At 47.8% G+C, this 115,343-nt stretch carries 110 protein-coding genes, 8 tRNA genes, 3 rRNA genes, 2 other RNA genes and 1 riboswitch (2 of these 124 running past the window's edge); of the genes, 23 read left to right on the plus strand and 100 right to left on the minus strand.

Annotated features, from left to right (window positions below):
- The 13 genes from IPM09_03490 to IPM09_03550 all read right to left on the minus strand — a co-directional run.
- On the minus strand, nucleotides 1–1,286 hold the 5' portion of the coding sequence (locus IPM09_03490) for a hypothetical protein (GenBank protein QQS21564.1). 1,066 nt of this gene lie to the left of the window's left edge; 1,286 of the gene's 2,352 nt are visible here — the first part of the coding sequence; its start codon is at nucleotides 1,284–1,286; its stop codon lies off the left edge, out of view.
- Nucleotides 1,287–1,471: 185 nt separating this feature from the next.
- Entirely contained in the window at nucleotides 1,472–1,927 is a 456-nt protein-coding gene (gene greA / locus IPM09_03495) for a transcription elongation factor GreA (GenBank protein QQS21565.1), read from the minus strand.
- An 86-nt stretch (nucleotides 1,928–2,013) separates the two neighbouring features.
- Nucleotides 2,014–3,258 carry a prolyl-tRNA synthetase gene (locus IPM09_03500; GenBank protein QQS21566.1) on the minus strand — a complete coding sequence of 415 codons (1,245 nt, stop codon included), beginning with the start codon at nucleotides 3,256–3,258 and terminating at the stop codon, nucleotides 2,014–2,016.
- Between the two features lie 48 nt (nucleotides 3,259–3,306).
- Entirely contained in the window at nucleotides 3,307–4,023 is a 717-nt protein-coding gene (locus tag IPM09_03505) for a CPBP family intramembrane metalloprotease (protein ID QQS21567.1), read from the minus strand.
- A gap of 9 nt (nucleotides 4,024–4,032) precedes the next feature.
- On the minus strand, nucleotides 4,033–5,193 hold the full coding sequence (locus tag IPM09_03510; GenBank protein QQS21568.1) for a site-2 protease family protein: 1,161 nt from the start codon (nucleotides 5,191–5,193) through the stop codon (nucleotides 4,033–4,035).
- Nucleotides 5,194–5,880: a di-trans,poly-cis-decaprenylcistransferase gene (gene uppS, locus IPM09_03515; GenBank protein ID QQS21569.1), complete on the minus strand. Its 687-nt coding sequence runs from the start codon at nucleotides 5,878–5,880 to the stop codon at nucleotides 5,194–5,196.
- Complete coding sequence (frr, locus tag IPM09_03520) at nucleotides 5,880–6,434, minus strand: ribosome recycling factor (protein QQS21570.1); 555 nt, start codon at nucleotides 6,432–6,434, stop codon at nucleotides 5,880–5,882. The genes uppS and frr overlap by 1 nt, the downstream gene beginning before the upstream one ends.
- Nucleotides 6,435–6,476: 42 nt before the next feature.
- Entirely contained in the window at nucleotides 6,477–7,181 is a 705-nt protein-coding gene (locus IPM09_03525; protein QQS21571.1) for a hypothetical protein, read from the minus strand.
- Between the two features lie 29 nt (nucleotides 7,182–7,210).
- Entirely contained in the window at nucleotides 7,211–8,236 is a 1,026-nt protein-coding gene (locus IPM09_03530; GenBank protein ID QQS21572.1) for an amidohydrolase family protein, read from the minus strand.
- 125 nt (nucleotides 8,237–8,361) lie between these two features.
- The gene (locus tag IPM09_03535; GenBank protein QQS21573.1) at nucleotides 8,362–8,958 is read right to left on the minus strand and encodes an elongation factor Ts; all 597 of its coding nucleotides are present in this window, start codon (nucleotides 8,956–8,958) and stop codon (nucleotides 8,362–8,364) included.
- A 2-nt stretch (nucleotides 8,959–8,960) separates the two neighbouring features.
- Entirely contained in the window at nucleotides 8,961–9,659 is a 699-nt protein-coding gene (gene rpsB / locus IPM09_03540) for a 30S ribosomal protein S2 (GenBank protein ID QQS21574.1), read from the minus strand.
- A 109-nt stretch (nucleotides 9,660–9,768) separates the two neighbouring features.
- Entirely contained in the window at nucleotides 9,769–11,748 is a 1,980-nt protein-coding gene (locus IPM09_03545; GenBank protein QQS21575.1) for a hypothetical protein, read from the minus strand.
- A 2-nt stretch (nucleotides 11,749–11,750) separates the two neighbouring features.
- The gene (locus IPM09_03550) at nucleotides 11,751–12,353 is read right to left on the minus strand and encodes a hypothetical protein (GenBank protein ID QQS21576.1); all 603 of its coding nucleotides are present in this window, start codon (nucleotides 12,351–12,353) and stop codon (nucleotides 11,751–11,753) included.
- Nucleotides 12,354–12,399: 46 nt separating this feature from the next.
- Here IPM09_03550 and IPM09_03555 point away from each other — a divergent pair, with 46 nt between their 5' ends.
- Nucleotides 12,400–12,720, plus strand: a complete 321-nt coding sequence (locus IPM09_03555; GenBank protein ID QQS21577.1) for a type B 50S ribosomal protein L31 — start codon at nucleotides 12,400–12,402, stop codon at nucleotides 12,718–12,720.
- Nucleotides 12,721–12,778: 58 nt separating this feature from the next.
- On the opposite strand, the gene IPM09_03560 is transcribed toward IPM09_03555, so the two are convergent.
- The 3 genes from IPM09_03560 to IPM09_03570 form a co-directional block, all read right to left on the minus strand.
- Nucleotides 12,779–13,744 carry a hypothetical protein gene (locus IPM09_03560; protein ID QQS21578.1) on the minus strand — a complete coding sequence of 322 codons (966 nt, stop codon included), beginning with the start codon at nucleotides 13,742–13,744 and terminating at the stop codon, nucleotides 12,779–12,781.
- A gap of 18 nt (nucleotides 13,745–13,762) precedes the next feature.
- Nucleotides 13,763–14,680: a hypothetical protein gene (locus IPM09_03565; protein ID QQS21579.1), complete on the minus strand. Its 918-nt coding sequence runs from the start codon at nucleotides 14,678–14,680 to the stop codon at nucleotides 13,763–13,765.
- A 325-nt stretch (nucleotides 14,681–15,005) separates the two neighbouring features.
- Entirely contained in the window at nucleotides 15,006–15,887 is an 882-nt protein-coding gene (locus IPM09_03570) for a hypothetical protein (protein QQS21580.1), read from the minus strand.
- Between the two features lie 140 nt (nucleotides 15,888–16,027).
- Here IPM09_03570 and prfA point away from each other — a divergent pair, with 140 nt between their 5' ends.
- Nucleotides 16,028–17,098 carry a peptide chain release factor 1 gene (prfA, locus tag IPM09_03575; protein ID QQS21581.1) on the plus strand — a complete coding sequence of 357 codons (1,071 nt, stop codon included), beginning with the start codon at nucleotides 16,028–16,030 and terminating at the stop codon, nucleotides 17,096–17,098.
- 22 nt (nucleotides 17,099–17,120) lie between these two features.
- Here the strand turns inward: prfA and IPM09_03580 are convergent, their stop codons facing one another.
- Nucleotides 17,121–17,642, minus strand: coding sequence for a gamma-glutamylcyclotransferase (locus IPM09_03580; protein ID QQS21582.1), 522 nt, complete (start codon nucleotides 17,640–17,642; stop codon nucleotides 17,121–17,123).
- Nucleotides 17,643–17,705: 63 nt separating this feature from the next.
- Here IPM09_03580 and IPM09_03585 point away from each other — a divergent pair, with 63 nt between their 5' ends.
- A complete protein-coding gene (locus tag IPM09_03585) occupies nucleotides 17,706–18,242 on the plus strand; it encodes a hypothetical protein (GenBank protein ID QQS21583.1) in 537 nt (178 codons plus the stop codon).
- Here IPM09_03585 and IPM09_03590 read toward each other — a convergent pair.
- On the minus strand, nucleotides 18,214–19,155 hold the full coding sequence (locus IPM09_03590; GenBank protein QQS21584.1) for a hypothetical protein: 942 nt from the start codon (nucleotides 19,153–19,155) through the stop codon (nucleotides 18,214–18,216). The two genes, IPM09_03585 and IPM09_03590, sit on opposite strands and share 29 nt — an antisense overlap.
- 4 nt (nucleotides 19,156–19,159) lie before the next feature.
- Nucleotides 19,160–19,369: a hypothetical protein gene (locus tag IPM09_03595; GenBank protein QQS21585.1), complete on the minus strand. Its 210-nt coding sequence runs from the start codon at nucleotides 19,367–19,369 to the stop codon at nucleotides 19,160–19,162.
- A gap of 43 nt (nucleotides 19,370–19,412) precedes the next feature.
- On the opposite strand from IPM09_03595, the gene prmC reads away from it, so the two are divergent.
- Entirely contained in the window at nucleotides 19,413–20,240 is an 828-nt protein-coding gene (gene prmC / locus IPM09_03600) for a peptide chain release factor N(5)-glutamine methyltransferase (GenBank protein ID QQS21586.1), read from the plus strand.
- Here prmC and IPM09_03605 read toward each other — a convergent pair.
- Genes IPM09_03605 through IPM09_03615 form a run of 3 tightly spaced genes read right to left on the minus strand, consistent with a single transcriptional unit; the run spans nucleotide 20,237 to nucleotide 23,888 of the window.
- Nucleotides 20,237–21,391 (minus strand): trypsin-like peptidase domain-containing protein, encoded by a 1,155-nt coding sequence (locus IPM09_03605; GenBank protein QQS21587.1) that lies wholly within the window; start codon nucleotides 21,389–21,391, stop codon nucleotides 20,237–20,239. The genes prmC and IPM09_03605 overlap by 4 nt on opposite strands.
- Before the next feature lie 19 nt (nucleotides 21,392–21,410).
- On the minus strand, nucleotides 21,411–22,190 hold the full coding sequence (locus tag IPM09_03610) for a hypothetical protein (protein ID QQS21588.1): 780 nt from the start codon (nucleotides 22,188–22,190) through the stop codon (nucleotides 21,411–21,413).
- A 24-nt stretch (nucleotides 22,191–22,214) separates the two neighbouring features.
- Complete coding sequence (locus IPM09_03615; GenBank protein ID QQS21589.1) at nucleotides 22,215–23,888, minus strand: LCP family protein; 1,674 nt, start codon at nucleotides 23,886–23,888, stop codon at nucleotides 22,215–22,217.
- 94 nt (nucleotides 23,889–23,982) lie between these two features.
- Here IPM09_03615 and lepB point away from each other — a divergent pair, with 94 nt between their 5' ends.
- Complete coding sequence (gene lepB, locus IPM09_03620; GenBank protein ID QQS21590.1) at nucleotides 23,983–24,594, plus strand: signal peptidase I; 612 nt, start codon at nucleotides 23,983–23,985, stop codon at nucleotides 24,592–24,594.
- On the opposite strand, the gene IPM09_03625 is transcribed toward lepB, so the two are convergent.
- Nucleotides 24,591–25,472: a ParB/RepB/Spo0J family partition protein gene (locus tag IPM09_03625; protein ID QQS21591.1), complete on the minus strand. Its 882-nt coding sequence runs from the start codon at nucleotides 25,470–25,472 to the stop codon at nucleotides 24,591–24,593. The genes lepB and IPM09_03625 overlap by 4 nt on opposite strands.
- Nucleotides 25,462–26,226 (minus strand): ParA family protein, encoded by a 765-nt coding sequence (locus tag IPM09_03630; protein ID QQS21592.1) that lies wholly within the window; start codon nucleotides 26,224–26,226, stop codon nucleotides 25,462–25,464. Before IPM09_03630 ends, IPM09_03625 begins: the two co-directional genes overlap by 11 nt.
- Before the next feature lie 149 nt (nucleotides 26,227–26,375).
- On the opposite strand from IPM09_03630, the gene IPM09_03635 reads away from it, so the two are divergent.
- Complete coding sequence (locus IPM09_03635) at nucleotides 26,376–27,413, plus strand: hypothetical protein (protein QQS21593.1); 1,038 nt, start codon at nucleotides 26,376–26,378, stop codon at nucleotides 27,411–27,413.
- Nucleotides 27,414–27,462: 49 nt separating this feature from the next.
- On the opposite strand, the gene rplU is transcribed toward IPM09_03635, so the two are convergent.
- From rplU to IPM09_03735, 20 genes are all read right to left on the minus strand, one after another.
- Nucleotides 27,463–27,768, minus strand: a complete 306-nt coding sequence (gene rplU, locus IPM09_03640; GenBank protein QQS21594.1) for a 50S ribosomal protein L21 — start codon at nucleotides 27,766–27,768, stop codon at nucleotides 27,463–27,465.
- A gap of 82 nt (nucleotides 27,769–27,850) precedes the next feature.
- On the minus strand, nucleotides 27,851–28,093 hold the full coding sequence (locus IPM09_03645) for a hypothetical protein (protein QQS21595.1): 243 nt from the start codon (nucleotides 28,091–28,093) through the stop codon (nucleotides 27,851–27,853).
- A 1,043-nt stretch (nucleotides 28,094–29,136) separates the two neighbouring features.
- Nucleotides 29,137–31,407, minus strand: a complete 2,271-nt coding sequence (locus tag IPM09_03650) for a 6-bladed beta-propeller (protein QQS21596.1) — start codon at nucleotides 31,405–31,407, stop codon at nucleotides 29,137–29,139.
- Between the two features lie 265 nt (nucleotides 31,408–31,672).
- Nucleotides 31,673–32,644, minus strand: coding sequence for a methionine adenosyltransferase domain-containing protein (locus tag IPM09_03655; protein QQS21597.1), 972 nt, complete (start codon nucleotides 32,642–32,644; stop codon nucleotides 31,673–31,675).
- Nucleotides 32,645–32,725: 81 nt separating this feature from the next.
- Nucleotides 32,726–32,834: riboswitch (SAM riboswitch) on the minus strand.
- 34 nt (nucleotides 32,835–32,868) lie between these two features.
- On the minus strand, nucleotides 32,869–33,132 hold the full coding sequence (locus tag IPM09_03660) for a rhodanese-like domain-containing protein (GenBank protein QQS21598.1): 264 nt from the start codon (nucleotides 33,130–33,132) through the stop codon (nucleotides 32,869–32,871).
- On the minus strand, nucleotides 33,129–33,956 hold the full coding sequence (locus IPM09_03665) for an NTP transferase domain-containing protein (GenBank protein QQS21599.1): 828 nt from the start codon (nucleotides 33,954–33,956) through the stop codon (nucleotides 33,129–33,131). The genes IPM09_03660 and IPM09_03665 overlap by 4 nt, the downstream gene beginning before the upstream one ends.
- Before the next feature lie 23 nt (nucleotides 33,957–33,979).
- The gene (locus IPM09_03670; protein QQS21600.1) at nucleotides 33,980–37,369 is read right to left on the minus strand and encodes a class I tRNA ligase family protein; all 3,390 of its coding nucleotides are present in this window, start codon (nucleotides 37,367–37,369) and stop codon (nucleotides 33,980–33,982) included.
- Nucleotides 37,359–37,748: a hypothetical protein gene (locus IPM09_03675; GenBank protein ID QQS21601.1), complete on the minus strand. Its 390-nt coding sequence runs from the start codon at nucleotides 37,746–37,748 to the stop codon at nucleotides 37,359–37,361. The genes IPM09_03670 and IPM09_03675 overlap by 11 nt, the downstream gene beginning before the upstream one ends.
- A 216-nt stretch (nucleotides 37,749–37,964) precedes the next feature.
- The gene (locus IPM09_03680; GenBank protein QQS21602.1) at nucleotides 37,965–38,498 is read right to left on the minus strand and encodes a WxcM-like domain-containing protein; all 534 of its coding nucleotides are present in this window, start codon (nucleotides 38,496–38,498) and stop codon (nucleotides 37,965–37,967) included.
- 88 nt (nucleotides 38,499–38,586) lie between these two features.
- Nucleotides 38,587–39,099, minus strand: coding sequence for a hypothetical protein (locus IPM09_03685; protein QQS21603.1), 513 nt, complete (start codon nucleotides 39,097–39,099; stop codon nucleotides 38,587–38,589).
- A 73-nt stretch (nucleotides 39,100–39,172) separates the two neighbouring features.
- Nucleotides 39,173–39,802, minus strand: a complete 630-nt coding sequence (locus IPM09_03690; GenBank protein QQS21604.1) for a vitamin K epoxide reductase family protein — start codon at nucleotides 39,800–39,802, stop codon at nucleotides 39,173–39,175.
- Complete coding sequence (locus tag IPM09_03695) at nucleotides 39,786–40,052, minus strand: hypothetical protein (protein QQS21605.1); 267 nt, start codon at nucleotides 40,050–40,052, stop codon at nucleotides 39,786–39,788. The genes IPM09_03690 and IPM09_03695 overlap by 17 nt, the downstream gene beginning before the upstream one ends.
- Nucleotide 40,053: 1 nt before the next feature.
- Nucleotides 40,054–40,515 carry a transcriptional repressor NrdR gene (nrdR, locus tag IPM09_03700; GenBank protein QQS21606.1) on the minus strand — a complete coding sequence of 154 codons (462 nt, stop codon included), beginning with the start codon at nucleotides 40,513–40,515 and terminating at the stop codon, nucleotides 40,054–40,056.
- Between the two features lie 17 nt (nucleotides 40,516–40,532).
- Nucleotides 40,533–41,723, minus strand: a complete 1,191-nt coding sequence (gene ftsZ, locus IPM09_03705; GenBank protein ID QQS21607.1) for a cell division protein FtsZ — start codon at nucleotides 41,721–41,723, stop codon at nucleotides 40,533–40,535.
- Nucleotides 41,724–41,800: 77 nt separating this feature from the next.
- Nucleotides 41,801–43,042: a cell division protein FtsA gene (gene ftsA, locus IPM09_03710; GenBank protein ID QQS21608.1), complete on the minus strand. Its 1,242-nt coding sequence runs from the start codon at nucleotides 43,040–43,042 to the stop codon at nucleotides 41,801–41,803.
- Between the two features lie 33 nt (nucleotides 43,043–43,075).
- Nucleotides 43,076–43,435 carry a hypothetical protein gene (locus IPM09_03715; protein ID QQS21609.1) on the minus strand — a complete coding sequence of 120 codons (360 nt, stop codon included), beginning with the start codon at nucleotides 43,433–43,435 and terminating at the stop codon, nucleotides 43,076–43,078.
- 5 nt (nucleotides 43,436–43,440) lie between these two features.
- On the minus strand, nucleotides 43,441–44,202 hold the full coding sequence (map, locus tag IPM09_03720; GenBank protein ID QQS21610.1) for a type I methionyl aminopeptidase: 762 nt from the start codon (nucleotides 44,200–44,202) through the stop codon (nucleotides 43,441–43,443).
- Nucleotides 44,190–44,741, minus strand: coding sequence for a nucleoside monophosphate kinase (locus tag IPM09_03725; protein ID QQS21611.1), 552 nt, complete (start codon nucleotides 44,739–44,741; stop codon nucleotides 44,190–44,192). The genes map and IPM09_03725 overlap by 13 nt, the downstream gene beginning before the upstream one ends.
- A gap of 23 nt (nucleotides 44,742–44,764) precedes the next feature.
- Nucleotides 44,765–45,220, minus strand: a complete 456-nt coding sequence (locus IPM09_03730; protein QQS21612.1) for a GatB/YqeY domain-containing protein — start codon at nucleotides 45,218–45,220, stop codon at nucleotides 44,765–44,767.
- Between the two features lie 3 nt (nucleotides 45,221–45,223).
- Nucleotides 45,224–45,439: a 30S ribosomal protein S21 gene (locus tag IPM09_03735; GenBank protein QQS21613.1), complete on the minus strand. Its 216-nt coding sequence runs from the start codon at nucleotides 45,437–45,439 to the stop codon at nucleotides 45,224–45,226.
- Between the two features lie 105 nt (nucleotides 45,440–45,544).
- Between IPM09_03735 and IPM09_03740 the strand changes: the two genes are divergently transcribed.
- Complete coding sequence (locus tag IPM09_03740; GenBank protein ID QQS21614.1) at nucleotides 45,545–46,216, plus strand: hypothetical protein; 672 nt, start codon at nucleotides 45,545–45,547, stop codon at nucleotides 46,214–46,216.
- Nucleotides 46,217–46,285: 69 nt separating this feature from the next.
- On the opposite strand, the gene IPM09_03745 is transcribed toward IPM09_03740, so the two are convergent.
- The 4 genes from IPM09_03745 to IPM09_03760 all read right to left on the minus strand — a co-directional run bounded on the left by IPM09_03745 (nucleotide 46,286) and on the right by IPM09_03760 (nucleotide 49,446).
- Nucleotides 46,286–46,648, minus strand: a complete 363-nt coding sequence (locus IPM09_03745; GenBank protein QQS21615.1) for a hypothetical protein — start codon at nucleotides 46,646–46,648, stop codon at nucleotides 46,286–46,288.
- A 70-nt stretch (nucleotides 46,649–46,718) separates the two neighbouring features.
- Entirely contained in the window at nucleotides 46,719–48,404 is a 1,686-nt protein-coding gene (locus tag IPM09_03750; protein ID QQS21616.1) for a DHH family phosphoesterase, read from the minus strand.
- A complete protein-coding gene (locus IPM09_03755) occupies nucleotides 48,401–48,712 on the minus strand; it encodes a winged helix-turn-helix transcriptional regulator (GenBank protein QQS21617.1) in 312 nt (103 codons plus the stop codon). Before IPM09_03755 ends, IPM09_03750 begins: the two co-directional genes overlap by 4 nt.
- Nucleotides 48,713–48,789: 77 nt before the next feature.
- Nucleotides 48,790–49,446, minus strand: a complete 657-nt coding sequence (locus IPM09_03760) for a hypothetical protein (GenBank protein ID QQS21618.1) — start codon at nucleotides 49,444–49,446, stop codon at nucleotides 48,790–48,792.
- 52 nt (nucleotides 49,447–49,498) lie between these two features.
- On the opposite strand from IPM09_03760, the gene priA reads away from it, so the two are divergent.
- The 4 genes from priA to fmt are packed head-to-tail and all read left to right on the plus strand — an operon-like array spanning nucleotide 49,499 to nucleotide 53,509.
- Complete coding sequence (priA, locus tag IPM09_03765) at nucleotides 49,499–51,433, plus strand: primosomal protein N' (protein ID QQS21619.1); 1,935 nt, start codon at nucleotides 49,499–49,501, stop codon at nucleotides 51,431–51,433.
- Between the two features lie 30 nt (nucleotides 51,434–51,463).
- On the plus strand, nucleotides 51,464–52,033 hold the full coding sequence (locus IPM09_03770) for a type II secretion system protein (GenBank protein ID QQS21620.1): 570 nt from the start codon (nucleotides 51,464–51,466) through the stop codon (nucleotides 52,031–52,033).
- Between the two features lie 56 nt (nucleotides 52,034–52,089).
- Nucleotides 52,090–52,662: a peptide deformylase gene (gene def, locus IPM09_03775; protein ID QQS21621.1), complete on the plus strand. Its 573-nt coding sequence runs from the start codon at nucleotides 52,090–52,092 to the stop codon at nucleotides 52,660–52,662.
- A complete protein-coding gene (fmt, locus tag IPM09_03780; protein QQS21622.1) occupies nucleotides 52,625–53,509 on the plus strand; it encodes a methionyl-tRNA formyltransferase in 885 nt (294 codons plus the stop codon). The genes def and fmt overlap by 38 nt, the downstream gene beginning before the upstream one ends.
- Here the strand turns inward: fmt and IPM09_03785 are convergent.
- The 6 genes from IPM09_03785 to IPM09_03810 all read right to left on the minus strand — a co-directional run bounded on the left by IPM09_03785 (nucleotide 53,506) and on the right by IPM09_03810 (nucleotide 60,642).
- Nucleotides 53,506–53,952: a hypothetical protein gene (locus tag IPM09_03785; GenBank protein ID QQS21623.1), complete on the minus strand. Its 447-nt coding sequence runs from the start codon at nucleotides 53,950–53,952 to the stop codon at nucleotides 53,506–53,508. The genes fmt and IPM09_03785 overlap by 4 nt on opposite strands.
- A 38-nt stretch (nucleotides 53,953–53,990) precedes the next feature.
- A complete protein-coding gene (locus tag IPM09_03790; GenBank protein QQS21624.1) occupies nucleotides 53,991–54,287 on the minus strand; it encodes a hypothetical protein in 297 nt (98 codons plus the stop codon).
- Between the two features lie 13 nt (nucleotides 54,288–54,300).
- A complete protein-coding gene (locus IPM09_03795) occupies nucleotides 54,301–57,036 on the minus strand; it encodes a hypothetical protein (protein QQS21625.1) in 2,736 nt (911 codons plus the stop codon).
- A gap of 148 nt (nucleotides 57,037–57,184) precedes the next feature.
- The gene (locus IPM09_03800; protein ID QQS21626.1) at nucleotides 57,185–58,960 is read right to left on the minus strand and encodes a translation initiation factor IF-2; all 1,776 of its coding nucleotides are present in this window, start codon (nucleotides 58,958–58,960) and stop codon (nucleotides 57,185–57,187) included.
- A 55-nt stretch (nucleotides 58,961–59,015) separates the two neighbouring features.
- Entirely contained in the window at nucleotides 59,016–60,086 is a 1,071-nt protein-coding gene (locus IPM09_03805) for a S1 RNA-binding domain-containing protein (GenBank protein ID QQS21627.1), read from the minus strand.
- Nucleotides 60,087–60,231: 145 nt separating this feature from the next.
- Nucleotides 60,232–60,642 carry a hypothetical protein gene (locus tag IPM09_03810; protein QQS21628.1) on the minus strand — a complete coding sequence of 137 codons (411 nt, stop codon included), beginning with the start codon at nucleotides 60,640–60,642 and terminating at the stop codon, nucleotides 60,232–60,234.
- Nucleotides 60,643–60,725: 83 nt separating this feature from the next.
- On the opposite strand from IPM09_03810, the gene IPM09_03815 reads away from it, so the two are divergent.
- Nucleotides 60,726–61,553, plus strand: coding sequence for an ROK family protein (locus IPM09_03815; GenBank protein QQS21629.1), 828 nt, complete (start codon nucleotides 60,726–60,728; stop codon nucleotides 61,551–61,553).
- Nucleotides 61,513–61,998, plus strand: coding sequence for a hypothetical protein (locus IPM09_03820; protein QQS21630.1), 486 nt, complete (start codon nucleotides 61,513–61,515; stop codon nucleotides 61,996–61,998). Before IPM09_03815 ends, IPM09_03820 begins: the two co-directional genes overlap by 41 nt.
- Before the next feature lie 42 nt (nucleotides 61,999–62,040).
- Here the strand turns inward: IPM09_03820 and IPM09_03825 are convergent, their stop codons facing one another.
- The 11 genes from IPM09_03825 to gyrB form a co-directional block, all read right to left on the minus strand.
- Nucleotides 62,041–62,241, minus strand: coding sequence for a hypothetical protein (locus IPM09_03825; GenBank protein ID QQS21631.1), 201 nt, complete (start codon nucleotides 62,239–62,241; stop codon nucleotides 62,041–62,043).
- 686 nt (nucleotides 62,242–62,927) lie between these two features.
- Nucleotides 62,928–63,037: ribosomal RNA gene (gene rrf, locus IPM09_03830) — 5S ribosomal RNA — on the minus strand.
- Between the two features lie 334 nt (nucleotides 63,038–63,371).
- Nucleotides 63,372–66,729 (minus strand): 23S ribosomal RNA (locus IPM09_03835).
- 341 nt (nucleotides 66,730–67,070) lie between these two features.
- The gene (locus IPM09_03840) at nucleotides 67,071–67,700 is read right to left on the minus strand and encodes a Type 1 glutamine amidotransferase-like domain-containing protein (GenBank protein ID QQS21632.1); all 630 of its coding nucleotides are present in this window, start codon (nucleotides 67,698–67,700) and stop codon (nucleotides 67,071–67,073) included.
- Nucleotides 67,701–67,911: 211 nt separating this feature from the next.
- Nucleotides 67,912–67,988, minus strand: a tRNA-Ile gene (locus tag IPM09_03845).
- A gap of 119 nt (nucleotides 67,989–68,107) precedes the next feature.
- Nucleotides 68,108–68,184: transfer RNA gene (locus tag IPM09_03850), tRNA-Val, on the minus strand.
- Between the two features lie 122 nt (nucleotides 68,185–68,306).
- A tRNA-Ala gene (locus IPM09_03855) sits at nucleotides 68,307–68,383 on the minus strand.
- A gap of 510 nt (nucleotides 68,384–68,893) precedes the next feature.
- Nucleotides 68,894–70,493: ribosomal RNA gene (locus IPM09_03860) — 16S ribosomal RNA — on the minus strand.
- A 254-nt stretch (nucleotides 70,494–70,747) separates the two neighbouring features.
- Entirely contained in the window at nucleotides 70,748–71,182 is a 435-nt protein-coding gene (locus IPM09_03865) for a divergent PAP2 family protein (GenBank protein QQS21633.1), read from the minus strand.
- Entirely contained in the window at nucleotides 71,183–73,714 is a 2,532-nt protein-coding gene (gene gyrA / locus IPM09_03870) for a DNA gyrase subunit A (GenBank protein ID QQS21634.1), read from the minus strand. It lies immediately after the preceding gene.
- Nucleotides 73,715–73,723: 9 nt separating this feature from the next.
- Nucleotides 73,724–75,700 carry a DNA topoisomerase (ATP-hydrolyzing) subunit B gene (gene gyrB, locus IPM09_03875; protein QQS21635.1) on the minus strand — a complete coding sequence of 659 codons (1,977 nt, stop codon included), beginning with the start codon at nucleotides 75,698–75,700 and terminating at the stop codon, nucleotides 73,724–73,726.
- 168 nt (nucleotides 75,701–75,868) lie between these two features.
- Here gyrB and IPM09_03880 point away from each other — a divergent pair, with 168 nt between their 5' ends.
- Together IPM09_03880 and IPM09_03885 are read left to right on the plus strand one after the other, a co-directional pair.
- Nucleotides 75,869–77,539, plus strand: coding sequence for a hypothetical protein (locus IPM09_03880; protein QQS21636.1), 1,671 nt, complete (start codon nucleotides 75,869–75,871; stop codon nucleotides 77,537–77,539).
- Nucleotides 77,540–77,558: 19 nt separating this feature from the next.
- Nucleotides 77,559–78,134 carry a hypothetical protein gene (locus IPM09_03885; protein QQS21637.1) on the plus strand — a complete coding sequence of 192 codons (576 nt, stop codon included), beginning with the start codon at nucleotides 77,559–77,561 and terminating at the stop codon, nucleotides 78,132–78,134.
- 25 nt (nucleotides 78,135–78,159) lie between these two features.
- Here the strand turns inward: IPM09_03885 and IPM09_03890 are convergent, their stop codons facing one another.
- From IPM09_03890 to ssrA, 3 genes are all read right to left on the minus strand, one after another.
- A complete protein-coding gene (locus tag IPM09_03890; GenBank protein QQS21638.1) occupies nucleotides 78,160–81,057 on the minus strand; it encodes a TraM recognition domain-containing protein in 2,898 nt (965 codons plus the stop codon).
- Nucleotides 81,054–81,476 carry a hypothetical protein gene (locus tag IPM09_03895; GenBank protein QQS21639.1) on the minus strand — a complete coding sequence of 141 codons (423 nt, stop codon included), beginning with the start codon at nucleotides 81,474–81,476 and terminating at the stop codon, nucleotides 81,054–81,056. The genes IPM09_03890 and IPM09_03895 overlap by 4 nt, the downstream gene beginning before the upstream one ends.
- 1,907 nt (nucleotides 81,477–83,383) lie before the next feature.
- Nucleotides 83,384–83,761, minus strand: a transfer-messenger RNA (tmRNA) gene (ssrA, locus tag IPM09_03900).
- Between the two features lie 67 nt (nucleotides 83,762–83,828).
- On the opposite strand from ssrA, the gene IPM09_03905 reads away from it, so the two are divergent.
- From IPM09_03905 to rplT, 4 genes are read left to right on the plus strand one after another with little or no spacing between them, the layout of a single operon-like run.
- Nucleotides 83,829–85,346, plus strand: coding sequence for a YifB family Mg chelatase-like AAA ATPase (locus tag IPM09_03905; GenBank protein QQS21640.1), 1,518 nt, complete (start codon nucleotides 83,829–83,831; stop codon nucleotides 85,344–85,346).
- 39 nt (nucleotides 85,347–85,385) lie between these two features.
- Nucleotides 85,386–85,925, plus strand: a complete 540-nt coding sequence (locus IPM09_03910; protein ID QQS21641.1) for a translation initiation factor IF-3 — start codon at nucleotides 85,386–85,388, stop codon at nucleotides 85,923–85,925.
- Nucleotides 85,925–86,119 (plus strand): 50S ribosomal protein L35, encoded by a 195-nt coding sequence (rpmI, locus tag IPM09_03915; protein ID QQS21642.1) that lies wholly within the window; start codon nucleotides 85,925–85,927, stop codon nucleotides 86,117–86,119. Before IPM09_03910 ends, rpmI begins: the two co-directional genes overlap by 1 nt.
- A gap of 3 nt (nucleotides 86,120–86,122) precedes the next feature.
- On the plus strand, nucleotides 86,123–86,467 hold the full coding sequence (gene rplT / locus IPM09_03920; protein ID QQS21643.1) for a 50S ribosomal protein L20: 345 nt from the start codon (nucleotides 86,123–86,125) through the stop codon (nucleotides 86,465–86,467).
- A gap of 61 nt (nucleotides 86,468–86,528) precedes the next feature.
- Here the strand turns inward: rplT and rnpB are convergent.
- From rnpB to IPM09_03935, 3 genes are all read right to left on the minus strand, one after another.
- An RNA gene (rnpB, locus tag IPM09_03925) (RNase P RNA component class A) lies at nucleotides 86,529–86,923 on the minus strand.
- Nucleotides 86,924–87,014: 91 nt separating this feature from the next.
- Nucleotides 87,015–87,091, minus strand: a tRNA-Pro gene (locus IPM09_03930).
- A gap of 318 nt (nucleotides 87,092–87,409) precedes the next feature.
- A complete protein-coding gene (locus tag IPM09_03935; protein ID QQS21644.1) occupies nucleotides 87,410–88,057 on the minus strand; it encodes a site-2 protease family protein in 648 nt (215 codons plus the stop codon).
- An 87-nt stretch (nucleotides 88,058–88,144) separates the two neighbouring features.
- Between IPM09_03935 and rpmB the strand changes: the two genes are divergently transcribed.
- A complete protein-coding gene (gene rpmB / locus IPM09_03940; protein ID QQS21645.1) occupies nucleotides 88,145–88,342 on the plus strand; it encodes a 50S ribosomal protein L28 in 198 nt (65 codons plus the stop codon).
- Between the two features lie 81 nt (nucleotides 88,343–88,423).
- Here the strand turns inward: rpmB and IPM09_03945 are convergent, their stop codons facing one another.
- The 6 genes from IPM09_03945 to thrS are packed head-to-tail and all read right to left on the minus strand — an operon-like array spanning nucleotide 88,424 to nucleotide 93,321.
- Nucleotides 88,424–89,059 (minus strand): MBL fold metallo-hydrolase, encoded by a 636-nt coding sequence (locus IPM09_03945; GenBank protein ID QQS21646.1) that lies wholly within the window; start codon nucleotides 89,057–89,059, stop codon nucleotides 88,424–88,426.
- 10 nt (nucleotides 89,060–89,069) lie between these two features.
- Nucleotides 89,070–89,669: a transcriptional regulator gene (locus IPM09_03950; protein ID QQS22469.1), complete on the minus strand. Its 600-nt coding sequence runs from the start codon at nucleotides 89,667–89,669 to the stop codon at nucleotides 89,070–89,072.
- A gap of 32 nt (nucleotides 89,670–89,701) precedes the next feature.
- Nucleotides 89,702–90,598: a tRNA dimethylallyltransferase gene (locus IPM09_03955; GenBank protein QQS21647.1), complete on the minus strand. Its 897-nt coding sequence runs from the start codon at nucleotides 90,596–90,598 to the stop codon at nucleotides 89,702–89,704.
- The gene (locus IPM09_03960; protein ID QQS21648.1) at nucleotides 90,556–90,924 is read right to left on the minus strand and encodes an MGMT family protein; all 369 of its coding nucleotides are present in this window, start codon (nucleotides 90,922–90,924) and stop codon (nucleotides 90,556–90,558) included. The genes IPM09_03955 and IPM09_03960 overlap by 43 nt, the downstream gene beginning before the upstream one ends.
- Nucleotides 90,884–91,513, minus strand: coding sequence for a hypothetical protein (locus tag IPM09_03965; GenBank protein QQS21649.1), 630 nt, complete (start codon nucleotides 91,511–91,513; stop codon nucleotides 90,884–90,886). The genes IPM09_03960 and IPM09_03965 overlap by 41 nt, the downstream gene beginning before the upstream one ends.
- Nucleotides 91,510–93,321, minus strand: coding sequence for a threonine--tRNA ligase (thrS, locus tag IPM09_03970; GenBank protein QQS21650.1), 1,812 nt, complete (start codon nucleotides 93,319–93,321; stop codon nucleotides 91,510–91,512). Before thrS ends, IPM09_03965 begins: the two co-directional genes overlap by 4 nt.
- A 588-nt stretch (nucleotides 93,322–93,909) precedes the next feature.
- On the opposite strand from thrS, the gene IPM09_03975 reads away from it, so the two are divergent.
- Nucleotides 93,910–93,986: transfer RNA gene (locus IPM09_03975), tRNA-Val, on the plus strand.
- A 108-nt stretch (nucleotides 93,987–94,094) separates the two neighbouring features.
- Here IPM09_03975 and IPM09_03980 read toward each other — a convergent pair.
- The 4 genes from IPM09_03980 to IPM09_03995 all read right to left on the minus strand — a co-directional run bounded on the left by IPM09_03980 (nucleotide 94,095) and on the right by IPM09_03995 (nucleotide 97,593).
- The gene (locus tag IPM09_03980) at nucleotides 94,095–94,631 is read right to left on the minus strand and encodes a hypothetical protein (protein QQS21651.1); all 537 of its coding nucleotides are present in this window, start codon (nucleotides 94,629–94,631) and stop codon (nucleotides 94,095–94,097) included.
- A gap of 828 nt (nucleotides 94,632–95,459) precedes the next feature.
- On the minus strand, nucleotides 95,460–97,127 hold the full coding sequence (locus tag IPM09_03985) for a hypothetical protein (GenBank protein ID QQS21652.1): 1,668 nt from the start codon (nucleotides 97,125–97,127) through the stop codon (nucleotides 95,460–95,462).
- Nucleotides 97,124–97,504: a hypothetical protein gene (locus IPM09_03990; protein ID QQS21653.1), complete on the minus strand. Its 381-nt coding sequence runs from the start codon at nucleotides 97,502–97,504 to the stop codon at nucleotides 97,124–97,126. Before IPM09_03990 ends, IPM09_03985 begins: the two co-directional genes overlap by 4 nt.
- Nucleotides 97,505–97,517: 13 nt before the next feature.
- A tRNA-Thr gene (locus IPM09_03995) sits at nucleotides 97,518–97,593 on the minus strand.
- A 102-nt stretch (nucleotides 97,594–97,695) separates the two neighbouring features.
- On the opposite strand from IPM09_03995, the gene IPM09_04000 reads away from it, so the two are divergent.
- A tRNA-Asp gene (locus IPM09_04000) sits at nucleotides 97,696–97,773 on the plus strand.
- Nucleotides 97,774–98,109: 336 nt separating this feature from the next.
- Here the strand turns inward: IPM09_04000 and IPM09_04005 are convergent.
- The 5 genes from IPM09_04005 to IPM09_04025 all read right to left on the minus strand — a co-directional run bounded on the left by IPM09_04005 (nucleotide 98,110) and on the right by IPM09_04025 (nucleotide 101,050).
- Nucleotides 98,110–98,727 carry a superoxide dismutase gene (locus tag IPM09_04005; protein ID QQS21654.1) on the minus strand — a complete coding sequence of 206 codons (618 nt, stop codon included), beginning with the start codon at nucleotides 98,725–98,727 and terminating at the stop codon, nucleotides 98,110–98,112.
- 14 nt (nucleotides 98,728–98,741) lie between these two features.
- Complete coding sequence (locus IPM09_04010; protein ID QQS21655.1) at nucleotides 98,742–99,788, minus strand: SurA N-terminal domain-containing protein; 1,047 nt, start codon at nucleotides 99,786–99,788, stop codon at nucleotides 98,742–98,744.
- Nucleotides 99,769–100,308: a PH domain-containing protein gene (locus tag IPM09_04015; GenBank protein ID QQS21656.1), complete on the minus strand. Its 540-nt coding sequence runs from the start codon at nucleotides 100,306–100,308 to the stop codon at nucleotides 99,769–99,771. Before IPM09_04015 ends, IPM09_04010 begins: the two co-directional genes overlap by 20 nt.
- A gap of 5 nt (nucleotides 100,309–100,313) precedes the next feature.
- Nucleotides 100,314–100,390 (minus strand) — tRNA-Arg (locus IPM09_04020).
- A 138-nt stretch (nucleotides 100,391–100,528) separates the two neighbouring features.
- The gene (locus IPM09_04025; protein ID QQS22470.1) at nucleotides 100,529–101,050 is read right to left on the minus strand and encodes a nucleoside-diphosphate kinase; all 522 of its coding nucleotides are present in this window, start codon (nucleotides 101,048–101,050) and stop codon (nucleotides 100,529–100,531) included.
- 93 nt (nucleotides 101,051–101,143) lie between these two features.
- Between IPM09_04025 and IPM09_04030 the strand changes: the two genes are divergently transcribed.
- On the plus strand, nucleotides 101,144–102,058 hold the full coding sequence (locus IPM09_04030) for a tyrosine-type recombinase/integrase (protein QQS21657.1): 915 nt from the start codon (nucleotides 101,144–101,146) through the stop codon (nucleotides 102,056–102,058).
- Here the strand turns inward: IPM09_04030 and IPM09_04035 are convergent.
- From IPM09_04035 to IPM09_04100, 14 genes are all read right to left on the minus strand, one after another.
- Nucleotides 102,055–103,224 (minus strand): hypothetical protein, encoded by a 1,170-nt coding sequence (locus tag IPM09_04035; GenBank protein ID QQS21658.1) that lies wholly within the window; start codon nucleotides 103,222–103,224, stop codon nucleotides 102,055–102,057. The two genes, IPM09_04030 and IPM09_04035, sit on opposite strands and share 4 nt — an antisense overlap.
- The gene (locus IPM09_04040) at nucleotides 103,221–103,916 is read right to left on the minus strand and encodes a type II secretion system protein (protein ID QQS21659.1); all 696 of its coding nucleotides are present in this window, start codon (nucleotides 103,914–103,916) and stop codon (nucleotides 103,221–103,223) included. The genes IPM09_04035 and IPM09_04040 overlap by 4 nt, the downstream gene beginning before the upstream one ends.
- Nucleotides 103,903–104,475 (minus strand): hypothetical protein, encoded by a 573-nt coding sequence (locus IPM09_04045; protein QQS21660.1) that lies wholly within the window; start codon nucleotides 104,473–104,475, stop codon nucleotides 103,903–103,905. The genes IPM09_04040 and IPM09_04045 overlap by 14 nt, the downstream gene beginning before the upstream one ends.
- Nucleotides 104,475–105,197, minus strand: coding sequence for a hypothetical protein (locus tag IPM09_04050; protein ID QQS21661.1), 723 nt, complete (start codon nucleotides 105,195–105,197; stop codon nucleotides 104,475–104,477). The genes IPM09_04045 and IPM09_04050 overlap by 1 nt, the downstream gene beginning before the upstream one ends.
- 12 nt (nucleotides 105,198–105,209) lie before the next feature.
- Nucleotides 105,210–106,103 (minus strand): prepilin peptidase, encoded by an 894-nt coding sequence (locus tag IPM09_04055; GenBank protein ID QQS21662.1) that lies wholly within the window; start codon nucleotides 106,101–106,103, stop codon nucleotides 105,210–105,212.
- Nucleotides 106,104–106,166: 63 nt separating this feature from the next.
- Nucleotides 106,167–106,631 (minus strand): prepilin-type N-terminal cleavage/methylation domain-containing protein, encoded by a 465-nt coding sequence (locus IPM09_04060; protein ID QQS21663.1) that lies wholly within the window; start codon nucleotides 106,629–106,631, stop codon nucleotides 106,167–106,169.
- Between the two features lie 86 nt (nucleotides 106,632–106,717).
- A complete protein-coding gene (locus IPM09_04065; protein QQS21664.1) occupies nucleotides 106,718–107,926 on the minus strand; it encodes a type II secretion system F family protein in 1,209 nt (402 codons plus the stop codon).
- Nucleotide 107,927: 1 nt separating this feature from the next.
- A complete protein-coding gene (locus IPM09_04070) occupies nucleotides 107,928–108,998 on the minus strand; it encodes a type IV pilus twitching motility protein PilT (protein ID QQS21665.1) in 1,071 nt (356 codons plus the stop codon).
- Nucleotides 108,999–109,010: 12 nt separating this feature from the next.
- The gene (tadA, locus tag IPM09_04075; protein QQS21666.1) at nucleotides 109,011–110,774 is read right to left on the minus strand and encodes a Flp pilus assembly complex ATPase component TadA; all 1,764 of its coding nucleotides are present in this window, start codon (nucleotides 110,772–110,774) and stop codon (nucleotides 109,011–109,013) included.
- A gap of 8 nt (nucleotides 110,775–110,782) precedes the next feature.
- Nucleotides 110,783–111,016, minus strand: a complete 234-nt coding sequence (locus IPM09_04080) for a hypothetical protein (protein ID QQS21667.1) — start codon at nucleotides 111,014–111,016, stop codon at nucleotides 110,783–110,785.
- Entirely contained in the window at nucleotides 111,013–111,699 is a 687-nt protein-coding gene (locus IPM09_04085) for a hypothetical protein (GenBank protein ID QQS21668.1), read from the minus strand. Before IPM09_04085 ends, IPM09_04080 begins: the two co-directional genes overlap by 4 nt.
- Before the next feature lies 1 nt (nucleotide 111,700).
- Nucleotides 111,701–112,426 carry a hypothetical protein gene (locus IPM09_04090; protein QQS21669.1) on the minus strand — a complete coding sequence of 242 codons (726 nt, stop codon included), beginning with the start codon at nucleotides 112,424–112,426 and terminating at the stop codon, nucleotides 111,701–111,703.
- Nucleotides 112,423–113,469, minus strand: coding sequence for a type IV pilus assembly protein PilM (gene pilM, locus IPM09_04095; protein ID QQS21670.1), 1,047 nt, complete (start codon nucleotides 113,467–113,469; stop codon nucleotides 112,423–112,425). The genes IPM09_04090 and pilM overlap by 4 nt, the downstream gene beginning before the upstream one ends.
- A 60-nt stretch (nucleotides 113,470–113,529) precedes the next feature.
- Nucleotides 113,530–115,343: the 3' portion of a hypothetical protein gene (locus tag IPM09_04100; protein QQS21671.1), read on the minus strand. Its footprint extends 511 nt past the window's final position; the window shows 1,814 of its 2,325 coding nt (coding positions 512–2,325); the start codon falls outside the window, past its right edge; it ends in the stop codon at nucleotides 113,530–113,532.

The raw sequence follows: 115,343 nt of genomic DNA on the forward strand, positions 1-115,343 counted from the left end.
CCCCGCTCATAAAATGTAATGAGATGCCTGCCGTCATCTGTACGTTCAATCGACTTGGCGCTCGGTTCGTGGAACCTACCGCGGCCTAAAATTGTACGTGCAACCGTGTTTGAGGGTGAGGTAAAGATATCACCGTCTTCACGAAGTGCCTTTTTTGGGCTCTGTAGTCCGCCAATGGAGTGAATGCCTTTATTACCACGTTGGATGACACCCATATCTTCCTGCTGACCGGTGATGATGACATTGTCATGCGTTGCAATACCCTCAGCAGCTAGTGTCCCTTGTATTTGCTTTGGCTTCGCAAGATAGTTAGATAAAGTTCCAGCGGAAGTCTGGAACTTATGTCGAACGAGGTCCGTATATTTTTTCCCACGAGTCGTCACTTCATGCTCAAAATCACCAACTATCGTAAGTTTGTTATCGTCTTTTAGCGCCCCCCTATCAAGCACGGCTATGTGCTTCGCCAAAAGTCTCTGCCCACTCGATACTCTTTTATATGCATCAAAAAGAATCTCACGCTCTGGCTCGTCATATTCGCCATTCGTATCTTGAACGATCTGTTCAGCGGTCCGCAACATGTGTCCCGTCCTTATACAGTACGGGAACGCAACGTATTTTGTGAACCGGTAGTACTCGGGCCAATTTGGGTTCGCTTTGAATTTTTCTCGAGTCGACCACTGTCTTAGAACGTCATCATCGTCTTTATTATCTTTAGTGTGCTGTTTACCTAATTTCTCGAGCTGACGGAAGCCTTCATACGTCATTTCCTCAATAATATCAGTGTCGTTGTCGCTGCGGGTGTACACAATCGGCACACCAAGCTCTTGCAGTTGATTAAGTTTTTCCTTACCTGCACGAAACTGATCCTCGAGGGTACGTAAGCCGGGTTTTAGCATCCACCTTGAATTTTTTTTGCGACCACCAAAATCTCCCATAAACAAGCCCGCTATAACCACCTCGTCGGGCTTGTGCTCCTTAGGCAAGCCTTTTACAGTATCAATTAGCTCATTAAAGAACTCATGGTCACTATACTTACTACCGATGAGTAATTCAGAGACATAGAGTGTGCTTTTTGATGAGCTTCGTCCCCGCTTGACGCGGACTCTGCGCATATCATCGAGATTTTCATCAGTTCTCATGATTTCATCGTATGTTCTATCACTGTAATCAACTTGACCCGTGAGAAATCCAAACGCGCCGAGCGTTCGAGGATCAAAATCTTTCTTTTCTTCCTCTACTACTAGCACCTCTGATCTTTGCATTGTGCGCGGTTGGCGTTCGGTCATAGTTTCCCCCTACATAAAAAACGTACGATTGCCCACCAAAGCATCGCAGTTTGTTGATATATTTCAGCACCCTCCAAAGTACTTACTCTCATAGTACATCGCTTTTCGTGTCGTTTCTAGTGTGATGCTTATGTAAAATAAACAATACCCCACTATATATGGGGTATTGTAAATCTATGTACAAATTAGGCTATCGAAACTATTGTGTAGGTCGTGTTACCTTTAGGTGTCGTAATCGTCGCCTTATCGCCAACTACTTTGCCAATCAATGCAATCCCGATAGGCGATTCATTGCTAATTTTGCCGCTCAGCGGATCCGCCTCGACTGGCCCAACCAATGTATAGTTGAACTTCTTTGCGCCAGTCTTTAGTTCAACTGTGCTTCCCAGTTGTACCTTGCTGCTTTTTCGGCTCTTAATTTCTTCTGCGTTCATTAAAATATCTTCAATCTCTGCAATACGCGTCTCAACAAGTCCCTGTTCTTCACGAGCACTGTCATATTCAGCGTTTTCGGTTAAATCACCATAATCACGTGCTTCAGCAATTTTTTCTGCAATATCACCACGACGACCCTTAAGATCGGCGAGCTCTATCTCAAGCTCTTTGCGACCGGCTTCTGTAATCTGGTATGCTTTTTTCATTATTTCCTCAATATCTCCTTATAGCCCGTCCCGAGAAGGACCAAGTCTAGGTGACTAGTGTTATTTCCCTCCAAGACGCTTACAAGTTAGTTCAGTTTAGCAAGCAATTCATCGTGTGTCAATAGCTCGGTTTCCCCCGTTTTTCTTGGGGTGAATTCGAATTTTTGCTGCTCCACCAGACGTTCACTGACCGTCACGCGGTATGGTATACCTATCAGTTCAGCATCGGCAAATTTTGTTCCCGGTCGCTCATCTCGGTCATCATATATTACCTCAATACCTTTCCGCATGAACTCATCGTACAACGCGTCGGCGGCTGGTCGAGCGTCCTCACCTATCTGCACAAGATACACTTTTGCCGGCGCAATTGATTCTGGCCATACAATCCCCTTTTCGTCGGCAAACTTTTCAACAATTACACCCATGACCCTACTAATACCGATGCCGTAGCAGCCCATTATCACCGAATGTTGCTGGCCTGTTTCGTCGGTATAATAAAGGTCAAGTGCATCGCTATACTTGCTTTCAAGTGGAAATATATTACCTACTTCGACAGCACGCTTTTCGACCAAACTGTTCCGGTCTAGCCCCAACTTATTGAGTGTTTCATCGTTTAATACTTCTTTATTAACAGCAATGCGCTTATCTTCATCGACATATATCGTGTCCTCACCGACATCCGTAAGAGTCTGAAACTCATCGCTGAACTTATCAGTAAAATATCCACCGTCGGCCGCGCAACGATACGTGTCGGCACCAATACCGAGCCGTTCGTATACCTTCAAGTAAGCTGCCGCTACCTTTTCGTAGATCGCCAAATGCTCCTCCTCGGTACGAGCAAAGCTATACATATCTTTCATGATAAACTCACGGCCGCGTAACAGCCCACTCTTGGCCCGCAGTTCATTACGAAACTTGGTTTGTATCTGGTAAACGCTCAGTGGAAAGTCCTTATACGAACTTGCGTAGCGACGCAGTGCATCGACTATTGGTTCTTCGTGCGACAAGCCAACACCCAGTTCAGTACCATTTTTAAGTGTTGTCTTAAACCAGTTGTCGACTTTGTTATCATCCCACCTATCCGTTCGCTCCCATAGTTCACGTGGCTGCAGTGCTGTCATCATCACTTCTTGCCCCCCAACCACATTCATTTCTTCGCGAACAATCTGTTTTATATTCTCAATCACCTTCAAGCCAAGTGGCATGTAGGCGTAAACCCCAGCCATCATTTTGTGAATATAGCCGGCACGTATAAGCAACTGTGCATTATGTGCAACCTCGTCTCCTGGCGCGGTTTTCGATGTCTTCGTAAAATTTTGTGACAATTTCATAATGTAGCCTATTGTATAATTTCTTTATTCAGTTGACCAGCTGTGTGGTCACGTCACCGAAAATGCGATGTAAAATGCTATCATATTTTTAATCATATGCATAATTACTCCTGGCCACACAGTGCCAGTCTGCTCCCTTAAATAGCACGCCACCATACTAAGACAAAACACATCTATACCGACATTCCATTGCCCATGCAGCACGCCAAACGTCAGACTGGTAATGCTCGCCGACAGCCAGAGCGGCGCATGAGCCCCACGTAACCTCCCGTATAAATAGCCACGAAAGAGCAACTCCTCGACAAATGGCACTACAATCGTAAGCGCAACAAATACCATCATTCTATCCATGCCATAGACACCAGTACTACCGATGGTCTGAAGCTGATCAATATCAACAAGCGACAGCGACTTAAGTACGGCAAGAAGTATTGTCGCAACAGCTGCATAGATGACAAACCCCGCAACCCCAAGGCCAATATCCTGCCAATTTGGTAATCGATGAATACCCATCAGCTTGCGGCTTAGCTTCTGGCCCGCAACAATCAGAGATACACCCATCGCCATTCCTACCGCAGCAATGAGCGCCGCAACCCGAAACCATTGTTCACCAACAATTGTGTTACCAGTAAATAAAGGGTTTACAAAATGCACCAGCTGAACGACGGCTAGCGCTATGTACCGAGCCCCAAACACAGCACCAACCACTAGCAGCGGCCAGAGGACCCACCACAATTTTCGACGCTGCAGCCATCGCCCCACCATCAAACGCTCCTATCGAAACTTACCTATGTCGGCAATCGTAACCAGCAGTACAAGTGCCATTAGCACCATAAAGCCTGTGCCATGTATCTTCTCTTCAAGCTCTTTACGGAGCGGTTTCTTCATCACTCGAAACAGCGCAGTAACAAACCAGCGTCCGCCATCGAGCGCTGGAATCGGCAAAATATTCATCACGGCAAGCGTTAGCGAGATGATCGCCGCCAACATGACGACATGAGTAAGACCAGCTTTTTCGGCCGCAGGGAATATGACGCCAAATATACCGATTGGTCCAGCAACACTATCGCCAACCGTTGCCAGCTTAGTATTTGCGGTCTGTTGATCGGTTTGATTCGGACTTAGTTTTAGAACAAGGCCATGGACAGTATTTGCAATCACATCCCCAAGACCCTGAATGGTTATCCAGGACATTTGTGCCGTTAGCCCTACACCTACGATTGGCGCCGACCAACTTGATTTTATGACTGCCATTTGAGACGGGCTAGCGCCCAAATAGCCTTTTTTGTCACCATTGTCCGATCGTAAATTCACTTTTGTACTGGCTTCAACGCTATGTCGTGAATAAATCACTTCGACCGATTGGCCCTTATTGGCTTTAGCAAGGCGCGCGAGATCATCGGCCGTTTCAAGCGGTGAGCCCGCAAAACGAAGGATTTTATCACCCTGGCGTAGACCTGCTCTATCAGCTGGCATATCTTTTGTTACAGCTACGAGCTCTACTGGCTGATTGAGTATTTGCGCATCGTTAGGTAGATAAAACTGGTTCTTCACAATATTAGGCATACCGACTGCCGCCAAAATAGAAAGAAGCACTGCGGCAACCAACCAGTTCATCGCGACACCGGCTAGTAGGATTTGCGTTTTATGCCAAAAAGACGCCGCCCCGTAATCACCAGGCCTAGATGCGGCATCATGCTCGCCTTGCAGCTTCACAAATCCCCCAAGCGGTAACCAGTTCACGCTATATGTAACATTCTTACCGAGAATGCTATGTGCTAGTTTCTTGCCCCAGGCGCGCGGTGGAAAACCAATCCCAAATTCTTCGACAATCACACCATGTTGACGAGCAATTAAACCATGACCAAGCTCGTGAGCCACCACGAGTAGCGTTAGTACAATTACACCAAGCACAATACCAAAAACAATATCCATTTAGCCTCCAAAGCGCCGTGCGCGATTGTTATATTCTTCTAGTATATCGGTTACGTCTTGCTTTGTCATCTCAGGCCAGTTTTTGTCGACAAATAGCAGCTCACTATAGGCACTGCGCCAAAGCATAAAATTGCTGAGTCGCTGCTCACCACTTGTGCGGACAATAAGATCACACGGTGGAACATCGGGCGCATAGAGCTCTGATGCAATCATTGCTTCGTCGATTGCATCGCTCGCAATAGCCTTATCAACAATCCGCTTCACCGCCTCGACTATTTCTTGCTGACCACCATAATTTAGGCAGAGCAGAACCTCAGCCCCAGTGAAACTGCATGTTTCCGCTTCGGCTTTGCTCATAGCTGCAACAACAGCTTTGCTCAAACCTTTCTTGCTTCCCAAAAATCGTATGCGGATGTTATTCTCGGTGAAAATGTGTAGATCTTGCCCCAGGCCAGTAAGGAGCAGGCCCATGAGCTTATCAACTTCTTCGCTACTACGCTTCCAGTTTTCGGTACTAAACACATAAAGGCTGGTATAGCGCACCCCAGCATCAATTGTCTGTTGTATGACTTCTTTTAGGGCTTTGTAGCCAGCGATATGCCCCTTGTAGGCAGGTTCGCCACGAGCGGACGCCCAGCGACGGTTGCCGTCGACAATATAGCCAATATGCGTTGGAACATTCGCCATTAGAGCGTAAGGATTTCTTTCTCTTTAGCCTTAAAACTTTCCTCAATTTTCGCTTGGTAGAAACTCATCAAACGATCAAATTCTTTTTCAACCAATTTTACATCATCTTCCGACAGCTCTTTATTCTCTTTTTTGTGCTTCGCATCCTTCAGCCCATCCTGACGAACATTTCGTAGTGCAATCCTGGCTTCTTCAGTTTTTTCGCTGGCTTGCTTCACTAGGGTCCTGCGCCGCTCCTCTGTTAGTGCCGGCACCGGTACACGAACAACTCGCCCATCGTCGCTTGGGTTTAGTCCCAAACCCTGGTCGTTGCGTATCGCAGCAGCGATTTTTTGGATATTCGCGGGATCAAATGGGGTAATCTGCAGCAGTTGAGCTTCGGGAGCCGTGACGTTGGCCACTTGGTTAAGCGGCATATCGGTACCATACGCCTCCACCTTAATTCCATCAAGCATACTCGGATGCGCGCGTCCGGTGCGAATTTTCTTCAGCTCACCGTCAAAGTGCTCTAGCGCACCTTCCATCTTCAATTCATATTCGTCTGTATCAAACATAGTTTCCTCATAATTACTCCCTATAGTATAGCAAATAAGAACCTAATTTATTTGCGCAATCCCGATTAAACTCGCTCGGCGGTCATAGCCTTCGCGCAGCGTATAGGCACGCCGAAAATCACCCACCCCTTCTATCTCTTTATAGGCGTTTGCGTCATAAATCATCCACACATCAAGCGGGTAGTGTGGCCGTTGCGTCGAATGCGGCTCTTGCTTGTGGTAAAGGAGCATCCATGCCGCGGTCGTGTCCGATGCCACATAGGGTGCGAATTTTAGCGCAAGGATGTCATAGCTCGTATCGCTCTCGTCAAGCCGGATGCCCCCCGTTTGTGAAATATGCCTCACCCATGCCGCCCGCTCTGGCTCATCCACAAAGTCACGCGATCGTACACCGCAAACAAGAATATCCTGATACATAAAACGATGCAAAAACACCACATCCAAGTAGCGCGAAATCGCATACGTCCGGCGAGTCGCCGGCCCCATACCAACAAACGGGTTGGTAGAGAAATCGTAGTTATATTCAGGAATAACAAGATGAATAATGCCATCACTGTCTTCGCTCAGTGTATCGCGTAGCCTAGCAAGTGCATCATCGTTGTCGCGCGCGTTATCAACCCGTTCATGATCGGTGAACACCTCGTATTCTGACCGTAAATCAACCGTCGGCTCCCGTTCGCCAGCGCCAAACCGGCGCTCAGGATCGCGTCCTGGGAACATTTCGAATTTACGTCCACTTTCGCTCATATAGTCAATTATAGTGGATTACTGCCTCGCTAGCGAGCCAACACCGGCACGGTTCGGTCACTAGCCATAAAAAGTGCCTTAAGTCCATTGACACTTGCAATCGCCGCGAGTGTGTCCATGCCAAACTCTTCCCTGCCATAAAGATGGCCAGATTCGATCATCATCCACAGCTCGCGCGACATATCGCCAGTACTGAACGGTTTGTAGATATCCTGTATGTTATCGCTGCCAAGCGCCACATTCACGCCAGCCAAGACGAGTTCATCAACTGGAGTTGTTGCGTTATGTGTCGGCGCCATGGTCTCGTTGCGGCGACTGTCAATCCATGCCGATGGACACGCAATAACCGATATGTCATCTTCGCGCATCATCTCGTAAATCATCTGGCGGTATTCTGCCGGCTGCGCGGCAACCGACAAACAGTGAACCAGCGCCACTCTGCCCTTAAGCCCAGCACTACGCGCTTTTCGTAGAATCATCTCGGTATCGCGCTGCGCGGGGTCATTCATTTGATCCGCATGAATGTGGAGTGATTTGTCGTGTTCGAGGGCTAGTTCAATCAGCCGATCCACATGCACTTCACCTTTACCAAAATCCCGTTCGTCACGCTCTGGCAAGCCACCGATAATGTCGACAAATTCGGCCGCGCGCCGGAACCACGCGTATTCATCTGGTCGAATAATGCCCTTAAGCGGCTGGCTGGCATACGTAATCGTAATAGTGTCTTTATATTCATCACGGATTTTGGCGGCCGCAGTTATTGCCCTGTCCTCGACCACACTGTCACAATCAATAAATGAGCAGAGCGCCTGTGCGCCCTGCGCCAGCTGCAATTCAACCGCCTGATGCATACGCGCTTCAATTTCTGCGACCGTCGCGTCACGTTTCATCGCGTCTACGTAGTCCCATTTTTCTTGCAGTGAGGCATTGGTCAGGTGCCAGTTGTGCGGCGACACCGTATATGCTCGATCAATATGCATATGAGCATTTACCCAGCCTCCTTTCGCGTCAACTTCAGCTTCTAGCGTTTCTCTTGGCCACTGTGCGTGTAACATATCCCCCCTCTCTTTGGCATAAAAAAACAACCCGACCTGCGGGTTGTTTAGTTAGGTGTCATTTGCCTTAGCTTTTTCATCTCGTGCTAGTGTAGCAAACCACAACCAGTTTGTACAACAGGATTTTACTCAGTGACACCAAGTTCAATACGCTTAAACTGTCGTACAACGATATTTTCGCCGCTTTTGGCGATCTGTTGCTTGATGCGCTCTTCGACGGTCATGCTGTCGTCCAGGATAAACGCTTGAGCCAGCAATACCTGCTCGGCAAAATGCTTCTTTAGCTGGCCTTCAACGATTTTTTCGGCCATTTCAGCTGGCTTACCCTTGAGACTATCACTTTCGAACAATTCTTTTTTCTTGGCATCATATTCTTCAGCAGGGATATCGGCTTCGCTGACATACCGTGGGCTCATGGCAGCAATCTGCATGGCAATTTCGTGTGCAAGCTGCTTAAACTCATTGACACGGGCTACAAAATCGGTTTCACAGTTGACCTCGACCACTACGCCAATACGGCCACTGTGTACGTAACTTTCAATCAATCCAGCGCGAGCTTCGCGGTCGCCTTTTTTCTCGGCTTTGGTGAGGCCTTTTTTTCGCATTTCTTCGAGCGCTTTGTCAAAATCACCGTTTGCTGCAACCAACGCCTGTTTGGCATCAGTTAACCCGACACCAGTCAGTTCCTTAAGCTTCTTTATATCTTCAATTGTTACTGCCATCGCTACGCCTCTTTCTTTGCGACGCCTTCGGCCACCGCAGCAACAAAGTAGTCAAGCATCAGTTGGAGCCCTTTAATCGCGTCGTCGTTACCGGGGATCACGTAGTCAATTTTGCTTGGGTCGGCATTGGTATCGACGACTGCCACCACAGGGATACTAAGTGTACGAGCTTCGGCCACCGCGTTGTCGTCAACCAGTGTGTCGAGCACGATCAGCGCCCCTGGCTTACCATTTAGCTCTTTAATGCCGCCATATTTTACGTTTAGCTGGTCGATCTCTTCTTGGAAACGCTGCACCTCAAGCTTGTTGTAGCGCTTTTCTAGGTCGCCGCTCGCCATCCGTCGCTCAAGATCTTTGAGCTTTTTAATCTGCGCATTAACCGTTGCGACATTTGTGAGCATGCCACCAATCCAGCGCTCCGTGACGTAGGGCTGGCCAGCTTTTTCAGCAGCTGCTTTCACCGCATCTTTCGCCTGCTTCTTAGTGCCAACAAACAGTACCTGCTTGCCGCTTGCGACGACAGCCGTCAGGAATGGAAGCGCCTTATCGAGGCCTTCAACCGTTTTTGTCAGGTCAATGATGTGACTGTCCTGGCGTTTGCTATGAATGTATGGCGCCATCTTCGGGTGCCACCGGCTCGTTTTGTGGCCAAAATGCACACCGGCTTCGAGCAAAGCCTTGATATCGACTTCAATAGCCATGATATCCTTCTCCCTTCGCGTGCACACCTATACAGGATATCTGTGCACGTTGCTTTATTACTTTTATTACAGAGGTTAATTATATTAGGCCAAGCAAGAACTGTCAACTCTAGCCGAACATATTAGCAATGTTCCTTGCTTTCGTTGCAGCCGTTGCAACATCCATTCCTTCTACACGAAATTCCATCACCCCACTCCGAAGCGGCACAACGTATCGATCACGGTATTGGGGGAGATCAATACTGCCAGCTTGTAGCGCGCGAATTTTTTCAGTGAGTGCTTCTTCCTGTACTCGCTGCCGTGCTTCAAACGAGGCTCTATCTTGATTCTGAACCTGCCTTAGCTGTCCATCATAAGAGAGATGCACTGTTCCAGGGTATCCTTCCCCAGCACCAAAAGGATATAACATGCTACCGTGCCAGCGCACATCGTCCTCCGTCAGCAATATCATCGAGACATTTCCTTCAGACGTACCCATAGAGCGTCCAAAATCTAGTTCAAAATTTTGTGCTGCTTCTTGCTGATCAGCCCTATTCCCTTTAAGAAATACCCTATCTCGACCAAATCGGCCCGGACTGTCGTTTGAACCATTATTTTCACCATAAATAACTCCGTCATTCTGAGTAACATCGAGCACGACACCTTTCTTCGCTTCTAAGACCCCATACTCGATGTCGCGTGCCGAATACGGCGCCTGTGCGACGATCTCCGCAAGCGGCACCGCGACAGTACCGGGCGAACGATCCGCATTTGCTACAACTGCACCGACTGGCAGCTTGTAGGCGGATGGCATATATTCTTCACACCAATGCGAAAGGTTGCTGTGCTGCTCAATAGTGTCGCGATTTGAACCAGTCACAAAGTCGCCCGTTTTTTCATACTGGTGGCCCCTTGAAGCAAGCTTAAATGAACTCCTGGTTATTTCTGCGAGATTTGGTGTGTTATGAAATAGTAGTTGCCCGGCGTGACGCATATCTTGATGCGCGAGAGCCTTGTGATTTCGTCGTGTAGCAAGTTCCTGCTCTATGACATATGGTTTAACTAGTTCGCGTCGGTGATAGAGGCTCGCTCCGCCAACGTATTCCCCTGGTTGCTCCTGCCATAGCTCGCGCCCGTCCGCTGCCGTGAATAACAGATCTTCGCGTATCGCTGCCTGCCTCACCAATTCATGCAAGGACGCAACCTGTTGGATATCCTCTTCCTCGAGCGTCATAGCCCCAACACACACTTCATTGAGAAATATACCAGAAATCGCTTCATCTGCAGACTGTAGTTGTTCGCGACGGCTCGTCGCAGTGGTACCATCCTGAGCAAGTATCTGGCAGATTGCGTGATCAATTTCGTAGTTACCAGTGATCGTAGGGTTATCAAGCAATATCTGACGTTCATCCCGGCCTATTGTGCCTTCAGCGCACTTTCGAATAATCTCACCCAATCGATCGTGATCGCGGTAGAATCCATCAATTGCACGCTCTAACTCGGGACTCCTGACAAATTCACAGTTGTCAATAGCACGCTCGACTCTTTCAGATAGCTCTTCGTGTGCTACCTCACTTTCGGTTACGCTGGCAACTCTTACCTCTGCCTCCCCGCCGCCAAGTGCCGGCAACTCATATGCACTCCGCGCCTCATTCACAATCCCATGTATACGGTCATTGTGTTCATGATTTGGTACATCGTCATGAATGGCACTGTCGATAGCCGCCACCACCTTTGCAACCCCATCTGGGTTACTTGATTCAAGGATTGTCAGTGCAGAGCTAATTGATTCAATCGGTAATCTATCGAGTGCCCTTGCGGTACGCGGAGAATTCTCTGGGTGCTCGGCCACCTCTAGTCCACCTACGACGCCAGCTGTCACCTCACCGCCACTTCCATCAGCAAACGAGTCAGCAGCTGCCATAACGTAGTCACCAACCAGTGCGTCGGGAGTAACACCCAAACCGCCCGCATGATTTTGTAGTGTATCTAGCTCAGCCTGTGCCGTAGCGAAAATACGGCCATCTACTGTTTCGCCACTTGGTAGGCTGTTGCCGATCTCAGTCGAAGGAGAGCCGTCTTTACTCTGCGTATACTCTTGGTGGCGCATAGTTAAGCCTCGGTCTCGTGTTGCATAAAGTATACTTCCAGATTTTCGATCATATCATCAAGCACAATTGCTTCGTCACTGCCGCTTAGTAGCTCGTATTTTTCATCTCCCGAAAAACGTGTGGTTTGTGACACAACCGGTGTCTCACGGAGTCGCAAACTAACTGTATCTCCCTCGCTTTGTTCAAAGGTATCGATCCGCAGGTGACGCGGATTACGCGAAACAATCTTAACCTTCCGTACTCCGCGATCAATCGAGCAAATGATTGGCAATGTATCGTTGGTCGCACCCGATACTTCTCGAAATCTCGCAATCAACCCCTCTAGTTTTTGGCATGCTCGTTCGATGCGCTGCGTCAGCACTTCATGGTCTTGCTTAGCGTGCAGTTGCCGCTCTTCAGCCCACCGTTCCTTTCGACGTCCTTCTAGCCGCGCCGTCATATCAACCACCACAGCGCCCAATCCATGACGCTCTACAAACTCGTCAACTATCCCATCCATAACAACCCCGCCTTCATGCAGGGGATGCTCAGCATTGATGGTATGAATATTGCTTGACATAGTTGTTGATATTTGGCGTGTGTTGGTTATAATTATAGTCCGCATACCACCCTTTGACAATAGACCGCTACTAGTGTATACTGGTGCGAGTATGAAAAGCAGTATTCACCCACAAGACTATCGCCCGGTCGTATTTAGCGACGATATAGCGGGCTTCGCGTTCTTGACTCAGTCAACAGCGCCAACAACCGAAACTATCAAATGGGAAGACGGCAACGAGTATCCACTTGTCAAAGTCCATATCTCTTCCGCTTCTCACCCATTCTTCACTGGCGAGGAAAAGATCATCGACACCGAAGGCCGTGTTGACCGCTTCAAGGCCAAATTTGCCGCTGCCGAAGCCCGCAAGGCACTGCTAGCCAACAAGGCCAAAAAGCTAAACGCCAAAAAAGCCAAAAAGACCGAACAATAAATGTAACTAAAAAGATCGTGCTAAATGCACGATCTTTTGTAATAGCTGGTTCTTCACTTTATGCCAGCCACCCTTGCTGTAGGCACTCATCGTAAATTCGTTCAGCCTGTAGTTGCTCGCGTTTTTCCTGATCGCCAAGCACACCGTCAAAATCACAGACGATACCGATTGGTTGGCCGACCTCTCCGCGCAAATCTCTGATGAGCTCGCCCGCTTGAGCGATTGTAGATGCTTCTAAAATATCGTCCCCATGTATACCTTCTTTACGACCATGCCGACCCTGACGTACCCATATACCACGTGCGGTAAATCCGTTTGATTCAAGGATTTGTTGCATACGCATGGCGTTACCGAGCCGGTCTTCTAGCACGACAACACTCGTCACATTTTGCCCACGCAGGTGGTCTACGACGCGGCCGATCGCATCTCGAGAAAATTTCGATTCGCTAGCTTCCGCAGCAATGAGCCGGTCCACAGCAGCAGTAAGTATCATTTCTCCTGGGTCTTCGCTTATAGATTTGCCTGCTGTCAGCGCGACCGTAGCCATTGCTTTTTCGACCCCTCGATCAAAAACACCGGTACCGCGAATTTTTTCGAGCTGTTCACCGCTGCCTGGTGCGTCGCCCACGGCATGACGGGTATCACCTTCGGTCCAGATGATAGTTGGCCCCGCATTCAGCATCTGATCTACCGCTTCGATAGCTCCCGGAAATTCACAGGCTTTTTGAAATGCTCGATCATGAACTAAGGCCTCACGAAACCAAACTGAAAATTCTTCACGAGTAGGCACGGTTCGATCTGGATTCATAAGTAACTCATCAATAGGTGGTGCGTACGATTTGGTAGTTTCATTAAGTTTATACCCAAACAGCGTATCGTACATTGTCATGCTAGCTGCGTACATATTGCCGGTACCATAGCGACCCAGTGCTTCATTCATTGCATCTTTTAGGTGCGCTTTAATGACCGCTACTGTTGCCTCGTTGCGGTCGTTTTTCGTACTCATTTCATGGTTAACTGTCATAAAATTGTAGTCCTTTCGTTATCCGCTTATATGTGGCACCATAAGATGCTGAAAATTCTGAACATTACAGAGAAATTCATCAAGTTTTGCATTAGCTTCCAACGCAGCCCCGGGCCTGGGCGGCTGATCGTACTCAGCGACATAATCTTCAAATGCTTTTATCGCATAGACGCGCTTTAGTAACTCCTTGGGTTCGTATACGCCATACTCAACGTCTGGTACCAACTTGTCTCCTTGTCTGACTAAGCGCGAAGCTGAACCGGTCGGGCCAGAAAAGGTATCTTCCATAAAGTGAACGACGGGGTTGCCCATAATTCCTTTATCTAGTGCACGCATCTGCATCTCGCTACCATCATCGAGATAGCCAGGGATAGACCAATTACGCGAGATGAGATAGCGGAGCTCGGCATCTGCAAAGCACCGGGCTATTTCGTACTGTATGCTTCCAAACATGCCGATATCTGCTACAAGCGTCGGTTCATCGGGGTTGATACCCAAACCGGTGACATATTCACGGATTTCTTCAGTAGTCGAATTTCTCATCAGTTTGCGCGTAAAATATGCGTATGACAATTTCTCGGGCATAGTTTTGTAATAATCGGGAAACTTCTGCCGTAAGGCTTGGGCGGCTACATAGGGGCCTAGTCCATCGCGTGCTGCAAAAACAATTTGCTTAGTGTCACCGGCTTCTCGCAAAAGTTCATCGGCAAACCCAACAATAACTGGCGCGACAAACTCTTTCGTTTTCAGATAGAGTTCGAACGCCTGACTCACGGCTTCATGTTGTTCCGCCAATGGGATATTGCTTACAATCGGGTCGGCGAGCATTTCATCGAGACGCGATTGTTCGATGCTAGAGACACGATCATTGACACCCCCTTCTCTATCGATGGGAGCAACTTCATGAGTGCGGTTTTTATGTGTTACGGGGGACATTTTTATTTTGCTTAGTTATATAACTCATATTAGCAAATTATTTGAATTTTGTCAATATGCTGTTGTGATACTACTTGCTAGTGTAAAAAGTCATTACCCCTGTTATAATAATAGTATGCCGCGTATTGAACTCAACCTCGCCGAACTAAGCGCAGAGAAACAATTAGCGAAGCCGAGATTGACGAGATCGAAACAAAGCCCGTGACTATTGAAGATAAGGCCTTCGACATACTCACCCCCAAAAGACTTCAAACATGACAAAGGCATCATCATCAAAATCTTTGCTAGCACCTATAAGGTAGTTGGCTGTTCTACGGAACTGATTTTACTGCCCGTTTGTGTCTGGACCGTTATCGGCCTGAGTCTGGCCGTTGTTACGAATACCGTCTTCAAATGCCGTTAAATTACCGCGCGCTGTTTCCAGTGATTCTCGTTGATATGATTGAGCTAGTTCGGCTACCTCAGTGAACCGTCCAACAAGCTCTCGAGGAGAGAGATCAAAGTAATCGTCACTAATAGCATTGAGTTTACCATTGAGTGCGCTCAGCTGTGTCTCATCATCTATGGTATGGCCCTCGCAGGACTTGATAAACTGACTTTTTACACCACTATAGGTAAACTCAACTCCAGGAACAAACACTGAGCTAAGCTTCTCTGAGAAACCACCAAGCTGTGCGAGACCCTCCTCTGCAAGGCTCACTTCTGATTTTAGGCGTTCGTGCTCAATTGTTGCCTTTTGGAAGTCCTCAACCGTCCACCCTGCGACATCTGGACTGAGGGCCACCATCTCCCCGAATGCCTGGCGCAGCCTGTTTTGTGTCTCTCCGAGCTTGCCTCTTGCCGCTTCCGTACGAGCTCTGAGACCGAATTCTCCTTCGGACCTCGAACTAATCTCCACAGCGTTCTCAGAGAATGCACGTTTACTATTCTCGCGCGCCTTAAGTCTCTCATTACTCAGGGCGTCGCCTAGGCCTCCACGCAAGTATTCATCATTTGCTTCCTTTGCCCGCTGATTGAAGCCGTCACGCACATCTGTTAAAGTTGCGAGACGATCACGATTTTCCGTCTGCTCGTTGATAGCATAGGTTAATGCCGCATCTGCATCGACGGTTTCCGGATGAGAGGCCACTGCTCTCTCAATAAATAGTCGGGCATCATCTTCCTGGTAAGGCCTTTGGCTACTACCATCCGACGGCATTTCTGACATATACGTTCTCCTTTTGTATTTTTATGTTAGGGGCTAGGTGTAAATAAAGCTTACGATACAATTGTAATAGTACAGTATGAAAATTACAAAAGCAACTGCCACTTTTTTTGTTTAACGACCATAAGGTGTAAAATAAGAGCATGCCACGCATCGAACTTAGTATAAACGATCTACGAGCTGAGAAACAATTGCTCGAAGCTTTTCTTGCGCGCGCCGATGCATATACCGACTCAGCTTTCTCAACAAAACATCGACGATTAAGTGAGCTTGAATGCATTGTCGAAAAAGCCACCCAACGTGAGCAGCTCGAGAAAAACCTCGCCGCCGCTAAAGAGCTCTCCAAGGGCACCGACGAACTGGCAGAGTTAGCAAAATCAGAAGTGACCGAGATTGAACAAAAACTTGATGCTACTGAAAACGAGCTGTTTGTTATGCTGACTCCAAAGGACCCAAATGATGAAAAAAATATCATTGTCGAAATCCGCGCTGGTGCTGGTGGCGACGAGGCATCGCTATTTGCCGCCGAACTCTACCGCATGTACCTACGCTGGTGCGAAACTCATAGTTACAAAACTGAACTCATGAGCGAAAGTGCCAATGAATCGGGTGGCTACAAAGAAGTCATATTCAGTATCAAGGGTGATGCTCCCTATGCTCGTCTCAAATTTGAAGGCGGCGTTCACCGCGTGCAGCGCGTACCCGTCACCGAAAGCCAGGGTCGCATCCATACCAGCACCGTCACAGTCGCTGTGTTACCCGAAGCCGAAGAGACTGATGTCAAGATCCACCAAAATGACCTGCGAGTTGATGTGTTTCGTAGCGGTGGCCATGGTGGTCAGAGTGTGAATACCACCGACAGCGCCGTACGGATCACTCACCTGCCGACTGGTATGGTTGTCACCAATCAGGACGAAAAATCACAAATTAAAAACCGCGAAAAGGCCATGAGCGTCCTGCGGGCACGACTGTTGCAAATCAAAATCGATGAAGAAAATGCAAAGCTTACTGCTGACCGGCGCGCGTTAATTGGTAGCGGCGACCGTAGCGAAAAAATCCGCACCTATAACTTTCCGCAAGATCGCATCACCGATCATCGGATCGGCTACAGCCGCAGCAATATCCCTGCTGCGATGAACGGTGATATCGACGACATCATCGAGCATCTGCAGGCCTACGAGCGTGAGCTCAAAGCCGAAGGTGTAGCAAACTAAAACTTCTATTTTTTAATCTTTTCTAAGCATGTATGCCCACGCGAACATTCGAGGCAATCTCCATAAGCCTCTCTTTTGGCACAAGCCATGGACGATAGTCTATACCGTCAACCCGCCTGCCTGGTTGCTGGCCAGGTGCCAGTACCTGCGTTTCGCACCGATATTTTTTACCGTTATCGAGCTCTACTTCTGTAAACAATTTATCGTACCAACCGAGCGATACAAGTTCCCAATTGTCGATAAGGTGCCTATCGTGGAGACTGATACGAAAGAGTGTGCCACATACCGATTCATTAGAGTTCGGCACAATGACATAGCTCGTAAACTCATTACCCCAAGTACGACGCAGCAACTCACGCGGGCGTAAATCATTTTTTTTGCTATTCGTAATACATTCAAGCGGCTGGACATAAAGCTCATAACCTTTCAATATCGCAGCCCCCACCACCTTTGGTTTACGACCAGTAATCGCACGAATCATATCAACTTCACGATCCGCTCCGTAACCAAAAAAGTAGACGTACCGTAAGTGTTGAAATACCATATTTCTATTCTACAGTAATTCAGCCATACAAGTTAGTGTGTTGCTATTTGCTATACTAGACGTATGAAATTACCTCATATCATATTCAGTGACGGTGAAGATTTTTTTACTCATTTACAAAAACAATACCGAACACACTCAAAAGGGCTTTTTATTATGACACCTTCGGGTGCCGGTAAGACATACTTTTGCAAAAAACAGACAGAGCCAGACTGGATTGATGGGGATGTCCTATGGATTGATTCTGGCGCGCAACCCCCTATAGAGTGGTGGAATGGTGGCGTACCGATGATTGAACGGGTAGAGCAGCGCTGTGATGTCATAACAGCGCAAACAGTCGATATGGGGTTGTGGGTTATGGGTTCGGTTAATTCATGGTTGAAGCCCGATGCTATTGTCATACCAAAATGGGAGACATTAGTGGAGCGCATTCACGCCCGACAAGTTAGTGGTAATTATGATGGTGGCCTTACTGACTCCCACCTCGAACAGCTCAAAACACACCTTTCAATCATCAATAAATGGCACACTGATTATGGTGTGCCAAAATTTGAATCAATCGAAGAAGCGGTTAGTACTTTGGCAGCCCAAGTCGAGTAACCGACTGGCGAGTCGCGACATTTCCAAGCCCAATTCTCACGCCATGGTGCACGCGTGTTTCAATCCGCGCACCCTCTATGCTTGCCGAAAACTTCAACACAATACCACCACCATAATCTACTGGTTGATAGGTATCCGCGAATGTCCCATCATCATTTTTTAGTTGTCCATCGATCTCTTTAATAAGTGGATTCACTGTATCATAGTGCGATGTTGCCCAAATCACTAATTTTTTTCCGGGGTTATTCGCATGCCAAACACGAGCATAACGTTCAAGGATATACAAAGATTTTTTCGTGCGATCGATAAGATCCTGTTGACCCTCCGCCCCCGTCTTCAGGCGCTCGACTTTCTCGACATCCATCTCATGTGCGGCCCAACCGGCTGGAGTCAGCCCGGTCTTTGCCTCCTCATCAGCGTAGCCATACTTCTGCTGTAGAAACGCCAGGTAGCTCTTGTCTGCAGGATTAAAAATATCTGGCTCACGAATACCAGACATTGGACGAATGGATTGGCCAGTATCCTGAGAGTAGGCAACCGAAAAATCAGCTTTCAGATTAAGAATATGCTCATTAGCATCAATGCCTCGCTCCTTCATGACGTGAACTGCCGCATCCTGAGCTAGCTGGCCAGTCTCGAGGCTTCGGTGCCCCTTTCCAGCGTACTGAGTATCGCTAGAAACAAACAATACGTAGGTGTCTTGCGCTCCCTCAGCAAGCACATCGTGGAACCATTGCTCGTCAGCACTTTTAATACGCTCGGCATCATCAGTAAACAGCGAGCCAGCATCCTGGGCACCCCTATCGCGATTATACTTGCCGTGACGCTGAAAAATGACGGCCGTTTCTCCTTGGGAAAGTTTCGGTACCACAATATCAGCCTGCTCAATTTTGTGCGGGTTTCTTTCTGTCATGGTTTTATACCTTTGGGGCCTCAAGTGCGGCTAGTCTATCTGCCGCTGCCGCAAGTCGCCGTGCTTCTTCTTTGTAGAGTGGACGGAGGGCTTCAGGAGTCGCAGGGTCTCCAGCGTGACCAACCATAACGGCTGACTGCTGGCTCAGTTCAGCGCCAGTTGCTGGTAACGGTTCAATATATTCTTGCGGTGTTATGGGGTGCTGTTCATTCATAGTGTTGGTTTTCAATTATATCTGTAGTAAAATATAGCACAGAATGGTAAAAAAGTCAAGTATTACCCCTATCCGTATCTGGCTTCGCGAGGCCGCCGAACAACTCGCTGACGTTGGGATTAGCAGTGCCTTACTTGATGCCGAACTCATACTGGCTCACACACTACGCAAAAGCCGCACTTACTTACATGCACACGAAGAAGATGGCATTGAACCACGTGAACTCGATATTGCGAACGCGCGACTCGACTTACGTCTTGATCGTACCCCCCTCGCCTACATCGTTGGTCACCGCTGGTTTTATGGACGACAGTTCAAAGTCACTCCCGCAGTATTAATTCCCCGTCCAGAATCTGAGGTACTCATTGAACTACTTAAAAAGTACATCAACCCTAGCCATCGTACTCTGCTCGATATCGGTACTGGGAGCGGCTGCCTTGGTATTACCGCCAAACTCGAGCACCCCGAACTTACCGTCACCCTGCTCGATATCAGCCGCCACGCACTTATTGTTGCCGAGCAGAATGCTAGTGACCTTCATGCTCGTGTTGCAACCTTAAGGAGTGATCTACTTGCTTCGGCCCCTCGCCGCGCCGATGTTATATTAGCAAACCTGCCTTATGTCGACAAAAGCTGGGAGCGCTCTCCAGAAACCAATTACGAACCAGAACTTGCTCTGTTTGCCGACAAAAACGGCACCGCACTCATAAAAAAACTAATTGAGCAGGCTATCCCATTACTTCCAGCCGGCGGCTTGCTTATTATTGAAGCCGACCCTTATCAGCACGCCAAACTCATTCAGCATGCATCTAGCGGCGGACTGTCCCACCTCGAAACTCTCGACTACGGACTAGTGTTTGTAAAGCCCTAGCCCGAGTAATTACCTAGTGTGATTTTAATTGTCTGTTCTTTGCCACCGCGTAATAGCATCAGTTCTATAGTATCACCCGGCGCGTATTCGCCCGCTAAACTTGAGACACTACCCTGCACTCCGACAGTGAGCCCATTAATTTTGACAATGACATCTTTGTCACGAATACCAGCCTTGTCTGCTGGACCGCCTGCAACCACACCGCTAGTTGCTTCGTCACCAATAATAAGCGCACCTTTAGTCTGTTGTATGTTGTATTGTTTCGCCACAGTCGGCGTAAGGGAAACATAGCGCAGGCCCAAATAGGCACGCTGTACCCCCTTGCCTGCCAACACCGATTTGAGCGCACCTTTCGTGGCATTGATTGGAATAGCAAATCCAATACCTTGAGCATCCGCAGCCACGGCCGTATTGATACCAATAACTTGTCCCGAAAAGTTAAGCAGTGGTCCACCTGAATTACCCGGGTTAATAGCGGCATCAGTCTGTAGCAAATCAGTCAGATTTTCCGTTTCACCACTTTCGCCGCTCGCGGCGGAGACCGGTCGACCCTTGCCTGAAATAATCCCGCTTGTCACAGTTGTCTGATACTGACCCAGTGAATTACCGATTGCGACGACCTGTTGGCCGACTCGTACCGTCGAAGAATCGCCAAGCACCGCAGGTGCTAGATCTGACACTCCATCTACTTTCAGAAAAGCGACATCATTCAGCGGATCTGACCCAATAATCCGCACATCACTATAAGTTGTCCCGTTAGATAACACGATTTCAACCTTGCTCGCACCAGAAATCACATGTTTGTTAGTCAGAATATAACCGTCTTTGCTGACGATAATTCCCGTCCCAGCAGCCTGTGCTTGTGCCATACCAAAAATCGTTCGTGTTGTGATATTTGTGATGATGGAAACCACACTTGGCGACACCTTCTCTGCAATTGCAGCCATAGCATCCTCTGAGCTGGTCGACTTTAGATTGCCGTCGGCCACTAGCGTCGTACGGCTGGTAACAGGGGTTCTGTTGGTGTGCATCCACCAATATATGCCACCGCCAATAATAGCAAGCGTCGAGCCAATCAAAATTAGACCAATAACAACCAAAAATCGCTTTATACGCTGGGCATACGTTTGTTTCGCAGGCTTCTCCATCATTCCCCCTATAGTGTGTTTATTACAGTGCTGTGTTGCCGTTAATAATTGCAAGCACATATGCCACAATCATTACTGCAGCAGCGAGCAATGCTGGCAAAATAATATCTGCACGCCGCACCAGACCGTGTTTATGATAGCTTGCATATGCACGTTCGGCTACAAGCCCGATAAGAGTAGCAAAGAGAGCAAGCTGTGAAAACTGCAGCTGTTTGTAACCTGGAACAGGATAGGCCATGAGCCAGTGAAAAGCAATCCATCCTAGCTCGGAGAATATAAAACCAGATACAAAACTGTATAGTTGTGTCATGGGCTCATCATAGCTCCCTAGGATATGGCGCGACGAAACGTAACCTATAACCCACATAGTAAGCACAAAAAATGCCACATTCCAGGCGTACGACACCATCGAAAGTGCAGTAATGCCAACAAACACAGCAACGCCTGCCTGGATTGCCACGTAGCTCCGGCGAGAACGCGGCTTAATAACCAACAGCCAACCGACATACAGTAGGGCAATAGCGGCTTGAAGCCATATCGCACCACTTGCACCATACAAAAACGTCACAACACTCACGCCAACGATAATATCCACCATATTAGCTACGAGATTTGCAAACCAAAATCGAGGCCGTACCGCCAGTGCGCGCCATTTACTTAACAACACAAGACCATAAGCAAACCATGAGGATTGTATGAGCAATACCACAACAAACAATGTCACTGCCAGCCCTATGTTCAGGGTAATGTACAGCACCTCGCTTAGTCTGGTACGTCGTGTGTGTGATCGTAGTAGATCCATATCTCCACCATTATACCATCGGTGTTACTGATTGTCGCTACTAGTGGGCGGAGAAACGATCACAATCACATAGTCGGTTGTTGCCGGTATTTGTATGGGTAGTGCTTCGGCGCTAAGGTTTTTTCCGTACAGCACTACTAATTTTTCAAGTGTTAGCGGTTTCTTTTTATCTGTGGCTGAAGTAGCTTGATAAATTGTGTTAGTTTTGTACGTCGCGGACGCAGGAGCATTGCCAACCTGATCAATCTCCATACCAAGCGCCATCAGCCTATCGGCTTCTTTTTGTGCAGCCCCAGCCACACCCGACGCATTCAAGACAATCACATGAGCCGCCTCGAGCGCAAGTGGACTGGAGTTGAGTTGCTTCTTGATGTGCGCCTGGATTTGAGTAAAGTTGTACATGCCAGCGACTGGCTGGGCAGCACCCGTTACAAGTTGATTATCCAAAAGACTGATACTCTTGATCTGATCTGTAGGAATAGTTTCGGCCAGTTTCATGATAGTACGGATTTCTGCTGTCTCAAAATTTGTGCGCAAATTCTTGCCAAGGGCATCAATGATGCCACTTACTTTGCCCACGTTAGTAATTGTTCCTGTGCTCATTGCTTTCTCTTTGATTGCTACAATGATCTTTTGTTGATTCTTTTCGCGATCAAAGTTTGAGTTCCCAAGACCGTAGGTTGGTTCGATATCGCCTCGCGCCATCGCGAGATACAGCGCATGTTCGGCATCAAGTTGGGTTAAGCCATTTTTATATTCAATGAAGTGTCCATTTGGTGGACAGTTCTTTTTCTTTTGGCTATAGGTAGCGCCACATTTCCAATCAAAATTGCTATCCATCACGCCAGGTGCGCCACCACTCCCTTCAATCATTACTGTAATTCCATCAAGTGCTTTCACCACATCTCGCATCACTGAATAATTGACGTGCACGCTATACTGAATATCAAGTCCCACTACCTCGCTGACCAATTTACGAAATTCGGTCTGCCTCTCATCTTCAGCCGATGAACTGCCAAAATCATCGTTCACACATTGGAAAAAAGCGTTTATCTTACCTGAATATCCAGGCACACATGATCTTCCGTAGCGAACCTCGAGATCACGCGGAATACTTACCATATAAGCATTATTCTTTTTCTGATCGACCGTCAGCACCATAATCGAGTCGGTCAGGTTACCGCCCGGGTGACCAGGATCATCCTCTGACGTACCAAAAACCAGTATATTTGTGCGACCGTTGCCATCCATCTTGAGCTGCCGCTGTTGCACGAGACCAAATATGTCACCCTTAAACACGGCGTTGCTGGCAAGGAGTGTTTTAACCCCAACCCAGCCACCAAACCCAATGGCTGCGATAAGCAATACGATTATCAATCGCTTAAAAAGTTTCTTGACACTAATTCGACGGCGTCCACGTCGTTTCTTTTCAGCTTCAGACTGTATGTCAATATCGCGCAGTGACTGGTCGACATCCTCTCGGCGAATTATTACTCCGGGTCGCTGGAGACCATACGCGGTCGGAACGATAGCATTAGTACTCCTTTCTTCCTGACTATCTACTGGAGACATAGAGGGGTGACGTACAAGACCCGAGACATCTGGCTTTGGAAGCTTTTTATCGGTAGCATGGTGCTCCCCGATCATGCCGGGGGAGCGCCTTGGAATAAAGCCGTCTACAGATGGTTTTTTTGACATATACTACCTCTACTATAGCTAACGTGTGTTAAAAATGGAACTAGTCATGCTAATGTTTTGTGGTTTTCGTCACCCATCCTGTATAGTGAGAGGAATGGAAGCAAACTTTATCGAACGACATCCTCGACTTAAGGATATTCTGCATTTTTTTGTATTTATTTTGATCGTTTTCATTGGCACCGTCATTATAAATACGTTTATTTTTCGGAGCTTTTCGGTAACTGGGCATAGTATGGACAACACACTGGCCGATGGTGAGCGCCTAATCGTGAACCGCATGCCCATCACTACTGCTCAGTTCCAAAATAAAAGTTACTCACCTGAGCGTGGGCAAATAATTGTATTTAAAAATCCACGCTTTGTTCAAGGCGAGCGCGACGAATATATTGTTAAGCGCGTCATAGCATTTGCCGGGGAGCGCGTAACTGTAAATGGCGGTGTACTGACCGTTTATAACACAGACCATCCAAACGGCTTTCATCCCGATGATGATTACCGCAAAAACGGCGTCGGCCCTAAATCACCCGTTAGCGGAGATGGTGTCGACATTGTCGTGCCGGATGGCACTATCTTCGTGTGCGGTGACAATCGTGTTGGCAATATGTCCTACGATTCTCGAACCGGACTTGGTACGATTCCTATTTTCGACATCGTAGGGCCCGTCGGCGTCCGACTATGGCCGATCACAAAATTCACTATATTCTAGAGCCTTTTAAGAAGTTTTGCCAGACGCGCAAAATCCGCATTATTAGTAAATCTGATAACAATCTGGCCCGAACCTTTAGCGGAAGTGCGGATTGATACCGGTGCCTTAAAGCGACGCTGAAACATCTCCGCATCTTGTTGGTGTAGCATTACTTCTGAGGTTTTGCGTATTGGCTGGTCACCTGCCTTGATACGATTAACATACTGCTCGATTGCACGCGAACTCCACTCTTCTTGCAATATACGCGGTAGCACTTTCTCAATAACGTCAACCTCTAACCCAATCAATGGTCGCGCCTGACCTTCACGAAGCAGCCCGTCGGCAAGCGCTTCTCTCACCGACTCGGGCAAACGCAGCAGACGCAGCGTATTACTAATTGCCGCTACCGATTTACCGCCAACCCTGTGGCCAATCTGATCAAGCGTCAGGTTGAATTGATCACGAAGCTTGAGGTATGCCGTGGCGGTTTCCAGGACATTGAGGTCTTTGCGTTGCAAATTTTCTATTAGCGAAAGTTCAAGTTTGTGCTGGTTGGACAATGTTCGGATGATTGCAGGAATTTTATCGAGACCGGCTCGTTTTGCGGCATGGTATCGCCGCTCGCCGGCAACAATCATGTAACCATCCCCATACGGGCGTACCACAATCGGCTGCAAAATGCCATGAGCTTTGATCGATTCTGCCAGCTCATCAAGCGATACATCATCAAACATTCGACGTGGCTGTTCTGGGTCGGGCGTAATCACTGCGAGTCGCAAATGGCGTAAATCACTCATTTTTTCGTCTTGCGCCGCAGTCGGATCAAATTCCTCGTCGAGTAGTTCTGTCGGAATGAGTGAATCAAAACCTCTTCCTAATCCCATTTTTTTAGCTGACACGTTCTATCACCTCCTTGGTTACCGCTTTGTACGCACGCGCACCCTTACTCCAACGATCATACACGCCGATCGGCGCACCATGACTCGGTGCTTCAGCCAAACGGACATTCCGTGGAATAATCGTTTTGAAAACTTTAGCGGGAAAGTGCTTATTGATTTCCGCCAGCACCTGGCCTGAAAGTGATGTACGACTATCTACCATTGTCGGCAGCACACCTATGAGGTCAAGTGTTGGGTTCAGGTTTTTACGGATTAGCTTCATGGTTTCAAGCAGCTGACCAAGACCCTCAAGTGCATAGAATTCAGCCTGCACCGGCAACAGTACGTAGCGCGCTGCAATCAGCCCATTCACCGTCAGCAAACTAAGACTGGGCGGACTGTCGACAATGATATATTCATAATCTTGCGCACCAGATTCGATCGCTTGCTTGAGGCGCGTAAAACGATGACTAGCTTGAGCAAGCTCCACTTCTGTATTCGCAAGCACGGGAGTTGAGGGCGCAATAGATAGGTTTTTGTGCTCCGTGGTCACGATGATATCGGCCAGAGTGTGTGTACCCATAACAACATCTGCCATCGTTAGCGAAAGGTTTTGCTTGTCAATACCAAGGCCGCTCGTAGCATTACCCTGCGGGTCAAAGTCAACCAATAAAGTTTTATGACCAAACTTAGCTAGATAGTAAGCAACATTAATTGCGGTAGTCGTTTTACCGACCCCGCCCTTTTGATTTGTCACTGCAATAACAGTAGTCACGTGTTGATTTCCCTCGCTTCTTTCTAGTACCAGTATACCATGCACTACAAGTGTGTAGGGATATGCATTTTTATTATGTATACTGTGTAGAGCATATGCCACATAGTCCGTTCGTAGTTCGACTACTCTTTTACAGTATACTCTTTGTTGTGACTGTAACTAGTGTACTAATCATCACAGGCAATCAACTGCCCGCCCGTCAAGCTGCTATCTATCCCTATCAGCGAGTTACGCAGGCCACTGCACCACTACACCCACTCCTCGTGTTCGATAGTGAGCATTACTACAACATCGCCGCCTACGGATATCAATCATACCCTATGAACCAAGCGTTCTTTCCGCTCTATCCATTGTTAGTACGAGGACTCTCCTACATCACAAGTACCCATATCGCTATGTTAGTTATTAGTGCCATCTGTATCCCACTGTCGGCTATTTTTCTTTTTTTGTGGGCGCGAGTTGAACTACGCCTGAGAGGATATGGCAACAACCGCACTCCATTTAGGATGCTGCTTCTGATCGCCATCTTTCCTACGTCCTTTTTTCTCGTCATGGGTTACAATGAGAGCTTATTTATATTTCTTTCTGCAGCGTCGTTATACTTTTATCGCACCGACCGTCCATGGCTAGCAGGCATATTCGCCGCATTCAGTACGGCAACTCGAGTCCAGGGATGTATGATCGTGTTGGTGTTTCTGCTTGAATACCTACTAGCGAAGCAGTGGTATGATCGCTACAAGCTGATTCCACTTCTTATGGCACCACTAGGGATCGTTGCGTTCATGGCATATCAATGGCAGGTTTTTGGAAACCCCGTTGCGTTTGTGACCGCACAGCATCTTTGGGGTAAATTTTCTGACAACTACCTATATTCGATCGCCAGCTCCATCTCGCCCTCATATATTTTTTTCTACATCCCAATTTTGGCGTTCATGCTCTACCTAACTTACAAAAAACTCGGTGCCGTATGGCTCACTTATTGTGTTGCGCCATTTCTACTTTGCATAGTCTCGGGATCACTCGTCAGTATCAACCGTTATGCACTTTCGGCGTTTCCTCTTTTTCTTGCACTCGCAATCTACCTACCAACAATAAAACAACCCTTGCAGATTGGTCTTATATTCACCTGCGTAATCGGACTGCTCATGAATATTTCGCTAGTGTGCAATACAATCTTCATTGGATAACAAACAGACGCCCGTCCAGGCGTCTGATGTATAACGAAAACTCAATGAGCTACTTAATAGATACGACTTCGAGCTTTGTGTATTTCTGTCGGTGACCAGTCTGCGTGTTGACTCGCTTCTTACTCTTGTAACGAATAACGCGGAGCTTTTCGCCGGCAACTTTTGGTTCTAGTACCTTTGTTTTTACTTTCACACCCTTGACAAATGGTGAACCAATTATGGTCTTGTCACCATCAATCACGAGAAGTGCGTCGAGATCGAGCTCTTTTGTGCCTTCAGGGAGGAGGTCCACCATGAGGGTCTCTTTTTCAGCGACAATGTATTGCTTGCCACTGATTTTCACGACTGCTTTCATCAAATTTCCTTTTAACGTTATTGTTATCAAATAGGTATTGTACCAGAGGTAGCACGGTTTTGCAATAGACTAGCCGATTGTTCTAATCGTTACTGAAGTCAAACCAAGTGGGATCTTGCTTAAGATCGGCTTCGACACCATTCCAAAACTCGTCGAGTCCGACGACATCGGGTGTTTCCTCGAGACGTATTATATCGTCGTCACGCTCAGTTTGAGCCGCCTTTAGCAGCTCATCATTGTCGTCAGTTACCGGGCTAAGCGTCAGTCGGCTTGGCGGCAAGAGGTTTGGAAATTCAAGGTGGTGGGTTCGTTTTAGATGAAGCATGGTGTGTGTTCTTAAGTGTGTGTCAGTATAATAGCATAAACACAATAGTAAGTCAATAGCTCCGTACCAGTCCACCACCTTTGGAACATAAAGACAGGCTCCCGTAAGCTGTAGTTACACTACTAATTATAGATAGGAGGCCTATCTATGGCCTATTCCACCAACCCTAATATTACCCCATTTGGCGCTGGAAACGTAAGTAGGAGACTCGTAACCAAATGATGTAGCGATACAACTTCAACCGACCAGCTCGCCAGAAGACAATAAAGCTACAGATTGAGGTAGTCTGGCGCCACCCCGTCACCGCCCTTGAGACTTCTGTGAGCTTGAGCCACATCAAGCAGATCCTCCGCCACCATCCACTGCATGGACAGCGCGAGGAGACCAAGAGTGAAAATAGATAACCCAAAACGATCAATATGTCACCTGACCTGGTGAACTTGTCCAGACTGACACCATCCACCATGTCGATCCGTACACTAGAAAAAGGCTGTATTACTAACCTATTCACCATGATGACACACGTCATCCTGGCTCCAAAGCTTTACGCAACAAATGCACAGATCGGGACGCAAACTAGGCATAATCGGTTACACCAACCAAACGACAATGCACACATTGAACGTTTTAACTGCACTATCTGACAGAATACATAGGATATCACCGGAACAGAAGCGTACCACTCCCGTCCCAGCAAGCCAAGTTAGACACTTGGCTTGAGTACCACAATACAAGATGTGTACACTTAGGGATACGGCTTAGGACACCCCAACAAATGTTGCAAAGGTATTGAACTCTGTACAGAGGTAGGTTTTTCGCTTTCACGCTCATCAATCTTTTCTCAAACGCAGCGTATGCAGAATACGCCCCATGCGCTGACATGGTGACACGACACGCACGTCTCCGTTGCCCAAGCGCGACAATGGTTCCCACATAGAGTGATTTAGCAGAACAGTGCGAGAACAACTGGTGCCAGACAAGGTCTGCCAATGCTTAGTCTAGTACTTTGGGAGGTCGTTCTGTAAGATAAAATGCACTATCGATTAAGACCGCCGCAACCAGTTGTAGGTTCTCCGCATCAAACCTACAACCCCTAGAACAGTGATACCCAAAGCCATTGCTACTATCATGTGGAAGTCTATGCCTGTCGGCGCCAATGATGCAGTGGTATTCAGTGTCATCGAAGCAACAATACTCTCCCCAAGCGTGTTCCCAGCAAGAATCTGCGTCTCATAGCTGACATTAGACTGTAAATTAGATAATGTTACAGAAAGAACATTACCGGCAACTTGGATCGTCGTCCATATCGAGGTACCAAATACACGATACATGATCTTGTAGTAATCAACACCAGCAGAACCAACATGTTGCGGCGCTGCCCACGAGATAGTTGCCGCAGTCGAACTACTCATGGTAGTAGCGATACTAAGCGGGGCACTCGGTATGATTGGTGCACTCCAGACGGAGATCTTTGAAGGGCGCATCCCGGTATTTAGGTCTTGATCGGCCACATACACATTGCCGTCGTCGTCAGTCACTACCCCCCATGAAGGCAAAAGTTCGTTCTGGAGGACACCAAACCGACCAAACTGCGAGAGATACGTGCCGTCGGCAGCAAACTTCTGAACTCGCACTACGTACAAGCCATTGTCGGCATCGGTATCATAGCCCGAATCAACCACGAGAATTCGACCCTCAGAATCAACCGTCAGACCTGATGCTCCGGTAAACTGCCCATCGCCTTTTCCAGTTGTTCCCCATTGAGTGACATAGGTACCGTCATTTGTAAATTTCTGAACCCGGTTTAAGATGTAGTCACTAACGTAGACATTACCAGCCTTATCTATAGCGATAGAGATTGGATCTTCGAACTGGCCATTGCTATTGCCTTGCGTGCCAAACTGGCGGAGATAAGCGCCGTTTTGGTCAAAGACCTGGATACGATGATTACCTACATCAGTAACGAAGATGTGACCCGACGAGTCAAACGCGATACCTTCGGGACTAATAAATTGGCCGTTACCGGTACCAAAACTTCCAAACTGCCGGATATAGGCACCACCAGCGTCAAACACTTGCACTCTACTATTACCGCTGTCAACGACGTATAGCTCGCTGTTAGGGGCAAGAGCAAGACCCATTGGAGATTCGAGCCGTCCATCACTACTGCCGCTGCTCCCGATAACCCGTAGTAGACCTCCGCCTGATCGATAAACCTTGACGTTATCCCATCGGATATCAGCAACATAGATAGTACCTGCAGAGTCTCGATCAATATCGCTCGGGTCACAGAGATTGGTCGCTAGCGCAGCTGGGTCATCGAAGACAAACTGGTCGAGGTATGTACCATTACTATCAAATTTCTGAATACGGTTGTTGTCCATATCAGCTACATAGATATTGCCGCTTGAGTCTGTGGCAATACTCTCAACTCCGCTGAACTGGCCGTTACCCGTACCGAAACTTCCAAACTGGCTGAGGTATGTACCATTACTATCAAATTTCTGGATACGGTTGTTACCGGTGTCAACCACGTAGATATTGCCTGCAGCACTAACAGTCACTCCGTGAGGAAATGAGAACTGGCCGTTGCCTGAACCGACTGAACCAAACTGGTCGAGGTATGTACCATTACTATCAAATTTCTGAATACGGTTGTTGTCCATATCAGCTACATAGATATTGCCGCTTGAGTCTGTGGCAATACTCTCAACTCCGCTGAACTGGCCGTTACCCGTACCGAAACTTCCAAACTGGCTGAGGTATGTACCATTACTATCAAATTTCTGGATACGGTTGTTACCGGTGTCAACCACGTAGATATTGCCTGCAGCACTAACAGTCACTCCGTGAGGAAATGAGAACTGGCCGTTGCCTGAACCGACTGAACCAAACTGGTCGAGGTATGTACCATTACTATCAAATTTCTGAATACGGTTGTTGTCCATATCAGCTACATAGATATTGCCGCTTGAGTCTGTGGCAATATCTTCTGGGAACGAAAATTGGCCGTTGATAACACCTTCTCCCCCGAAACTCCCACTACTACTACCATCGGTGCCCATGATGACAACTTCATTCATGAAAGTAGACGCGTATAGCTTTCCGTCGTAATATGCAATGCTTCGCGGTCGAAAAATGTTATTCGGGCATCCGTGCGTACCGATATTTCGTTGCCACGTATAGGTATCTTGCGGTGCGGCCGCAGATACCATAGCCACCATCTGGTTTGCAATAACTAACCCGATAACAAATACCCGAACGGCTTGACCTATGCCCCTTCGAAGCACATGCTTATGTAGAAGTACACGCATATGTGGTAATCACCCTCCATCTCCCTCTGTGTATCTTATATTTTTGTTCTTGGTGGAATTGTGATTAAGTATAGCATAAGAATTAACTGCGAACAAATCTGGCATTACATCGCAACAGTACTGGAGGTATGGGCGAGTCTTACAGTGTCAAACGTATTCTCCGTCGTCATAACTGCTTTGACTGTACGAGGAAAGATCAGAGCCATATAAAACAATCCGGGACACGCCCAGGAGACACTCGAGGCCCGGCATGATAGCCATATTTTCATTGTTCCCACGAGAAATTGGTATGCCCAAAGTGGCCATAGCGTGCTGTCTCTTCATACACCAGACGACGGAGATCGAGTGCAGTAATAATACCCCGCGGGCTAAGATCATAGCCTTCGACGACTTCTTGTACGCCGTCGATTGTCACCGTCGCTTCAAGTGGCTGATCATAACCTATGGCATACGCCAGGTGACAAAACACTTCATGAGCACCACGTTTCTTCAGATAGTCACGTGCGATCTTGCGAGCCATATAGGCGGCACTACGATCGACCTTGCTCGGATCTTTGCCACTAAAGCACCCACCCCCAATAGGTATGCTTGGGCCGTAGTTGTCGACAACCAATTTACGCCCAGTCAGACCGGCATCAGCATCAAATCCACCCTGGTGCCAATCACCCGCAGGGTTGGCATGAATGACAAGGTTGTCGCTACAGGTAGCTCTTGTCTCACTCTGAGCCCAGGCTTCAACAGCCGCCTTCAGCTCATCATGTGGAGCGTTTTGAAAACTTGCAACCAAAGCAGTGATCTGACCATCTTTGAGTGTCACCTGTGTCTTGCCGTCAAACGGCCAGCGCTCATACAAATATTGGTTGAGGCTGCGACTGAGAACGACTTCAAGCGGCAACAATTCCTCTGTTTCACTACACGCATACCCCACCATGATACCTTGGTCGCCCGCACCGCCAGTATCAACGCCCTGTGCAATCTCTGGGCTTTGCTTTACTAAATGAACGGTCAGTTCGACACCACCAGCAATTCGCGTCACAATCGGCTCAATCTCTGGATGTTCGGTGCTAGTGACTTCACCGGTAATAAATACTTTGCCATGTCCACCAACTGTTTCCACGGCCACGCGAGCGGTCGGATCTTTTGCTAGATAGGCATCCAGTATTGCATCCGATATTTGATCACATAATTTATCTGGGTGCTTTGGTGAAACTGATTCAGCTGTTCGAAATCGACTCATTGTCGTTACTTCTCCTTATTTTTTATACGTTTGAAAACAAAAATCCGCCTGGCAAGCAGACGGATTTATAAAACACTTCGCGTCATATCTTCCCCTTTTTGCTGGGCTGAATGAAAGCACCTTGCTCCGTACGAGAAACTGGTTGCTAGCGGTTCATCGAGTCAGATCTCTCCCCGCTTCTTGATACTTCATAAAACTGATAATGTACTGTGTCTACTATAGCCTTAGCGAAGCATTTTGGCAACGTGATGTTCGTTGATACCGTTTGTTAAGTTGGTAAAACCGTGCGCCTTGAGCAGCTGTATGCACGTGTTTGATCGCTGACCGCTGCGACAATAGAGAATGATCGGTTGATCCTTGCTGACATCAACCAATTGTGGCGGCAGCGTACCACGCATGAATTGCATAGTCGATATATTGATCGCTCCAGGTACATGACTTGAAGCAAATTCAGCTGGTTCTCGTGTGTCGATGACGATTGGTTTCATGATGTAAGTCCCACTATACGGTTATTTGCCCTCAGCCATCCATCAACACTGCCGCATTCCATATACTCACCATTAACTGTACCAACGATCACTTTTTTGCCACTATCAACATAACGGTTTATTACGTCAATAATAAAATATTCCCCCGTTTTGGGATCGACTGGTATCGACTGAGATAGTTCAAAAATCTCTTTGTTGAATAAGTAGAAGCCCGAGTTATTCAGGTTGCTTGGTGCATCCTCGACAGATGGCTTTTCTACTATTCTCACATAGTTATCCTCGCCGTCTTTTTCGATAATACCAAATTTTGAAACGTCTTCAGGAGCAACTGGATTACCAAATAAGCCCACTTCTGCATTGCTATCAGACACAAGCCTTATGAGATCAGCCGCATTTGACCCACCATCCTCACGGTAGAAAAATTGGTCACCGTTCATATAGAGCACATGCTCACTTGGATCAACGAATTCATTAACCATCGCTGCTGGGACGGCGGTACCGTATTTACCCGTACTCGGCTGCATAATAAAGTGTGTCTTTACATCCGTCATAGGCGCGACAAGCGACAACAGATCACTCCGCTGCTTACGGCGTAGATAGTCATTAAGGGGTATATTGGAACGATAGTAACTCTGAAGCTGTGAACTCTGTTCGCCAACCACAAAATAGATATCTTTGATACCGGCGCTGACTATATCACGTACTACAAAATCAATGACTGGCCGTGTACCGATCGGGAGCATACACTTTTCTATAGACTTAGTAATCGGCAACATCCTCGTACCCCATCCTGCCACCATGATAATCGCCTTCGTCACGTTCATATGTATCTCTTTGCCTCCTTTTATTATCGCACTGTCAGCGCGATCGTCAGTTTTGCTTTTTCCACGTTTACTTCAGTTTGATAACCTTCGGTAACTTCTGCAAATGCTACAGCGAGTGTTTCAGCCTGAATCGTATCTGCATGTTCGTCAATTGCCTTTTTTAACTCTTCATCGTCAGTCGCAAGATGTAGTATGATGCGATCATCGACGTTGAGTCCGGCATTTTTGCGGGCAGCCTGGACGTAGCGGATGACTTCACGCATCAGTCCTTCTCGCTTCAGTTCTGGGGTGAGTGTCTCGTCGATTTTCACCGCGTCGCCAGTTTTTACCTCTTTGACGTTCACCTCATCGGTGAGGATGCTGACGAAATCAACATGTTCGCCAAGTGACGGTACCGTCACACTTGAGAGTGGTTGGCGGACTTTCAGCCCAGCCTTAGCGCGCAAACTCAATGCTTCGTTGACGTAGCCGCGCACTGTCTCCATGTCGTTCATGACGAGCTCGTCGACACGACCGGCTGGCAGCCAATCTTTGAGGTGGATCGATTCGTCATCACCCGTCAAATTGTGATACAACTCCTCAGCCAGGAATGGTGTAAATGGCGCTAGTACATACGCAAGCCTCACCAGCACATAGTGCAATGTGCGGTACGCCATCGCCTTGTCGTCGTCATCTTCACTCTTCCAAAACCGCCGACGACTACGCCGCACAAACCAGTTACTCGCGTCGTCGATGAACGGTAAGATCGGGCTCATGGCATCAGGTAAATTGTAAGCGTCCATATGCTTCTCAACCTCAGCTACGAGCTGATGTAACCGACTAATAATCCATATATCCAACGGATTTTTTAACCCCTCTAACACCTCTCCACGACTATATAAAGGAGTCTCCTTTATACTCTTTATATCCCATTGCCAGTCGTCGGCTTCGGCGTAGAGCGTGAAGAAGTCATACATATTCCAGATCATGCTGAGTTTGCGCGCCACGTCACCCACTTCTTTGTCCTGCAGTGCGAAATCTTCGCCGCTGAGAAGTGGGCTCGATAACAGTAGGTAGCGCAAAGAGTCAGCCGAAAACTTATCCATCAGCTCATTGGGGTCAGTGTAATTGCCATAGCTCTTGCTCATCTTGCGGCCGTCGTTGCCCGCCACGTTGCCGGTCACGATAACATTTTTGAAAGCATGCGTACCAAATAGCGCTACGTTAACCGCGTGGACATAGTAAAACCATGCGCGAACTTGACCGATGTATTCGACGATGAAATCACCCGGGAAATTTTCTTCAAATTTTTGCTTGTTTTCAAACGGATAGTGAAACTGTGCGAATGGCATACTGCCGCTCTCAAACCAACAATCAATCACCTTGTCGATGCGATGATACTCTTCGCCGTCAATGCTAAATGTCACGTCGTCTATCCACGGTCGGTGATAATCCGCTAACTCAACACCCGATAATTCTTTGAGCTCAGCATAGCTACCGACAACTTTTACCTTGCCCGACTCGCTCTTCCAGACTGGCATAGCAGTCGCCCAGAAGCGGTCGCGGCTGAGGTTCCAATCTGGTGCTTGCTCGACCGTCTTAGCAAAGCGGCCATTTTTGACATGCGGCGGAAACCAGTTGATCGGACCGTTTTCCTCGAGCATCTGCTCGCGCTGGCAATCGATGTCCATAAACCAACTCGGGTGTGCGCGGTACATGAGCTTCGTGCCGCAGCGGTGACAATGCGGGTATGAGTGGCGAATATAATCAATCTTCCACACCACACCGCGCTCGTGCAGGTCTTTAGCAATCGTCTTGTTGGTCGCCCAGACGTTTTCGCCCGTCCAATCGCCTTCGGTGAAGAGCCCATTCTCATCGATAGTATGCACGATCGGTATACCGTTTTCTTTGGCGAGTACAAAGTCTTCTTCACCATAGGCCGGTGCGATATGAACAATCCCCGTACCGTCCTCGTGGCTGACATAGGGAGCCGACCAAACCTTGTGCGCATTCTCGCCGCGATCAACAAACAGCGGCTCATACGATCGCCCGACAAGTTCTTTGCCTTTGAATTCTCGAATAATCGTATACTCAAGCGGGTGATGTTTTTCATCACGCATGACCTTGTCCAACAGTTCTTTCGCAAGTATCAAACGTTCCCCGCCCTGCTCAACTTCGACATAAGTCAGTTTCTCATTCACCGCCACAGCCGTATTTGCTGGCAATGTCCATGGCGTCGTCGTCCATGCGAGTAGGCATGGCTCATTGATCTTATCATCAACAATTTTGCCATCAACTAATTCTTTCACCCGCTTCTCAACTTCGATAAAAGCAGATCGACTAGCCAATAGTCGGCTTTCCCGATCATCAACCATACCGGGATCCTTGATATCCCACCATATAACGTTCTCCCCAACCAACCAACCTGGCGTCTGCCAATGCTCTGCCATATTTACAATCAAGTCGTACCCTTTAATCATATCGGACGACAGTTTATTTCGAGGAGCATCAGAAATATCAATTCCAAGCTTTTCCAGAATTGTAAGTTTAGCCGTTGATTCATATGCCTTGCCCAGCTCTTCTGTCTTCTTTTTCTCAAGTTCGGCGATCGTTCCTTCACGAAATTCTTTTCCATAACCTGTTGCGACACCATCAGCATTTGCACTCTCTGTAAGCTGGTTATAGATGACTCGTGCCATTTGTGATCGTCCTATATTCTCACAGCATACGAATAAGACTCTTGAGTGTGGCGTTAACTGAATGTTTTTTTGTTGTGAGGCATCATCTTTTAACTTAAATTTCACATACACACTCGGGTCAGTCACGTCCTGATACGCCCCGGCATCCATGGTGACTTCTGCCTTACTGAGCGGAGTGGCATCAAGCGTGCAGTACATGAGCACCTTTTCGCCCTCGTAGATCTTGCCCTTGTCGTACAGTTCTTTGAATGCCCACCAGACTGATTCCATATAGTCTTTGTCCATGGTTTTGTAGGCGCCTTTGAAATCAACCCAGCGACCGATGCGATCGACCACGTCTTCCCACTCACCACTCGTTTGGACCATATTGTTGCGGCAGGCGATGATGTATTTTTCAAGCCCATAATCAAAGACTTCTTCGCGACTGTTGATGCCGAGTTTTTTCTCGGTAAATCGCTCCGCTGGCAGGCCATGACAATCCCAGCCCCAAACTCGTTCGACCCGCTTGCCTTTCATGGTCTGATAGCGCGGTATCGCGTCCTTCACGATACTACTGAGTAGCGTGCCATGATGCGGATTGCCCGAAATGAACGGCGGCCCATCGTAAAAGACATAGCTGTTGTCTTTGCTGCGGTTCTCAACCGACTTTTCAAATGTCTTGTCGGCCTTCCACCGCTGCACCCAATCTTTTTCGTATTCGATCGCCTTGCGGCGGGTGTTTGCTTTAAATTTCATCTCTACTCCTTGCAATTGCATCACCCATGCTTATTGGTTCATCACTCACTTTATTCCTCTCGGTATTTGCCATGCCTTGCTCGTTGATATTATTAAAGTAAACGCTGAATGACTTATTTGGATAAACTTGGTTCAATCCTGAGATGAAATTGTTAGCAATCGTTTGTTGATCTGGTCGTTTAACGGCTATGATTTCTATAATATAATCTATACCAACCAAATCTAATCCCTCTATTAAGACGGTCTCAATCCCACCTGGGGTAGTAGGTGCGGTAGGAACATTAAGCGCCGCAGCCGCAATTAGTTTAATCGACCGAGCAATCTCCGAGCGAACCTCTATTTGTTTTTCGGGTAATGCGTATATTTTTAGTAGTGCCATACTGTCTCCAATTAAAAATCCCTTACTAGACACTGGAGCCGCTGGGAGCGGTGGTACCATCCAGTTTCTAAAAAGGGATTCTTTTTAGCACTTCGTTTGTTCGGTCTGTCGTGCCGATACCGGGAAGTTCTACTGGCCCAATGGTTTTCTTCTTCCTAACTTCGCAGCTGATACCTGCTCATCCACCAATGGAGGAATGTTATAGACCATAGTATATCACAATCGGGCTGAATAATGTTCCCTCAGCCGATCAAACACTTCTTGCGAATACGTGTCATGAGTCTCGGGGTCGTCATGGTCATAGAGTGTATTTGACACACCGATAAGCTCTGCCTCTTCGAGTGCGGTATAGGTATGCATAACAAACGGCGGTATAAGCAAGGCCCTTGTGCGCTGGTCGAGAATTATTTTTCTGGAGCCGCCGTAGACGTCCTCCATAAAAAACTCGGCCCTACCCGAAGACAACGATATGACCTCTTGTTTGATACGGTGAAAATGCTTTCCACCTACTGTTCCCTCGACAATGCCCTTGGTGTGAAATGCTCGCAACCCCAGCTCAACTTTAGGTGCAAACTTCAGCTCATTGTCGTCGACGTGCAGCATTGTTTCGAGAATCGCCTTGGGAAATGCCAGAATTACATGCATCTGGCCTCCAGACTTAGTCTGCCATGGTCCGAGATCCGACTCATAGATAATAATATCGTTGACCGTTGCCGGCCTGATGGGCGGAATTACCAATGGTGTGATCATGCTGCTACATACTATACTATAGATTTTTCAAATGCAAAATGCGGTGATTGCTCACCGCATTTTTGTATCCTTCCTTCAGTCTAGCCAATTACCAAAGCCACGGATTCTTTTTAACTGTCGGTGTTTCTAGCCATTGTTTTGTAAGGCTGAACTTGCGAGGAGCAAACGCCACGGCCCATAGTACGACTGCATATACGATATGGTCGTCAACGAGCGGATTGTTCTCAAGTGGAAACTCTGCAGCCCACATCATGAGCAACAGCGCCGTACCGCTCACTGCAGCAACACGTAGGCCAATACCGAGAATGAGTGCCATACCGATGCCGAGTAGACCAAGCATGAACAGCCAGTCAACTAGTACATTCCCAGCCAGTCCATGGAAAAAGTCAGCAAATGGACTCTTTGCATTGACACCAAAATTCAAAAATCCTGAGGTCGGCGACACGCCATCGAGCCACGACTTTCCTGGTTTGGTAGCAAACCCTAGGCCCATTGTCTTGTCCAGGAATGCCCACAAAAACACGAAGCCAATCGTGATACGTGCGACAGCGAGTGCCGTCCAGGCTTTCCCATAATTCACATCTTTTTTTGCTTTAACCATTACGCCCATCCCTCCTTAGTAAATGGATATGGGCCTATCGTAGCGCATTTGTTTAAAAAAATAAAGCCTATGCTTAAAATAAGTGGCTGCCGTATTTTACAACGATCGCTCCTACAAGGATAGTAACGATACTAAAGAGCAGTACCTTATCGTAACTTTTCTCCGTCCAGGCGTGTAAAGCCTGCTGCGTACGCCTGGGAAGATAGAGATTATTCTCGCGGATATTAAAGCGTGTAATTGCAAACCATACAAATGTAGTGGTTGCCGTCACTAGTAGGCACCACGGGCAAAGAGCGCCAATGACAAAATAGCTCATACCAAACAGATAGAATGCGAAGAACAATCCTAGGGTATAGCAAATCTGCGCAACATACATAAAGAGACGAGGAAACTTTATGCCCGAAAGCCCCGCTATTGCTACCGTAATAACTACTGGTTCAGCAATCAGCCCCAAGAAGCTATTGGGGAATCCAAATAAGTGTGCCGACGGGTGCAGCCCAACCGTGGCACAGTTCAATACAACATTAATACTACACGATAACACCGCACTGGGGTTGGCCGCTAGCTCCACAGCCTCAATCGAAAGCACTAATGATGCAATAAGACTACAGACAGCCCCAACCAGCATGCTCGCGAAAATCCAGCGATTATCGCGCAGTTTTTTGTCTTCGTGGGTAAAATAATGCCTAACCTTGTGTAACATAGTAACTCACCTCGCTTATCGTTGGAAGTGTCGTGCCTCTCCATATATTCTGCACCTGGCCATCACTACTCAGTGCAACAATCGATGGATATTCGACAATATCGTACGATTGGCAAAAACTAATTCCTTCGAGTGATTCTGGATCAACCACCTCAAGCGTATGACCAGTTTGCCTGGCAAAATCTTCCATAAACATCTGGACTGCTCGGGCATAATCAGTATTATCTTTATACACCACTACTAATCGCATACTAAGCTCTTTCCTTACTGATTTTCCGCTGTTCAAGTATTTTTACAAAATCATCCAGTGTTTCAAATTTATGAAACACACTCGCAAAGCGTACGTAGGCAACTTCATTTTTTGCGGCTAGCTCATCGAGCACAAACTCGCCGATCGCCCGTGAGGGTACTTCGTTTTCGCCTAGCTCGTATAGTCTCTCTTCGACATTCGTGATGATGCCGTCTATTTCGACTTCTGACTTGAAAAACTTACCGACCGAACGACGGATTGCTTGTAGCAGCTTCTCTCGATCGAATAGTTCACGCGACCCGTCCTTTTTTATGACGGCTAGATTTGGATGCTCAATGCGCTCATAGGTTGTAAAGCGGTGCTTCCCGTCCATCGTCTCGCGACGGCGGCGGATAGTGATTCCATCAGCAGATTCACGCGACTCAAGCACGCGGCTGTCACCTATTTTGTAGTTTTGTACCATGGCGTATCTTACCCCTTCTAGGATTCGTCAGACTGCTTGTTCTTCTTGCGACGACGTAAGAAAGCTGGCGTATCGTCATCGTCTTCGTCACCTGGCTGTGTCCAAATATTGCTTGCCGGCTCCTCAGCAAAACTAGCAGCGGCATCTTTATTCGCCAGCTCCATATCGATTGAGTCAACTGCCTTGTCGATACTCTCATTTTTTTGAGTATCAGCTTTTTGCTCCAGATCAGCGACCTGCTGATGGAAGTAGGCACTATCAAATCCGGTAGCAATAACCGTGATGATTAATTCATCTTCAAGTTCGGGCTTCAGTGTAGCACCAAAGATAATATTAGCATCAGGACTCACTGCACTGGTGATAATCTCGGCAGCCTCTTGGATTTCACTCATACTCATGTCATAGCCACCCGTAACATTGAATAGAACACCTTTGGCGCCATCGATTGATACCTCGATAAGTGGACTCTCAATAGCTTGCTGAGCAGCCTGCGCAGCCCTGTCGTCACCGCTTGCACGACCGATGCCCATGAGGGCACTACCGGCGTTACTCATGATCGCTTTCACATCAGCAAAGTCGAGGTTAATCAGTCCATGCTCAGTAATAAGCTCCGAGATACCCTGCACACCCTGTCGCAGCACATCGTCGGCAATCTTAAAGGTTTCAAGCAGCGGCGTACGACGGTCAATTGTCTGGAGAAGTCGATCATTCGGAATGGTAATGAGAGTATCTACTTGTTTGCCTAGCTGTGCGATCGCCCATTCTGCATTGGTACGACGTTTTTCTCCTTCAAAACTGAATGGTTTTGTGGCAACACCAACAACCAAAATCCCTAGCTCACGCGCTTGTTCTGCCACCACGTGACCAGCACCGCTGCCAGTTCCGCCACCGGCACCAATCGTCACAAATACCATGTCGGCACCCGAAAGTGCATCACGGATTTCGTCTATCGATTCCCTCGCGGCGGCTTCACCAACTGATGGGTCAGCACCGGCACCCAGTCCATTGGTCGTGTTATGACCAAGATGGATCTTAACATCCGCTTTGCTGTTATGGAGCGCCTGGGCATCAGTGTTCATAGCTATGAACTGCACCCCAACCAGACCTGCGTCTTTCATACGGTTAACGGCAGAGCCGCCAGCGCCACCCACACCAACTACTTTGATGCTGGCAAACGTCTGTATTTCACTTGGTTTAACTTCAGGCATTTATCCTACTCCCCATGTGCATATCGAATAATTATCTTGTTCTAGTATACAGGATTTGTTCGGGAATACCTAGTAGTCTATACTTTAAATTTTCCTAAAATTCCAGATAACAAACCGCCAGCGCTTTTCATGACTGACTTTCCGTTGCTACGCTGTTTTGGTTCACTGCGTGGTGTGCGGCTATCATCGGCATTTATAAGCATTAAACCAACAGCTGCAGCAAATTGCGGTTCGTCAATATGGTCGGCCACACCAGCATAGCCGGCCGGTTTGCCGACGCGCACAGCGAGCCCTAGCTGATCCTTTGCAAACTCGGCGACTGCGCGCAACTTCGCCGTACCACCCGTAAGTACGACACCACTTGGCAGTTGACCAGCTCGCCCCGCTTTTTTCAGTTCATGATTTACAGCCTCAAAAATCTCTTCCAAACGCGCGCCAATGATTTCGTCGATGTCACTTGTCTGGAATGAATATATTTCGCCGTCTTGTTTTATGCTGACGCCTTCATTGTCTTTGCGAGGTACGGCCGAACCATGCAAAATTTTGACCTGTTCGGCAATTGCCGGATCGGTCTTTAATCCTATGGCAAGATCGTTGGTAATATTTGCGCCACCTACCGGAACCACACCGACATACTGTAAGTCACCTTCTTCAAATACCGCCACACCTGTCGTCGCACCACCTATATCAACAACCGCCACACCACTTTCGATCTGACTTTCCACCAGTACCGCTTTGGCAGCAGCCATAACGGCCGGTACACAGGCGTGACTGGTTACCGTCGCCATTTCGGCAGTTTTTTGTAGGTTAGCAACATATGGTCCCATAGCTGAAACCACGTTCGCACTAATTTCGAGACGCGTTCCACTCATACCGATCGGGTCTTTTATGCCGCCTTGACCGTCAAGCGTATAACTAAACGGTACAACCTCTAGGATCTCACGATTTGGCGGTACTTTACCAGTGGTAGCAACCTCTTCGAGCCGTGCCAAGTCATCATCTGTTACTTCGTGGTCGGCCATTCCAACCGCTATCATACCGTCAGACTTTGTGCTCACAATATGATTGCCGTTTATACTAAGCGTCGCCGCATTGACCTCATAACCGCTCATTCGCTCAGCCTCACCAAGTGCTTCATCAATCGCCTGAGCGGGGCCATTAAGATTGACGACAGTACCTTTGCGCATACCTGTATTAGCTGCTTCGCCGACTCCAACAATAGTGGGAGTGCCGGTCGTCGGATCAATATGACCTATTACTGCGCGGACAGTAGTGGTGCCGATATCAATGCCAACTGCGTACCTAGATTGTTCCTGCATATGCAAAGTATTATACCATAACCACTACTGCTACTAGCGTAGCCACGTACTATCACGCTGAAGACGGCTGTATTCTTCCATCGTCAGACTTCTAAATGGCTCACTTCTTACAAGCCCTTGTACCAACTCTGCTAACTCGCAAGCTCTCATCAGGCTGATATGGAGATTCCGTGCTACCTCGGGGTCAAATTCTCCTCCTTGGTTTTCGAGTAGTTTACGCATATCGACTGGCTCGCAAACACGTATCGGGTACTCAATATCTGCAATTACTTCTCGAGCTGCGTCGGGCAGAGCAACATCTTGGGTAATGGCCAGTAGCGAAAGTGGATCATCCGGGCCCACAATTGCAAATAGACGCTCCTGCTGCTCCTGCGTCCATAGTACCTCGCGCACTCCGACTACCGCGTCAAAATCTCCGCACCCTTATCTGTTATCAAGACGGTATGTTCAAAGTGAGCACTCAGACTACCGTCACGCGTGGCAAACGTCCAGCCGTCCTCTTGCTCCACAATGTTTTCGCCCCCGAGTGTCGCCATCGGTTCGATTGCAATTGTCTCACCTGGACGTAACAATACACCGGTACCTTTTTTCCCATAGTTAGGTATGTCGGGTGGCATGTGCATTCTTAACCCTACTCCATGCCCGACTAGCTCGCGAACAATACCCAGCTTTGCTCCGCTCAGCACCTTTTCAATCGCAGCACCAATATCACCGCTATACACCGGACCTTTAATAGCATCGATCCCCGCGTACAAACTACGCTCTGTGGCTTGCAACAAATGCTTGACCGCACCGGTCGGCAACGCATCAACCACCATCGTAAATGCTGCGTCAACTTTCATGCCTTGGTAGGTGATAACGAGATCAAACCCCACAACGTCGCCCTTCTCAAACGGTTCATCGGTCGGTACGCCATGAACGATCGCATCATTACTGCTAATACAGATTACACCTGGGAATCTTACTTCGTCAGTCCTATAGGTTGCCTCTGCGCCGTAATCTTCTATTTTTTGCGCGACAAATGCATCAACATCTTTGCCAGTTTTTCCCGCGCCTACATACGCCCGGAGCTCAGCAAATATGCGAGCGAGAATTTTTCCGCCCTCACGCATCGCCTGAATCTGCTCAGGTGTTTTATGGCCTGTGATTAAAGCTGGCATGCCTCCACCACTTCAGCATAAATACGATCATGAATTTCACCGCCAGTACCGGTGCCATCAAGGTGCACAATGCGCACCCCCGCCTCGGCAAAAATTCCTAGCACCGGGTACATCTTTTGTCGATAAATCGCCATGCGTTTAGCGATTGTTTCCGGAGTATCTTCCATACGCTTGCGCTTTTCAAGTCGCGTCATAATCTCGCCCTCTGGCACTTCAAGCACAATCACAGTGTCAATTTTCTCATCAGTTTGCGCCATATAACCATCTAGCCATGCCGCCTGTTCCTTGGTGCGCGGAAAACCATCGATAATGATGTTTGGGTACTTTTTATCCCGCGCTTCTTTCACGGCGTCGGCAAATACCTGGTAGGTTAGCTCATCACCTACAAGTTCGCCTGATTGCAGAGTAGCAATCACTGCCGGATCACTACTCTGACGGAGCATCTCGCCAGTACTTAGCCATTTCCAGCCCATCCGCACCGCCAGCATTTGGCCCTGCATACTCTTTCCTGCACCGGTTGGTCCAAATAGCAAAATCATCGTGTCGTCCCCTCGCTTTTTGGCTATTTTACTAATTCTTCTTTAACAATACGCGCAACCGTTGCGCCATCAGCTGCATTTCCCAGCTGCTGCTTGACGGCGCCAATCACTTGGCCCATCGCCGCCATGCCACTGACACCAAGTTCTTCAAGCTTCTTTACTACTGCTGTGCGGATTTCTCCGTCGCTTAGCTGCTGTGGTAAATACTGTTTTAGTACTTCAGCTTCTTTTTCTTCAGGCTCGGCAAGCTCTGGTCGATTGTTCTCGCGGTAGAGTCTGGCGCTTTCGTCGCGTTTTTTGACTTCACGCGCAATCACTTTTTCAATTTCTTCGTCGCCAAGCCCGGTATCTCGCTTGTTTTGCGCCACTTCTTCGCTCAAAATCGCTGCCTTTAGGTTGCGCAATGTTTCACCGACAAAACGATCGCCGCCTAGCAAGGCGGCTTTCATTTCATCTGCAATTCGCTCCTTGAGAGCCACCGTTTAGCGGATCCCTAGGCGCATCTTGGCCAATTTATCGTTTTTGCGCTCTTTGCGAATAATCGCTTTGGCGCGACGCTCAGGCTTACTAAGTGGTTTGGCAAATCGCATCGAAGCTTTGGCTTCAGCGAGCACACCACTCTGCAGCACCTTGCGGTTGAAACGACGAATGATGTTTTCGTTCGCTTCGCGTTCATCTTTACGGGTTACTTGTACCATATCGCTCGTATTGTAACAGATTGTGTGTATCTGTGCAACACTATCCATCATTTCAGAAGCACGAGCGCTATTGACATTTTGGCCAAAGTGTGCATAATAATAAGCATGAGTAAAATAAAAATTTCATCAGAAGAACTACGTAATATTGCCGCCCGCCAGCAAAATAAGCGTGACTTCGCACCAAAACCAAACACAGATTCGGCCCGCCGCGGTCTCGCCGCAGTTGCAGCTAGTCTTACAAGCAAAGAAGGACCTGCTGCCCTGCTTGAAGCACCCGCCGAAGAAGCACTTCTTCCTGCTACAGCTAGCTCAGTTGCAGACTTTGTTGTGCCTAAACCGACCTCACAGCGCCTTGCACCCAGTGTGGAAAAAGCCTATGTCCCCACCCCTGAAGAAATTACCGCCAAAGATAAAGCAGCTGCTGAAGCTGCTCGCCGAGCCGAGCTAGATACTCTCATTGCAGAGCAGGCAGCCGAAATGGCTCGTGAAGCTGAAGCGGCCAACCGTGCGACACATCCTGACAACTACGATACGCCAAAGGATGAGTATTTGCAGTCACTCGAGCCTACCGATGGTGATGCTCTTCGCGAAGAACGCAATGCCTACGATCGCTTCCGCCGTGATACTGCTCATATACGTGACTACGAAGGACATGTGCCCTTCGATAGCAATGACTATGGTGCAAGCCAAGATGACGCGGGTCCAGACGATCCACTTGAGGGCATGCAGATAGAGAGACCATACGTCCCGGTTGCAGACCGAAAATCTCACAAGTAATTCTGCCAAAAATAAATAGACCCGCACCTCTCATGGTGCGGGCTTTTGGGTGACTGCATATCTAGGGCGTCACTCTACGATGACGAACGACATGTACACATGAAAGTCGATATCCACGCTGCTCGTATCGGTATGGACTACCACGCGACAAACTCCTCGTTCGGCTGTCAGCAGCCCCACCACATTCGCATCACAGCCATCGTGCACGGCAGCCGACAGGTAGTTGCCCGTAAAGCTATAGCCACTATCGGCTTCATATGTGTCGCGCAGGTTATGTAGCTCAATGGTTGCGTATGACTCTACACAGTCGCAGTAACAAGCTATGCCAAGTGCGACAGCTGCTCCCGTATCGACTGCGGCTTGCACTTGTTCGAAGCTTGGAACTTCGCGCACCTGCGCCAGCACATGGTGTCCAGCCACCTGCATTCCCACGCATTTACTCCCTTGTTGTCGATGTGCAGTAGTTGGTGATTATACGAATACCTTGCCAGGATATGCAAGCTTAGCCGTGTTCAAGCCGAACCAGCCTGCCTTCGACACTCCGCACGCCGCGCCATTCATTAATAAGTGGCGTAAACCACACATCTACCCGTTTGCCAAGTTCGGCATACCAGTCTTTCTCGGCATGAAACGCGATCAGCTGTAGTCGCCTGCCGTTTTTATCTTCCACCTCAAGCTTACAGTGCTGTCCGTCGCTGCCCATACTTCGACAAGCCGTCACTGTCACGGCATCGGCACGTAAAATTGGCTCCGGATTGCCATTGCCAAACGGCTCCATACTCGACAATTGCTCCACTAATGCTTCGTTAATTTCTGTAAAATCAGCCACAGTTACATCGGCTCGTGCCAGCAGTAATGGTGGCTGCGTAGGAAGCTTGAGCGATGCAAAGTAGTCATTAACGCCTTTGCGAAATGCTTCAATATTGGCTGTCGGCAATGTCACTCCTGCTGCCAGCTTATGCCCACCCCCCTTAGTAACTAGGTGTTGGTTTGCCCGAATTGCATCGGCAGCACTAAAATCGCCGTAGCTTCTGGCCGATCCCTTAGACTCATCACCCATTTCTTGTAGCACATAGGTTGGCTTTTTATACTTTTCAAGCAATTTCGCCGCCACAATCCCTACAATCCCGTGGTTCCAGTCCGCATGACTGACGACAAGCACGCTCTGGTCTTCATACATTTCGGCCTGCTTCACAGCCCCAGCGACGATAACATCTTGGTCAGCCCGGCGCTTGGCATTGAGCCTGTCGAGTTCCTGAGCTAGTTCAAGCGCCTTCATTCCGTCGCTCGCTAGCAACATATCCTGGGCAATGCGTGCCGTTTCTAGTCGCCCCGCAGCGTTCATCCGCGGGCCTAGCCCAAACCCCAATGCTCGCGCGTTAACGGTATGCGGCTCGACACCCGCTACTGTCATCAGTGCCTTCAGTCCTGGACGTCGAGTCTTGGCGAGCACTTTTAGCCCCCAGTACACGTGAGTACGATTTTCATCGACGAGTGTCACCACATCACACACGGTGCCCAGCGCCACAAGGTCAAGCAGCCATTTTTCCTGGCCATATGCGAGGCCATCCAGCCGTGTCTGCAAGGCCTGCACCAATTTAAATGCCACCCCCACCCCTGGTAAATCGAGAAATGGATAGAGTGGCTTTTTTGGTGTTTGCTTCATAAGTCGAAGGTTTTGGTAGCGTTTAGGATAGTCTTGCAAGAGCCGCTTTGGGTTAATCACCGCCACTGCCGGTGGCTGCGTCGGCACTACGTTGTGGTGGTCGGTCACAATTACGTCTACGCCCAGTTCCTTCGCCCTCACAATCTCGCGCTCGCTTATGCTACCGCAGTCAACAGTGATGATGAGCTGCGTGCCCTCCTGTGCAATTCGTTCGACCGCCGCAACCGTCATGCCGTAGCCTTCGACAAATCGATTAGGGATGAATGTAGTGACATGTCGGAAACCAAACGCAGCGAGTGCATCTACTAGCACTGTGGTAGCGGTGAGCCCATCGATATCGTAGTCGCCGTAAATAGTGATGTGTTCTTGAGCTTCGCGCGCTCGAACCAGCCTTTCAACCGCCTTAGTCATATCGGGCAGTAAAAACGGGTCGTGTCCATCTTCATAGCGAGGGTGCAAAAAAATATCGCGCGTTTGTTCGTCAAACCCGCGCGCCTCAAGAATCCGCTCGAACAACGTCATGACTGAATATCAGTAGTTGTGCGCTTTGGCCGCCCGGCACTTGATTGCTGCTGAGACTTTATAACGATACTTTGCAGTTCTTTGAATATCGGGAACTGCTTATTAGTAGAGTATATTTTGGTGTTCCCCTGCTTCTCACCAAGCAAAAACCCAACTTTTTCGAGTCGCTTTAATTCACGCTGAATATTACCCGGATCTTCCTTGATAAGCTTGGCAAGACCACGCACATGGGTGTGAAAATCAGGATATTTGGCGTATACCACCACAATTTTTCGTCGCACCCTAGATGTGATAAAAACGTCTAACATCGAACCCTTTCCTGTCCACTTCCCTGAATACTGTTGCTTTTTATTCTACATTTACCGCCAAGCATTTGCAAGTCCGTTTAGCGCCAATTTAGCACAATTTGATTAATCTTCGCGATGGTTTCTTCGTGCGATGGCACAGCGTTATCTTCATAATAATGGTTCGTTCCCATATAGTTCTCCTTCACATCAAGCACATGAATTTCATCTGCAATCATATGAATTCTATCGACAGCAGGTATTGTCGCTACAGGGGCAGCCACTACTAGTCGTAATATACGAATTGGTTTTAGAAAATCAAGTGCCACGCTAAGAACCGCGCTATCACTGAATCCGTCGGCCACGAGTATCACGACGCGCTCGCGCAACATATCATTGCCAATCAATCCGCCATCACCAATAAGACGATTGATTCGATTAAATGCTTGGCGTTTCTGATCTTCTAAGTAGCCGTGAAACTCACTAGTATACTCATCTATCTCACCTGCCGAGAAATCGCTGTTATAGGTAAAGTTACCTGCCTGCGATACGGCACCAAAGCTCGTACTTTCACCAGGAACTTCTATCCCCTCAGTCACAAGCATCGTCAAAATACAGTGAAGCTGCGAAGCAATTTGCTCACCAACCAACACGCCACCATCGCTGAGCGCCACCACGGCACAGTTTTCGTAGCGATATCTTTCTAATAGCTGAGTAGCTAACATCTGCCCAGCTTGTGCCCTGCTCTCAAAATACATATGCTTATAGTAGCAGTCTTCGACACAGAAATACAGGTATAATTAGGGAGCTATGTATTATTACGAGGTAGCACCAACCAAAATCGTTCGACCAGATCAGGCAGTATTCACGTATCACTACGATTCCAGGTTAGCAAAAGGCCAGCTTGTTGTTGTACCCGTTGGAAAGCAGCAACTTGTCGGTATCATCATGGCAGTAGTCAAACGGCCAGTATATGCCACAAAACCACTCGCGCCACTTCCACTACCCACTTTACCCTGGTCATTAGTAGCGACCGCTGAATGGATAGCTTCGTACTATTCATCACATTTGGCTTTGGTTTTACAAGCAATGCTTCCACGCGGTATCACCAAAAAACGACGTGAAGTTGTCCATTCTTCATCTGTAATTCATCGGAATCGAACAAATTTTGTACTCAATAAATCTCAGCAAAAAGCAGTTGAAATATTTCTTACCATGTCGCCTGGCACCGGCATACTGCACGGTGTTACCGGAAGCGGTAAAACTGCTGTGTATATAGAGCTTGTGCGCGATTGCCTAAAGCAAGGCAGATCCGCACTTGTCCTCGTACCCGAAATCGCCCTTACCTCTCAACTTGTTGCAGATTTTACCAACCACTTCGCCACCGTGCTTGTTTCACACTCAGCTCAAACTGAAGCCGAGCGCCACCGTTTATGGACGCGTATCCTACAGTCGACTGAGCCGGTGGTCATCATTGGACCACGCTCTATTCTTTTTTCTCCTGTCAAAAGCCTCGGCACTATCATTATTGACGAAGCCCACGAACCATCTTACCGCCAAGACCAGTCACCGAAATACTCTGCGCTTCGAGTCGCGAGCGTCCTTGCTACCCAGCACAATGCCCGCGTCGTTCAGGGCACGGCTACTCCCCTCGTGAGTGAGCTTTACCTAGCACGAGCCGCAGGCCGTCCGGTAGTTTCGCTGCCGCAGATTGCTCAGCCTGGCGCTGTAAAAGCCTCTGCATCACTAGTTGATATGACAAAGCGCTCATCATTTGGTAGTCACAGGTTTTTATCGCAGTTGCTGCTCAAGCAAGTAGAATCTACACTAAAAGATGGCAAACAAGTACTTATTTTTCACAATCGCCGCGGCAGTGCTAGCATCACGCTGTGCGAAGAATGCGGGTGGTCAGCCCTCTGTGATCAATGCACAATCCCTATGACACTTCACAGTGATTTACACAAGCTCATTTGCCACATATGCGCTAAAGCCATTCGAGTTCCAACATCCTGCCCACAGTGCCATCATACTAACATTATTCACCGGGGTATTGGGACAAAGTTAATTGAGAGTGAACTGCGCAAACTATTCCCCTCTAGTACTATCGCTCGATTTGATGGTGACTCTACGAGCGACGCGACGCTCGCCAAAAGCTATCAGTCCGTATACGACGGCACAATCGACATCATTGTTGGCACACAGGTGATTGCCAAGGGTCTCGATCTCCCCCACTTACGTACTGTTGGGGTTGTCCAGGCAGATGCTGGGCTAGCACTACCAGACTATGCAGCCAGTGAGCGCACATTCCAATTACTTTCACAAGTAGTGGGTCGCGTTGGTCGCTCGTCGCACGCAACATCGGTCATTGTTCAAAGTTACCAGCCAGATGCTCCAGCCGTACAACTGGGTATTATGCAGGATTACGAGCGTTTTTACGATTATGAGCTCGCGCGTCGTCGTCATGACGCATTCCCCCCGTTTATTTTCCTTCTAAAGCTCACGTGCGTTTATAAAACGGAGTCATCTGCCGTCAAACATGCCGCTGCCCTCGCGCACGCACTTCGTGAAAATTATCCTGACGTATCGATACTTGGGCCAGTGCCAGCATTCTATGAATTTCAACACAACACTTATCGATGGCAGCTTCTTATTAAGTCTACCTCAAGGAGTAAGCTTCTCGCCCTCACCCAGACCGTTCCTATGACACACTGGTATGTCGACATCGACCCACCAAGCCTCTTGTAATCACAAGCATCATCCCTCTATACTACGTGTATGGCTAAACGATCCACTCGTTTTGGGTTTACAATTGTTGAGCTTATGTTTGTGGTAGTCATTATTGGCATCATTGCCTCTATTACACTCGTTACCTATCGCAATGTGCAAGCGCGCGCTCGCGATGACCGTCGTCTTGCCGACATGAGTATGTACGTAAAAACACTTGACGCTTACAAGTCCTTTAATCAGACTTACCCGGTAGTAGCTTATAGCGGACTTGGTGCACAAAATGGCTGGGAATCCTCCGCCAGGGAAGCGGCTGGCCAATTCCTCGATTCACTCGATTCAATCGCCGGACAATCAAGTATGCCGGTTGACCCTACCAACAACGCTAATGGTAACGACATAACCGTCGACCGTACAAACAGTAAATTTACGTACGTTTACAACTACTATACTGCTGGAACCAACGGCTGCGACGCGACAAAAGGAAACTACTACGTCATTGGCGTACTACGAACCGAAACTACTGGCGCCACAAAGATAGCAGGAAGTCCTGGATTTTCGTGCACAAGCCGCGACTGGCAATCAGAACTTTCGTGGGTAACGGGGCGTTTTGAAAAGTAATTTATTCTCTGGCCCTTCTCTATAATTTGCTGGGCACATCAGGTATACTAACTGGAGTGAAGAAGGAAGCAATTATCACCCTACCGAATACTCATCTGCGTCAAAAATCGCAGCGCGTTCATGTAGTGACTGACGATGTTCGCAAACTTGCCAAAGACATGATCGACGCCAGCCTCGACTGGGAAGACTCTCGTCCCCATGAAATCAGTGCTGCCCTTGCAGCTGTGCAGGTCGATCACCTCTATCGTGTCGTTATTGTGCGGAGCGATTTTGACCACAAAGAAAACCGAGAGTTTGTGACACTTATCAACCCAGAAATTGTGAAGTTTGAAGGACAAAGAGTCGCCGATTTTGAAGGCTGCTTGAGTGTCAATGGTTATTACGGTAGCGTACCTCGCTATACAAAAGTTCGAGTAAAAGCGCTCGACCTTGAAGGTCACGAAGTGCGCTTTAAAGCCGAAGGCTTTCTCGCTCGCGTTATCCAGCACGAAATCGATCACACAAATGGTATTGTATTTGTTGACCACATTAGAGATGCACGAGATGCGTTTTATCGATTGGATGAGAAAGGCGAACTCCAGCCCCTTAGTTATGAAAAAGATGTCGAACATAGTCTTCTTTGGAACTGAAGATCATAGCTTAATCGCCCTACGCACCCTGGTAGAGCATAACTTTCACATAGCCGCCGTCGTCACCAAGCCCGACACACCAAAAGGACGTGGTCACAGACTAGTCCCTTCGGCTGTGAAAGCCTATGCCCTCACCCAGGACATCACTGTGCTTGAGCCCCAAAAACTCGACGAGCTTATCGAGCCACTCTCAACAATTGAAAAGCCTGTTGGCGTGCTCGTTTCGTATGGCAAAATCATACCCAATTACATACTGTCACTATTTAGCCCAGGTATTATCAATGTCCACCCTTCGCTACTCCCCCTCTACCGCGGTCCCTCCCCCATTGAGTCGGCAATCGAGCATCGCGATGCAAAAACTGGTGTGACAATCATGAAACTCGTAAAAGCAATGGACGCAGGACCTATTTATGTTCAAGTTCCCTATGCGCTTGATCAGACCGAGACAAAGCCGGAACTCTACGATACGTTGTTCACGCTAGGAGCTAATCTTTTGGTACAGTACCTCCCTCGTATCATCGACGGCTCGCTTCAGCCCACACCCCAAGACGAAGCAGATGCAACCTACTGCCATCTCTTACAAAAAGGTGATAGTTTATTAGATCCCCAAACCCTCACTCCCGGTGAAGCCGAAGCACGTATCCGTGCCCACCTAGGCTACCCACGCACTCGGCTACAGCTTGGTCCCCATACGGTTATCGTCACCAAGGCTCACGCCGTCATGACACAGCAAACAGCACTCGATATCGAGTGCAAAAACGGTGCATTTTTATCGATTGATGAACTTATCGCTCCCAGCGGCAAACGCATGTCGACAGCAGAATTTTTACGCGGCTACCGATTTTAAGCAGCTTGCGGTTGGTCGCCAGGCGCTACACCCAAAATCGCATCACGGTTAGCGATAATCTCGGCTTTCAGCTCTTCCATAGTCTGGGCGACTACTTGACGGTAGTCGGGTCGATTAAGCCCAAGCCACTTGAGCGATGCATACTCCGCCAAAATAACATTTTGTGGAATTTCAGCAGGAGCGCCTGCTTTCAGTTGCTGATAGATTTGATCTTGCTCATATTCAGGAACATTCGCCGATAACCACGTAGTTACTTTTTCATCATTTCGATCAATAAATGATTCAAATTCTTGAAGCTGAGCATCACTCAAGCCTTCACTAAGGCGCGTCCCGACACGAAGTTCCAATTGCTCACGGAAGTGATCAAGAAACATTTGCTTCTGCTCAGCTGGCAGTGTACCCAGACCCACATCTTGCAAAAATTTGTCATCCAACTGAAACATCACATACTCCCTTATTAGCTAGTATTCAGTATACCATACTAGTAAGAGCTGTCACGCGATGCGTCAGCAGCAAGTTCATCTGCTAAATCTTCAAACACTGTCTGGCGGAGGTTGTCTATGTCGCCAAACTCGCGCTCAATCCACGCTACCACCGTTTCTTGCGGTCCATCCTTAATCGCCGTAAACTCGTTCCGCTGCTCGTCAGTCATTGTGCGCTCCAATAAATGAGAAACTCTCATTTCGATAAGTTCTCGCGCCTGAGCGATGCTGAGGGCCAAGATGTCAGGGTCATGGGTGCCGAGTTTTAGTTTTTCGATGATTGCTTCGTCAGTCATAGCTAACTACAGTTTACCACTTCCCACGAGCAGCAAGCCATTGCTGTGCAAATTCAGGCACACCATCAGCCCAACTCGTCATACCAGACCGAGCAATACGCAGGTCGCCATTTTGGACGTAGGTGCCGAGTTGCTTTAAAATGCCTTTGTCACCAAAGTGTTGGCGCACGGCAGCATGAAGCTGCTTGGCGGTTTCAGAGTCAATCGAATGATTGTTGGCGCCTGCCCACTGGCTCCACTCACGGATAAGTCCGTTGCCTGACTCAACATAGAATGTATTGCCTGTTAGTTCTGGGTGAGGTAGGGTTTGATAGCGATCGCTCGGATTGATCCCTTCATTAGCACCAGGAGTCGCGCCGTCATGAGCCGGACCAGTACTGTTTGTCCCATCCCCTGCGGAAGCTGAGACCTCGTGAGATGATCCCAGTGGAGCACGTAGCTGCCCAGCGCCAAGCCCACTCAAACCACCAGCTAATTTTCCAACCGCTACGGTCGAGCGTAAGCGGCGGCGGTTACGAACCATTTCTTCAGTGGTTTTGGCTTCTACTTGCTCGGTCAGTGTGCTGGCACCAGCCGTAGTGGTTGCACGAAGGGCATCGAACTGACGGTTAGTGCTATACGCAGCTTCAACATCAGCATAGTCCATTTGGCCACCCCGGCCCACAGCGACCCGTGCATTACCGCGGTGACGCGTTACGCTACGACCAAGCAACCCGCCAGTTATACCGCCAGCGACCGTACCGGTAGCGAGACCAAAGATAGCACCCGGCACAAGGAAGCCTGCACCAAAGGCGACAACACCGCTTGCAGCAGCAACAGCACCAACTTTTTTAAGGCGTGAGCGCCATTTCCATTTGCTCGTGTCGCCTTCTTGTTTCATCCACCACGTCGTGAACATACCGGCATACTCGCCGCCACGCTCTTTAATATAATCGCTGATGCGTATCTCAAGCTGGAAGCTTTCGTTTAGCAGTGCGCGGCGCTGCCGACTACTGCGGTCGGTAGGCGTGCCGGCAATTGCATCGAGTCGTCCAATAAGCCGATCGATACGTACCTCATACTCCATGCGAGCATCGTCGATTGCCTCAGAACGACGTTCGTTCCAGGCGTCAAGGGCACGTGCCACAAATGGCATGCGGCGCAAAAATCGAGTACGGCGCGAATCATCCGACAAAAAGCGACCAACATAAGAGGTGCGGTCCTTGGCGGTTAGTCGAGCATAGGTGTCGCGGTAATCCGACAACTCGTTCATCATCGCAGTAATTTCGGGTGACATGGCCGTGCCCATTTCGCCCCTGGGAACATAAGTGCCGGTCGCAAGAGCTGCCAGAATATCACCTGTCGTTGCTGGCACATACGTACCTGCGGCAAGCGCATCGAGTGGGTCAACTGGGCTCGCAGCAGCACTTGGTACATAGGTACCGACCGCAAGTGCGTCAAGCGGATCGGCGGGAGCAGGCCCAGGAACGTAAGTGCCAGCCGAAAGAGCATCGAGTGGATCGGTAGGTACGGCCGATGAAGCAGGCGCTATGGTAGCTTTATCGTGCGCTGTCCGCATGTAGCTAACAAACTCTTTTACCTCTTCGTCTGACATGTTACCCACCTTAAGAGCAGTATCTGCGCCAAAGGCATGGTGAGCAACCAACTGCCGGCGCATAATTGCTATGTCATCAGGAGCTGAACCTATGGCAATTTCTGCATCAATATCAGCTACAGCCATGTGGATTTTCTGGGCTTCTGCATACAGTGCATTTTGGCGCTCACGCTCATCATAGCCACCAAGAATCGTATCAATGTGACCATTATGAGCGAACTTACCGCCCTTGTCAGCGATACCCTTTTGCCAGTGGGCGTGACCGCGAGCATCGTAGCTAATGGTACTAGCAAGTCGCGGATCGACCGTGCGAGGCGAAGCAGTCGCAGCAGTGCGACGAGGCCTTGGCACTGGCGGAGGTGTAGGTGCCACACCTGCAAATCCAGGGGTGGTCACTGCAGGTGAGCTTGCGCCTTTTGGTGCAGTACCGCGAGCTGTTTTGCGCCGGTAGCGCGCTGCCTCTTCGTAGTCTGGATTGTGTTCATCGATTTCCCATACACGAGTGGTGTTCTCCATTGCATCAAGTGTTGATTGATTGACACCGCCGTCTGAGCGCCGAGGAAACTTTGGCTGATTTTTTTGCCTAGCTTTGGTCGTTGCCGCTGGTTTACCTGTTGTTGCAAGCGCCTTTTCTAGGCGGGCTAGAATTGCGAGTGACTCATCACTGAGTGGCTCTGTCTCTTGCTGTTTAGTGGCTTCCAGGTCTTTTACTTCGGTAGGTTGCTCGGCTTTACGAGCCTCGCGGCGAGCAGCATAGGCGGCGGCAAGGAGTAATTTCACTTGCTCATTTGTCATACCATCGACGTCTTCGCCGGCGTAGGCACCTGACTCGACAAGCGCGTTACGCTGCGCCCTTACTAAACTCCACTTTTTTAGATCGCCTGTAAAATCGGCTTTGTCGGCATTAATATGAATGGTGATATCGTCGAGAAACGGCACGAGGCTAGGTGCAACATCACGGGCGATTTCTTCGTCAGTTTTAGCGGGTACGTCTTGGTAAGTGTCATCAAACGTATCACCAACCTCTTGGTCAGCATCATCTGATTGAGGTTCGGAATTACCCACAAGCTCAGCACGGAGCGCTTGTAGGCGCTCGTATGATTCATCAAGGTCGTGACGACCCTTACTCGATGATTCGTGATTCTTGCGTGCCATAGTGGTGAATATCGTTCCTTAATTAACAGATAGTCTGTCTATACTTTTATACTAGCATAAACATGATAAAAAGTCAATACTCTGTAGTAATAATAGAACCCACGTCGCCGAGGGCACTATTAGTTCGTTGCATACTACCTACGTATAACTATGAAAGTGTTCGTTTCACCAGCTCACGCGTGAAGAATTCAAGCGTATCGCCAATTTCGAGCTGCACTTTTTTGCTGGTTTTGAGGCTTAGTCCGCACATTTCGCCTTCGAATACTTCTTTGGCTTCGATTTGCTGGCGCTGCACGCTAGTCACTTCTGTTTCCGCCAGCTGCTCCTCGCCGCGCTTCACGCGCACGAGTACGTGGGGAGTCACTTTGCCGCTCTTCACTTCACCACCACAGATGATTTCGTCTTTCATGGTACGGAATACGCCCTTGACAGTCAGTGTACCGAGCTCAGTTTCTACCACAGCCGGTGCAAGCATGGCCTCCATACTACTCCTGGCATCATCGAGCAATTCATAAATGACTTTGTACAGACGAATTTGCACCTTATCGCGCATAGCCAGTCGCTTGACGGCTGGTGGTAGTATGATATTAAAGCCATAGATAATTGCATTGCTACTTGCCGCCAAACGGACATCACTTTCGTTGATATTACCAACACCGCTACCAATAATCCTCAGGTTGATCTCGCCTTTTGTGTCAACAAGACGTAAACTGTCCATAACAGAGGTAAGCGATCCCTGAACATCGGCTTTGACAATAACATTAATCTCCTGTGTATCGTGCTTTTGGGTCATCATTTTCAATAAATCTGCGCCCGTGACATTGGTGCTGGCGGCGTGTCGCTCGCGCTCAATCTTGGCCCTCTCAACAAGTAGTCTGGCCTCTTTTTCATTCTTTACGATACCAAACACGTCACCAAACTGTGGAAGTTCTTTAAAGCCAGTCACCGTAACAGGGGTCGAAGGGCCAGCCTCTTTCAGTGTTTTACCAGTAAAATCAAGTAGTGTTCTAACCTTTCCGTAGCTCGTACCAGCGACCAGGAAATGCCCAGGTTTTAGCACCCCCTGCTCAACCAAAAGACCTACTACACTTCCACGACCAATTTCCATGTGCGCCTCAATCACCAGACCTTCTGCCGGCACGTCAATATCCGCCCTTAACTCCTCAATGTCAGCCACAAGCAGTACCATATCGAGTAGCTTGTCGACTCCTTCGCGCGTTTTAGCACTCACTGGCACCATAACCGTATCGCCACCCCACTCTTCTGGGTTTAGATGGTGCTCACTTGCAAGCTGTGCCTTGACCATTTCGGGGTTGGCAGTTTCTTTATCCATTTTATTGAGTGCGACGACAATTTTAGCGTTGGCATCACGGGCAAAGCGAATAGCTTCTACAGTTTGTGGCTTTACTCCGTCATCCGCAGCCACGACAATCACCACAACGTCAGTAAGCGCAGCACCATGCTGGCGTAGAGCGGCAAATGCTTCGTGACCGGGCGTGTCAAGCAGTGTGATGGGACGTCCTTTGCGGACAGTCTGGTAGGCACTAATGTGCTGTGTGATGCCTCCAGCTTCACCGGCAACCGTTTTCATATCGAGAACCGCGTCGAGCAAACTTGTTTTTCCATGATCAACATGGCCCATAACGGCGACAATCGGTGGCCGCTCGACGGCACGTTCAGACGGTTTATGAAGACGCTGCGCGGTTGTCGATTCAACTTCCTTGCGCTTCAGCTCAACATCAATTCCTAGCTCTTCAACAATAATCTGAGCTGTCTCAAAGTCAATTCGTTGATTGATGGTAGCAACAATACCGTTTTTAAATAACTCTCCTACAAGCTGGGTAACTGGTAAGTTGAGCGTTTCTGCGAGCTCTCCGACAGTGATTGAATCTGCGATGACCAACACTTTTTCTGGTTGACTCATATCCTGCTCCTCTCCGTCCCAGCTTGGTGGGGACAATTATCCGTTTGTTACACGGTTATTTCTTTTTCTTGTCGGCAAGACTCAGTGAAATCTTGCGGTTTTCTTTATCAATATCAAGCACGACGAACTCTTTGCGTTCGTTAAGTGTAAACACTTTTTCCGGGTCAACACCTTCACCACTGCCTAGTTCGCTAATATGAACCAGCGCTTCGACCGCTGGACTAATCTGCACAAAGGCGCCAAACGGTGTTATGCGTGTGACAGTACCTTCAACTTTGTCTCCCTTTTTAAATGTGTCGACCTCGTCGAGCCATGGATCCTTTGTGAGCTGTTTCATGCTAAGGCTAAGGCGTTCTTTGTCGATGCTAATGATTTTGGCATCGATATTTTGACCAACTTTTACATAATCAGCTGGATTGTTGACACGCTCCCAGCTTATTTCGCTGATATGCACGAGACCTTCTATACCATCGACATTGACAAAGACGCCGAAGTCGACAACACCGGTGACGACGCCGGTGACAGTATCACCGATCTTCAGCTGCTCAAACCGAGCAGCGAGACCGTCTTTGATGGCTTCTTTTTCACTAAAGATAAGCTTGTTCGTCTTGCGGTCACAGTCCAAAATACGAACTTTAAGGTTCTGACCCACCAGAGCATTCAAGCGCTGCAGAATCTCGTCTTTGTCGGCACTACCGACTCGCGGGTAATGCTCGGCAGATAGTTGCGATACTGGCAAGAAGCCACGCACGCCTTCGTATTCAACCAACATACCACCACGATTTGCATCGTACGGAGCAACCTCGATAATTTCACCTGCTTCCATCTTGACAGAAATTTCTTCCCAACCCCGATCTTTTGCAGCTTTACGAAGGCTCAGCAAACTATAACCATTGTCAAGTTCTACGTCAACAACACTGGCAGTTACTTCGTCACCGGTGGCCAGCTGACGACTAAAGCCGACTTCACGGCGTGGAACATAACCAACACCTTGTGCGCCTAAATCGATCAACACTTCGTGCTTACGTACTGATAGCACATGACCCGTTATAACTTCGCCAGCAGCGATTTGCTTAACACTATCGCCAGCCATTAGCTCGTCCATCGTTACTAAATTTTTTGTCATACTATACGGTATCAATGGGTAATGTCGCGACAGGCGCGAACAGAACCATCAACACTCCTCTCTTAAAGTTAATATTTTCTTGGCGCACTTCAAACAAACGCGCACCGAGATTGTTGCCTATTGTACACTAGTGGACGTCATCTGTCTAGATGAGCGACCGAGACCTCACATAAGAGACCGCTGTGCCAGCCAACAGCGTAGCTCCAATGAGGGGGATAATCAAGTCTTCGGGACCAGTAGTTGGGAGATGATTGCTCGTCGAGGTGATGGATGAATCGCTAGTCGTCGCCGTAGAAGAACTCTTTGCCGGCGAATCTGTCTGTTTTTGCTGCGAAGCTTGGTTTTTTAGTGCTTGCTCCAGATCAGTATTAGTCGAAGACAAGGCCTCGTTCGACTGTGTGACAGTATCTTCGACTACCTTATTAGTTTCATTGCCTGTGTTATTTTTTGTCGCGTAGTTTTTTACCACGAAGATCCCGCCGACAACCAGTGCCAGCAGCAGCGCCCCCACCAGCACATATCCCACAATCGTACCTTTGTGCATTTGTTGTGCCATTCTATTCACCTCTTAAGTAACTTACCTGACTATACTATATTTTGCAACTAAACGCAACAGATGCGGTATGCTACACTGGTACTATGATAGTCACAATCGATACCGGCGGGACAAAGACACTTATTTCGTCGTTTAGTGCGCACGGCAAAATTGGTGAATCGATAAAATTTCCTACCCCTTCTGATCCAAGTCAGTATGTTGCGCAGCTAAAAAAGATCGTGCGTGAACAGTACGAACCAGACAAAGTCGAAGTCGTAGTGCTCGCTATCCCTGGGGTAGTTGATGCTGGGGTTATAAAATGGTGTGGTAATTTGCCGTGGCAGAACCTTGATCTAGGCAAAAAACTACACGATCTTTTGCCGGGTGTACCTTTGTTTATCGAAAACGATGCCAAACTTGCCGCTCTGGGCGAAACTCGCAGTTTGCCATCTATTCCCGTCTCATCGCTCTACGTCACCATTAGCACTGGTATTGGTGGGGGGTTGGTAGTTGATGGTAAGCTCGATCATGGCATGCGGTTTAGTGAAATCGGGCATATTCCGCTTGAGTACGATGGCAAAGTACGCATTTGGGAGTCGTTCGCCAGTGGCCATGCAATTGTAGCGACCTACAAACAGTTCGCACGGGACATCACCAGTAAACGCACCTGGCGACAGATCGCCGACCGCATGAGTCGTGGTTTTCTGGTCGTGATTCCTACAATTCAGCCCGACATCATCATTATTGGCGGGAGTGTTGGTACCTATTTTGAACGCTATGGAACATACCTGCGCGATATTCTACTTGAACACCTACCTCCACACATTGCTTGTCCCAAGATTATTCAGGCTGTTCATCCCGAAGAAGCAGTTATTTATGGATGTTACTACTATGGCAAAGATTACCTTACTAGTAAGAAAGCTAAAAAATAGCTGGCGACTCGATCAAAGTGTCGCTTCTCCTATTCGCTTTCAAACCGGTACTGCTTTTCAGTGGAATCACCTTGAGCGCTGTATCACCTATGACCCGACCGACAGTGAAGTAGTAGCATTTCTTTTGCATGAGGCTGGCCACGCTTGGTTGAACCATGGAAAATACACTAACAGTATTGAGCTACTGGAAATGGAGCGTGACGCCTGGGAGTGGGCTCGAAAGAATAGTTCCCACTATGGAATTACTATTGATCCAGACACTATCGATCAGTCGGTAGACACGTATCGTGATTGGCTTCATGCGCGTTCACTCTGTCCCCGCTGTAATGCAACTGGCGTCGAAACAGCTCGCCAGTTTACCTACGTATGTATTGCCTGCAGCCACCAATGGCGCGTTAATGAAGCGCGAAACTGCCATCTACGTCGCTATAGCCCAAACAAATAGTCGACCCCTGAAGAGTCGACTATTTATTTGCGCTATATCTGATTATTTATCAGAGCTTTTTTTAGTGCGGCGTGAAATACGGCCACCCTTGGCACCTGCAATACGAGCAAGTTCTGGGTTAGCGGCAAAACCGCCCGTATGACCGTTGCGACCACCTTTTGCGCCAATTTTTGCGTAAAAGTTTGGGTCTTTAGCCAAATTCTTTTGTGCGGCCTTGATGCCACCAGCTTTAGTTCCTGCCATTAGTAGGTTCTCCCTGCCCTCTTGAAGGGCGATTATTAAAAGGGCTCTGACTACCCCTGTTACGGTTCGTCAAAACCCTCGCTTTACCTCACATCTGAGATGTGTATGAAATAATATTAGCACAAACGATACAAAATGTCAATGGTTACAGTCAATATTTTTATGATATAAAAACTATTGTACTTATGCTGCTGGTGAGTTATTATAAGGAAGCACCTGTTTGAATCTTGAAAAACTACGAGATTCATTACAAAAAGGATTCTTGCTTTCTGCGAGATCCAAGAATCCACCACAAAAGCACCTTCCTTGATGGAGGTGTTTTTTATATGGTATAATTCATTTGACCAAGGGCGTTGCTGCAAAAATATGACCAAAATTAATAAGCTTGGCATAACCATTGGAATTGTTCCGTGGTTTTTCATCAAAATCAACATCGAAAAGTAAAAGAAAAAAACCTCCTTTCGGAGGTCTTCTTGAAAATTCGGCACCGTGCTAGTTTCCCACTTGTGGCAGTATAATATCTTTGCTTTGCAAAGATGTAAAATTGCGTCGTCTCGGAAAATAAAACGAGTTTTCTTTTCGCTCGCCTCCTTATTTTATCCGCCGTCGGGCTTATACTGCGCAAAAGCGGGAAATACCAAAAATCGAATTTACAAAAAAACCTCCTTTCGGAGGTCTTCTTGAAAATTCGGCACCGTGCTAGTTTCCCACTTGTGGCAGTATAATCGCCGCTGATGAGCTTGACTTCTGTGTTCGGAATGAGAACAGGTATTTCCTCATCGCCATGGGCACCGAAGAAGGGGGTCTGAAGCGCTTGGACCCGTATATCTCCACGGTGGGCCAAACCCCTTTCTTCGATGTCCTTGTTGCACGGATGTAGTTGATTGTAAATAATTGACCGGTGTTATGAACACCAATTACTAGTTAAGTCTAGTCCACTTTACAGTGGATTTCAAGATGGCTTCATTCGAATGAGATACGAGGTGCTCACCGAGAACCGAACAAGCTGTACAAAAGGTACTGCTTGTGAAGATCGCAGGTAGAGCAACGATGTAGCTCGCCGAAAGTAATCTGGCGGGCAACTGGCTACGCCAGTTGGCAGGACAGATTACGGTGAAGTCGTCTTGAAACATAAAAAGGCAATGGGACTATTAGTATGCTTCGGCTCCATGTGTTGCCACACTTCCACCTTGCACCTATCAAACAGATCGTCTCTCTGTGTCCTCATAGGGAAATCTAATCTTGAGGTTAGTTTCGCGCTTAATATGCTTTCAGCGCTTATCTAATCCGTACATAGCTACTCGACAATGCAGCAGGTGGCCACAATCGATACACCAGAGGTACGTCCGCCCCGGTCCTCTCGTACTAAGGGTAGATCCTCTCAAATTTCCTAACGTCCATACCGGATATAAACCGAACTGTCTCACGACGTTCTGAACCCAGCTCGCGTACCACTTTAATCGGCGAACAGCCGAACCCTTGGAAGGTGCTCCCCCTCCAGGATGTGATGAGCCGACATCGAGGTGCCAAACAGCGCCGTCTATGTGAACTATTGGGCGCTATAAGCCTGTTATCCCCAGGGTAACTTTTATCCGTGTGCGCTGTCGATCCCACATTCATGTAACAAATGTTACGTACAGCGGGTCACTTGCTCCGACTTTCGTCTCTGATTGGAGTGTCATCCTCACAGTCAAGCTGGCTTGTGCGCATACACTATCACTTCGATTTCCATCCGAAGTTAGCCAACCTTTGAACGCCTCCGCTACTCTTTAGGAGGCAACCGCCCCAGTTAAACTACCCATCATACACGGTCCTCTTGCCGGATAACGGCAAAAGTAAGATCAAAATCACAACAAGGTTGGTATTTCACCTGTGGCTCCACAAATACTGGCGTATCTGCTTCAAAGCCTCCCAACTATGCTACACATGTTGTAACCCGGATCAATGTAAAACTGTAGTAAAGCTCCATGGGGTCTTCTCGTCCTGGTATGGACAGACGGCATCTTTACCGCCAATGCACTTTCACCGAGTCCTTCGCTGAGACAGTGCCCACATGATTACTCCATTCGTGCGGGTCAGAACTTACCTGACAAGGAATTTCGCTACCTTAGGACGGTTATAGTTACCGCCGCCGTTCACTGGGGCTTCAGTTCGCAACTCTCATCGCTCCCCTTAACCTTCCAGCACTGGGCAGGAGTCAGCCCCTATACATCCACTTTCGTGTTCGCAGAGACCTGTGTTTTTGGTAAACAGTTCCGTGGGCTCTTTTGCTGCGGCCCCCACATCGTTAGATACGAAGGACTCACGTACAAAAAGCCTAATCTGTTGATTAGTCTATCTCAGTAAAAAATATTGGTTATCTAAAAAGGATTTTTCGACGACAATTCACCCGAAGGCAAACTGGCGCGTACTCACGTGCAAGTCATCACACTTGCACCGTTTAACCGTTATTCCTCGCTGAGTGTACGCGGCTTTATATCCACCGAAGTGGGGGCAGACCTTATCCCGAAGTTACGGTCGCTGTATTGCCGAGTTCCTTAGCGAAGGTTCTCTCGTAAGCCTGAGTCTACTCGACTCGAGCACCTGTGTTGGTTTGCGGTACGGGCGGACATAGTCTCTGCGCACATCTGCTTTTCTAGCCAGTGCCTTTTCCAAAATCGTCACTCCGAAAAGTAACTTTCACTCCCTTTGCCTTCCGGCTCGGTTGGACGGATACATACCATGAATCCGCTTCGAATATCTCACCGTGAACAGTGTGCAAACTACGCCGGTTCAGGAATATTAACCTGATGTCCATCGCCTACGCTATGCGCCTCGGCTTAGGCCCGACTAACCCTGAGATGATTACCATGGCTCAGGAAACCTTGCTCTTACGGCCGACAGGATTCTCACCTATCTTATGGTTACTCATTCCAGCATTCTCACTTCCTAACGCTCCACTGTACTTTCCAGTCCAGCTTCACTGCAGATAGGAACGCTCCTCTACCACGCGAGTATAAGACAAAACCTACGGTTTTTTCTTATCGTGCCGGCAAAATGACAAGCATTTTGTCGGACTATTCTTTTCCCTCAGGTGAATCAATTTTTGCGAAATAAATTCGCCAAAAATCGACTATTTGAAAGATATTGAGCATCGATAATCCATAAATTTTGTCCTATACTCGCATCCATGTCTTCGGTATTACACTTAGCCCCGTTACATTTTCCACGCAAGATCTCTTGACTAGTGAGCTGTTACGCACTCTTTAAATGAATGGCTGCTTCTAAGCCAACATCCTAGCTGTTTAAGAAATCTCACCTTGTTTCCCACTTAGTGTAAATTTAGGGACCTTAGACGATGGTCTGGGCTGTTTCCCTTTCGAGCGACGAACTTAGCTCCGCCGTTCTAACTGCCGTGATAAAACACATGGTATTCGTAGTTTGTTAAGGGTGAGTAGGATTGCTCCCCTCAGTCCTTTACAGAGCTCTACCCCCATGTGCGAATTACACGACGCCAGTCCTAAAACTGTTTCGAGGAGAACCAGCTATCTCCGAGTTCGATTGGCATTTCACCGCTAACCACAAGTCATCCGGGCCCTTTGCTGCGGACTACGGTTCGGCCCTCCACTCCCTGTTACAGAAGCTTCAGCCTGCTCATGGTTAGGTCACCCGGTTTCGGGTCTAATCCTACATACTAATTCGCCCTATTCAGGCTCGCTTTCACTGTGGCTCCGCCAACTGGCTTAACCTTGCATGTAAAATTAACTCGCTGGATCGTTCTACAAAAAGCACGCCGTCACCGGACAAGCCGGCTCCGACTCCTTGTAGGCACAGAGTTTCAGGATCTATTTCACTCCCCTCCCGGGGTTCTTTTCACCTTTCCATCGCTGTACTAGTTCACTATCGATCGTATATTATATTTAGCCTTGGGAGGTGGTCCTCCCAGATTCAGACAGGGTTTCTCGTGCCCCGCCCTACTCGATACCACACATATAAGGTCAGCGTCGTTTTCGCGTACACGGCTTTCACGTCCTTTGGCTGAGTATTCAACCTCATTCTGCTAACCACGCTGTTTTCTTACCTTATTTACAGATGATAGTCTGTAATCACAAGTCAGATTATTCAACAAAATTGTTAAATCCTCTGACTTGGTCTTGTGTCATATCACAACCCCTTGCAAGCAATAGTCTATCAACCGTTATTGTCTGTAAACAGACAATAACTTGTAAGGTTTGGGCTCGTACGGTTTCGCTCGCCACTACTCCCGCAATCGTTATTTACTTTCTTTTCCTCAACCTACTAAGATGTTTCAGTTCAGTTGGTTCCCGTTCACATACCCTATGTATTCAGGTATGGACAATGCGTTATTAATCGCACTAGGTTTCCCTATTCGGAGATCTCCGGATAATAGCTTGTTGACAGCTACCCGAAGCTTATCGCAGTCTTCCACGTCCTTCATCGGTAATATACGTCTAGGCATCCACTACTGTGCCCTTGAGTACCTTTTTATGCATTGACTTAACTAGTAATTGTTATTCACAACTACTGCCGTCAATCATTACAAATTTTCTTACATAATGAATTGTTAAATTACTGTGACTCCGCTTGAGCGCACATATCCACCACATCGCGCTTATGCTTGATGTAATTTTGTCTGCGTTCAAGATTTTTAACTTACACTATCGTACCACCACGACTCGCACTCTACCAGTGGTAAATTGTTGTAATTTTGGCGATAAAAAATCCTCTCGCGTTTCGGATTGACTTGTACCAAAATCGCCAGAGGTTCATATGAACATTCGCTTACTAAAGAACTAATATACTCCTGTTCGTACAAGAATGCAAGGGTTTCATACAACTTTTATCGTTTTGCCTTTAACTATGACAGCCTGGTCATCACGTAAAATGACGATCTGGTAGTGTTTTTTCAACAGTAACTGGTGAATGTGCATCATAAGCGGACGATATTTTTTATGATCTGCATGAGGAACTACTATAAAATCAACAATATGTAGGCCATCATTAAACCTTTTGGGCGCTTTTTCAGGGTCGTCTGCGGATGCGAACTCCCCAATTGTCGGACAAACCAGAATTGCCCCTGCACTATCACCACCATATACTATCCCTTCGTTCAAAAGTGTATTTATTATTTCTTTCAATCCCACCTCCTCACTCAGCCACCTAAGGTAGAAAACGTTTCCGCCTCCAACCCATATCATGTCAAACTGTCGTAGCTTAGTTAATAATTCATTACTTCTCCCTACGTAAGTTCGTAGATCGATCCTTGAGATATTTCGGGTCACTGCCTCAAGCATACTTCGTGCTCTTTCAACCCATTCTCTACGATTTTCTGGATAGGTGTCAGCGCCATTCTCTATCAGCGCTATCTTGATTTCAGATGGCTCTTTGTCAATTAAATCTATGAACGCTTTCTGGTTTTTTGTTGCCACCGATACTGATGACAGGGATAGTTTTCTCATACTGTTACGAGTATACCAAACAAAAATCACCGCATCTTGGTGGGCGCTGAGGGGCTCGGCCACGTTCCGCGGCCCCGACGCACAGCGATGGCAAGCATAGCTTGTCTCGAGTGACATCCTTGCGAACTGCCCCCAGGCAGTTCGCACCTCCGACCTCGTCATTATATAGCGCCCTTCTGGCGCATATAGCGACTTACCCATTTCTTCTAACTGGTGGGCGATGAGGGACTCGAACCTCCGACCTCGTCATTATCAGTGACGCGCTCTAACCAGCTGAGCTAATCGCCCACAGTTAGAAAAAATGAATTCTTAATCTACTTCGCTTCGCTCAGTAACCGCTAGCAGTGACGCGCTCTAACCAGCTGAGCTAATCGCCCCTGAAGATGCGGGGATCTTATATTATTTCATGGTGGGCGCTGAGGGGCTCGAACCCCCGACCCTCTCGGTGTAAACGAGATGCTCTAGCCAACTGAGCTAAGCGCCCGCATTCCATAAAATTTGGTGGAGTGATCCAGACGTAAAGCCTGGTTCACCCCATACTAAACGTGCGTGGCCTTTACATTCGTAAGACCAAGAGAGTGTATCGATTGTATCCATACGCTATCTTGGTGGAGATACAGAGACTCGAACTCTGGACCCCCTGCTTGCAAAGCAGGTGCTCTAGCCAACTGAGCTATATCCCCAGGCTTCAACCATTCTACTCTATCACCTACCAAATGACAAGTGGTATACTACGCACATATGGTATATACATTTAGCTGGAGTGCATTTTTTATTGGAGGCCTGATCTTACTGGGCGGTGCAGCTCTTGTCGTTTGGTATCGTCAAATCGCAGATACCCTGGGGCATGGGACCGTTAGCTACGAGCGGTACCGACTTTACGGTTTACTTGCTTGCTTATTGGGATTCATTATCATGTTCAACCTCCATAGCCTCCTACTCAACTGGTTCTTCGGGCTATTTTTCGGCAACAAAAACTAGTCGAGGACCAGCAGTAAAAAATAGCACCTCTATTTAAGAGGTGCTATTCCTTTAACAACTTAGCTGTGCAATTTCATCCGTCTTATTTTCATTTTTTGAACTTCGTCTTGTCCGTATAAACACGGCTACTTTGTTATGTAAGCTCAGCATAACAATCAAGACCGACCTAGCTACAACAGTTGATTGCTCGAACTGTTGGCGTAACTCCCTAGAAAGGAGGTAATCCATCCGCACCTTCCGGTACGGATACCTTGTTACGACTTAACCCCAATCATGCCCCCCCACCTTAGGCCGACGAATCGGACTTCGGGTGTTGGTCACTTTCATGGTTTGACGGGCGGTGTGTACAAGACCCGGGAACGTATTCACCGCAACTTGCTGATTTGCGATTACTAGCGATTCCGACTTCATGGAGGCGAGTTTCAGCCTCCAATCCGAACTGGGACTAACTTTGATGCGATTTGCTCCACCTCGCGGCTTTGCTGCGCATTGTATTAGCCATTGTATCGTGTTTCTAGCCCAGGACGTAAGGGAAATACTGACCTGACATCATCCCCTCCTTCCTCCCCGTTACCGGGGCAGTCTACCTAGAAAAATACAACTAAGTACAAGGGTTGCGCTCGTTGATGGACTTAACCAAACATCTCACGACACGAGCTGACGACGGCCATGCATCACCTGTCACAGGGTTCCAAAAGGCACAGACTACTTTCGCAGTCTTTCCCTGGATGTCAAGCCCTGGTAAGGTTCTTCGTTTATCATCGAATTAAAGAACACGATCCACCGCTTGTGCGGGTCCCCGTCAATTCCTTTATGTTTTAGTCTTGCGACCGTACTCCACAGGCGGGATACTTAACGCGTTAGCTTCGCTACTGGAGGGGTCGATACCTCCAACAGCTAGTATCCATCGTTTACGGCGTGGACTACCCGGGTATCTAATCCGGTTCGCTCCCCACGCTTTCGTGCCTCAGTGTCAGAAATGGTCCAGTAACCTGCCTACGCCATTGGTGTTCCTTCTAATATCTACGGATTTCACTCCTACACTAGAAATTCCAGTTACCTCTACCATTCTCGAGTCAGTGAGTTCGAATAATAGCCTGGAGGTTAAGCCCCCAGATTTCACTATTCGCTTTACTGACCACCTACGCAACTCTTTACGCCCAGTCACTCCGGATAACGCTCGGATCCTACGTATGACCGCGGCTGCTGGCACGTAGTTAGCCGATCCTTATTCATAAGTTACCGTCATATTCCTCACTTATAAAAGCAGTTTACGACCCGAAGGCCTTCATCCTGCACGCGGCGTTGCTCCATCAGGGTTGCCCCCATTGTGGAAGATTCCTCACTGCTGCCTCCCGTAGGAGTCTGGACCGTGTCTCAGTTCCAGTCTGGCTGGTCATCCTCTCAGACCAGCTACGGATCGTCGGCTTGGTGAGCCATTACCTCACCAACAACCTAATCCGACGCGGGCCGCTCCCAAAGCGCATTGCTGCTTTAATCCGAAGATCATATGCGGTATTAGACACCGTTTCCGGTGCTTATTCCTCACTTTGGGGCACGTTCCCACGCGTTACTCAGCCGTCCGCCGCTCGCCGACATTTCTCACTCTTCACTCCTCGATACTTGTATTATAAGAGTTACCAATAATACAACCTTTCACCTTCGTTTTAGGTACGGGATCTTGTAAACAAAATCCCTACTCCTGCCACGAAAGACGAGAAGCGAACAGTGAGAAACTCGCTGCCGCTCGACTTGCATGTGTTAGGCACGCCGCCAGCGTTCATCCTGAGCCAGGATCAAACTCTCCATAAAAAAACGCTTCGATTATGAGAAAACCCAAAGGTTTTCCCATCACGCGGCACGAACGAGTAAATCGTTCGAAACCGGTTGCTCTTTTCGAACAACAAGCTATCTACTCAAAAATAGACTGACGATGATAATTGCACAACTAAATTGTTAAATTACGCAAAAAACCTAACTGCTGAACAGATATATACCTACCATCTCGCAATCAGACTCAAACCATCATATCGCATAGAATCACTTTGGTCAAGGTATTTTATCTGTTATTTCGTAGCGATAAAGACAACAATACCAATAAGTGCGCCAAGCGTTGCCCCGACAAGAACTTCAAGCGGGGTATGACCCTTAGCGGCACGGGGAATCGTTACTCGCTCGTTTTCTTTTGCAACACGGATAAGCTCCTGGATAGCGAGCCCCTGCTCACCCACCGAGCGACGAACCATAATCGCATCGTACATCACAACGCCAGCAACCATGATCGCAATCCCGAATAGCGCAGACTCGAACCCCTGAGTGAAGCCGACGACAGTGGCCACCGACATAACAGTTGCACTATGTGCACTGGGCATATTCCCAGAAAGATATAGCTGTCGTAATACACCGAAATTCTTGCTCTTTATAGCAACAATCAGATATTTGCTCCCCTGGGCAACAACCCAGCTCGAAACAATTGCTAACAGGTAGGGCGACAGTTTCACTTATTTGATATCCTTCTCTTCTATATCGTCCTTGATACTCTCTTCCATCATACCAATCGAAGAAACCGCATCTCCATCGCCAAGTCGCATAATAGTCACACCTTGGGTGGTCCTTCCTAGAAGCTTGATATCGTCAAGGCTAAGCCGAATCGTTTGACCATTTTTAGATATCAGTATCGCCTCTGTCATGGTTGGTTCAATCGTTTGGACCGACATTATTGGACCAGTTTTTGCCGTCACAACCGCAGCTTTGATGCCCACCCCCCCGCGTTTATGACTGGGGAAGTTCGCTACTTTCGTCTTCTTGCCGAAACCGCGCTCGCTAATAACCAGTAGCGTCTGGTCGTCGCTTGTCACAATATCCATACCAACAACACAATCATTCGGCCTCAGTCGCACACCACGTACGCCGCGTGCAGATCGACCCATAGGACGAGTGTCGGATTCATTGAAGCGCACAGCCTGCCCAGCAGATGTTGATATTATCACATCATTTTTACCGGTTGTTTGCTTAATCCAACGCAACTCATCTCCGGCATCGAGATTGATTGTTATCAATCCGTTGGTTCGAATGTTTGCATAATCCTTAAGTGGTGTTTTCTTCACGGTACCCTTTGTAGTGGCCATGAACAAATATCCTTCTTCGCCCGCGTTCTTCGAGTGACCCACAATCGATGTAATCTTCTCTTCGGGCTGCAACTGTAGCAGATTTACTGCAGCAACACCTTTAGCGGCCAAGCTGGCAGCCGGAACTTCATAAGCCTTCAAACGGAATACGCGACCTTTGTTTGTAAAGAAGAGTAGCCAATCATGGGTCGATGCGGTCACAAGCTGATCGATGACATCTTCTTCCTTTGTGGTCATACCTCGCTTACCCTTACCGCCCCTGTTCTGACGTCGATAATCACTGACAAGTGTGCGCTTAATGTAGTTTTCTGTTGTAAGAAGAACAACTACATCTTCATCTGGTATTAGCTCTTCATCGCTGAACTTGCCCAATTCATGGTTGATAATCTTGCTTCGGCGCTCATCACCATACTTCTCTTTCATTTCAAGCAGTTCTGTCTTTATGATGGCGAGGATTTCATTCTCGTCAGCAAGTATTTCCTCGAAACGTTTAATCATCGCTAGAAGTCCTGTGAGCTCGCTCTCAATCGCCTCACGCTCAAGGCCAGTGAGTCGGCGAAGCTGCATCGCGAGTATCGCTTTAGCCTGTATCTCACTTAATTTAAACTTCGCGATCAACGCCTTTTCGGCCTCATCTTGCGTCTTACTGGCGCGGATTGTTTTAATAACTTCGTCAATGTGGTCAAGAGCTATTTTGTAACCTTCCAGAATATGTGCACGTTCACGAGCCTTGCGCAGCTCGTATTCGGTGCGTCGACGCACGACGTACTGACGATGCTTCACAAACTCTTCAAGCATTTCTTTGAGACCCAAGATCCGTGGCTGTACCCCATCAATCAGCGCAAGCATGTTAAAGTTGAAACTCGTCTGGAGTGGCGTCAGCTTATAAAGCTGGTTAAGAAGTTTCTTGGGGTATGCGTCTTTTTTTAGCTCAATGACTATGCGTACCTGGCCGCGTGCGCTTTCATCGTTAAGATCACTTATACCATTGATCTTTTTATCCTTAACAAGCTCGGCGATTTTTTCAATCAGCGTGGCCTTATTAACTCCGTACGGAACCTCAGTTACTACGATTTGATGCCTGCCCTTCTTCGTTTCAACAATATCCGCAACCGCTCGCATCATCACGCTACCTCGACCCGTCTGATATGCTTGCCTCATAGGGGCACCGCCATAAATAGTAGCTCCGGTAGGAAAATCTGGACCTTTGACATGTTTTAGAAGATCATCTGTTGTTACTTCACGATTCTCAATCAGCTCGACTGTAGCATCAACCAGCTCGCTGAGATTATGCGAGGGAATGTTTGTCGCCATACCGACAGCGATGCCAATCTGGCCGTTAAGTAGTAGGTTTGGTACTTTTGCGGGTAAAACCACGGGCTCTTGGCGTGAGCCATCATAGTTGTCGCGAAAAGCAATCGTTTCTTTGTCGATATCAACCAGCATCTCATCTGCTAGTTTTGCCATGCGAGCTTCCGTGTAACGCATTGCTGCTGGCTCGTCCCCGTCCATCGAACCAAAGTTCCCTTGCCCCTGAATAAGTGGATAGCGAAGCGACCATGGTTGCGCAAGACGAACCATTGCGTTATAGATGGCACTGTCACCATGTGGATGATACTTACCCATCACATCACCGACGATAAGCGCACTTTTTACAAACTTCGCTGTTGATCGGTTATTATTAACATTCATGGAATACAGAATGCGGCGATGTACCGGCTTTAGTCCATCGCGCACATCAGGTAATGCACGATCAATAATCACGCTCATTGAGTAGCGGAAGAAGCTATCTTCCATTACTTTCTCAATAGTACGATGCTCAATACCCGCTGACTCTACGGGCAGAGCATCAAGATCCATATCATCGTCATTTGTTGGTACGTTTGTTGTCATATCATCGTCCATACTTCACCTCTAAATATCTAGCTCTTCGAGCTTTGCGTTTTTCGCTTCTGACTGAATAAAGTTTTTGCGAAGCGTTACATCATCGCCCATAAGCTTTGTAAAAATTGCGTCTGCACGTTCAGCATCTTCAACATTTACCTTTATTAATACTCGGTTATCGGGGTTCATTGTCGTTTCCCATAGCTGTTCGGCGTCCATTTCACCAAGCCCCTTGAATCGTGACACTGTCACACCAGCCTGCTTCATGCGGTCCTCGCTATCGTCGACTGCAATACCTCGCAACCTTCTATCAGCAATCGTCGCCTCAAGCGCTTCATCAAGCTGTGGCTCATCATAGACATATTGCTTTTTTTGACCCTTGTTAATGCTAAAGAGAGGCGGTTTTGCAAGATATACATAACCACCTTCGACAATTTCTTTCATATAGCGGAAGAAGAATGTCAGTAGCAGAGTAGAAATGTGACTACCGTCGACGTCAGCATCGGTCATGATAATAATCTTATGGTAGCGAAGCCCGTTGATGTCGAACTGCTCACCGATACCAACCCCAAATGCCTGTATCATGGCTACAATTTCTTTATTGGCAAACATTTTATCAAGCCGTGCCCGCTCAGTATTCAGCACTTTTCCTCGTAGAGGTAAGATTGCTTGCGTGCGGTTGTCGCGCCCTTCTTTGGCAGAACCGGCCGCAGAGTTACCCTCAACAATATATATTTCACTATCCGCGGGACTTTTACTTGAACAATCCCATAGTTTTCCGGGCAGACCCATGCCGTCAAGTGCTCCCTTACGCAGCACATTGTCTCGAGCAGCACGAGCAGCCTTGCGGGCCCGAGCTGCCAGAAGTGCCTTACCGACTATCTTTTTAGCGGCATCTGGGTTTTCATCAAGGAAGTAGGCAAAGTATTCGTTCATAACCTGTTCGACATAGCGCCGAACTTCAGGGTTGCCAAGTTTATTCTTTGTCTGACCCTCAAACTGAGGATCGGGTAACTTTACCAAAATAACAGCAGTTAGGCCCTCGCGTATATCATCACCGCTCAGGTTATCCTCTTTTTCTTTTAACAGGCTGTTCTTACGAGCATAGTCGTTAATAACCCGCGTCAGCGCAGCACGAAATCCCACAAGATGCGTACCGCCATCTGGGGTAAGCACATTGTTAGCAAACGGCCTCACGGTCTCAATATAGGTATCGTTGTACTGAATTGCCACTTCGATCATCGAGTCCTCAACTTGCCGCTCGACATAGAACACTTCGTCAGCCAATACCTCTTTGCCAATATTAAGATTCTTTACATAACTCTTAATTCCACCCTCAAAATAGAATGCTTGACGCTCTTTTGTTCGTTCGTCGTAAACAGTTCCGTATAAACCCTTGGTGAGATAGGCTTGGTGACGCAAATAGCTGACGACCCATTTATAGTCAAACTCGACCGTCTCTTTAAAAATTTCAGGGTCAGGATAAAACGTGATACGTGTTCCCTGAGGACGATCAGTTTTACCAACCTTCTTGAAGGGTATGGAAGTTTTTCCGCGCTCGAACTCAACACTATAAAGCTCTCCGCTCTTAACTACTTCAGCAATCATCCGGACAGATAGTGCATTGACAACTGATGAGCCAACCCCGTGGAGTCCTGATGACACTTTGTAGCCACCCCCGCCGAATTTACCACCTGCGTGAAGCACAGTGAGTACCGTCTCCAGGGTACTAAGCCCAGTTTTGGGGTGTTTATCAACAGGAATACCACGCCCATCATCGGTAACCTCGAGACCACCGTCGGCAAGAATACGAATATCAACTCTAGTACCAAAGCCCGCAATTGCCTCGTCCACGGAGTTGTCGGCAATTTCTTTTATAAGATGGTGAACACCGTCGTAACCAGTACTACCGATATACATTCCTGGACGCTTGCGGACTGGATCGAGTCCCTCTAGAACCTGGATTTGCGAGCCATCATAAGAGCCATCATCTTTTTGTTTAGCCATTATCCCTCACTTCAGTCGATTCAGCTATTTACTATTTAATATAAGAATGCCTCCATTATACCATAAAAAAAATTGTTCATTCAATTGATTGCATTGAACATATTTCTTATGCTATTATGGAACAGAGAGGTCTAAAGCAAACAAAATAAATATATCGGTAATAGCATTATGTTTAGAAAATTAGTATCTAATCTAGCCTTTAGCCCAGCACTTGTTGGGCAGCTCAGCTTTTATGCAAAACGACTAAAAAAGGAAGAGGCTACTCGTCGCATAGGGCTTATCTTCACCGCACTTGCATTGGTGATGCAGTCGTTTGCCGTATTCTCTCCACCAGAGGCAGCGAATGCTTCAAGCCCATCAAATTTTATTCCGGGCGGTGTCACCACTAAGGAGGGTTACCTAGCTCATTACGATGCAAATACAAATAATATCCGTGATCTTTTTAATCAACTTGGAATTTCGCGAACGAACATACAAAATACCACCAAGCAGTATCTTAATTCAAAACGGGATGGCTTGATCAGCTGGGGCTTAACATCGCGCTATAGTTATGCTCAAGGCGAAAGGTCGTATACTATTCGAACTGATTCTGGTGGCACTCGCACTTTTTATTATCGTCCACTTACCCTGTGGGACACTTACAACAACGTAACAAACGGATCAAACTATTACGTCTTTGTGGGCCAAACTAGCGATGGGATGTGGTTTGGTCTCATGCTAGTATGCGGTAATCTGGTTCTAAAGATTTATCCTCCCCAGCCCAAATGTCCAGCCGGCTATGTTGGCGAGTATCCAAACTGTACCGTGCCACCAAAAATGTGCACAATTCCTGGTAAAGAAAGTCTGCCCGAAAATAGCCCAAACTGCAAGCCCGAGCCGGTTGCGCGCTGTGATAGTCTAAAAATTACTAAGCTTCTGGACAACTACCAGCTCACTGGTGAAGGCTATGCGGCCAATGGAGCTAGCATATCAAGCTATGTGTTCGTCATCAAAAAAGACGGCAAGGTTGTCGATACAAAGACAGTTAGTACTAGCGCCGCATCCGCAATTGCGACCTATACAACAAAAGCTGAGGGCGCCTACACTGTTGAGCTAACGGTAAAAACTTCACTAGGTGATAAATACGGCCCCGACTGTGTCAGAACGTTCAACATCCCCGCTCCCGAGATGTGTCCACAAAATCCAAAAATTGCCAAAGACAGTCCTGAATGCCAACCATGTCCAGGCGACTCAACCCTGTGGATTAAAGACGAGAAATGTAAAGCGAGTGTTGTACTTACCAAGACTGCCAACAACATTACACAGGGTAACACTGATGCAACAAAAACTGCCGCTCGAGCAAATGATAAAATCATTTATACTCTTGAGCTTACTAATCACGGGAAAGCTTCTGCGGAAGTGATACCTGAAGAAAAGCTAGACGATGTTCTGGAATACGCATCAGTCATAGATGCTGGTGGTGGCAGCTTCGACGGTATTTCAAAAAGCTTATCGTGGCCAAAAATCACCCTAAAGCCTAACGAAAAGCAAACACGCATGTTCACAATTCAGTTATTAAGTACGATACCCGCTATGGGAACAGGCGTTAGCGACCGATCATCATATGACTGCAAAATGATTAATACCTTTGGCAATTCAGTATCAATCAATATCGACTGTCCTGTGCAAAAACAGGTAGTTGAGCGGACTGTAGCCGAGCTCCCTCACACCGGTCCGCGCGAAAATATGATATTTGCAGGAGTCATCTTCTCCATTGTCGCCTACTTCTACGCACGATCACGGCAAGTGAAGAAGGAAGTTCGTCTCATCCGTCGAGATTTGAACGCAGGAACAATATAACGAGACAGGAAGGGTGGTTATGAGCGACGAGAAAGATAGATTTGGCACTCACGAGCGAGCCTACGACAGTGAAGCTCTGCAGCATATTGCCGATAAGCGGCATGAGCAGCTTGCAGCAGACCGTGAGCGTAATGTATCAGAGCGGAATCATGAACGAGATGCTGAACACGCAAAGCATGAAGCGTTAGAACAGGCCGTTGCCACAGAGAAGGTCGACGGAAAGGAGAGGAGGCATGATGAATCACCTACTGAGCGTCGTGGACCCGCCTCAAAACGCGAACGTGACGCCAGTTACCGTGCCACAATGCATGAAGTGCGCTCACAGATGTCAGCACCAAGCAGGGTATTTAGCGATATTATCCATAATCCAACCGTCGAAAGAGTCAGCGATGCCGTAGGTGGCACCATAGCACGCCCAAATGCGGTCTTATCTGGGGCGGTGTTTGCTTTCCTTTTCACACTTTCCATCTACCTTATCGCAAGGTTTAATGGCTATCCCCTCTCCGGCTCTGAAACAACTGCCTCTTTTATACTTGGGTGGCTAGTTGGCCTAGTTTTTGACTACCTACGCCTAGTTGTCCTGGGCAAAAAATAGTTCATCTTTTTGCGCACAGGTGTCTCTAGCGCAACTTAATCGATACCTCGCTGTCGGCTATATCATTTAGGTTTAAGTGGCTTGGATCTTTATCGGGCTGACTTATACCGGCAGGTTTATCCGATACCGGCTCATCCTCATCGGTCGCAGGGCTACCAGGACCTGTAGCAAGTGAAGACACTGGTTTGGCTACAGTAGTCTGAACTGGGCCCGCTGCCATACTATGGAACTCGGAATGTGTCGTAATTGGACTAATTGGAGAATTTGGTGGTATCAGCTGAGTATTAACCGGCGGCGTGCCAAATGGCTGTGACGAGGCGGGCGGAGTTGTTGGTGCCAGCTGTTTGCGTTTTGCCAACCACTCGTCCAAGAAGGATGAGCCTGACGACCCAATGGTCGACCGTCCCGTCCCGCCGCCAATGCTCGAAGGGTTATTGCCTGGCATTGCCGATATGCCCTCTGGGGTATTTTTCTTGACGCTCAGGCGAGCAAATATCTCTTGCTCGACTTGCCCTCGTGGTCGTCCATATTTGGCGGCCGAGAGACGTTTTAGCGCATCACTTAGCTGAGGATTGGACTGTCCCATCGGTGGAATTCCATTCATACTAAATGGTGCGGAGGGCACACCCTCTATTTGGGCCACACTGACGTACTGATAGTTCGGGAGTTTCGTCAGATCTTCTGCATCGAATACTGGCATGTAGCGTTTTACCATAATCTCGGCATCAGTAATACCGATACGCCCCGTTATGGTGGTACCGACATTACCGATAATCGCCTCACGCAGCTCTTCTTTGAGCTGAGTCATAAACTGGTTGCCGAGTACGAGACTTAGTCGATACTTACGTGCTTCAGAGAGAATTGTCTCGAAGCTATCCGTAGCAAAGTTCTGGAACTCGTCGACATAGAGCGTAAAATCTTGACGATCTTCTTCAGCCATACTAGCACGCGCCATTGCGGCCGCTTGAAACTTCATAACGAATATAATACCGATCAGACGAGAGTTTAGATCACCCATCTTTCCTTTCGAAAGATTGACGAGCAGTATTTTCTTGTTATTCATTATCTCCGGAAAGTTAAACCCACTTTTTGTCTGACCGATAATATTACGCATGGCATCGTTGCTAATAAAGGGACCAAACTTCGACACCACCCAACTAATCACTTCACCCGCCTCACTTGAGCGCTGAGATGCCGGAAACTCTTTTGTCCAGAAATCTAGCACGTTTTGATCGGTGACATACTTCAGTTTGCTTTTCATGAACTCCTCATCAATCAGGAGTTTGGGTATGTCGATAAAGGTGCCCCCCTGCGGATCGCTCATCAGAAGCAAGGCGCAGTTTCGAAAGATGTGCTCGAGTCGCGGTCCAACAATACCGGTATGCCCTGGATCATAAAGTCCATAAAGCATACTAATTGCCTCTTGCACCAGGAAGTCTTTCTGGTCGGGATGGTCAAACTCGAACATGTTCAGTCCTACCGGGTTTGCCATGTCGCTAGGATTGAAGTAAATAACATCCTCCACGCGCTCCTTAGGGACCTTGCTAAGCAGCGCCTCTACTGAATCACCATGCGGGTCAACAAGTGCAAACCCACGTCCATCCATCATATCTTGGTAAGCCAGGTTTTCCTGCAATACAGACTTACCAACACCAGTCTGACCAATAATGTGAATGTGTCGTCGCCGGTCTTTGTCACTCAGTCGAATCGGCTTTTTAACACCGCGAAATTCATTGTAGCCAAGCAACAATCCCTGCTCCATAACCTGCGTGGGACCATCAACCTGCTTACTCATCTGCCGCTGTACCTGAGAAGTAGGGATGCTATTTTGATCTGGGAGATGGAAGACAGTGGCAAGCTCAACACTATTCAAGATACTCGAATTCACTTGTTGTGGAAAAAACCTAAATATGAACGAGGTCGTCAACTCTTCGATATTTTTTGATAGATTGAACTTGAAGCCATTGTAGCTAGGTGAATCAAACAGTGCGAATGCCGCCACGATATTTTTCAATAAGGCCTGCGAACGACTAGAAGTGTTAGACGATACAACCACACGCACAAGTACCTCATAGCCAGGATAGCGCGTCTTTTCTTGTATCGCTTCTACCGCCTGCTGGTCAACGGCATTCATCTGCTTCTCTTCAGGCTTACCGTCCTTATTGGTCTCAGGCGGTTTCCAGAGTGCCTCCATAACGTCTTTTGGGGCAATCATACCCTGGAAACCAGATTTTTTTATCCCTTTGTTCTTAACAACTTTATCTGCGTAAGAAATAGCAGCTTTTGCCCAGCCTTCGTTGGCGGGCCGAAGGAGAAACTGCACCCCCACCCCATCTTCTCGCCCCGCGGCAGATATCGCATTCAACAATGCCCTCGAGGCATCGCGTTTTGATTCCATATAGGTAGCAATGGGAAAGTAAAACGGTTTTTTAAGGGTAAACTCGCCGCCAATCGTGCCACTAATTTTACCTACCTTACTAAATACATTGTGTTCTGTTACCTCTTCTAGCCGTGCCGAAGGGTAAGCCGCTGCTACCGCCTGCGACACTACGTCGGTCAGTACAGTCGGGACTACAGCATAGTAATAAACAAGTCCTTCTCTGGCGATTATTTCAAAAGCAATGTGTCGCTGACCGTAAATCTTACTCTTAAAACCTTTCGTCGCCGTGCTGGAGATGATGTTGTACATAACCTGTGCTTGTGACAGTACTTCCTCCGTCAAATCACGTTTATCGCGATTCTCACCAACCGTATCGTCGCTTGCTGGCGGAAGATGGATAAGTATAGGTACCATCTTTAGCCCACGCTCGTAGTTCTTAGCTTCGCGCAATGTGCGGCGATAGATAAGAAAAGCTGCCGTCGCTCCCGAGACGATGAGCACGGTGATAATAAATAGGCCTATAAACGCACTAGTGCTATTCATTGGTCGCCCGCATCACCAATTTGTCGACCATATCGTTTGCGAATGTATTCTATTTGGAGCTTACTCACCTCGGCCTCGCGCCGATGCGGGTCGTCTTTCGTTTCGGCAAGAATTTTCTTGGCTTTGTCTACCCACTCCTTCTCAATCAGATCGTCGTCAGCGGCGACAGCTGGTATGCTGTCATCTGTAGCATTAGTAACTGTTGTATCGTCTTGCTGGGCGACTGGTGCGGGGAGAGTGGGCATTGCAATCTGTGCCGCTTCAGCCTGTACCGCACCAACTTCGGGATGATTCTCAATTTTGCGCTCATGGCTAAGTCCCCCCATCTGTTCAACTCCAGGCGACAAGCCTTCGAACACACTTGCCGGTGCCGGCACATGCTCTATCCCTCCAGGCTGTCCTGATTGCTTGGGTTCCATATCTGTAAATTATAGCATAACAAGCACTAAATAAACACTAGCTACGGCGCTTTGTTATATAAAAACATGCGATTATTTCAAAAAGTACAATGAGAACAATATCATATACTCCAGTCCTTCCTATAGACCGTATTCCTAATATCATTACAGGGGCAAGTGCTAGGACTGACCCATAATAATATGACTTCTGAAGGCTCAATGATCGACGCACGGATCGTTTTACGATTGTCTTAGAGATAATACGCGAGAATATATATAAACAAAAAGTTAGCACACCAAGCGCTAACACATAGAGTAGAACAAATACTGAAAGAATCCCTACCGGGTGAATTGTCGATGGAGTGGTCGACTGGAGTATCGCGGATAACAGAACAAACGCGAACAATGATGATAGTGTCAGTGCTTTTCCAAGCATGTTCTCATCATATCACCAAAAAGAGTTTAAAGAGCCAGAGCGGCAATGCTAAGCGTGAGCTATAGCGACCGACATGTAATATAACTATTAGGGTCGCCCGCAGAGCCGCTCAAGGCTACTGACCGCTCCACAATGTGGAGCATAGGTCCTTGCGTCATATTCCGCTCGAATGCGCGATGACCAAAGGTCACCAATATATTCGATGTACTAAATGACGCGCGCTACGACACCGAGAGTGCAGTCGAAAGACTACCCTACGATCGGCGGAGCATAGGCAGCGCCACATAATATGTACAAGTATGAAGGTGCGTGGTTTACTTCACAGTAATCCAATCTACTGTACGGGTGCCGATGCCTGTTTTCCGTCAATGTCGTTTCGTATGAACGGGTGGTTATGAATTGTTAAGGTAATTTTTGTGGTGGCTTTTTTGTGTTGTAAAAGCTTAGTTCTAGACTAGCATATAACCCATTGACAGTCAATAATGCTTATGGCATTTTCTGTTGTGATTTCCGCATATATATTCAACAACAAGCAGCTATTACACTTTAAAATCAATCAATTTAGGTATAGAATTATTGTTGTATTAATGACAATATATTATTGTTATGGTGAGATGCTTACCGGACTACTCGCCCCGTTACAGTTGGACACTTCTCTATCGTTTCACCCGACATCGCATAGCTTAGTCTTGAGCAGTCTATGTGGTAATATCGATTTTGCATAGAACGTAGCGAATCTCTGTCCGTACTCTTCGCGATCGTCTGTCTTCATTAAGCTCTTTGTAGTATGTCACACAGCAACCCCACGGTAAACGTGCCACTAGCTCAATTGCTGCTTGGTATTTTAGCACCATTCAATTCTGCACTTATTCGGCTGCGACAATTGTATATGTCAATTAAATACATTCGCGACTTTTGTCATAACCACGGCCCAACCCAAGTTGGGGCGTGGCAACGGTTCGCTTGGAATATCATGCTGGCTGCTGGTTAAATTCTGAGTCGCTATGGCTCATCCTGTTTTTGCCTACCTCAAACCCCTCGCCTCGCAGTTTCATATTAGCACTCACTCTAAAATTTCATACACCATCCCACTAGACCATGTCTTTAATCAACTGGCACCTTTTATTCCTACCAGACTAGCTGATTTTATGTATTCGCATGTAGTATTTTTTACGTAGTATTTTGCTTTAAATCTTATTGACATTAGCACTTTGGCAGCATATTATAGGGGTAGCCTTTGAGTACAAAAATTACTCGAAGGGTAAAAATAAACAAAATTGCAAAAAACTCCACGTACAAAAACAACCACTACTCGCAGGTGGTTGTTTTTTAATCGCCCAGTCATACAAACCATACTCAAAAACGCTAGAACCTTCTTGACCGGCCGCGTAATACTGATTGGGCCGCCGCCTGATACCCCCCCCTCTCTCTTGGATAGCAGAGCCCTTAGGATCCTACGAAAAAAACCAACCTTTCGGTTGGATTTTTTCGTTGGTGGAGCTGCCGGGTACTGCCCCCGGGTCCATCGAGTAACGAACTGTCCATCTACATGCATAGTCCTATTCAATTTGATCACATGGTCGCTCAAAATAGAACAAACATACGCACACGTGAGCCATGAAAAATTTCGGGATTCGCCGTCATGGCAGCAAAGAAGCCCTATCCTACAAAATATGACACACCAAGTCTACAAGTAGGAACCTAAACCGGTGCGGCTCTGCTAATTAAGCAAGAGCTGGTGCTGGAGAAAAGCTGAAGCTTTTAAACAGCGAAGCAATTTTAGTTGCAATTATTGATTCTGATTACGTCAGAGGTCGACATGCCGGTACAGTCTGTTAAATTCCCAATGTCGAAAGCTAAAGTCAGCCCCGTTCACCATGATAAAAGTATATCACAGTTTACACTTTAGCGCCAGATGTGGTTAACTACATACCAGCATGGGAACGGTAGCAAAAATTCTGTCTGTTGCACCAATTGGTTTTGAAGGCCATATTGTTGAAGTTGAGAGCGATATAACAAAAGGGTTGCCCGGGTTACAAATAGTTGGCTTGGGTAACAAAGCGATCGAAGAAGCTAAGGAGCGAGTAAAAAGCGCTATCAGCAACTCGCTACTCGAATACCCTGCCAAGCGAATTACTGTTAATCTTGCACCAGCCGAACTTCCGAAAGATGGAACACACTACGACCTGCCAATCGCACTCGCAATTCTTACGAGCAGTGGCCAGTTGCGTAACTCTGATTGCCTTGGGGCTATTTTCGCTGGGGAACTGTCTCTGGACGGGTATTTGCGTCCTATCAGTGGCGCGATATCTATCGCCGAAACAGCGAAACGTGCGGGTATAGACACGATTTTCTTACCTAAAGCCATCGCGACACAAGCCACACTGGTTGAAGGAGTAAACGTGTACGCAATCGATTCGCTCAAGCAGCTGTTTCTCCACCTAAAACAAGAGTCTGTTCTTACGCCAATCAGCGCACCGCTCAACACTTTTGACAATATTCCTCACCAGGGCGCTATTCTCGACGATATCTACGGCCAAGAACAGGCCAAGCGTGCCCTTATCATCGCCGCAGCTGGTCATCATAATATTCTCTTCACAGGCCCTCCTGGCGCCGGGAAAACGATGCTCGCAAAGACAATGGTCTCGCTCCTCCCCCCGCTCACGAATGAAGAATGCTTAGAGGTAACAAAACTCCATAGTCTTGCCGGCATTCTGGCAGGCGATATAGTGCGCACCCGGCCATTTCGCGCACCACACCATACAGCTAGTCAGATTGCACTGGTGGGCGGTGGCACACACCCAAGGCCGGGTGAAGTAAGCTTAGCGCATCACGGAGTGCTCTTCCTTGATGAGATGCCCGAGTACTCTCGTTCTGCTCTTGAAACACTGCGTCAGCCGCTTGAAGATAAGGCTATTTCGGTGATGCGCGTTGGCGGACGAGCCACCTATCCTGCTGACTTTATGCTCATTGGGACAAAAAATCCCTGTCCTTGCGGCTATTACGGAGACCCTATTCACGAATGCACCTGCAGCACTTCACAGGTTCTCACTTATCAAAAACGCCTTTCCGGCCCACTCCTCGATAGAATCGACATGGTCATCCCAGTTTCACGTATTCCGAATGATCAGATACTTGCAACAAATTCAGTGTCGTATTCACAACATACATCTGCTGAAGCTGCTATTGCTTTTGCGAGAAAAGTTCAGTCAGACAGATACAAATCAGGTACAAAACACAACAGTTCTTTGACAAGTAGTGAGATAAAGAAGCATATCCCACTCACTTCAGATGTCCGCAGTATCCTCACTGCTGCAGCCGATAACCTAGGACTTAGTCCGCGTAGTTACTTCAAGGTAGTAAAAGTAGCGAGGACAATCGCAGACCTAGACAAGGAAAAAGATGTGTTGCCTAGGCATATATCTGAAGCCCTGCAATACCGTCAAACTACTTGATATTAGTATTCACATCTGTTAAAATACATAGAGAGTAAATTGCTAAACGCAACTCGAACAAAGGAGAGTGTAATCAACACATCAACTCGTATTAACGAAGCAATCCGTGCAAGAGAGCTTCGTGTCATTGGTACAAGCGGAGAACAGCTTGGCATTATGTCACGCACCGACGCGCTCAGGGTAGCCGAAGAGGCCGGAGTAGATTTGGTAGAAATATCACCAAATGCCGACCCACCTGTCGTGAAAGTCGTTGACTGGGGCAAGTTCCAGTACCAGCGGATGAAGGAACAGCAGAAGAATCGCCGCTCCAACAAGGCATCCGAGCTCAAACAAATGCGATTTGGTTTAAAGATTGGCACGAATGACCTGGAGATAAAACTACGCAAGATCAGAGAATTTCTCTCAGAAGGACACAAAGTGAAAATTCTTATTTTCTACCGCGGTCGCGAGATGGCTCATAAAGAACTTGGGTATGACCTTATCGATCGTGTCGTTTCCCTGCTCGAAGACGTAGCAATACTCGAACAGAAACCAATGATGGCAGGCCGCAACCTGAGCATCGTAATAAGGAGTAAGTAATGCCAAAACTCAAGACCCATAAGGGCACTGCTAAGCGCATTAAGCTAACCAGTACCGGCAAACTCACGCGCCGACGTGCATTCGGTAACCACATGCTCTCCAAAAAGAGCAAATCACGCAAACGTAACATCAACACAACTGCCGAAGTTACGGGCGCTATGAAGAAAAATGCTAAACGGGCGTTAGGAGTATAGATTATGAGAGTTAAACGAGGCGTCCCTGCCCGAGCAAGACATAATAAAGTACTAAAAAGTGCCAAAGGCATGCAACATAATCGTACACGCAGTTTCCGCCTTGCTAGGCAAGCTGTCGTACGCGCTTTACAGTATGCATACCGCGACAGGCGCAACCGCAAACGCGACTTACGCGCTCTTTGGATAACACGTATCAATGCAGCAGCGCGTGAAAACGGCACTACCTACGGCAAGCTGATTGCAAATCTGCGAGTCGCTGGCGTAGAACTGGACCGTAAAGTACTCGCTGAGCTTGCGGCAAACGATCCTAAAGCTTTTGCGGCTATTGTAAAAAGTGTCACGAAATAACCTGGCTTAGAGCTCTAATTACTTTGCCATCATAAAAACCCGCCGTGATGCGGGTATTTATGATGGCAGTTAGTCTGTAAGCCGGGTTCTGTCGAGAACAATCATCTATCTAGCATGTACGTTGCCGCACACATCAAGCGGGTATCGGTGTGCGAGCGGATAGCTCTTTATGCACACCTCCTTGCAGCCGACAGGGTTTACCTCCTCCACATGTTACCATGCGTCGCTGTGAGCTCTTACCTGATGACTTGACGAAGGACCGCTTACACGGTCGGCCGCATGTCATCCCCGCTTGCGCGAGCACTCCTTTCACCCTTACCCGCCGGTTGGCGGGCGGTATCGTTTCTGTGGCACTTTCCCTAGGGTCACCCCCGGCCGCTGTTAGCGGCTGTCGTATCCTGCGCTGCCCGGACTTTCCTCCAACTTTTGACGGCTGGCGATTGTCCAACAAACTGCCTAGTTGTCATTATACGCTACTGTAGAATAGATATCTAACTATTGTACGGTGCCCTGCTGACTATCGGTGATATTTTCGCAATAGACATAATGGTCGGGATGACAAGATTTGAACTTGCGACCTCACGGCCCCCAGCCGTGCGCGCTACCAAGCTGCGCCACATCCCGAAGCTTCTCCAACTGTGTATCGGACTATAGCTGTGTAATATCTCCTGGCGGAGTTAGCTGCCAGTTTTGGAAAAGAACACCGCCTCGAGCGATTTACTTGCTCACATGGCACGATGAGAGAAGCCGTGGCTTTGTCTCATAGACATAAAAGTCCCAGCATCTTTGGCGCTTGACATTCCCCGCATAAATGCAAGGTGGGTCTTCTCACACCACTCCCACAGGAGTGATAAATATTGAAGTCCCGTGTCTATGATGTTAGGAAAATCATACACGCCGAGATGTGCTCTGGGACTACCTATATTATACTCTCTTTTTTAACTATGCAACACCAAACATGCGTGAGAATGTGATGAGAAAGAACTGGATTACAGATGTCATATAAGCACTGAGTAGTGGGCTTGCCAACATAACGATAATGAACACGAAAACTATTCCATATCGCTCAATAGCATCCATACCCCGCCGTATGAAATCGGGAGCAAGCGCATACATTACCCGTGAACCGTCGAGGGGCGGTATTGGCAAAATATTGAAGGCAAAAAAACCTAGATTTACCCACACGCTAACCAGTGCTATTTTGCCTATAGGGTTCGCTTCGCTACCTATTGCGACAAGAAGTATAAAACTAAGGAGTGCAAGCAGCAAGTTTGTCAGCGGGCCGGCGATAGCCATAAGCGCTATTCCCCACTCTTCATGATCGATCCGTGAAGGATTAAACGGAACTGGTTTGGCGCCTCCAAATATGGGGGTATTTGTACCGGTGAGCATATTCGTGATGACAATCAGAAGCGGCAATATGACGGTCATGAATGGATCGACGTGCTTGATAGGATTCAGCGTCAGTCTACCGAGTAAACGGGCCGTTTCGTCACCTAGCCTATAGGCAACCAAACCATGCATCACTTCGTGAAGTGTCATCGATACAAAAATAACCCCTAGTACAGTGAGTATGTACCCTATGTCCATAAACTATAGTATAGCATATCCACCCTTGACTAATTACCCCTGGTAGCGTACAATGATACAGATTGTAAATATTAAGAGGAGACAAAGATGGCGGCACGCTGCGAACTCACCGGTAAGGGTAAACAATTTGGCCACAACGTCAGCTTTTCTTTGCGTCGCACAAAACGTGTGTTCAAACCTAATCTACAGAAGAAGACATTCGTTGTTGATGGTCAGAAAATCACCATGGTTCTGTCGACACAGGCTATTCGTACGCTAAAGAAAAAAGGTATTCTGGCTAACTAAACTAGCTTTCGAGCTACTCTCACACAATAAGTCCCTCGCTATGAGGGACTTATTGTGTGAGAGTATGTAGCTCATAATCTGCTAAGAGCGTGTCACTTTAGCAACCATCAATGAAGGGCCGATTGAGCCAACCGTTTTTACCTTTAGTTTCGCCATCTCTTCAGCTGGTACGGCCAACTCATTGATGAATAGGTCTACGTTGTCTTGAGGCACCTCGTATCTCAGTGCGCTGTCGGCATAGTGAACCGGAACGACTATCTTCGGCTCGATCTGCCGAACAATCAGGGCGGCGCTTGTCGCATCAAGGGTATAGCCATTACCGCCAACTGGCAACACGAGAATATCAACCACTCCTATCGACTCAAGCTGCTCATCGGTGAGTTTGGGATCGATATTTCCAATTACCGCTAGACGCACGTCTCCACACTCCAGGCGATAAATCGTAGACCACTTCTCGTCTTCAAGCGTATCAACGTGTCTACTTGCGGCAGTGCCCCGAATAGTAAAGTCGCCCACCTCGTACTCGCCGGGCGAGTCGATAATTATCCTCGCATCGGAATTTTCTACACGAAATCGCGACTCGGTAGTAAGCTCTATCTCATCGTTAGTTTTAATATCTTTAAGTCCTACTAGTGATAGCTTTGGATCAACTACAATCGTCGCTACTTTACTTGTGAGTACGACGCAATTTGCTCCTTTATATTCTAGTTCAAACATATTTCCTCCTCTAGCGCTCTTTCAGAATAGTATCGGTGTCCACCAGCACTTGGTGTTTATTGGCAAAAATCGATGTAATAAAACGATCTCGTACGCTAAGACGATAGTAAAACTCATCATAGGGCAGTACTGTATAGCTTAGCTCACGCCCTTCAAGATTTTCTATGTGTGCAATCAGCGCGCGTATTTTTTTGTCTGACGGTAATCCAACAAGTAGAAGGTCAACTGTGCTTGCCGACCCCTTAACAAGTATTCCAGCGGCGACCGCAACACGTATGCCCGATACTGACTTTACTGCCTTGTGCCACGCCGATACATCCCTACTTTGACCATCCTGGCTTGTCGACATAGATTTTTGATCTGCAAAAATAGCACGAAATGGAATATAGTGTTCGTAGCGCTGGTTTACTTCATAATATAGCTTGTTGTCGGCACTGTCGCTAGTAATAATACCAACCTCGAGCATATTAGCCAGTTCACGCCGAACGGAATTGATCTGTTCATCGACAAGACGAGTGATTTCTCGCACATAGAATGCTTTGCCAGCGTTATTGAAAAACAAGTGAAGCAGCTTCACCCTGGTTTTTGAACCAAACAATGCGTCAATCATTTTCCCCTCTGTCATTTCTCTCCTTCATGATATCATGAATTGTTCAGTGAAACGAGTAGTCGAGCAATATAAGTATACGCTTTGTCGAGTGAAAGCCATACAATATGTTCACTACGCTTAAACCACGTCAGTTGACGCTTTGCCAACCGTCGATCGAGCACAACAAACCGCTCTACAGCCTGTTCGAGTGCCAACTCCCCTGCAAGATATTGGCGAATAAGTGGATATATATTACCTGTCATTGCTTCTGAGCCCCAGCCGTACTTGTTCGCCACCGTCTGCGCTTCGTGAATAACTGCATCAGTGAATATGTGCCGTGAACGCTCCGATATACGATCATGCAATTTTGATTTTTCTGTTGTGATTCCTACTATGATTGCGTTTGATATCGGTTGTGTAAGTCTCTTTGGCGCATTGCCAGCACGAAGGATTGCGGCAATGACGTAGCGTTTATTCTGCTTATTTTCGGGTAAGTCAACATTGCTATTTTTACAATATTCATGCAGTGTTTCGATAGACAATTTACTTAGTTCAGCACGCCGCGCTTCATTATTTCCCGCCTTTGGAAACTCAAAATTATACACTACGGCATCGATATACAACCCGGTGCCCCCGACTAAAAATGGCACACGGCCCCGTGCACGAATTTCAGCAATCTTCCGGTTAGCATAGGCTTGGAAATCGGCGGCAGTAAATCGCTCGCTCGGATCTACAAGATCGATACCCCAGTGTGTAATACCCTGACGTTCTTCAATACTCGGCTTTGCAGTACCAATGTCGAGGCCCCTATAAATAGCGCGTGAATCGGCAGAAATAATTTCCCCGCCAAATTCTTTGGCGAGTTTAATCGCGAGCCCTGTCTTACCACTGGCTGTTGGGCCGACAATCACAATAAGCGGCAGTTCTGGTCGTATACCTGCGGTCGCCATCTTCTTTCTCCGAAATCTTTCACTTTGTAATCCTCACCACACTCGATACCATCCTGCTTGAGCAGCTGCCGCTGAACATCTTGTCCGCCCGGGTACCCTATCGCCAAGCCGCCTTCCGCATTGACCAGACGATGCCAAGGCAAATCTTCGGGACCTTGGTGAGCGATACCACCAACTACCCTCGCCGCCCTTGGGTTACCACACATAGCAGCAATGTCACCGTACGTCGTAACCCGATGTCGAGGAAGTTGCTGCATCAGCTTGTAAACTAATTCTCGTAAATTGTCATCTGTTTTGCGCAAGGTTAACCGCCTCCCGATAGACATCTGACCATGAAGAGCAATGAACCATACCCTTGCCCCGAACCTCATGCATATTCCACGGGTAGTGCCCAAAAATCATCACTCGCTCTACTCCTGCGCGCAGTACATCACGACCGTGCTCCACGTGATCATCAACAAGCGCATGAGCACCGATATTCGCACAGACCTCTCCTTTACTGCGTTTTAGGTAGGCCGTTTCGCCGCTGGCGTACATATTGGTGTGTTCGATTGATTGGAAGCAGCCGGGAAAGAAACGCTGCAACAGCCTCTCTGTTACAGGTTCCATAAAGCTTTGACGGCCAGTTACAAGATGTTGCTCCGCACCCTCGCTACGCATCCGGTTTATATATTCAATGGCATCGGGAAAGGGCTCAACATCATCAAGTATCCCAGCACGTAGCAGTTCGTCGACGCGCCGCATTGCTTCCTCGGCTGTCGCCGCACCCCAAGGATCATCATCAGCGTAGAGCGCCGAGAGCCCGACCGCAGTGCCGTATTCACGATTGTAGGCATCGATAATCAGATGACCAGACGGGATAAGTGTATCGTCACAATCATGGGCTAGTACCAATGTTTCAAGCTTTTGTCTCACAGATTTTTGATATACTCGCCCAGATCATCGAACGATACTTTCTCCTCACCCTGCTGTGTGCGAACACTCACCTGACGTGCTTCCTTGTCTTTTGGTCCGATAATAAGCTGGACTGGGATTTTCATAGCAGCTGCCTCACGAATCTTCTTACCAAGGCTTTCATTTCGACCATCCGTTGTAAATCGTACTTCGTTGTATTTAAGTGGTTGCATTAGAACGACATCTGATAAAATCGATGTTATTTCATCAACATATTCTTTGACGGTGTCGTTAATGGTCAAAATACGGACTTGCTCCGGTGCAGCCCAGAACGGAAACCAGCCGCCCGTGTGCTCGATAAATACACTAAGAAAACGCTCAATCGAGCCAAGGAGCGCACAGTGGATCATGACTGGCCGAGCCGCTTGCCCATCAGCATCGACATACTCAAGCCCAAATCGCTCCGGCTGAACAAAATCGAGCTGTACCGTTGCGACTTGATGTTCGCGCCCAATGGCATCGGTAGCCATAAAATCAATCTTGGGCCCATAGAAGGCCGCTTCACCGTCTTGCTCAAAGTAATCTAGCCCGTTTGCAGTAACCGCGTCTTTTAGTTGTCGCTGGGCAGACTCCCACAGCTCGCTTTCACCGAGATAGGCATCACCATCATCGCGGTAGCTTAGTCGCACCCTTAACTTCATGCCAAGCTGGCCATAAAGCTCACCCGCCGCAGCTAACAGTCCATTAACTTCATCATTAATCTGATCTTGACGACAAAAAACATGACTATCATCTTGAGTAAGTGATCGGACTCGATTGAGTCCACCCAGCTCGCCGGTCTTTTCGTCTCGGTAATCAGTGGTGGTTTCAAGAAAACGTAGCGGCATATCACGATAGCTCCGCGGTCGCGAGGCAAAAATTTGTGTGTGATGTGGGCAGTTCATAGGTTTTAAAGCCATCTCATCGCTGGTTTCTTGGCTTTTGACTAGAAATAGCTCACCACCAAATTTTGCCCAGTGACCTGACTTTTCATATAGGTCTTTTTTAGTGATATGAGGTGTCCAAACTGCCTCAAAACCGCGAGATTTACGGAGTTGATTGGATAAGCCGGCGACTTTCTCGCGCAGAATCGTGCCGCGAGGGGTGAACAGCGGCAAACCAACCCCAACAAGCGGAGAAGTCGTATAGAGGTCAAGTTCGACTCCAAGTCTGCGGTGATCACGAGCTTTTGCTTCTTCGAGCATTTTAAGATGAGTATCGAGTTCTTCCTGGCCAGCGAACGCCACTCCATAGAGTCGCTGCATTTGCGGGTTGGTTTCTTTGCCTCGCCAGTAGGCACCAGCCACGCGCATAAGCTTGAAGACGCCTGCCTTGCCTGTACTTTCGACGTGAGGACCGCGACAAAGGTCGGTGAAATCACCATCGGTGTAAAATGACACATTCTCTACGGCTGCATAACCGTCGGCGATCGTACCCATTTCGGAAGCATCTAGGTCTTTAGCAACTGTTGTGCCGGCGCGTTTTAGGTCGTTAAGCAACTCCACCTTATATATTTGTTTGGCAGCTTCGGCCCAATGAATCGCCTCGTCGACTTGTTTTTCGCTGCGCTCAAATGGATAATTTTCGCCAATGACCTTGCGCATTTCAGCCTCAATTTTTGGGAAATCGTCCTCAGATATTTTTACTCCCGGTATATCGATATCATAATAAAAGCCATTCTCTACCACTGGGCCGACCCCAAAACGAGCTTCCGGCCATAAATGCTGCACCGCCTGTGCCATAATGTGGGCCAGGCTGTGTCGCATTTGGTGTAGCTGATCTTCATCCATGATTATTTTTCCTTTTCTTTAATTTGTCAGTCAGAGATACTATCGCCAGAAAAACAGAACCAGCGACCAGCGAGTTGATAACCACGCCCATAGGGTAAATCCTAACCTCGTGGCATATGCTACAACCATGGTTGCTTGATGTGCGCGCGGGAAAACCAGTGTTGGTTACTGGGTCATATGCCGATGTACCTTTAGTGTACGATTCTGCTGAGCCTTGACCCGTGTTGATAGTAAATGAAAGAGGTGTTGAGAATGGAAAACGACTCACTACACCAGAACCTTCTGTGTAGAGTGGGTACTGGGTTGGAAGCAACAAAAAAATAGCGATTATTATAACCATACTCAGCCTAGTAGGCATATACACCTCCTTTGCAGGGCAAAAGCAAACCATGCTCTGCATATACGCCTCGGGCCACAGTAGTAGCGGTTCCACCTTGGCTATTCTCTTGTCCCAGACTGTTTACGTGCGTCTGCGGCCGCTGTCACGTGCTCCAGAGGTGGTTAGCCTCTCTCATTGCCTGTTGATATAGTAGCAAACCCTCGCCCAATTGCAAACCCCGCCCCTGTTTGCTATGATATGAAAAGTTTGGGCGATTAGCTCATTTGGCTAGAGCGTGGCATTGACGTTGCCAAGGTGATAGGTTCGAATCCTATATCGCCCACCAAAAGAAAATACCTACCCTTGTGGTGGGTATTTTCTTTTGTGTCGCAGTATACGGATTTAAACCTAGCACGTACAAGCGAAGCGAGTTGTGATAGGTGTTTTTCTTTATTTATACAGTTACTGCTAAAGCCGCTACTACAAAGCTGATATGTGACAAGAAAATATAGGTTATTTCAAAATATATGAAGTCTCGCCGACGCATCCAACCATACAATATAACCACGAGCATAATCCCACCGATGATAGCCTCGGCAAGTTGATATCGCGGCAATACTATAGCAAATACACAAGTCGCCACAAGCATAAGAAATCCCATTAGATAAGCAATTATGCTATGCGCTAGCCTTTCGTATGATCGGCGAGGGGGTACAACTCCTACGAGTAATTCCAGCTCAACAATCGTAATGAGTAGTAGTGTCACATATCCATTTCCAATACGCGGGCCGATATAATAGAGAGTCGATAGTGCAAATAACGGTCCACAAAGCCATAAGACCGTCCTAAAGTAGCGAAGATTCTTTTGAGTGGCAAGCTCACTCAGCGTAAGCCGCGACCCCTTTTCATGTTCGTCTAGCACAAACTTTATCCAAAGGATCATGGAAAATATAGTACCGACAATCACTGGATACAGAGCCCAATTGTTCATAGCCTATAGTATATCACCTCTGTTACGGTAAGTTTTCCAACTTTTTCCACATACCAATACTACACCAAACAGGATCGAATATTCATGTCACGATATATAACTGAAAGTACCTATGCTTGACAAAATATACCGCTTGTGCTACAATGTAAGTATGAGTAAGAATACTACCCATACAACCACCACTAAGCCTTCTGCCCTCGACAGCTTCAGCCTGTCATTTGAATACGATATGAGCTGGAGTGACGTCAAAAAGCACACCAAGGGTCGTACGCTCTAAGTATAGGCACAAACCGAAAAATGCCCCTCAAACAAGGGGTATTTTGTTTCCCCAGCTGGTCGACTGTTATCCACTAGCATTTTCACTAGCGGTATGACAATATATAGACATGTTTTGTGTAAATTGTTTAACCCCTCATACTGATGTTGCGAATTCTCGCCCTCACAAGCGTACCCCCACCGTCTGGCGACGACGCAGGTGCCCGCAGTGCCAGCACATTTTTTCGACAACAGAGATGCCTGAACCAACTTCAAACCTGCAAATACACAATACCGCCACGGACGGCTCCGCCACATTTAACCCTGGCAGGCTGGTCATAAGTATCGCGAATGCCTTTCAGCATAACGAAGCAAAAGGAAAACAAGAAGCATGGGAGCTCATGCAGACCGTTACGGGAATTCTGGTGAGCGACTGCCGAAACGAGACAACGGTGCACGATATCGCTACTGTTACCCACCAAATATTGCAGAACTACGATAGCGCTGCTGCCATAAGCTATGCCTTGCAACACGGCCTACTAAAGGAGGTGCGTCGGCGCGGTAGACCAAGTGTTAGCGCTGCTTCTTCGCTAATTTCTCCCGCTTCGCCCGCTCCTGAGACGCAAGTGTCGCCTTTTCAGTCACATCGAACCGGTCGAGATACCTTCCGAACGCCAAATGAGTCTGGGCATTGAATGAAGCAATTGCGCTGTAGCACACTGATGTAATCGGCATAAGCAGCCACTGCAGCACCATACCAATCGTACGACGCCTTTTGTAGCGCTCGGGACGAGGGGGTAGCATCTTAAGCATGAGAAGAATAGTGATAAACAACCCAACCATCGCAACCTGCTGAATATAGCTGACCACGATGGGCAGTGAATGCGCCGTGATGTCCCGCTTTGACTGCGGATTAAGGAGAAGCGGTACCCACCCCCCAAAGGTGACGAGGATAGCAGTGGTAGCAAGGGTGACGTGGCTATCGACAAGCCTTACAAAACGCGCTAGGCCTTCGAAAAATGGCACATTGCGCGACTTCGTAAACAGCCGTACCGCTACATATGGGATATCGGACACGCCATATCCCCAGCGACGCAACTGCTTGAACTGTGCGACGAGCGTTTTGCGTAGCGTATCCGCCATCACCGCGTCTTGGTACACGGGTACATGGATCGGGACAACGCTATAATTACCCGAGAAATAAAAATAACTGCGCCAAAACTGGTGTCCATCTTCGACAATACTTCGCCTACTCCAAAACCCCATTTCGACCAGCGCATCGAGTGGCTGGGAGTGTGCGGCAAAATTACGCAGTGTATGAGGACGCATACTGCTAATAATCGTCCAAAATGAATTACCAGTCGCGATCACACGCATCGGCGCCGGTGCATCCCATATATTGCCAAAGTAGAGTGCGATCGGCTGGTAGGACACGTGCTTACGATCATCTTGCACGATGTATTCATAGGCAACGTAATCGAAGTAGGTGGGGTGCGGGCGATTGTCACAGTCAAGAGTTGTGACTATTACCCTACTGTAGGATAGATGATGCTTGTCGCACCATTGACGAAGCCTGTGCCCGGCGTAGGTAATATTGGGCCCCTTACCACTCTGCAACTCATCGGGCAGCCCATCGGGGTGCTTAACGATCTCGAATGCTTCAAACTTGCCCGTGTACTCGCGCTGCAGACGCCGTGCGGTCACCTCTATTCCTTCCCCACCCCGTTCTTCATAAGCCAAGAAGATAATCATGCGCGCGGCATCAGCACTTGAGGCTAGTACGGACTCGATTGTCGGCTGAATCACATCGTAGGCTTCGTTATAAGCAGCAATAATAATAGCGTGGTGGAGCGTCGAGGGCTTAGGATAACTGGACGGATCGGCCGCCATAAGTCGTAAGTTGTCTTTATGCTCGCGGGACCCAAAAGCGCGTGAACTGGCACCATGAAGCCGATCATAGCTCTTAACAGGGGTCTCGAGATCACTGAGCCTTTCATGCCAATCCACCTTTTGAGCGCGTGACAGCTGCGAGTGTCCAACAATTGTATGGTACGATATGCCAATCGATTTGATGAAAAACGTCATGATAATAAGCAGCAGGTAGATAGCAGCGGCAAACGGAGACGTTATTGATAACACAATCAATAGTAGTATCATGCCATAGCTGACAATTGCGGGAAGAATCTCGAACAAACGATACAATTTACTACGTCGAGTTAGTGGAAGTTCGAGGTCAATCATGAACTATGGCCTAGCTGCATGACCGCAAGCGCATACGATGCCGCGATGCAAAGCATCACGATACCTATCCAACCGATGATCTGGGCAGTTTGGCGTCGTTCCATATTGTGTAGTTTTACCATGAGTCCAAGGTGGCCCGCTACAACAACAATACCAAAAAGCACAAACGTCAGCAGATACTGCCAGTGAGATTTGTAAAAATGCGCCTCACCAAAGGCGGTATAGCGAGAATAAACAGTCACGTCGCTCGAGCGAATATTGAGGCCGACAACGAATAGATAGATAATACCTGTCAGCACCAGAGTCGCCGAGAGCAGCAAAAAAGGCCGGTCGAGCAGCACGCGTTTGATGGTTATTTTGAAATTTGACTGTTCCATAGTGTCATATAATTGGAGCCGCTGACCGGGATTGAACCGGTGACCTACGCTTTACGAAAGCGCCGCTCTACCAGCTGAGCTACAGCGGCACAGTACCCTGACACATTATACCACTGGCGATAGATAAAATAAATTGTCGGAGCAGTGTTGATTATAGGGGTGAAAACTGCTATGATACGTGAGAACAACATGCGCTCGTAGTGAAGCTGGTCTATCACGCCTCCCTGTCACGGAGGAGATCGCCGGTTCGAATCCGGTCGGGCGCGCCAAAGTAAAATACCTATCACAATGATAGGTATTTTACTTTAATATCCTGTCACATGCTTGCCGGATGAACACTCGGAACAATCTTCTTAGTTATAGAATCAACGTATAGTCGATAGGCCGGCCTTAACTCTTTCTCGTAGATTATTAGTGTACCTAAAACTCTATTACACTTTTGACAAATAAGTTCCCTGCCCTTTGGTACGATGTCGATAAATCTATCTACATACATACGGCGCAAGTTACCCGGTCCGTCTTTTTGGTAGAAGGCAATATGGTCACCACAGTGTTCGCATGACACTTCCAAGGTACGAGACCACCCACCACGGGCCTCTGAAAAGTTATCTTTTTTCATTAATTCCGGCGATTGGATCGTACCGCTCCGCAACAAACTCCCAATTCACCACTTCCCACCAGCGGTTGATATAGTCGTCACGCTTGTTCTTGTAGTCCAAATAATAAGCATGCTCCCATACATCAAGCCCCATGAGCGGCTCGCCCTTGCCTTCCATCATGGGCGTATCTTGGTTGGGCATAGCCATAATTTCAAGATCACGTGTTAGCCACACCCAACCACTACCAAAAAGGCCGGTTGCTTTAGCAGTAAATTCTTGTTTAAAGGCATCGAAGCTTCCCCACTTCTCAGTAATTACCTCTGCAAGCACACCCCCCGGTTCGCCACCTGCGCCTGGTGCCATACATTGCCAGAATAAACTATGGTTATAGTGGCCACCTCCGTGGTTGCGTATCACTACTCTGACAGACTCAGGTAGCGATCCAATATTTGCAAGAAGTTCTACTAGAGGAATATGCTGCAAATCAGGTTCTTGATCGAGCGCAGCATTCAACTTATCGACATACGTCTGGTGGTGTTTAGCATGGTGAAGTCGCATTATCTCGCTACTTATAGCCGGTTCAAGTGCCGTGTACTCATAGGGTAAATCGGGAAGACTGTACATGCTTAGCTATTCCTTTACTTTTTCTCTTCGATACTAATGTATTCAGTAATTTTGTCAGCTTTTTTCAGATTCTCAAGGTTTTTGGTGAACGTTGCGAGTGGGATATGAAGGTAGGAAAAACTAACCTGAGTATCATTCTTTTCGAGTACTTTCACAAAATAATACCCGTCATCGGTGCTGCTTTTCATGAGACCAGAAACTTGACCTTTGTCCAATTTATAAACTTCAGAGACCTGCAGCCCCCCTGAAACCCCCGTATTGCTAATAAGCCCAGTCTGGCCGACAACCACTTTTGCGCCGGGTAGGGCACCAATCTGATCGGCAACTTTGGCAAAATCTGCACCAGTGCTTACTACCAGCGGCGCCGCGGCATCAGCTTGTTTTTTAGCGTCTTCGTCGACCGCAAATGCCACGCGTGTCCGAATAATTCCCTGCTCGATTGCCAGTCGGTAGTCAGATGGAGACCAGCCATAAATCATTTGCGACGACGCATCGTACGTTTCCTGTGATATTCGGCCATTTGTGGTATTGCGCTGTTGGTCAACAACTTGATCGATATCTTTTTCGCTCACCGATATCTTCTTATCACGTGCAATTTGCTTCGCATAGGCATAAGCAATGGCTTTATTCAAGGATTCACGCTTAATGTACGACAACTGACGCTGTCCATCGGCCGAAGAAGCTTTAATTTCGTCGTATTTACTAAGATAGTATTCTGAACCCCTATATTGTACGAGATAGTCACTAAACCGTACTTGTTCACCATTGACGACAGCAACCGGTACAGGGAGAATGCGAGTGACACGGTACATGAACGTGGTTGAATTTTGCATAATATAGAGCTGCCACCAGCCGACGAGGGCAAGAACTATTGCAGCACCAACAATCACGAGTAGCGCATTGATGACAAGCTTGTGACGAGTGTACTGGATTGGATATTTGAATTTCCTACCCCCCGCAAGGATCTTTTCGCGATGCTCTGCCACCGTCTCATTCGTAATACGAGATGGACCCGTGTCATCATGTTTGCGGCGAAGTGTTTTAATCGATAGTTTCTTCATATGATCCTTGTGGTTGAGGCTTTGTTGCCTGGTTAACTGCATCTTGGAGGCGATTATAAATTTTGGCGGGATGTTCAGCGTTATGTATCACGAGGTCACCGACAAATGTCTGAATAACAATGGTACCAAAACCGAATATTTCACCACTAAAGCCTGGTATATTATAGCTTATGTTTTGGATCTTCGCGAGACTTAGTTCGACAACATCCGTGCCGAAAAAGCCTTTTTGCGTCACCTGGCGTATACGCTGATCGGTAACAATATAGTAGGTGAAGCGCCACATAAGGAAATAGTAGGAAAAACATAGAAGCCCAAAGACGAATCCGCCGATTGGCAACAAAAACAACTCAAGGTTCTGCGGCCATAGAAGCGGCGGTAGCGAAGTAAGCGCAAAAGGAATGAGCAATAAGTAAAACCCCTTGCGCATGGCAATAATATGACGACGGAAGACGAACAACAGTCGCTCACCCTCGCGCTGTCCATTGAATGATTGTTCTGATTCGTTGGCTTCTCTTGGCATATGTTTGGTACCCCGGGCAGGAGTTGAACCTACAACCTTTTCCTTAGGACGGAACTGCTCTATCCAATTGAGCTACCGAGGCATACCTTACTTATTATATGTTGCCGCTATGCTTCTGTGGCCAATTGGATAGAGCAACTGCTTATTTTCGCTGAAGGCTCCCCAATTGAGCTACCGAGGCGGACATTCCTATTATATCATCCTACCCCTGTATATACTGTCAGCGGGTGAACTTTTCGTTGAGCACGCTATAGTCGTAGAGCTCGTCATCGGAAAACCAGTGGTCGATTTCTTGCTGAGCTTCTTCGGGGTCGCCGCTAGCATGAATGAGATTTGGGATACCCTTGCCCTCATTATCGGCGTAGCCAAAGCTCATGTGCGAGAAATCACCCCGTATCGTACCTGGTAATGCACTCTTTGGTTCGGTGGTACCGACTAGCTTGCGCACTAACCCTACTGCTTCTACTCCTTCGAGCACCATGGCGATAACCGGTCCTTGCACCATCATCTCGAGCGTAATATCAAACTTGTCTTGGCCGCGCCGGGTGATCATTTTGCCGATTTCTTCGTAGTGCTTATAGTAGTGCTCTTTGGTTGGGGCAATCATTTTGGTGGCGACAATTTTGAGCCCAACACGCTCGAAACGTGACAGTATTTCGCCAACAATCCCCCGCTGGATAGCATCTGGTTTAAAAACGATCAGTGTTTTTTCAACTGGTGTATTCTTCATATTTTTCCTTATTTAACTTACCTTATTGTAGCAAAAGAAAGCGTACAACAATAATAAACCGGCAACACGCTATCGTTTGGCGAGCTGGTACGCTATGCTAAGAATATGTACATGTCGGAACTTATCATCGATTTTATCGAGCACCTCGAAGTTGAGCGCGGTCGCTCGGCAAAAACTGCCGAAAACTACCGTCGCTACTTAGAACGGTTCATCGAATTTGCCGGCGATATACCGGTTGATCAAATTACCAGCGAACGGGTACGCAAATACCGCTTGTGGCTCAACCGCTATGTTGGTGAATTCGGCGACGAACTCGCAACCATCACCCAGAGTTATCACCTGATTGCGCTGCGCGGTTTTCTCGCTTATCTTGGCAAGCGCGACATAACCGCACTCAGCCCCGACAAAATCGAGCTACCAAAAGTCCATCGCAAACAAGTAACGTTTCTTCACTATGAAGAAGTCGAGCGCATGCTTGATGCCATACCGGGTGACGAAGCGCCACAACATCTGCGTGACCGGGCAATCATGGAACTATTGTTTTCGAGCGGCCTGCGCGTTTCAGAGCTGATCAACCTCGATCGTGGGCATATTAATACGAAGAGACGCGAATTTATGGTAAGGGGCAAAGGCCAAAAGGATCGCCCAGTCTTTATTAGCGAAACGGCTGCAGCTCATGTTGAGACGTATTTGGCTTGTCGAGCGGACTCACTCGCCCCACTCTTCCTTAACTACAGCCGCAATAGTATTGCTGATACCTCTGGTAATTATCGTCGCTTAACGCAGCGTAGTGTGCAGCGCATGATAAGCCGCTATGCTAAGCTTGCTGGTATTACCAAACACGTCAGTCCCCATACCATGCGTCATAGCTTTGCAACTGATTTACTGATGAATGGTGCCGATATCCGCAGCGTCCAGTCGATGCTTGGCCATAGCAGCATCAGTACCACACAGGTGTATACGCACGTTACCGATGCACACCTACGCGACGTGTACGAGAAATTTCATAGCAAAGACTAGGGCTTGGTTGGGTCGCAGCCGCCATCGTTGTAGTCAGTGGGGTCAAGTGCAACAATGAAGCTTTTGCAGAAGTTGTGAGTGATATCAACAGTCGCACGCGGATAGAGTAGTCCTTCATTTGGGTCAACCAGTTCTACCCTGGCATCGACACGACGGAATACATCTGCTGCTCTTCCGGTTGAGTCAATCGATGGCTGTACACCATTGAAATCAACTGAACCGCCACTGGAATTCTCGAGTATAATCTTGTAGTCTGCGGCATTGTAGATAGCGGTAATACGAAGGTATGCTCGACGATTCTTCATATCACCATCCATTCCAATCGGATCGGGTAGCTTAATCCTTGCTTCACATGCATAGCCGTCATTGACAAAATCAGCAGCGCAGCGCACCAATGACGGTGCGAGCGTGCCGGATCGTCTGCCATCAGCTGCAAAATTTAGCGTGGTCACGCCTGAGCTATTGGGATATAGGTAGAGGGTATGCGATGCACCATCATTGTCGAAGTCGGATTGACGAAAACCGGTGCTACTAAACTGCATGAGCTGGAGACGCATGAGCGGAGGATTAGCAGCGTTGCCAGTATTATCCCAATCTACAAGCTTTGGTAGTAATGGTGAAGCGACGTTACTCAGCGCGGGTTTTTTAAGTGGACTAGCGGGGTCTTTTGCATACCAATAGAAGTGAACCGTGTCGAATGCATCTGAACTTGCAACTGTCAGTGGTACAACATTTGATTCATCAAGCTTAAGTGTCCCACGATAGTCACGCGTGTTACGACTAATTTTTACACAAGTATATGACTGTTGGAAATCAGTTCCGTTTGCACCTAGTGAAGTTTTTAGGTAGACTTCTCCGTTAGCTTCTGCCTTGACAATTTTGGCCGCACTGACTGTTGTACACGTCGGCTCTCCGGCTAGCACAGTACAGGCATCAGAAGCTGCATCAGCCGCACACGCGGCAAGTACCCGTTTACCATCTTCGATACCTGCAAGTGCAGAGTCGTAGGCTCCCTGTGACAACTCGTTGTCGTTACTGCGACTTTGCTCAAGCGACATAATCTTCATGAAACTGACGGTGACAGTGATAAATAAAAGCACTGCAAACATGACAATAACAAGGGCAGTCGCACCTCGTTCTTTACCGCGATAAGTAGTGTGTATCATAAATTACCTCTTCCCCCAGCTCGTAGTATTGTTGTAAACTCTCCCACCGTACAATAGTCAAAGTTAGTGCTACTATCAGTTGGTGGCTTACATTGTACGCCCGCATCGGCATCAACTTGCGTGGTATCTTTTTCGTGGGTGCCGAGTACCATATGAACACTGTAAAGCCCCCTCCCTGACGCATCACTCGCAATCGTAACAATTGTCAGAGAATAGATAGCAAAGTCGCGCCCATTGGTACTTAGTAGCTCCGTTACTTTCATGGCGTCGGGAATGACAGTAGGAGCGGGGTCACCCAAGCAGAGACTCGCTCCTGGATCGATAACACGCACGAATGTCACAGGATTGCCATTATAGGTTATCTTGGCCGCAACGGTGTTATCTAGCAGTGCCGCAGTGTTCCACAGGTAAGAAACTGTACCAGTACACAGCCTTCCTGTCTGTTGGTCTCCAATTTCTGAAGGTGCCGGGTTGTTAATAGTCTTCGAGTCCGATGCGAGAACGTCACGTTTCATGAGGTCTGTGATATCGCGAGTTATCTGATTCAATGTCTTGTTAGTCACCCCCTTTGTGTAGAGCTTACCCGCATGAATAGTAAGATACAGAATGGCAAGCAGCAAAACAGACATGAATGCCATTACAAGTGTTAGCTCTACAAGGGTAAATCCACGCCGCGAGTTATGTTTTATCATAAAGCCTCACTATTGTCCCTACTGTCATCGGCACACTCTGTCCAGGCGCATCCCAACAGGCATGAATATATATGTCATAGGCAGTGACCCCTGTACCGCCATCTTCCGCTCTGGCTACCTGCACCCACATACCATCAGACTTCTTAGTTTCAAAGTCTATCTTTGCATAGGCCTGTGCTGCTTGATAACTTGTCGATGAAGCTTTAACAATCACATAACCCTCCGCATCGGTCGCATCAGGTACTATGACAAATCCGTTGGCACCACTTGTACTAATCTGGTCAACTTCGGGGCATACCGTACTATTAAGCCCAAGCGGATCGGCAGTCACAAGACTTTTTACGTCAGTCCAGCGTACAGAAGCTGTATCGCGGAGATAACGAATAAGTTCTGCTTGCCCATCGATCTGTTGACGTACCAGTGATTTTTCAAGGCTGCGCTGGGATACCGCAACACCCTGATTGAGGATCATGATCGTCGTAACGGCAGCAAGTGAAAAAATAGCAAAAGCAAGTACTAACTCAACAACCGTATCGCCCCTCCAGCTTACACGTCTCACTAACACTCACTTTCTGGCGCAAAAAGCACTCCGCTACTATTCGCCGCGTCTGAAGCAAGTGTCACGCCTGTCCTACCACCTCCGGGCATGAGCCCGGGATTACTGACACATATCCTAAATCCAGGCTTATCTGCAATAGTTCCGACAATATCTGACGGCACCTTATCGGCCTCGGCAAGTACATACGTGTGTAGCTGACCATTTGTTGGCGTGCGGGCAATCAAGATGCTAAAGGCCAGAGGTGAACTGCCGCCCTGCGGAACGAGCTGCGTCGACCAGCCAATCGTATAACGTTCAGATTCGGGGCTGACAACTAGCTTTGCATCACGAAACACTTGGGCGTCATCATCGCCGCTTAGTGTAGCTGCATCCACGGTGGCGTATACCTGCGCCGAACTAACACTGTAGCCATCTGCTGAACTATAGATAACCCGACCCACAATTGTGCAATCACTCGTGCCCCTTCCCGTATCTGTCGTTTCGCCTACAGTAATCTTTCCGTCTTTACATACTGCGTCTGGTTCACGAGAATTATTGACGTTTGCCACGAGGTTGTATTGACCCTGAAGATAGTCTTGAAATGAGTTGACAGCATCGTGATAACGCTCTCGGTTAAGGGCCGTGCTAACACCAGCAAGTAGTACGGCCATGACGAGCCCGGTAATACCCAGGAAGAGTATCACCTCAATAACCGAAAACCCCTTGGCTACTCTGATGCCCATATCTGTAATCGATTATATCATAAGCGTGTTGAGAAGTGTGTCAGTCCAGGAAAAAACCGTTCTAATAAGCGCATCGCCCCACAGCAACGCTATACTAGTACCGAGAATAAGAAACGGCCCGAATGGAATATGAGCATGACGATGTAGTTTGCCTCCGGCTGCCAAGGGAATGAGCATAAAACATCCCAGCAAATTTGCAACAAACAAGGCCAAAAATGCCAGCTCACCCTTGCCAACAAAAAGCGCGAGTCCGATGCCTAAAATACTATCACCAAGCCCTACCCAGCCAAACAATGAAAATAGAAAATACAGCCCTGCCATTAACGCCAATGCTATGACGAGCGAAATGAGCAGCTCGGGACTGATTCCGAGTGCAATCGCCCGGTAGGTAGAATATACTACAGCAACTGCTATCAATAGGATATTGACCGAAAACGGCAGTAAGAACCATTTAGCATCATACATAAACAAAACTGCCATTACTACACAGGCGACTAGCCACAAACCGAGACTTATCACTCCAAAGCTGGTATCTGTCCCATACGGCCAAAATAAGTACGAGACAGTGAAGGTTACCGCTAATCCAACTTCCAGCAGTATCTCTGCACTTCCAATAGGAGCACGACAGTAACGACATCTTCCCCCGAGACTTAACCAGCTAACAATCGGCACTAGATCATACCATGCCAGGATATGGTGACAATGAAGGCATCTGGAACGATCTTTGCTTATTGGACGACGAGTAAGAGGCCTCAGCCTCTGGAGTTCTTGTTGACTGATCGTCTCGCCATGCGCCTTGTCTTCTACTAGCTGGTGGGCGCGCAGTCGCCACACCTGAGCCCCTGCAAAGCTGCCCATAAGCGCGCCAAGCCACGCTATCGTCCCAATCATAAGAAGTTTATCCATACACCTTATCATAACAAAAACCCCCTATCAGGAGGAGGTTTTTGTGGAAGAATCACTGAGTTATTATGATTCGAGACAGTATCCGCTGTTTGAGCCACCCTCAAGCTTAGTCACTATAGCCGCTTGACGCGCGGTCCCCTTTGCAAGTGTTACCTTACCCTCCGCTCCTACGGTGTCACATTTTGTTCCTACATATACGGTGACTTCGGCGTCATTTGCCGTTACATCACCCGTTGCTGCCGCTTTTACAACAATACTTGTCGTATTGTCGGACTTACTTGTCGCATACTGATCAAGAAGGGTCTTACCTACCAGCTCACCAATGCTCTTCCCTCTGTTATTGCTTGACCACGAGTTGATTGCTGATGCCACAATACTCACATCATTCTTGCGTGCCGTGTCGCGCTGGCTAGCATGTAACGCTGGCAATGCGATGAATACCATCAGAAATATCAGAGCAGCGATCGCCAACACCAACACTACCTCGATGATTGTAAATCCCTTTTGTTTCAGTTCTTGCTTGCTCATCGTAGTAATATTTCCACCTTCCCTCTTAGAGCTTATTACCTTGAGTACTATGATACCGCACGTGGCTATCGCGTGTCTAGACTTTTCTAGTTGATTCCGCCTACTAGGCTGTAGATTGGGAACAAAATTGCCCCCACCATACCACCGGCAAAAACAGCGAGCACCACCATTAGGACGGGTTCAATCGCTGTTGAAATTGACTTAATCTCTTCGTCGAGCTCATCCTCAAATACCTGAGCTGTCTTGCCCATCATCTCGTCGATCTTACCCGATTGCTCACCAATCTTGATCATCTGTGGTACCATCGGTAATATATAGGCTTCTGGTTGAAGCGCGACGCTAAGCGCCTTACCGCCTTTTACCTTCTCAGCTGCGCGCATAATACCAGCCGCAATGATTGTGTTATTGGTACCTTCACTGCTGATACGCAGCATGTCGAGCATCCCGACACCAGTAGAAAGTAGTGTCTGACCAGTCCGCGTAAAACGCGCCATATAGAGTTTGCGAAACATCCCACTGAACAATGGTATGTTAAGCTTTACAGTGTCTTTGAATTTAATACCGGCATCAGTCTTGAAGTACTGTATTGTAAAGTAAATGACGATACCGATGACAATGATCGTCAACCACCAGAAATTGATGATGAAATTTGCCGCCGCAATCATCATCGCTGTTAGAAACGGCAAAGATTTATGCATGTCATCATACAGCTTGGCAACCTGTGGTACTACAGCAACAAGCATAAACGTCATAACTCCAATAATGACAAGTAATACAATGCCCGGATATACCATCGCGCCACGGATTTTGCCCATCATGGCTGCATCTTTTTCCTTTTGGGTAGCGATCCGCTTCAAAGCTTCGTCAAGCGTACCCGATGCCTCACCTGCTGATACCAGCGCGAGTACAATTTTGTCGAAGACCTCTGGGTGTTTACCAAATGAGTCACTCAGGGTATGACCACCCTCGACATCAGCGATCACCTCTTCGACAACTCGCTGCATTTGCTTGTTCTGTGTTTGTTCGAGTACGGTATGCATACTTTGGGCAAGGGGCAAGCCGGCACCAATCAGAGTTGAAAGTTGACGCAAGAAAATAATCTTATCTTTAGTTGTAACACGGCCAGTTAGTTTGGCGATTAATGAACCGTTCTCGTCAATCTCTTTAATGTCGAGCGGCATAAGCCCCTGTTCAATTAGCACTTTAGCAGCTGCCGATTCGCTGTCGGCCTGTACCATCGACTTAACCACGCTGCTACTGGCCTTGTCACGAGCTTCGTAGTTGAATTTCTTCATTCTATCCTCTCATAAGCCTTTCGAACTCTGTTAGGTCGACGGCAAATTCACGCGCTTGATCGTAAGTTACCGTGCCACTTTGCACAAGACTTACAAGTGTACGATCCATGGTTTGCATGCCTTGATCTGCCCCAGTTTGGATAATAGCATCAAGCTGGTGGCTCTTGCCTTCGCGGATAACGTTGCGAACTGCTGGATTAGCGATGAGCACCTCTGCTGCCACAACACGTCCACCACCGATAGCTGGCACCAAACGCTGACTACAAATAGCCATCAATATATTAGCGAGCTGGGACCGGATCTGAGGCTGTTGATGGGGCGGAAATACGTCAATCATACGATCGATACTTTGGGCAGCGCTGTTGGTGTGAAGGGTAGCAAACACGAGATGCCCAGTCTCGGCGATGGTGATAGCCGCGCTGATTGTTTCGAGGTCACGCATCTCACCGATCAATACGACATCAGGATCTTGACGAAGCGAACTACGCAGCGCAGCCGAAAATGAATAAGTGTCGTAATGCACTTCACGCTGAACTACAACCGATCTTTTCGATTTATGCGTAAATTCGATTGGGTCCTCGATGGTAATGATGTGCTGTGATTTTTCAGTGTTGATCTTGTCAACAAGTGCAGCCAGCGTCGTCGACTTACCGCTTCCGGTTGGTCCGGTCACTAGCACAAGACCGCGCGGATAGTCAGCGAATGTTAGGACGACCTGTGGCATGCCGAGCTCGGTTACTGATTTGATCTCATTAGGGATAAGGCGTAGTGCTGCAGCTAAATTGCCACGCTCATGAAAGGCATTGACGCGAAAACGCCCAAGTACACCAAATGCAAAGCTAAAGTCAAACTCCTTGTCTTTGAGCAAAATCTGTTGCTGGTCTTGGTCGAGGATGGCAAAAATAAGACTTTCAACCTGCTGCTCATCAAGTGGGTTAAAACCAGCAACTGGCGTCAGCGAACCGTCAATGCGCAGCATAGGAGGCAATCCGACCTGAATATGAAGGTCGCTTGCGCGCTTCTTCACGACTTCTTCGAGCAGTATTTCGATTCGTAGTTCTTGATTTTGCATTGCCTCTCCCTTTTAGACCGTATCTGATGTCACCCTGTTAACTTCTTCGAGCGTTGTAATGCCCTGTAGTGCTTTGAGGTAGCCGTCTTGTCGCATAGTAATCATACCCTGCTCAACAGCTTTACGTTGAATCTCAGCGCTCGTTGCTCGGGCGACGATGAGCTGTTGGATCTCCTCGGTCACATCCATCACCTCATACAGGCCGGCGCGTCCACTATACCCGTGCGGAGTCGCTGGCGTGTCATGTCCCTTCACTAAAGTATAAGCTGTTTGGCCTGCCAGTGGCAAGTCCTTATACCCAAGATCAGCCGATACACGAGCGATGTCTTCTTTGGTCCGGGGAAGCAAATGGCCCACATTATCGATAATACTTTTAGTCTCAAGTGGACTCGACCAGTACGCATCACGCTTAGGGCCCACACGACGCACTAGACGTTGTCCAATAATAGTATTGACGGTGCTAGCAATCAGAAATGGCTCGATCTCCATGTCGAGAAGCCGTGGCAAAACCCCTGCCGCACTGTTGGTATGGAGGGTGCTAAAAACCAAGTGGCCCGTTAGCGCCGCCTGAACACCAAGATTGGCAGTTTCGCTGTCGCGCATCTCACCTACCATCACAACGTTTGGATCTTGGCGCAAGATCGAACGTAGGCCTGAAGCAAATGTTAGTCCAACCTCGGCATTGACCTGGATTTGGTTCACGCCATCCATTTTGTACTCGACTGGGTCTTCCAATGTAACAATGTTGATGGTCTCGTTTTTAATTTCTTTGATAAGCGCATACAAGCTCGTCGATTTACCGCTACCGGTCGGACCAGATGTCAGCAGCATGCCGTTGGGGCGCTTGAGACCTTTGCGGATCGTACGTAGCGCTCGACCAGCATAGCCCATTTCCTCAAGATCAAAGCTATTACCAGTTTTGTCGAGCAAACGAATGACGCATTGTTCGCCCCAAACAACAGGGCTAATCGCGATACGCAGGTCAACTTCCTTATTCCCCACCTTAACGGCAAACTGACCATCTTGTGGCACGCGATGCTCGTCGATCTTCAAACTGGATAAAATTTTTATTCGGCTAATCAGTGCTGGTTCAATACTTTTTGGTAACTGCATAACTTCTCGTAGTACGCCATCAATCCGACAGCGGATTTTGAGCGCCTTCTCAAGAGGTTCAATATGAATATCGCTGGCACGACTTTTAACAGCATACTCTAGGATAGTACTCAGCGCTCGGCTGATTGGAGAGTCTTGAACAATTGTTTTTATATCACGACTTGATTCGCTATCAGCTTCCTTCTGCGATACCTGTGCAGCAACATCGACACTAGAAAGGTCAGTCTTGTACTGATCAAGCACGTGTCGAACACCCGCTTCAGATGCCATAAAAACTTTGAGTGGGCGCTGAATACGATTTGCAAGGTAATCCACCGCTTGGACATTGTTGGCATCGATCATCGCCACAGCAAGTCGATTCTGAACTTCTGCTAACGGCACAGCCATAAACCGCTCGGCAATATCAGATGGTAGTAGTGACAAGATCGCTTGATCGACAATTGTACTCGTGAGATTGACGTATGGCACGCCCGATACTTGGGCAATAGCGTGAGTTAGAAGCTCATTATCGATAACGGCTGTCTGTGTTAGGACGCTAAGCAAGGGTTTGTTGGCTTTGGCCGACTCTTCGCTCGCTTTTGTGAGCGCATCAGTACTAACCAACCCCTCCTCCTGCAAGAGAGCGATGAGCTTTTGTTGGATGTCGTCGGTCATGAGCGCCATAGTAGTTCCTACTGTGCAGCGCCAGACCCGCCGATAACTGTTTGAACCGTTGGATTGATGGCGTCTTTGTTGAACACCTTATCGCTCGGTGCAACAACATCGGACTTTACTTTTGAAGCAACAGGCACCTTCACACCCTTTTCTTCGAGCTTGAGCCCAGGAATTTGATCACCGATTAAAAAAGCAATGAGTGCCGTCATACTCGCGATCAGAATAATCATCGCGATATCACTTTTTTTCATGATTTACTCGCTTTCTTTTTCCCATCACTGACAGGGACAATTTGGTCTTTAAGCTGGACAGTAACACCAGGCAAATAGTACGCATGGGCGTTAAGGGTCATTGTGTACTTCTCGTCAGTTTTTTCGAGCATCATTGTATCAATATCAATCGTACGGATTGATTTTTCCATGCGGGTAAGCATATCTTTGAGGCTATTGGCATCGCGAGCTGAAACAGTGACAACAAGGGGTATCGTCCCAAGCTGACCACTGTCGGCTTCATCGACAACTGCTTGAACATTGATCGATTCTACATTCACGCCGGAGGCTCCTGCAAGAAGGTTCTGTTGTAGCGACGAACCAAGCGCTAGTGCGTTCGGGTCAGCGGGAAGCGCGTCGAGCACAACCTGCAGTGCTTTGTCTTCGGGTCGTGCCTTAATTGAGTTTAGGGCATCGTTTGATTCGTACACCCGAACATTCTTCACAAGCTCATCCGCAGTGGCGATATTTGATTTTACAGTGGCGGCCGTATCGTTGAGTTTACTAATGACTTTCATTTTATAGACAATATGTTGCGTGAGAAAAATAGAAAGCACAGCACATACCCCTAGAACCGCTGACATGCCGGCAATCCACATAAACATCGTACGGTTGGAGTTAGCGATGATTTGGCGCTTCTTCATGCCGGGTTGTGGTGTAGCCATACTAGTTGCCCTCCGTTGTGTCTTTAGCCTGTTGGCTAAATAGTGAGTCTGGTACACGGGTTCGTGAATCGGTCACATCGATCTTGTTCGTCGGTGTAACAACTTTAATCGACTGAAGCGTATTGTCGAAAAGCCCTTCAGGATACGTGAATGATAGTGAGAATCTCAAGACCTTTCCTCCGTTGGCTCCTTCACCGTAACTGGTTTCGCCCATGATTACTTTATCGGTAAGTGTCACCGACGATAAGTCGTCGCCACTACCACTCTCTAGTTTCGTGTTGAGGATAGTTTTTCGAAATGTTTCGGTAGCTGGATAGCCGTTTACTGCCGAGCCTTCGATTGTGAGATTTTTGGTCTCAGGATCGAGTTTAATATTTGATATCTTGATGTCGTTCGGCGCTGGTGGATTGATTGCAGCAAGCAGATCAAAGACGCGCGAATCGATTGATTTATTCTGGTGGATGTCCGAGATTTTAGAGAGCTGATTTTGGATTGTCAGTACATTCTCGATATTATCGATTGATTGAAAAGTTTTGAAATCTTTCTTAATATTATCGCGCACAACTGTCTCAGTAATCGCCTGACCACCAAGGAAAAGTGCCAAGAGCGCTACAACTCCACCGGCAGTGACACCAATAACGATCGCCAGCGTGATTGCCATATTGCGCATTTTCTGCGCACGAATAAAAGCTTGCTTTACATCAGGGATAAGGTTTACTTCGATCATAGCTCACCACTCCTTTTGGCAAGTCCAATCACGGTGGCAAACTCGGTAGCGACCGGGCCAAGCTGTTTTTGATCATTCTCGGTCATTTGAATACCTTGCCAGGGGTTAGCTACATGCACTTGCTTGCCGACCTTTCCAGCCAGGTAGCTGTCGAACTGCGGAATAGCTGACGCAAAACCAGCCAGTAACACTCCTTCAGTAGTAACACTCGGATAGCGTGTTTCAAAAAATTTGATCGATTTGGTAATCTCTCCGGCGAAATTATCGAGTGTAGTTTCAAGTGCTCGTAACACCTGTCCTTCAAGTCGATCGGGGGCAAGGCCGAATTTGAGAATAAACTGTCGAGCCTGATCATCTTGGACATTCAGGTTAGAAACAGTTGCCTTAACAAATGAACTAATACCGGTGGGAATGGTACGAATGAGCCGAGGCGCATCGCCATATACAATAGCGATATCGGTCGAGTTTTCACCCATATCCAGCTGTACGACTGCACCTTGCGAACCTTGCACTGTCAGCGCGCGAACCATGGCAATCGGATCGGGCTCGGCAGCAATAACATTAAGCCCAAGTGCCTCAACCATTTCGAGCCGCTCCTCACTATACGTTTTAGATACGCTTGAAAGTAATACTTCCTGCTGGTTTTGTGCTCTCAGCGATACACCAAGGAGTGCCCAGTCGACTTTAGCTTCATCGACCGCCATTGGAATATACTGGTCAATCTGATACTTCATCGTGGATTTTAGTTCTGATTCACTCGACATGGGTACGTCGATAATTGTTGTGAAGGTTTTGCTTGACGGAAGGCCGATCACGACATTTTTGGTTTTAATACCACTCTGACCTACGGCTGTCATGATAACTTCTGAAACCTTACGTCGCGCCTCTTCAGAGTCACTGCCAGTAAGCCTGCTGTCAACCGGTGCATAGCCGTAATGATCTAATACCCAGCCACTTGCAGCCTTCTTTAGTTGCACGACACGAATGGCGTTAGTGCCAATATCCAGTGCAAAGAAATCGCCCATCCCTTTTAGCATACTCATATTACTCTTTAGTATACATAAGCGATATGTATATTGGCAAGTGTTTTTACTCCTATGGCATTAGTATCGCGGTGGGAGCTCAGTGATACTTTTCGTCTTCCACACGCCGTTCGTGGCCGAAACACGGTGCGACCATATATAGGTATCGGCTCTCATGTCGAGTACTTCGGCTGGCGCGCCAGCGCTACTGAAAGTTCGTTTTAGCAGTAGGCTACCCGCGACTATCGGACCAGTTACGCGTAAATCTTGCTTGCAATCATTCGCCGTCAGAGGTTCGCTGTGTTCATAGCAAGTATCAATTACCCCACCCGGAGCAACAAGCCAAGCGTCTATATTTCTAACGTTCTGGGAGATACGGATTGCATTTGCAATAATCACAAACTGTTCGATATTCTTATCAGTCCCTGTCAGAACGCCGTTTGGAGCATTGAGTGACGAAGCAATCGTGACAACACCACTTGAATACACCACCTGGTTTGCCACATAGTCTGCCGATGTTAGTGTAACATCACCAACATCTCGCCTAGTGACACCGCTAGGTATGGTCGGCTTCGTAAAGTAAGCTTTGATGTCGGGGACAGTACCGATTTGTGCACCAGAACCGAAATTACCGAGCGCAGCTGTATTGTTGGCGAATGTTAGCCGACTCCATGAAGCGGCCGTGCTAGTTGCTCCAGCCGCATTGAGACCAGAACCCGATGCAACACTAGCAACCACACTGGGTGCGAGAACTGAGTATTCGCCCCAAGAGCCAAATGTTCTTACCGCTCCGCCACTATTCACTGTCAGAAGACCAGACTCTACGCGAGACAACAGGTTGGTGGCAACTGTAGTACTTGAACCGACTCTCAGATCATTACCCCACACCTGGACTAGCGGCTTTTGCCCTATAAGCACACAGGCCGGATCGGCAATACGCCTAGTAGTATCACTTGCTGCACTCGTAGTGTAATCAAAATGCCGGACAGCAACAACACGACAAATCTTCTCGCCAATCACATTGGCACTTGTGGCGATAGCTTCTGTATCGATTGTTTTGTCCGACGTAATGATTTCTGTTCCCTGTGCGTTGCTGCCATTTTTTAATTTAGACAGCTTACAGTTCGTTGATTTGACCTGTGTGTAGGTGGTAGAGAGCCAGTCGCATACCGTCTGGGTACCGCCATAGCTCACTTGAGCAAAACTGCCGTGCGCACCAATTTTGTTGAAATGCACCGCAAAATTCGGCAAAGGATCATTCTTGCCTATCACAAACTCATAGACCGTCCACTCTGTGGCGGTTTCGGGTGTATTGCCGTTGCGATACACCATGTCAGTAGTTGCGACAGTGTCACCAACCGAGATCGTACTGCGCTTTGAAGCGTCGAGTAGGCTAGAATACGGCTCGTAGTTGTAGTCGGAGTGGATTCGGGCACACACGTCGCTCGTGGCATGCAAACTGCTGTCATTGTACGAAAATGGCTGCCATACCAGCCGTTGACACAAGTTTTTTCCTATATCGGCAGCTGTCACTGTATAAAGCCCGAATGGGTCGGTGATACTCCAAGATGTATTACTATTGAAGGCCTTGGGTTGGTCAACCCCTATCGAGCCACTCCAACTACCTGTACGCTGCGAGGCGTCCCACATATTTTGAGCGGACGCTCCCGATGTAAAGTTACTAATTGTCATACTATGGCTCCACTCTAATTTATCGCCCGGAAAGGCATCGATTAGACTGCCACTACCTGTCGAACCATCGCTGCGAGTATAAAAGACCTGCGTTGCAGCCGATGATGTCCAGGAATTTGCTCGACCGGCACGGGTGACATATACATTGACAACCTCTGTATAGCAGGCACCTTTTGTGCCATTCTGGGAGAAGCAGCGGTAAA

Source organism: Candidatus Saccharibacteria bacterium (genome assembly GCA_016700015.1).
Classification (GTDB): Bacteria; Patescibacteriota; Saccharimonadia; order Saccharimonadales; family Saccharimonadaceae; genus Saccharimonas.

Coding starts and splice junctions, on each gene's coding strand:
- greA (QQS21565.1), bottom strand. CDS start 1,927: ATGAAAAAAGCATACCAGATTACAGAAGCCGGTCGCAAAGAGCTTGAG.
- IPM09_03500 (QQS21566.1), bottom strand. CDS start 3,258: ATGAAATTGTCACAAAATTTTACGAAGACATCGAAAACCGCGCCAGGA.
- IPM09_03505 (QQS21567.1), bottom strand. CDS start 4,023: ATGGTGGGGCGATGGCTGCAGCGTCGAAAATTGTGGTGGGTCCTCTGG.
- IPM09_03510 (QQS21568.1), bottom strand. CDS start 5,193: ATGGATATTGTTTTTGGTATTGTGCTTGGTGTAATTGTACTAACGCTA.
- uppS (QQS21569.1), bottom strand. CDS start 5,880: ATGGCGAATGTTCCAACGCATATTGGCTATATTGTCGACGGCAACCGT.
- frr (QQS21570.1), bottom strand. CDS start 6,434: ATGTTTGATACAGACGAATATGAATTGAAGATGGAAGGTGCGCTAGAG.
- IPM09_03525 (QQS21571.1), bottom strand. CDS start 7,181: ATGAGCGAAAGTGGACGTAAATTCGAAATGTTCCCAGGACGCGATCCT.
- IPM09_03530 (QQS21572.1), bottom strand. CDS start 8,236: ATGTTACACGCACAGTGGCCAAGAGAAACGCTAGAAGCTGAAGTTGAC.
- IPM09_03535 (QQS21573.1), bottom strand. CDS start 8,958: ATGGCAGTAACAATTGAAGATATAAAGAAGCTTAAGGAACTGACTGGT.
- rpsB (QQS21574.1), bottom strand. CDS start 9,659: ATGGCTATTGAAGTCGATATCAAGGCTTTGCTCGAAGCCGGTGTGCAT.
- IPM09_03545 (QQS21575.1), bottom strand. CDS start 11,748: ATGCGCCACCAAGAGTATACGCAGAGTAAAGACGGCTCTCCTTCGACT.
- IPM09_03550 (QQS21576.1), bottom strand. CDS start 12,353: ATGCGGACTATAATTATAACCAACACACGCCAAATATCAACAACTATG.
- IPM09_03555 (QQS21577.1), top strand. CDS start 12,400: ATGAAAAGCAGTATTCACCCACAAGACTATCGCCCGGTCGTATTTAGC.
- IPM09_03560 (QQS21578.1), bottom strand. CDS start 13,744: ATGACAGTTAACCATGAAATGAGTACGAAAAACGACCGCAACGAGGCA.
- IPM09_03565 (QQS21579.1), bottom strand. CDS start 14,680: ATGTCCCCCGTAACACATAAAAACCGCACTCATGAAGTTGCTCCCATC.
- IPM09_03570 (QQS21580.1), bottom strand. CDS start 15,887: ATGTCAGAAATGCCGTCGGATGGTAGTAGCCAAAGGCCTTACCAGGAA.
- prfA (QQS21581.1), top strand. CDS start 16,028: ATGCCACGCATCGAACTTAGTATAAACGATCTACGAGCTGAGAAACAA.
- IPM09_03580 (QQS21582.1), bottom strand. CDS start 17,642: ATGGTATTTCAACACTTACGGTACGTCTACTTTTTTGGTTACGGAGCG.
- IPM09_03585 (QQS21583.1), top strand. CDS start 17,706: ATGAAATTACCTCATATCATATTCAGTGACGGTGAAGATTTTTTTACT.
- IPM09_03590 (QQS21584.1), bottom strand. CDS start 19,155: ATGACAGAAAGAAACCCGCACAAAATTGAGCAGGCTGATATTGTGGTA.
- IPM09_03595 (QQS21585.1), bottom strand. CDS start 19,369: ATGAATGAACAGCACCCCATAACACCGCAAGAATATATTGAACCGTTA.
- prmC (QQS21586.1), top strand. CDS start 19,413: ATGGTAAAAAAGTCAAGTATTACCCCTATCCGTATCTGGCTTCGCGAG.
- IPM09_03605 (QQS21587.1), bottom strand. CDS start 21,391: ATGATGGAGAAGCCTGCGAAACAAACGTATGCCCAGCGTATAAAGCGA.
- IPM09_03610 (QQS21588.1), bottom strand. CDS start 22,190: ATGGATCTACTACGATCACACACACGACGTACCAGACTAAGCGAGGTG.
- IPM09_03615 (QQS21589.1), bottom strand. CDS start 23,888: ATGTCAAAAAAACCATCTGTAGACGGCTTTATTCCAAGGCGCTCCCCC.
- lepB (QQS21590.1), top strand. CDS start 23,983: ATGGAAGCAAACTTTATCGAACGACATCCTCGACTTAAGGATATTCTG.
- rplU (QQS21594.1), bottom strand. CDS start 27,768: ATGAAAGCAGTCGTGAAAATCAGTGGCAAGCAATACATTGTCGCTGAA.
- IPM09_03645 (QQS21595.1), bottom strand. CDS start 28,093: ATGCTTCATCTAAAACGAACCCACCACCTTGAATTTCCAAACCTCTTG.
- IPM09_03650 (QQS21596.1), bottom strand. CDS start 31,407: ATGCGTGTACTTCTACATAAGCATGTGCTTCGAAGGGGCATAGGTCAA.
- IPM09_03655 (QQS21597.1), bottom strand. CDS start 32,644: ATGAGTCGATTTCGAACAGCTGAATCAGTTTCACCAAAGCACCCAGAT.
- IPM09_03660 (QQS21598.1), bottom strand. CDS start 33,132: ATGAAACCAATCGTCATCGACACACGAGAACCAGCTGAATTTGCTTCA.
- IPM09_03665 (QQS21599.1), bottom strand. CDS start 33,956: ATGAACGTGACGAAGGCGATTATCATGGTGGCAGGATGGGGTACGAGG.
- IPM09_03670 (QQS21600.1), bottom strand. CDS start 37,369: ATGAAATTTAAAGCAAACACCCGCCGCAAGGCGATCGAATACGAAAAA.
- IPM09_03675 (QQS21601.1), bottom strand. CDS start 37,748: ATGGCACTACTAAAAATATACGCATTACCCGAAAAACAAATAGAGGTT.
- IPM09_03680 (QQS21602.1), bottom strand. CDS start 38,498: ATGATCACACCATTGGTAATTCCGCCCATCAGGCCGGCAACGGTCAAC.
- IPM09_03685 (QQS21603.1), bottom strand. CDS start 39,099: ATGGTTAAAGCAAAAAAAGATGTGAATTATGGGAAAGCCTGGACGGCA.
- IPM09_03690 (QQS21604.1), bottom strand. CDS start 39,802: ATGTTACACAAGGTTAGGCATTATTTTACCCACGAAGACAAAAAACTG.
- IPM09_03695 (QQS21605.1), bottom strand. CDS start 40,052: ATGCGATTAGTAGTGGTGTATAAAGATAATACTGATTATGCCCGAGCA.
- nrdR (QQS21606.1), bottom strand. CDS start 40,515: ATGGTACAAAACTACAAAATAGGTGACAGCCGCGTGCTTGAGTCGCGT.
- ftsZ (QQS21607.1), bottom strand. CDS start 41,723: ATGCCTGAAGTTAAACCAAGTGAAATACAGACGTTTGCCAGCATCAAA.
- ftsA (QQS21608.1), bottom strand. CDS start 43,042: ATGCAGGAACAATCTAGGTACGCAGTTGGCATTGATATCGGCACCACT.
- map (QQS21610.1), bottom strand. CDS start 44,202: ATGCCAGCTTTAATCACAGGCCATAAAACACCTGAGCAGATTCAGGCG.
- IPM09_03725 (QQS21611.1), bottom strand. CDS start 44,741: ATGATTTTGCTATTTGGACCAACCGGTGCAGGAAAGAGTATGCAGGGC.
- IPM09_03735 (QQS21613.1), bottom strand. CDS start 45,439: ATGGTACAAGTAACCCGTAAAGATGAACGCGAAGCGAACGAAAACATC.
- IPM09_03740 (QQS21614.1), top strand. CDS start 45,545: ATGAGTAAAATAAAAATTTCATCAGAAGAACTACGTAATATTGCCGCC.
- IPM09_03750 (QQS21616.1), bottom strand. CDS start 48,404: ATGACGTTGTTCGAGCGGATTCTTGAGGCGCGCGGGTTTGACGAACAA.
- IPM09_03755 (QQS21617.1), bottom strand. CDS start 48,712: ATGTTAGACGTTTTTATCACATCTAGGGTGCGACGAAAAATTGTGGTG.
- IPM09_03760 (QQS21618.1), bottom strand. CDS start 49,446: ATGTATTTTGAGAGCAGGGCACAAGCTGGGCAGATGTTAGCTACTCAG.
- priA (QQS21619.1), top strand. CDS start 49,499: ATGTATTATTACGAGGTAGCACCAACCAAAATCGTTCGACCAGATCAG.
- IPM09_03770 (QQS21620.1), top strand. CDS start 51,464: ATGGCTAAACGATCCACTCGTTTTGGGTTTACAATTGTTGAGCTTATG.
- fmt (QQS21622.1), top strand. CDS start 52,625: ATGAAAAAGATGTCGAACATAGTCTTCTTTGGAACTGAAGATCATAGC.
- IPM09_03785 (QQS21623.1), bottom strand. CDS start 53,952: ATGTTTCAGTTGGATGACAAATTTTTGCAAGATGTGGGTCTGGGTACA.
- IPM09_03790 (QQS21624.1), bottom strand. CDS start 54,287: ATGACTGACGAAGCAATCATCGAAAAACTAAAACTCGGCACCCATGAC.
- IPM09_03795 (QQS21625.1), bottom strand. CDS start 57,036: ATGGCACGCAAGAATCACGAATCATCGAGTAAGGGTCGTCACGACCTT.
- IPM09_03800 (QQS21626.1), bottom strand. CDS start 58,960: ATGAGTCAACCAGAAAAAGTGTTGGTCATCGCAGATTCAATCACTGTC.
- IPM09_03805 (QQS21627.1), bottom strand. CDS start 60,086: ATGACAAAAAATTTAGTAACGATGGACGAGCTAATGGCTGGCGATAGT.
- IPM09_03810 (QQS21628.1), bottom strand. CDS start 60,642: ATGGCACAACAAATGCACAAAGGTACGATTGTGGGATATGTGCTGGTG.
- IPM09_03815 (QQS21629.1), top strand. CDS start 60,726: ATGATAGTCACAATCGATACCGGCGGGACAAAGACACTTATTTCGTCG.
- IPM09_03820 (QQS21630.1), top strand. CDS start 61,513: ATGGCAAAGATTACCTTACTAGTAAGAAAGCTAAAAAATAGCTGGCGA.
- IPM09_03825 (QQS21631.1), bottom strand. CDS start 62,241: ATGGCAGGAACTAAAGCTGGTGGCATCAAGGCCGCACAAAAGAATTTG.
- IPM09_03840 (QQS21632.1), bottom strand. CDS start 67,700: ATGAGAAAACTATCCCTGTCATCAGTATCGGTGGCAACAAAAAACCAG.
- gyrA (QQS21634.1), bottom strand. CDS start 73,714: ATGGACGATGATATGACAACAAACGTACCAACAAATGACGATGATATG.
- gyrB (QQS21635.1), bottom strand. CDS start 75,700: ATGGCTAAACAAAAAGATGATGGCTCTTATGATGGCTCGCAAATCCAG.
- IPM09_03880 (QQS21636.1), top strand. CDS start 75,869: ATGTTTAGAAAATTAGTATCTAATCTAGCCTTTAGCCCAGCACTTGTT.
- IPM09_03885 (QQS21637.1), top strand. CDS start 77,559: ATGAGCGACGAGAAAGATAGATTTGGCACTCACGAGCGAGCCTACGAC.
- IPM09_03890 (QQS21638.1), bottom strand. CDS start 81,057: ATGAATAGCACTAGTGCGTTTATAGGCCTATTTATTATCACCGTGCTC.
- IPM09_03895 (QQS21639.1), bottom strand. CDS start 81,476: ATGGAACCCAAGCAATCAGGACAGCCTGGAGGGATAGAGCATGTGCCG.
- IPM09_03905 (QQS21640.1), top strand. CDS start 83,829: ATGGGAACGGTAGCAAAAATTCTGTCTGTTGCACCAATTGGTTTTGAA.
- rpmI (QQS21642.1), top strand. CDS start 85,925: ATGCCAAAACTCAAGACCCATAAGGGCACTGCTAAGCGCATTAAGCTA.
- rplT (QQS21643.1), top strand. CDS start 86,123: ATGAGAGTTAAACGAGGCGTCCCTGCCCGAGCAAGACATAATAAAGTA.
- IPM09_03935 (QQS21644.1), bottom strand. CDS start 88,057: ATGGACATAGGGTACATACTCACTGTACTAGGGGTTATTTTTGTATCG.
- rpmB (QQS21645.1), top strand. CDS start 88,145: ATGGCGGCACGCTGCGAACTCACCGGTAAGGGTAAACAATTTGGCCAC.
- IPM09_03945 (QQS21646.1), bottom strand. CDS start 89,059: ATGTTTGAACTAGAATATAAAGGAGCAAATTGCGTCGTACTCACAAGT.
- IPM09_03950 (QQS22469.1), bottom strand. CDS start 89,669: ATGATTGACGCATTGTTTGGTTCAAAAACCAGGGTGAAGCTGCTTCAC.
- IPM09_03955 (QQS21647.1), bottom strand. CDS start 90,598: ATGGCGACCGCAGGTATACGACCAGAACTGCCGCTTATTGTGATTGTC.
- IPM09_03960 (QQS21648.1), bottom strand. CDS start 90,924: ATGTCTATCGGGAGGCGGTTAACCTTGCGCAAAACAGATGACAATTTA.
- thrS (QQS21650.1), bottom strand. CDS start 93,321: ATGGATGAAGATCAGCTACACCAAATGCGACACAGCCTGGCCCACATT.
- IPM09_03980 (QQS21651.1), bottom strand. CDS start 94,631: ATGAACAATTGGGCTCTGTATCCAGTGATTGTCGGTACTATATTTTCC.
- IPM09_03985 (QQS21652.1), bottom strand. CDS start 97,127: ATGATTGACCTCGAACTTCCACTAACTCGACGTAGTAAATTGTATCGT.
- IPM09_03990 (QQS21653.1), bottom strand. CDS start 97,504: ATGGAACAGTCAAATTTCAAAATAACCATCAAACGCGTGCTGCTCGAC.
- IPM09_04005 (QQS21654.1), bottom strand. CDS start 98,727: ATGTACAGTCTTCCCGATTTACCCTATGAGTACACGGCACTTGAACCG.
- IPM09_04010 (QQS21655.1), bottom strand. CDS start 99,788: ATGAAGAAACTATCGATTAAAACACTTCGCCGCAAACATGATGACACG.
- IPM09_04015 (QQS21656.1), bottom strand. CDS start 100,308: ATGCCAAGAGAAGCCAACGAATCAGAACAATCATTCAATGGACAGCGC.
- IPM09_04030 (QQS21657.1), top strand. CDS start 101,144: ATGTACATGTCGGAACTTATCATCGATTTTATCGAGCACCTCGAAGTT.
- IPM09_04035 (QQS21658.1), bottom strand. CDS start 103,224: ATGATACACACTACTTATCGCGGTAAAGAACGAGGTGCGACTGCCCTT.
- IPM09_04040 (QQS21659.1), bottom strand. CDS start 103,916: ATGATAAAACATAACTCGCGGCGTGGATTTACCCTTGTAGAGCTAACA.
- IPM09_04050 (QQS21661.1), bottom strand. CDS start 105,197: ATGGGCATCAGAGTAGCCAAGGGGTTTTCGGTTATTGAGGTGATACTC.
- IPM09_04055 (QQS21662.1), bottom strand. CDS start 106,103: ATGGATAAACTTCTTATGATTGGGACGATAGCGTGGCTTGGCGCGCTT.
- IPM09_04060 (QQS21663.1), bottom strand. CDS start 106,631: ATGAGCAAGCAAGAACTGAAACAAAAGGGATTTACAATCATCGAGGTA.
- IPM09_04065 (QQS21664.1), bottom strand. CDS start 107,926: ATGAAGAAATTCAACTACGAAGCTCGTGACAAGGCCAGTAGCAGCGTG.
- IPM09_04070 (QQS21665.1), bottom strand. CDS start 108,998: ATGCAAAATCAAGAACTACGAATCGAAATACTGCTCGAAGAAGTCGTG.
- tadA (QQS21666.1), bottom strand. CDS start 110,774: ATGGCGCTCATGACCGACGACATCCAACAAAAGCTCATCGCTCTCTTG.
- IPM09_04080 (QQS21667.1), bottom strand. CDS start 111,016: ATGAAAAAAAGTGATATCGCGATGATTATTCTGATCGCGAGTATGACG.
- IPM09_04085 (QQS21668.1), bottom strand. CDS start 111,699: ATGGCTACACCACAACCCGGCATGAAGAAGCGCCAAATCATCGCTAAC.
- IPM09_04090 (QQS21669.1), bottom strand. CDS start 112,426: ATGATCGAAGTAAACCTTATCCCTGATGTAAAGCAAGCTTTTATTCGT.
- pilM (QQS21670.1), bottom strand. CDS start 113,469: ATGAGTATGCTAAAAGGGATGGGCGATTTCTTTGCACTGGATATTGGC.